Annotated in this window: 89 protein-coding genes and 2 tRNA genes (2 of these 91 only partly in view); 66 read left to right on the forward strand and 25 right to left on the reverse strand. The window is 64.0% G+C overall.

Going from position 1 to position 115343, the window contains the following annotated elements; all coding sequences use genetic code 11:
- The 3 genes from H8S61_RS10240 to rsmG all read left to right on the forward strand — a co-directional run.
- Nucleotides 1–362: the 3' portion of a YidC/Oxa1 family membrane protein insertase gene (locus H8S61_RS10240; protein WP_160940830.1), read on the forward strand. The gene continues 424 nt to the left of window position 1, outside the view; only the last 362 of its 786 coding nucleotides appear in the window; the start codon falls outside the window, past its left edge; the stop codon is at nt 360–362.
- A 37-nt stretch (nt 363–399) separates the two neighbouring features.
- Entirely contained in the window at nt 400–921 is a 522-nt protein-coding gene (locus H8S61_RS10245) for a Jag family protein (RefSeq protein WP_101721089.1), read from the forward strand.
- A 134-nt stretch (nt 922–1055) separates the two neighbouring features.
- A complete protein-coding gene (rsmG, locus tag H8S61_RS10250) occupies nt 1056–1697 on the forward strand; it encodes a 16S rRNA (guanine(527)-N(7))-methyltransferase RsmG (RefSeq protein WP_186938919.1) in 642 nt (213 codons plus the stop codon).
- Between the two features lie 36 nt (nt 1698–1733).
- Here rsmG and H8S61_RS10255 read toward each other — a convergent pair whose 3' ends face one another.
- Nucleotides 1734–2141 (reverse strand): endonuclease domain-containing protein, encoded by a 408-nt coding sequence (locus H8S61_RS10255; protein WP_186938920.1) that lies wholly within the window; start codon nt 2139–2141, stop codon nt 1734–1736.
- A 254-nt stretch (nt 2142–2395) separates the two neighbouring features.
- Here H8S61_RS10255 and H8S61_RS10260 point away from each other — a divergent pair, with 254 nt between their 5' ends.
- On the forward strand, nt 2396–3364 hold the full coding sequence (locus tag H8S61_RS10260) for a ParA family protein (RefSeq protein WP_328596099.1): 969 nt from the start codon (nt 2396–2398) through the stop codon (nt 3362–3364).
- Complete coding sequence (locus H8S61_RS10265; RefSeq protein ID WP_186938921.1) at nt 3357–4406, forward strand: ParB/RepB/Spo0J family partition protein; 1050 nt, start codon at nt 3357–3359, stop codon at nt 4404–4406. The genes H8S61_RS10260 and H8S61_RS10265 overlap by 8 nt, the downstream gene beginning before the upstream one ends.
- 51 nt (nt 4407–4457) lie before the next feature.
- Here the strand turns inward: H8S61_RS10265 and rlmN are convergent, their stop codons facing one another.
- The gene (gene rlmN, locus H8S61_RS10270) at nt 4458–5486 is read right to left on the reverse strand and encodes a dual-specificity RNA methyltransferase RlmN (protein WP_186938922.1); all 1029 of its coding nucleotides are present in this window, start codon (nt 5484–5486) and stop codon (nt 4458–4460) included.
- A 64-nt stretch (nt 5487–5550) separates the two neighbouring features.
- Between rlmN and H8S61_RS10275 the strand changes: the two genes are divergently transcribed.
- Nucleotides 5551–6492 carry a D-alanine--D-alanine ligase family protein gene (locus tag H8S61_RS10275; protein WP_186938923.1) on the forward strand — a complete coding sequence of 314 codons (942 nt, stop codon included), beginning with the start codon at nt 5551–5553 and terminating at the stop codon, nt 6490–6492.
- 27 nt (nt 6493–6519) lie between these two features.
- Here the strand turns inward: H8S61_RS10275 and H8S61_RS10280 are convergent, their stop codons facing one another.
- Nucleotides 6520–7164: a hypothetical protein gene (locus tag H8S61_RS10280; RefSeq protein WP_186938924.1), complete on the reverse strand. Its 645-nt coding sequence runs from the start codon at nt 7162–7164 to the stop codon at nt 6520–6522.
- Between the two features lie 82 nt (nt 7165–7246).
- Between H8S61_RS10280 and H8S61_RS10285 the strand changes: the two genes are divergently transcribed.
- The 6 genes from H8S61_RS10285 (at nt 7247) to H8S61_RS10310 (ending at nt 19546) form a co-directional block, all read left to right on the forward strand.
- The gene (locus tag H8S61_RS10285; protein ID WP_186938925.1) at nt 7247–10240 is read left to right on the forward strand and encodes a helicase C-terminal domain-containing protein; all 2994 of its coding nucleotides are present in this window, start codon (nt 7247–7249) and stop codon (nt 10238–10240) included.
- Nucleotides 10241–10264: 24 nt separating this feature from the next.
- Nucleotides 10265–11590: a coiled-coil domain-containing protein gene (locus H8S61_RS10290; protein WP_186938926.1), complete on the forward strand. Its 1326-nt coding sequence runs from the start codon at nt 10265–10267 to the stop codon at nt 11588–11590.
- 141 nt (nt 11591–11731) lie between these two features.
- On the forward strand, nt 11732–14917 hold the full coding sequence (locus tag H8S61_RS10295) for an aminopeptidase (protein WP_186938927.1): 3186 nt from the start codon (nt 11732–11734) through the stop codon (nt 14915–14917).
- A 148-nt stretch (nt 14918–15065) separates the two neighbouring features.
- Complete coding sequence (locus H8S61_RS10300) at nt 15066–15215, forward strand: DUF5679 domain-containing protein (protein ID WP_009305565.1); 150 nt, start codon at nt 15066–15068, stop codon at nt 15213–15215.
- A gap of 182 nt (nt 15216–15397) precedes the next feature.
- On the forward strand, nt 15398–16864 hold the full coding sequence (locus H8S61_RS10305) for a GntR family transcriptional regulator (protein ID WP_186938928.1): 1467 nt from the start codon (nt 15398–15400) through the stop codon (nt 16862–16864).
- A gap of 162 nt (nt 16865–17026) precedes the next feature.
- Nucleotides 17027–19546 carry an ATP-binding protein gene (locus H8S61_RS10310; RefSeq protein ID WP_255466563.1) on the forward strand — a complete coding sequence of 840 codons (2520 nt, stop codon included), beginning with the start codon at nt 17027–17029 and terminating at the stop codon, nt 19544–19546.
- Between the two features lie 13 nt (nt 19547–19559).
- Here the strand turns inward: H8S61_RS10310 and H8S61_RS10315 are convergent, their stop codons facing one another.
- Complete coding sequence (locus H8S61_RS10315) at nt 19560–20162, reverse strand: DUF6273 domain-containing protein (RefSeq protein WP_186938929.1); 603 nt, start codon at nt 20160–20162, stop codon at nt 19560–19562.
- 392 nt (nt 20163–20554) lie between these two features.
- Here H8S61_RS10315 and H8S61_RS10320 point away from each other — a divergent pair, with 392 nt between their 5' ends.
- From H8S61_RS10320 to H8S61_RS10340, 5 genes are all read left to right on the forward strand, one after another.
- Nucleotides 20555–21874 carry a phosphoadenosine phosphosulfate reductase gene (locus H8S61_RS10320; RefSeq protein ID WP_160940842.1) on the forward strand — a complete coding sequence of 440 codons (1320 nt, stop codon included), beginning with the start codon at nt 20555–20557 and terminating at the stop codon, nt 21872–21874.
- A 3-nt stretch (nt 21875–21877) separates the two neighbouring features.
- Nucleotides 21878–22399 carry an IbrB-like domain-containing protein gene (locus H8S61_RS10325; protein WP_160940843.1) on the forward strand — a complete coding sequence of 174 codons (522 nt, stop codon included), beginning with the start codon at nt 21878–21880 and terminating at the stop codon, nt 22397–22399.
- 83 nt (nt 22400–22482) lie between these two features.
- Nucleotides 22483–22557, forward strand: a tRNA-Gly gene (locus tag H8S61_RS10330).
- Between the two features lie 53 nt (nt 22558–22610).
- On the forward strand, nt 22611–23267 hold the full coding sequence (locus H8S61_RS10335; protein ID WP_186938930.1) for an HAD family hydrolase: 657 nt from the start codon (nt 22611–22613) through the stop codon (nt 23265–23267).
- 13 nt (nt 23268–23280) lie between these two features.
- Nucleotides 23281–23769: a VanZ family protein gene (locus tag H8S61_RS10340; protein ID WP_186938931.1), complete on the forward strand. Its 489-nt coding sequence runs from the start codon at nt 23281–23283 to the stop codon at nt 23767–23769.
- On the opposite strand, the gene H8S61_RS10345 is transcribed toward H8S61_RS10340, so the two are convergent.
- Nucleotides 23763–24077, reverse strand: a complete 315-nt coding sequence (locus H8S61_RS10345) for a helix-turn-helix domain-containing protein (RefSeq protein ID WP_366458293.1) — start codon at nt 24075–24077, stop codon at nt 23763–23765. The genes H8S61_RS10340 and H8S61_RS10345 overlap by 7 nt on opposite strands.
- Nucleotides 24078–24392: 315 nt before the next feature.
- Between H8S61_RS10345 and H8S61_RS10350 the strand changes: the two genes are divergently transcribed.
- Nucleotides 24393–25871, forward strand: a complete 1479-nt coding sequence (locus tag H8S61_RS10350; RefSeq protein WP_244977617.1) for an LCP family protein — start codon at nt 24393–24395, stop codon at nt 25869–25871.
- A 273-nt stretch (nt 25872–26144) separates the two neighbouring features.
- Nucleotides 26145–27884, forward strand: a complete 1740-nt coding sequence (locus H8S61_RS10355; protein WP_366458236.1) for a sensor domain-containing diguanylate cyclase — start codon at nt 26145–26147, stop codon at nt 27882–27884.
- Here H8S61_RS10355 and galE read toward each other — a convergent pair.
- A complete protein-coding gene (gene galE / locus H8S61_RS10360) occupies nt 27881–29023 on the reverse strand; it encodes a UDP-glucose 4-epimerase GalE (protein WP_186938932.1) in 1143 nt (380 codons plus the stop codon). The genes H8S61_RS10355 and galE overlap by 4 nt on opposite strands.
- Before the next feature lie 553 nt (nt 29024–29576).
- Between galE and H8S61_RS10365 the strand changes: the two genes are divergently transcribed.
- Nucleotides 29577–37409 carry a Spy0128 family protein gene (locus H8S61_RS10365; RefSeq protein WP_186938933.1) on the forward strand — a complete coding sequence of 2611 codons (7833 nt, stop codon included), beginning with the start codon at nt 29577–29579 and terminating at the stop codon, nt 37407–37409.
- 348 nt (nt 37410–37757) lie between these two features.
- Entirely contained in the window at nt 37758–39515 is a 1758-nt protein-coding gene (locus H8S61_RS10370; RefSeq protein WP_186938934.1) for an FAD-binding protein, read from the forward strand.
- A gap of 93 nt (nt 39516–39608) precedes the next feature.
- On the opposite strand, the gene H8S61_RS10375 is transcribed toward H8S61_RS10370, so the two are convergent.
- Nucleotides 39609–41066, reverse strand: a complete 1458-nt coding sequence (locus tag H8S61_RS10375) for a response regulator transcription factor (RefSeq protein ID WP_160940850.1) — start codon at nt 41064–41066, stop codon at nt 39609–39611.
- A gap of 160 nt (nt 41067–41226) precedes the next feature.
- Here H8S61_RS10375 and nrfD point away from each other — a divergent pair, with 160 nt between their 5' ends.
- The 8 genes from nrfD (at nt 41227) to H8S61_RS10415 (ending at nt 49926) form a co-directional block, all read left to right on the forward strand.
- The gene (nrfD, locus tag H8S61_RS10380; protein WP_186938935.1) at nt 41227–42114 is read left to right on the forward strand and encodes an NrfD/PsrC family molybdoenzyme membrane anchor subunit; all 888 of its coding nucleotides are present in this window, start codon (nt 41227–41229) and stop codon (nt 42112–42114) included.
- 10 nt (nt 42115–42124) lie between these two features.
- Entirely contained in the window at nt 42125–42526 is a 402-nt protein-coding gene (locus H8S61_RS10385; protein ID WP_186938936.1) for a GntR family transcriptional regulator, read from the forward strand.
- Nucleotides 42513–43499, forward strand: a complete 987-nt coding sequence (locus H8S61_RS10390; protein ID WP_255466564.1) for a slipin family protein — start codon at nt 42513–42515, stop codon at nt 43497–43499. Before H8S61_RS10385 ends, H8S61_RS10390 begins: the two co-directional genes overlap by 14 nt.
- Before the next feature lie 177 nt (nt 43500–43676).
- Complete coding sequence (locus tag H8S61_RS10395) at nt 43677–46160, forward strand: molybdopterin-containing oxidoreductase family protein (RefSeq protein WP_186938937.1); 2484 nt, start codon at nt 43677–43679, stop codon at nt 46158–46160.
- A 14-nt stretch (nt 46161–46174) separates the two neighbouring features.
- Nucleotides 46175–46801, forward strand: coding sequence for a 4Fe-4S dicluster domain-containing protein (locus H8S61_RS10400; protein WP_186938938.1), 627 nt, complete (start codon nt 46175–46177; stop codon nt 46799–46801).
- Between the two features lie 106 nt (nt 46802–46907).
- Nucleotides 46908–47549, forward strand: coding sequence for a TorD/DmsD family molecular chaperone (locus tag H8S61_RS10405; RefSeq protein ID WP_186938939.1), 642 nt, complete (start codon nt 46908–46910; stop codon nt 47547–47549).
- A 9-nt stretch (nt 47550–47558) separates the two neighbouring features.
- Nucleotides 47559–48257, forward strand: coding sequence for a ferric reductase-like transmembrane domain-containing protein (locus H8S61_RS10410; RefSeq protein ID WP_186938940.1), 699 nt, complete (start codon nt 47559–47561; stop codon nt 48255–48257).
- A gap of 256 nt (nt 48258–48513) precedes the next feature.
- Nucleotides 48514–49926 (forward strand): phosphohexomutase domain-containing protein, encoded by a 1413-nt coding sequence (locus H8S61_RS10415; protein WP_186938941.1) that lies wholly within the window; start codon nt 48514–48516, stop codon nt 49924–49926.
- A 115-nt stretch (nt 49927–50041) separates the two neighbouring features.
- Here H8S61_RS10415 and H8S61_RS10420 read toward each other — a convergent pair whose 3' ends face one another.
- Nucleotides 50042–50473 (reverse strand): hypothetical protein, encoded by a 432-nt coding sequence (locus tag H8S61_RS10420; protein ID WP_222617667.1) that lies wholly within the window; start codon nt 50471–50473, stop codon nt 50042–50044.
- Between the two features lie 129 nt (nt 50474–50602).
- Between H8S61_RS10420 and H8S61_RS10425 the strand changes: the two genes are divergently transcribed.
- The 9 genes from H8S61_RS10425 (at nt 50603) to clpB (ending at nt 60134) form a co-directional block, all read left to right on the forward strand.
- Nucleotides 50603–50857, forward strand: coding sequence for a hypothetical protein (locus H8S61_RS10425; RefSeq protein ID WP_009305426.1), 255 nt, complete (start codon nt 50603–50605; stop codon nt 50855–50857).
- A gap of 13 nt (nt 50858–50870) precedes the next feature.
- Entirely contained in the window at nt 50871–51293 is a 423-nt protein-coding gene (nikR, locus tag H8S61_RS10430) for a nickel-responsive transcriptional regulator NikR (RefSeq protein ID WP_160940855.1), read from the forward strand.
- 103 nt (nt 51294–51396) lie between these two features.
- The gene (gene hypE, locus H8S61_RS10435) at nt 51397–52419 is read left to right on the forward strand and encodes a hydrogenase expression/formation protein HypE (RefSeq protein WP_186938942.1); all 1023 of its coding nucleotides are present in this window, start codon (nt 51397–51399) and stop codon (nt 52417–52419) included.
- A 243-nt stretch (nt 52420–52662) separates the two neighbouring features.
- Entirely contained in the window at nt 52663–52851 is a 189-nt protein-coding gene (locus tag H8S61_RS10440) for a 4Fe-4S binding protein (protein WP_009305423.1), read from the forward strand.
- Between the two features lie 374 nt (nt 52852–53225).
- Nucleotides 53226–55136: a molecular chaperone DnaK gene (gene dnaK / locus H8S61_RS10445; RefSeq protein WP_154332581.1), complete on the forward strand. Its 1911-nt coding sequence runs from the start codon at nt 53226–53228 to the stop codon at nt 55134–55136.
- 5 nt (nt 55137–55141) lie between these two features.
- Nucleotides 55142–55837, forward strand: a complete 696-nt coding sequence (locus tag H8S61_RS10450; RefSeq protein ID WP_154332580.1) for a nucleotide exchange factor GrpE — start codon at nt 55142–55144, stop codon at nt 55835–55837.
- A 268-nt stretch (nt 55838–56105) separates the two neighbouring features.
- Complete coding sequence (locus tag H8S61_RS10455; RefSeq protein WP_154332579.1) at nt 56106–57059, forward strand: DnaJ C-terminal domain-containing protein; 954 nt, start codon at nt 56106–56108, stop codon at nt 57057–57059.
- On the forward strand, nt 57059–57451 hold the full coding sequence (locus tag H8S61_RS10460; protein ID WP_101721004.1) for a heat shock protein transcriptional repressor HspR: 393 nt from the start codon (nt 57059–57061) through the stop codon (nt 57449–57451). The genes H8S61_RS10455 and H8S61_RS10460 overlap by 1 nt, the downstream gene beginning before the upstream one ends.
- Before the next feature lie 19 nt (nt 57452–57470).
- A complete protein-coding gene (gene clpB, locus H8S61_RS10465) occupies nt 57471–60134 on the forward strand; it encodes an ATP-dependent chaperone ClpB (RefSeq protein WP_160940857.1) in 2664 nt (887 codons plus the stop codon).
- Between the two features lie 86 nt (nt 60135–60220).
- Here the strand turns inward: clpB and H8S61_RS10470 are convergent, their stop codons facing one another.
- Complete coding sequence (locus H8S61_RS10470; protein WP_186938943.1) at nt 60221–60607, reverse strand: cytochrome c3 family protein; 387 nt, start codon at nt 60605–60607, stop codon at nt 60221–60223.
- A gap of 2 nt (nt 60608–60609) precedes the next feature.
- Nucleotides 60610–62328: an FAD-dependent oxidoreductase gene (locus tag H8S61_RS10475; protein ID WP_186938944.1), complete on the reverse strand. Its 1719-nt coding sequence runs from the start codon at nt 62326–62328 to the stop codon at nt 60610–60612.
- 188 nt (nt 62329–62516) lie between these two features.
- On the opposite strand from H8S61_RS10475, the gene H8S61_RS17720 reads away from it, so the two are divergent.
- Nucleotides 62517–63971, forward strand: coding sequence for a response regulator transcription factor (locus tag H8S61_RS17720; RefSeq protein WP_186938945.1), 1455 nt, complete (start codon nt 62517–62519; stop codon nt 63969–63971).
- A gap of 97 nt (nt 63972–64068) precedes the next feature.
- Here H8S61_RS17720 and H8S61_RS10485 read toward each other — a convergent pair whose 3' ends face one another.
- Both H8S61_RS10485 and H8S61_RS10490 read right to left on the reverse strand, forming a co-directional pair.
- Entirely contained in the window at nt 64069–65022 is a 954-nt protein-coding gene (locus tag H8S61_RS10485; protein ID WP_186938946.1) for an aminopeptidase, read from the reverse strand.
- A gap of 3 nt (nt 65023–65025) precedes the next feature.
- Nucleotides 65026–65988: a DUF1177 domain-containing protein gene (locus tag H8S61_RS10490; protein WP_186938947.1), complete on the reverse strand. Its 963-nt coding sequence runs from the start codon at nt 65986–65988 to the stop codon at nt 65026–65028.
- Nucleotides 65989–66096: 108 nt separating this feature from the next.
- Between H8S61_RS10490 and H8S61_RS10495 the strand changes: the two genes are divergently transcribed.
- The 3 genes from H8S61_RS10495 (at nt 66097) to H8S61_RS10505 (ending at nt 70147) form a co-directional block, all read left to right on the forward strand.
- Nucleotides 66097–67215 (forward strand): S-methyl thiohydantoin desulfurase family protein, encoded by a 1119-nt coding sequence (locus H8S61_RS10495; protein WP_160940863.1) that lies wholly within the window; start codon nt 66097–66099, stop codon nt 67213–67215.
- Nucleotides 67215–68795, forward strand: coding sequence for a hydantoinase/oxoprolinase N-terminal domain-containing protein (locus tag H8S61_RS10500; protein ID WP_186938948.1), 1581 nt, complete (start codon nt 67215–67217; stop codon nt 68793–68795). The genes H8S61_RS10495 and H8S61_RS10500 overlap by 1 nt, the downstream gene beginning before the upstream one ends.
- A 509-nt stretch (nt 68796–69304) precedes the next feature.
- Nucleotides 69305–70147, forward strand: coding sequence for a nitrilase-related carbon-nitrogen hydrolase (locus tag H8S61_RS10505; RefSeq protein WP_186938949.1), 843 nt, complete (start codon nt 69305–69307; stop codon nt 70145–70147).
- 138 nt (nt 70148–70285) lie between these two features.
- Here the strand turns inward: H8S61_RS10505 and H8S61_RS10510 are convergent, their stop codons facing one another.
- Nucleotides 70286–71668 (reverse strand): purine-cytosine permease family protein, encoded by a 1383-nt coding sequence (locus H8S61_RS10510; protein WP_160940866.1) that lies wholly within the window; start codon nt 71666–71668, stop codon nt 70286–70288.
- A 239-nt stretch (nt 71669–71907) separates the two neighbouring features.
- Between H8S61_RS10510 and H8S61_RS10515 the strand changes: the two genes are divergently transcribed.
- From H8S61_RS10515 to H8S61_RS10585, 15 genes are all read left to right on the forward strand, one after another.
- Complete coding sequence (locus tag H8S61_RS10515) at nt 71908–72045, forward strand: hypothetical protein (protein WP_186938950.1); 138 nt, start codon at nt 71908–71910, stop codon at nt 72043–72045.
- Nucleotides 72045–73565, forward strand: a complete 1521-nt coding sequence (locus H8S61_RS10520) for a TrkH family potassium uptake protein (protein WP_160940867.1) — start codon at nt 72045–72047, stop codon at nt 73563–73565. The genes H8S61_RS10515 and H8S61_RS10520 overlap by 1 nt, the downstream gene beginning before the upstream one ends.
- Nucleotides 73562–74161: a hydrolase gene (locus H8S61_RS10525; RefSeq protein WP_160940868.1), complete on the forward strand. Its 600-nt coding sequence runs from the start codon at nt 73562–73564 to the stop codon at nt 74159–74161. The genes H8S61_RS10520 and H8S61_RS10525 overlap by 4 nt, the downstream gene beginning before the upstream one ends.
- Nucleotides 74162–74195: 34 nt before the next feature.
- On the forward strand, nt 74196–75197 hold the full coding sequence (rsgA, locus tag H8S61_RS10530; RefSeq protein ID WP_186938951.1) for a ribosome small subunit-dependent GTPase A: 1002 nt from the start codon (nt 74196–74198) through the stop codon (nt 75195–75197).
- 78 nt (nt 75198–75275) lie between these two features.
- The gene (locus H8S61_RS10535; protein ID WP_186938952.1) at nt 75276–76964 is read left to right on the forward strand and encodes an ATP-binding protein; all 1689 of its coding nucleotides are present in this window, start codon (nt 75276–75278) and stop codon (nt 76962–76964) included.
- Entirely contained in the window at nt 76957–77673 is a 717-nt protein-coding gene (locus H8S61_RS10540; protein ID WP_101720995.1) for a response regulator transcription factor, read from the forward strand. Before H8S61_RS10535 ends, H8S61_RS10540 begins: the two co-directional genes overlap by 8 nt.
- 210 nt (nt 77674–77883) lie before the next feature.
- Complete coding sequence (locus tag H8S61_RS10545) at nt 77884–80328, forward strand: molybdopterin-dependent oxidoreductase (RefSeq protein ID WP_186938953.1); 2445 nt, start codon at nt 77884–77886, stop codon at nt 80326–80328.
- Between the two features lie 9 nt (nt 80329–80337).
- Nucleotides 80338–80958 (forward strand): 4Fe-4S dicluster domain-containing protein, encoded by a 621-nt coding sequence (locus tag H8S61_RS10550; protein WP_154332561.1) that lies wholly within the window; start codon nt 80338–80340, stop codon nt 80956–80958.
- Nucleotides 80959–81041: 83 nt separating this feature from the next.
- Nucleotides 81042–81728 (forward strand): TorD/DmsD family molecular chaperone, encoded by a 687-nt coding sequence (locus tag H8S61_RS10555; RefSeq protein WP_186938954.1) that lies wholly within the window; start codon nt 81042–81044, stop codon nt 81726–81728.
- Complete coding sequence (locus tag H8S61_RS10560; RefSeq protein ID WP_186938955.1) at nt 81725–82414, forward strand: ferric reductase-like transmembrane domain-containing protein; 690 nt, start codon at nt 81725–81727, stop codon at nt 82412–82414. Before H8S61_RS10555 ends, H8S61_RS10560 begins: the two co-directional genes overlap by 4 nt.
- 200 nt (nt 82415–82614) lie before the next feature.
- The gene (locus H8S61_RS10565) at nt 82615–83193 is read left to right on the forward strand and encodes a QueT transporter family protein (RefSeq protein WP_160940874.1); all 579 of its coding nucleotides are present in this window, start codon (nt 82615–82617) and stop codon (nt 83191–83193) included.
- A gap of 8 nt (nt 83194–83201) precedes the next feature.
- Nucleotides 83202–83645, forward strand: coding sequence for an NUDIX hydrolase (locus H8S61_RS10570; protein ID WP_186938956.1), 444 nt, complete (start codon nt 83202–83204; stop codon nt 83643–83645).
- Between the two features lie 112 nt (nt 83646–83757).
- On the forward strand, nt 83758–85065 hold the full coding sequence (locus H8S61_RS10575; RefSeq protein ID WP_160940876.1) for a glycosyltransferase family 2 protein: 1308 nt from the start codon (nt 83758–83760) through the stop codon (nt 85063–85065).
- 4 nt (nt 85066–85069) lie between these two features.
- Nucleotides 85070–85936, forward strand: a complete 867-nt coding sequence (locus H8S61_RS10580) for a sulfite exporter TauE/SafE family protein (RefSeq protein WP_186938957.1) — start codon at nt 85070–85072, stop codon at nt 85934–85936.
- A 49-nt stretch (nt 85937–85985) separates the two neighbouring features.
- Entirely contained in the window at nt 85986–87302 is a 1317-nt protein-coding gene (locus tag H8S61_RS10585; RefSeq protein WP_160940878.1) for a histidine kinase, read from the forward strand.
- Between the two features lie 84 nt (nt 87303–87386).
- Here the strand turns inward: H8S61_RS10585 and H8S61_RS10590 are convergent.
- The 8 genes from H8S61_RS10590 to H8S61_RS10625 all read right to left on the reverse strand — a co-directional run bounded on the left by H8S61_RS10590 (nt 87387) and on the right by H8S61_RS10625 (nt 97942).
- A tRNA-Arg gene (locus H8S61_RS10590) sits at nt 87387–87462 on the reverse strand.
- Between the two features lie 95 nt (nt 87463–87557).
- Nucleotides 87558–89540: a Stk1 family PASTA domain-containing Ser/Thr kinase gene (gene pknB, locus H8S61_RS10595; RefSeq protein ID WP_222617682.1), complete on the reverse strand. Its 1983-nt coding sequence runs from the start codon at nt 89538–89540 to the stop codon at nt 87558–87560.
- Between the two features lie 87 nt (nt 89541–89627).
- Entirely contained in the window at nt 89628–92402 is a 2775-nt protein-coding gene (locus H8S61_RS10600; RefSeq protein ID WP_186938959.1) for an FtsW/RodA/SpoVE family cell cycle protein, read from the reverse strand.
- A complete protein-coding gene (locus tag H8S61_RS10605) occupies nt 92399–93568 on the reverse strand; it encodes a Stp1/IreP family PP2C-type Ser/Thr phosphatase (RefSeq protein WP_255466565.1) in 1170 nt (389 codons plus the stop codon). The genes H8S61_RS10600 and H8S61_RS10605 overlap by 4 nt, the downstream gene beginning before the upstream one ends.
- Nucleotides 93568–93981, reverse strand: coding sequence for an FHA domain-containing protein (locus H8S61_RS10610; RefSeq protein WP_101720958.1), 414 nt, complete (start codon nt 93979–93981; stop codon nt 93568–93570). The genes H8S61_RS10605 and H8S61_RS10610 overlap by 1 nt, the downstream gene beginning before the upstream one ends.
- Nucleotides 93982–94002: 21 nt before the next feature.
- On the reverse strand, nt 94003–95226 hold the full coding sequence (locus H8S61_RS10615; RefSeq protein WP_186938960.1) for an FHA domain-containing protein: 1224 nt from the start codon (nt 95224–95226) through the stop codon (nt 94003–94005).
- Nucleotides 95227–95532: 306 nt separating this feature from the next.
- Nucleotides 95533–97269, reverse strand: coding sequence for a LuxR family transcriptional regulator (locus tag H8S61_RS10620; RefSeq protein ID WP_186938961.1), 1737 nt, complete (start codon nt 97267–97269; stop codon nt 95533–95535).
- 211 nt (nt 97270–97480) lie between these two features.
- Nucleotides 97481–97942: a hypothetical protein gene (locus tag H8S61_RS10625; protein ID WP_160940883.1), complete on the reverse strand. Its 462-nt coding sequence runs from the start codon at nt 97940–97942 to the stop codon at nt 97481–97483.
- Nucleotides 97943–98147: 205 nt separating this feature from the next.
- On the opposite strand from H8S61_RS10625, the gene H8S61_RS10630 reads away from it, so the two are divergent.
- The 3 genes from H8S61_RS10630 (at nt 98148) to H8S61_RS10640 (ending at nt 101028) form a co-directional block, all read left to right on the forward strand.
- The gene (locus H8S61_RS10630; protein ID WP_186938962.1) at nt 98148–98975 is read left to right on the forward strand and encodes a hypothetical protein; all 828 of its coding nucleotides are present in this window, start codon (nt 98148–98150) and stop codon (nt 98973–98975) included.
- Nucleotides 98968–99648: a TorD/DmsD family molecular chaperone gene (locus tag H8S61_RS10635; RefSeq protein WP_186938963.1), complete on the forward strand. Its 681-nt coding sequence runs from the start codon at nt 98968–98970 to the stop codon at nt 99646–99648. Before H8S61_RS10630 ends, H8S61_RS10635 begins: the two co-directional genes overlap by 8 nt.
- 438 nt (nt 99649–100086) lie before the next feature.
- Nucleotides 100087–101028 carry a putative endonuclease domain-containing protein gene (locus tag H8S61_RS10640; RefSeq protein WP_186938964.1) on the forward strand — a complete coding sequence of 314 codons (942 nt, stop codon included), beginning with the start codon at nt 100087–100089 and terminating at the stop codon, nt 101026–101028.
- Between the two features lie 334 nt (nt 101029–101362).
- On the opposite strand, the gene H8S61_RS10645 is transcribed toward H8S61_RS10640, so the two are convergent.
- Both H8S61_RS10645 and H8S61_RS10650 read right to left on the reverse strand, forming a co-directional pair.
- Nucleotides 101363–103306: a UvrD-helicase domain-containing protein gene (locus tag H8S61_RS10645; RefSeq protein ID WP_186938965.1), complete on the reverse strand. Its 1944-nt coding sequence runs from the start codon at nt 103304–103306 to the stop codon at nt 101363–101365.
- Between the two features lie 18 nt (nt 103307–103324).
- On the reverse strand, nt 103325–104170 hold the full coding sequence (locus H8S61_RS10650; protein WP_186938966.1) for a hypothetical protein: 846 nt from the start codon (nt 104168–104170) through the stop codon (nt 103325–103327).
- Between the two features lie 292 nt (nt 104171–104462).
- Between H8S61_RS10650 and H8S61_RS10655 the strand changes: the two genes are divergently transcribed.
- The 6 genes from H8S61_RS10655 to H8S61_RS10680 all read left to right on the forward strand — a co-directional run bounded on the left by H8S61_RS10655 (nt 104463) and on the right by H8S61_RS10680 (nt 112768).
- The gene (locus tag H8S61_RS10655; protein WP_186938967.1) at nt 104463–108044 is read left to right on the forward strand and encodes a molybdopterin dinucleotide binding domain-containing protein; all 3582 of its coding nucleotides are present in this window, start codon (nt 104463–104465) and stop codon (nt 108042–108044) included.
- Between the two features lie 18 nt (nt 108045–108062).
- Nucleotides 108063–108722: a 4Fe-4S dicluster domain-containing protein gene (locus tag H8S61_RS10660; protein ID WP_186938968.1), complete on the forward strand. Its 660-nt coding sequence runs from the start codon at nt 108063–108065 to the stop codon at nt 108720–108722.
- A 3-nt stretch (nt 108723–108725) separates the two neighbouring features.
- Nucleotides 108726–109625: a dimethyl sulfoxide reductase anchor subunit family protein gene (locus tag H8S61_RS10665; protein WP_186938969.1), complete on the forward strand. Its 900-nt coding sequence runs from the start codon at nt 108726–108728 to the stop codon at nt 109623–109625.
- A gap of 299 nt (nt 109626–109924) precedes the next feature.
- Nucleotides 109925–110590, forward strand: coding sequence for a 4Fe-4S dicluster domain-containing protein (locus H8S61_RS10670; protein ID WP_186938970.1), 666 nt, complete (start codon nt 109925–109927; stop codon nt 110588–110590).
- A gap of 10 nt (nt 110591–110600) precedes the next feature.
- Nucleotides 110601–111551, forward strand: a complete 951-nt coding sequence (locus H8S61_RS10675; RefSeq protein ID WP_186938971.1) for a 4Fe-4S binding protein — start codon at nt 110601–110603, stop codon at nt 111549–111551.
- 62 nt (nt 111552–111613) lie between these two features.
- A complete protein-coding gene (locus H8S61_RS10680; RefSeq protein WP_366458256.1) occupies nt 111614–112768 on the forward strand; it encodes a 4Fe-4S binding protein in 1155 nt (384 codons plus the stop codon).
- A gap of 372 nt (nt 112769–113140) precedes the next feature.
- Here H8S61_RS10680 and H8S61_RS10685 read toward each other — a convergent pair whose 3' ends face one another.
- On the reverse strand, nt 113141–114622 hold the full coding sequence (locus H8S61_RS10685; RefSeq protein WP_186938973.1) for a L,D-transpeptidase family protein: 1482 nt from the start codon (nt 114620–114622) through the stop codon (nt 113141–113143).
- 560 nt (nt 114623–115182) lie between these two features.
- Nucleotides 115183–115343 carry the 3' end of a DMT family transporter gene (locus H8S61_RS10690; RefSeq protein WP_186938974.1) on the reverse strand. 796 nt of this gene lie beyond the right edge of the window, so the window shows 161 of its 957 coding nt (coding positions 797–957); its start codon lies beyond the right edge, outside the window — the gene reads right to left on this strand; its stop codon occupies nt 115183–115185.

Here is a 115343-nt window from a genome sequence, read left to right on the forward strand (position 1 = left end):
TTGGAACATTTGTTCCCTATTTGATCCTTATGGTGATCTTCGCCGGCGCCACGTTCCTGCCCATGGTGCTCATGCAGATGGGCAACAAGGACAACCCGCAGCGCAAGCAGACCATGATCATGGCCGCCGTCATGAGCGTGTTTATGCTCTGGATCAGCTGGGGCTCGCCCGCCGGCGTGCTTCTGTTCTGGGGCGCTTCCTCGCTCATGGGCATCGCTCAGCAGCAGATCTCCATGCGCATCATGAAGAAGCGCGATGCGGAGGCTGCCGAGACTATCGAAGTGAAGCCTATCGAGGTCGATGTGACCCGTAAGCAGAAGAAGCCCCGTCCTACCAAGAAGGATACGACGAAGCGCAAGTAACACCGATTGTTTCACGTGAAACATTGAGGAGTCTGTCATGGCTGAAGAACTGGTTGATGAGAAGCCTCTTGATGAGGAACCCTCCGAACTGACCGACGAGGATCTCGACCGCATCGCCGATACGGCGATCGGTGCGCTCCAGGATATCCTCAAGTACTTCGATGTGGGCGAGGTGACCATCGACGAGTACGAGGGCGACGAGGGCGAGTTGATCCTCGATATCACGGGCGACGATCTGGCGGTGCTGATCGGCCGCCACGGAAAGACGCTCGACGCGCTGCAGTTCCTCGTTTCGGCGATCACCGTGCGCACTATCGGGTTCCGTTATCCGGTCATCGTGGACGTCGAAGGGTACAAGAGCCGCCAGCGTGAGAAACTTGAGTCGATCGCGCGTTCTTCGGCGAACCGCGCGGCCGGTCAGAACCGCAGCATCAAGCTGCGTCCGATGACGCCGTACGAGCGCCGCATCGTGCATATCTGCTTGCGCGACGACGATCGTGTGGAAACCGCGTCCGAAGGTGAAGGCAGCGCGCGCCATGTGGTGATCCTGCCTCGCTAGCACGTGCTGCGCACGTAGAATATTCCGAGTTATTTGGAAGCCCGCATCGAAAGGTGCGGGCTTTTTCATATCGAAATGTTTCACGTGAAACATTTCACGTATACTGATGGGACGACAACTTGGAGGAGTATGCAATGCACGACGATCTTTTGAAGCGTCATTTGGAATTGGTGATCGAGGCGAACAAGACCACCAACATCACACGCATATCAACATGGGATGAAGGTATGCTCCTGCATGTCGAGGATTCGCTTGTTGGGCTTCCCGAGGTTGTAGAGGCTCCGGAAGGGCGTCTTGTCGATATCGGTTCGGGTGCCGGGTACCCGGGCATTCCCTTGGCGATCGAAAGCGGACGCGCGACGCTGCTCGCCGATTCTGTTGGGAAGAAGACCGCGATCCTCGCGTCGATGGTGGAAGAGCTAGGGCTTGATAACGTCGAAGTGTACACAGGGCGCATCGAAGACCTCGCGCGCGAGAAGGCCGGGGTGTTCGCTGTCGTCACGGCCCGTGCGCTCGCGCAGCTCTCGGTGCTCATGGAACTTGCGAGTCCTTTGTTGCAGGACGGCGGACGGCTGGTTTGCTACAAAGCGAACGTTTCGGACGAGGAGTTGCAGCATGCGCTCGCGCTCCAAGAACGCTTGGGTATGATCTTTGTTTCCGATCGTGCTGTCGAACTTGGCGATGCTTGCCGTCGTATTATCTCCTTCGAGAAATCTGGGCGTCCTCAAATCAACCTGCCGCGTAAGACTGGAATGGCTCAAAAACGACCGCTCTAATGTTTCACGTGAAACATTCGCGAATCTAGCGTCGTTCTAGCGTTTTCCTTTCATCTGTTGGAACAGGCTTTCATTCTCCTGGATATCGTTGCGTCGATTGAGAACCTCAGCGTGGATGACTTCGCACACTCCTTCGAGGTTCTCAATGATGTCGTTGTTCGTAAACCGTAATTCTTTGATTTCCATCATCTCCAGGTACGTGGTGCGTATGCGATCGTATTCCTTCTGCCCTTTGGTATAATGGCTGTCGCCGTCGAGCTCTATGCTCAGACGTGCTTTGCGGCAGTAGAAATCGACGATGTACGACCCGATGACTTTTTGGGCCACGAATGGCGTAGGGTATTCTCGCAAGAACGAGAACCAAAGCTGCCGTTCTGCGTATGTCATCTGTTTACGCATAGTGCTTGCCCGCTGAGCGAGCAATTGACGCCGTGTAGTATTCATCAGCTACCTCACTTTCCTTACCTAGTATTGTACCTGCATGGTTTCACGCGCAGATGGCAGGGTTCCAACGTGCAGCCGATGTGAATCTCACGCCGTTTGCCTACGTTTCGAACGTGGTTTCGATATTTGTTTCACGTGAAACACTATTGGTTCTAGCATCCTTCGAATGTTTCACGTGAAACATTTTGGACGAGTGTTTCACGTGAAACACTAAACAGGGTATACTGTGTTCGCGGTTAAGAAAGGGGGTCCCTGTGGGACTATTCGATGGTCTCAAACGAGACAAAAAAGCAGCAGAGACTGTCAAGCATGAAAAGGAAGAGATCGTAGAGGAAGAGTTGATCATCGACCATATCGAAGTGGTCGAACGAGAGACGCGCCCTATGATCGAGCATCAGGAAGTGTCTTCCACTCCTATCAAGACCATCAAGGAGAAGGCGCCCGTCAAACATGTGGTTGGTCAGACGAAGGTTATGGCTATCATCAACCAAAAAGGCGGCGTCGGAAAATCCACAACTGCGATCAACCTTTCTGCCGCGTTGGGCGAGCTTGGCAAGCAGGTGCTGTTGGTGGACCTCGATCCTCAAGGCAACTCCTCAAGTGGGTTGGGTATCGAGAAGAGCCAGGTTCACAACTGCGTGTACGACGTGCTGCTGAACGACGTGGCAATCGAGGATGTCATCATCCCGGATGTGGGTGAAGGCCTCGACCTCGTACCAGCCACGATTAACCTCGCAGGGGCAGAAGTAGAGCTCGTATCCGAGATGGCCCGTGAGAATCGCTTAAAAGACGCCGTAGGAAGCCTTCGCGGCAAGTACGACTATGTATTTATCGATTGCCCGCCTTCTCTCGGCTTACTGACGGTCAACGCATTGGTGGCTGCTGACAAGCTGTTGATACCGATTCAGTGCGAGTTTTACGCGCTGGAAGGTGTGACAAAACTCCTTGATTCAATGAAACGTGTCAAAACTCGCCTTAATCCCACGCTCGATATCTTCGGCGTGCTGCTGACGATGTACGATGGCCGCACCACGCTTTCGCGGCAGGTTGTGGACGAAGTACGCAGCTATTTCGGTAAAACGGTCTTCGCGACGCTCATTCCCCGTACGGTCAAGCTTTCCGAGGCGCCTAGCTTCGGCCAGCCCATCACTCAGTACGATCCGACGGGTAAGGGTGCTCAATCGTATATGAACCTCGCAAAGGAAGTGGTACAACGTGGCTAAAGCGAACAAAAGCGGGTTGGGTCGTGGCTTGAACTCGCTTCTTGGCGGAGCATACGAGGAGGCGGCTCCTCTCGAGGCTACTCCGAAACGCGTATTGGTAGAGCAGGAGCGCGAGGAAGTGTCGATGCCGACACCGGTTCGCCCCGAACCTGAGCCGGAATCTGCGAATGTTTCACGTGAAACAATTACGTCGACCCAAGAGGAATCGATTGTCGACGGCGAGAGCCAAGTGACCATCAAAAGCGTCGTGCAGCGCCGAACCGACGAGGTTCCTATCGAGCTGGTGAGCCCGAACCCCGACCAGCCGCGTACGAATTTCAAGAAGGAAGCACTGGAGGAGCTTGCGGCATCCATCGAAAAGGACGGTTTGCTGCAGCCTATCCTCGTTCGTCCCGTGGGAGGCAACGAGTATCAGATCATTGCCGGCGAGCGTCGCTGGCAAGCATGCAAGATCGTGGGTTTGAAGACCGTTCCCGTGCGCATCAAGGACGCGGACGACGATCAAGCACTCGAACTTGCCCTTGTGGAGAACATCCAGCGTTCCGATCTGAATCCTATAGAGGAAGCGTATGGGTATCGTCGCATGATGGAACGTCGCAACCTCACGCAATCCGAGGTGGCCCAAGCTATGTCGAAGGGCCGTTCTACGGTGGCGAACGCGCTTCGATTGTTAGAGCTTCCTGAAGAAGCGCAGCAATTGCTGTTCGAGGAGAAGATTTCCGCGGGTCATGCGCGTGCTATTCTGTCCATTCCCACGAAAGAGGGACGTCAGAAGTTGACGGACAAGCTTGTGGCGGAAAAGCTCACCGTGCGCGAAGCGGAGGCTATTGCGCGCTTGTTCTCTGGAAAGCGCAGTGATACGCCGACGAAGAAGGAGCCGTTGCCGAAAACGTACAAGACGGTGGCGAAAGCGCTGAAAGATGTGCTGAACACGCCGGTGAAGGTTAAATCGTCGAATGGTAAGAACAAGATCGAGATCGAGTTCCAGGACGAGGAAGATCTCGAGCGGTTGTTCGAAGAGCTCATAGCCGCTGCATCTTAAGCAAGGCAAAGGAAAGCCCCGAATGTTTCACGTGAAACATTCGGGGCTTTCTTATTTGAACGTGTTTTTCAGCTGACCGCAGGCACCGGCGATATCGGAACCGCGGGAATCACGCAGCGTCGCTTCCGTTCCCTTCTTCTGGATCGCGGAAAGCCACTGTTCGATGGTTTCCGGAGGGCTCGGCTGGAATTCCGATCCCTCTATTGCGTTGATGGGGATCAGATTCACGTGGCACATCAGGTTCGAGCAGAACTTCTGCAACGCCTTCAGGTCTGCTGGCGCGTCGTTCACGCCCTCGATCATGATGTATTCGAGCGTTACGCGGCGGCTCGTCTTGGAAACGTACTCCTGGAGTGTTTCTTTCAATGCAGGAAGCTTGTAACGCGCCACATTGGGCATGATGAGGTCGCGAATCGGCTGGCGCGCTGCATGAAGCGATACGGCGAGGGTGAATTGCTCAGGTTCTTCGGCGAAACGCTTCAAACCTGGCAGAATGCCGCAGGTTGACACGCTGATATGTCGCGCGCCGATCTCCAGGCCCTTCTTGTGATTGAGGATGCGTAGCGCGGCCATGGTGTTGTCGTAGTTGAGGAACGGCTCGCCCTGGCCCATTCCCACGACGTTCGTCACGCGTTTCCCCATGTCTTCCTGCGCGATCAACACCTGATCGACGATTTCTCCCGGAGTGAGGTTGCGCGCGAAGCCTTCTTGTCCCGTCGCACAGAACGCACACCCGATGGCGCATCCGGCTTGCGTGGAGAAGCAGACGGTGAGGCGATCGCCTCCGCGCGAAGGGATGGCGACGGTTTCCACGCGGATACCGTCATCGAACTCGATGAGGTACTTCCGCGTCTTATCCTTCGACACCTGACGATCGACGATCAGCGGCGTCGTAAGCGGAAAACGCTTCGCCAGCACTTCCCTGAGGGCGCCAGGAAGGTTCGTCATCTCGTCGTAGCTGGTTGCATGACGTTGGTAGAGCCATTCCTGCACCTGTTGTGCGCGGAAGGCGGGCTGTCCCAACTCCTTCATGAGAGAAGCGAGTTCGGGAAGCGCGTAAGTTTTAATTGGTTTATCCATACCGGTCATTATACATGTTTCACGTGAAACATCCCTTTGCTATACTGCAACGAACGTATCAAGAATGATGAAAGAAGGATGCATGTCTGATTGCCGCGTGGCGTTGCTTGCCGGAGGAAAGAGTGGGGAGCGGGAGGTTTCCCTTGCGTCGGCCGAGGGGGCGCGTGAGGCTCTTGAGGAGGCCGGATTTATCGTTACGCAGCTCGATCCGGCTGAAAAGGAAGACCTGAAGCGCCTTATCGACGGCCCTTTTGATGTTGCGTTCCTCTGCCTGCATGGCAAATACGGCGAAGATGGCACCGTGCAGGGTCTTTTGGAGACGATCGGGCTCCCGTATATCGGCTCCGGCGTATGGGCGAGTGCGCTGGCCATGGATAAAGTGAAGTCGAAGGTGTATTACGAGCGGGCCGGTATCCCCACTCCCCCGTCGGTTCCGTTGCAGGCGGGCGATTCTTACGACGTGGACGCCATCGTGGAAAAACTGGGAACGCATTGTGTGGTCAAACCGGGAACGGAAGGAAGCGCCCTGGGCGTGTTCATCGTCGAGGGAGCTCCTGCGATAACCGACGCGATCGAGAAGGCGTTCGCCATCGATTCCGAGGTGCTTATCGAACGCTATATAAAAGGTAAGGAATTGACGGTTGCCGTTATCGGCAGCGACGAGGTGGAAGCTCTCCCGATCATCGAGATCGTGCCGAAAAGCGACTTCTACGACTTTGAGTCGAAATACGCGCCCGGCGGTTCGCAGCACCTGTGTCCCGCTCCGCTGTCCGAGGAAACGACGCGCATGGTACAGGACCTCGCCATTCGCGCCCATCGCGCGCTTTCCTGCGAGGGCGTGTCGCGTTCGGATTTCATCCTGGAAGAGGATGGCTCGTGCTGGACGTTGGAGACGAACACGATTCCGGGCATGACGGGGACGTCGCTGCTCCCCGACGCCGCGCGCGCTGCAGGAATCTCGTTCCCGGAGTTGTGCACGCGACTTATCGGCTATGCGCTTGCGTAGAATGTTTCACGTGAAACATTCTGAGATTTAGAACACGCCGCACGACTTAAGGCCGAACAGAGCAAGGGCGACAAGCAGCAGCAAGAACAGCCAGCTTACGGCATAGCATCCCTTGTTGCCCTTGCGTCCTTGCTCGATGAGTTTCTCGGACATTTTGCGCCGGCTTTTCATGATTACCGTGCCCGCTTCCTTCGCAGGGAACGCCACGGTTTTCTTGGGAGTCCAGGTGCCGTTGCTCGAGACGACCTGCTCTACGCCTTGCTCGCCCAGATCGACTTCGGGTCGCACACCGTCGGACAAGCGCTGCGCGGTCGAGGCGATGAACGGGCCGAAGGCCTGCTCGAGCGTCGGATCGAAGCAGATGACGGCCGCTTGGCCCCAGTAATGGCCCGGCTCGGGACGATCAGTGAACGCGACGAACGATAGAACCGCCTGCAGTTTCCACCCACGCGCAGCGAGAACGTTCAGCTTGCGGGAGAATGCGGCGTCGAAGAAGCCGATGAGCCCGCCGAAACGGTTCTTCATCCAAGCGGTTGACACGCCGTTTTCGGTTTGGAACACGATTTCGAACACGTCGCCGATGAGGTTGTCGGCTCCAAGCAGAGCGGCAGCGTCTTTCTTCGAAAGGGTATCAAATCGTGCGTACGTTCCGAAATAGCGCTCTGCCTGCATGTTTTCTCCTTTGAGCCGTTCTTTTTGTCAACGTCGGCGTAACAGTTTGTGTGATCCCATGATAGATGATAGGCTACCCGGTATGGATAAACAAAACACGCCCTCGCAGGATACCCTGCAAAGTTTCATAAGCGATGGTACTTCGCAGGCCATCCGCGACCGCTATGCGTCGCTGCCTGAAATCGCCGCTACGGCGGATTTCGGTGATCTCGACCGTAATGTCGTGGTACTGGACACGGAAACGACCGGTTTCTCGTTCCATCACGACGAATTGACCCAGATCGCCGCCGCCCGTATGGAGAACGGCGAGATCGTCGAGTGGTTCATCACGTTCGTGAACCCAGGGAAGCCCATCCCGGAGGATGTCGCGCACCTCACCGATATTCACGACAGCGATGTTGCCGATGCGCCGTCCCCTTCCGATGCGCTGGCGAAGCTGGTGGAGTTCGTCGGCGATGCGAAGGTCATCGCGCATAACGCTGAATTCGATCGCACCTTCACGACGCGTCATCCGAGTGGATACCCTTTGCTGGAAAACACCTGGATCGACTCGCTCGACCTCGCGCGTATCGCGCTTCCCCGCTTGAAATCGCATCGTCTGCTCGATCTCGTGCGCGCGTTCGGCGCGCCGTTGTCGACGCACCGTGCCGATGCCGACGTCGAGGCAACCTGTGCCATCTTCCGCATCTTGTTGGCCGGAGTCGCGACGATGCCTCCTGCGCTTGTGTGCGAGATCGCGCATATGGCGACGCCCGATGAGTGGTCCACGCAGACGGTATTCGCGCAATTTGCTGAGAAGTACGATGTTTCACGTGAAACATTGAACCTGAAATTCTCGTTGCGCACGTTACGGCGCGACCGTTTGGGCAAGCTTGAGCGTGTGGCGAAGCTGGACGCGGACGACATAGCGGCCGATCCGCAGCGCGCGCTCATGTTCCCTTCGAACGAAGATATCGTGCAGGCATTCTCCGAAGCCGGCCTCGTCGGCGCGCTGTACGACGATTTCGAGCCCCGCATGGAGCAAGTCGACATGGCGGAAGCGGTGCGCAACGCGTTCTCGAGCTCTGAGAACCTGTTGGTCGAAGCGGGCACGGGCGTGGGCAAGTCCATGGCGTACCTGGTGCCGTCGGCGTTGACGGCGCAGGCCAACAACATTGCCGTCGGCGTGGCCACCAAGACGAACACTCTGCTCGACCAACTGGTCTACCACGAGCTGCCCGCGCTGGCAGAAGCGCTCGAAGCTGCCAATCCCGAGCGCACCCCGTTGACGTATGCCCCGCTCAAGGGCTTCTCGCACTACCCGTGCCTGCGGAAGATCGATCATATCGTGGCCGATGGCGCGCAAACGAAGCTGTTCGGCAACAAAGAGCAGACCCAGGCCCCATCGCTTGCGGCACTGCTGTCGTTCATCGAGCAAACCGAGTACGACGACATGGACAGCCTCAAGATCGACTACCGCGTGCTGCCGCGCCGCATCATCACGACAACGGCGAACGACTGCTTGCGCCGCAAGTGTCCCTATTTTGGTACTTCGTGCTTCGTGCACGGATCGCGTCGACGCGCGGAAGCGGCCGATATCGTGGTGACGAACCACAGCCTGCTGTTCTGCGACCTCGTGGCCGACGGCGGCTTGCTGCCGCCGATCCGCTATTGGGTGGTGGACGAGGCCCATGGAGCCGAAGCTGAGGCGCGCCGCGCGTTCTCGCTGTCGCTCTCGGCCGACGACATCACGCGCTTGGCCAATCGCGTGGGCGCCGACGAGGCGTCCCGCAACGTGTTCGTCCGTGCCGAGCGTCGCGTGGTGATTCCCGGCATGGAAGAGGGTTCCACGCTGTTTTATGCCCTCACCGGAAAGGCTCGCGCGGCGGGCAAGGCGTACGCCGATGCCGCCCGCGATTTCGCCGGGCATCTCAAGGACCTCCTGTTCTTCGATCAGAACAGGAAGGGCAAGGGCTATGAGATCGTCGAGCTGTGGATCAACGCCGACGTGCGCGGAAGCGCAACGTTTGCCCAGGTCGCAAGCTATGGTCGGGCGATGACCGAAACCGCCGAAAAACTGGTGCACGTATGCCAGGAGCTGGTGGGCTACCTGGAGGACCTCGAGGGAGCCGCCGAGATACAGCGCGAGATCGCGTCGGTGGCGATGGAACTCAAAGAGCAGATGAACGCAGCTGATATCATCCTGGACAAGGCGCCGGAAACGTACGCGTATGCGGCGACCTTGAGCCGCAAGAAGGATCGTGTCGCCGAGAAGCTGGAAGCGCTGCTGATCAACGTGGGCGAAGCGATGAACGAGACGCTGTTCGAGCGCACGCATTCGACGGTATTCGCGTCCGCCACGTTGGCCGTGGACGACAAGTTCGACGCATTCGAAAGCGCGCTGGGCCTGAACGCATCGGAGCATTCGACCTGTCAGACGTGCAAGCTGGATTCAAGCTACGATTTCGACGCGCACATGACGGTCTACGTGGCCAGCGATATGCCCGAGCCGAACGAGGCCGCCTACCTTTCCGCGCTGCAGCGGCTGCTGGTGGACGTGCACCGCGCGCAAAGCGGGTCGATGCTGACGCTGTTCACGAACCGCCGTGAGATGGAACGATGCTTCGACGAGGTGCAACCCCAGCTCAAAGAGGACGACCTGCGCGTGGTGTGCCAGAAGTGGGGCGTGTCGGTGAAGGGCCTGCGCGACGACTTCCTGGCCGACGAGCACCTGTCGCTGTTCGCGCTCAAAAGCTTCTGGGAGGGCTTCGACGCCCCCGGCGCCACCCTCAAGGGCGTCATCATCCCGAAACTGCCGTTCGCGAAGCCGACCGATCCGCTGTCGTGCGAGCGCGCCGCCCGCGACGACCAGGCATGGCGCCGCTACGTGCTGCCCGCCGCGGTCCTCGAGACGAAGCAGGCCGCCGGCCGCCTCATCAGGAAGGCCGACGACACGGGGGTGCTCATCCTCACCGATCGCCGCCTGTTGACGAAGAGCTACGGCAAGGCGTTCCTCAACTCGTTGCCCAGCAGGACCATCAAGGTGATGACCGCGGCCGAGATCGCGGTCGACCTCGAGCGCATGAACGACCGGTAGCGCGAGGCTATCCAGCAGGCACGCATGGGCAAGTGGGAAGACAAAATAACGCGCGCGGCGCACATCAAGAAGCATACGCGCGGCACGTCGAACGAGATATCGTTCGACGTGCTCGACGCGGCGAAGAACGCGCTCGACGGCGACGGGAACGACAAGCAGAAGCACGGACCCGGCCGCATCGCGCTGTTCACGCTTCCGGGCAGGCACAAGAAGCCGGCTCCCACGCCGACGAAAGAGCGCGGATTACCCCTTTCAACAGGTGATTTCGTTTCGGTCGACGACAGCGCGTCCACGTCGAAGATGGCCGCGCTGCCCTCGGCGGCCCGTCCGACGAGCCAAACGGAGAAAAGCAGCCCCGCTCCCCTCGCGGTGGTTCCGTCGAAGCCCAAGCGCTCCCCTGAAGAGGAGATAGCCCGCCGCAAGGCCCGCCGCCGCTTGAGCAAGTGGCTCGCGGTCGCGGTGATCGTGGTGGTGAGCATCGGCCTGCTGGGCGCGGGAGGCATGTACCTCTATCGCGATTACCAGAGCCAGCAGGGTCATGTCGCGGTGCTCGACGATGCGTTGTCGCTGGTCAAAGAAGCGGATGAGACGATCCAGCAGCTTGACGAGGTGGTGACCGACCCCTTCGCGGAAGGAAGCGAAGAGCAGCGTACCGCGATTCAGGCGCAGCTTGAGGCGGTGGAGCAGAAGCTTCAAGACGCCGACGAGAAAGCGCGCGCCGTCTCCCTCGAACTGAACGGCGCCCGCGAGAAGGAAGCCGCCAACCAAGCTGTAGCCGGCATCGCCGCTCGTTTCACGCTGGTCGAACAGGGACAGCTGCTCATGAACGCCGCCACGGAGGCCCAGAGCGCCGCCGAAGGCGTGGATGCCGCCTGGAAAACCGTGCTGGAAGGCGACGATCTGGCCCGCCAGGCCGCGCAGCTGGTAACGGAAACGACGGCGGAGAACGTCGAAGCGTCGAAGAGCAAGACGAACGAAGCGCTCGCCGCCTTCGATGAGGCGTATGCGGCGTTCCTGGACGTCCAGGCGACGTATCCGCAAGCCGACCTCACGCAGTTCGTCGACTACATCGCCAAACGCCAGGAGTCGCTCGGGTACGCCATCGCCTCCGACGACGCTATTCTGGCCAAGAACAAGGAAGAGGCCACGGCTCAGAACAACGCGTACAACATCGCCGACGCCGAAGCGGCGACGCTCGCGAAAGCGTTGCCCGACGACCCGTCGAGCATCGTCGACGAGGCCTTCGAAGACGCCACCTCCGACGTCGCAAAGGCCTATTCAACAGCACGTTTACAAGCCCGCAGCGCGGACGCTTTTATTAGTGATTATTTGGGTGCAGGGAGCAAATAGCGTATACTTGCATCATGTGTGCCTTGTAGAATCGCCAACGAAAGGCAAAAGAGTATGCCGGACATACTAGATCACGTCGCATATTTATCACAGGAAATCGGTCCTCGCCCTGCGGGAACCGAAGAAGAGCAGCAAGCGGCGTTGTACATTACCGAGCAGATGCAGAAGGACGCGGGTCTTTCCGCCATCATCGAAGATTTCAGCGGCGCCCCCGGTGCCGAGGCCCCGCGCGTGATCTGCTGCGCGGCGACGCTGGTCATCACCGTACTCGCCTTGTTCTTGCCGGTGGTGGGCGTGGCGTCCATCGTGATCACGCTGATCGCCGCGTTGCTGTTCGCGGCCGAGGTGTTCAACCGTCCCGTGTTGTCCCGCGCGTTCGCTCGCGGCGTCAGTCAGAACGTGGTGGCGAAGTACGAGCCCAGCTACTCGGCTGAAGCGGGCGGATCGCGCCGCCGCAAGGTCATCGTGGTGTCCCGCTACGACAGCGGCAAGGTGCGTGCCGAGCTCAACGGCCCCTTGCTGTCGATTCTCCCCATCCTGCAATGGGCGACGTTCGGCGCGATGGTGTTCCTGCCGTTGCTCCTGATCGTCCGCAACGTGATATTCCTCAACGCCGAAGGCGTGACCGCCATCGTGCTGAACGTGCTGGCGTGCATCGCGCTCGTGCTGGTGGCGCTGCCCATCGTGTTCGCCCTGTTGCACAAGTTGGCTTCGTACAACGAGGCCGCCAACTGCAACGCCGCAGGCACGGCGGTGATGATGGAGGTCGCGCGCCGCGTGGGACGCGGGCGCGTGAGCGAGGCCGAGCTGGCCGCCCGCACCGACGCGTCGATCCATGGCGAGGATGCCGCGCGTGCGGCGGGGCTCGTGCCCGAAGGCGCGCAGCTCGTGTACGAAGCAGCCAGCGTGAAGCCGCCCGAGCCCGCCCCGCAGACGCCCGAAGCGCGTCTGGCCGCCGCGAAAGCCGCGGTTGCCGCGCTGTCCGGCAAACCCGTGACGGGCGTGTCCGCGTCCGATATCGCCCAGAACCTCGTCCAGATCAAAGAGCCCCCGCTGCCGACGCCCACCGACGAGGGCTATCGCGAGCTGCGCGGCGAAACGCGCGAAGCGCTGTCCAGCATTCCCGAGGACACGATGCAGGAAGCCCTGGCCAACGCCGAAGCTGCCGCTGCCGAAGAGGCCGCGCGCGCCGCTGCCGAAGCAGCCGCCATCGCCGCGGCAACGGCCGGCATGGCCGCGTCGTCGTATGCGGCCGTGAGTCAGGCGAGCGAGCCGAGCGACGGCGTGCCCGACTGGTTCAAGAAGGCGCAGGAAAAAGCCAAGAAGCCGCGCGCGGACAAGCCGGTCCAGCGCTCGAAGTTTGCAAGCGCGCTCGACGCCGCGGACGAAGTGAGCGAGAACGCCGCGCACTTCTCCGAGACGGGCGTCGCAGCCGAGCGCAAGCCCGAGAGCGCGACCGCTTTCGAGTACGAAGAGGCCCGCGAGGTCAAAGCTCCCCAGTGGCATGCTCCCGAGGCGGAAGGCGCCGCAGCTCCGGCGGGTGCCGAAGCGGTCGAGGCGCCGGCAGTTGAGGGCGTTTACGACATGCCCGCGCCCGACGGCGCGCAAGCTGTCGCATCGCCGCTTTCCGCTCCGCAGGAAACGGCTCCCGTGGCGCCTGTCGACCCGTTCTCCACCACGGCGATGCCTCCCATCGACGTGAGCGAGCTGCGTCTGGACGACCTGCCGCCCATCAACGACGTTCCCATGCCCTCGTTCCTCGATCCGCGCAAGGTGCAGGAAGAGGCCCGCGCGGCCCAGGCCGACGAGCATCGTACCGGCAACCGCGTCGACGTGACGGGTGCTCCCATCGGCGCAAGCGGCCGCATCGACGTGATCCCCGATCGCTACGACGATCCCGCTGCTGCCGCGCCGCAGGCCGAGGGCGCCGCGCCGCGGCCCATCGTGCTGCCCGACATCGGCGTGTCGGCCGCGAACCTCCCCCCGATCTCCGAGCTTCCGAAGCAGCGCGCCCCGCTGGCAGACGTGGAATCGTCGGGCAAGAGCGCCGCGAAGAGCCTGCTGACCATGCTTCCTTCGATCAACGTTGGCGAAGAGCCCTCCGACGACGCGCCTGTTGGCGAAAGCGCGGGCGCATCCGACCAGGCTGCGGTTGAGAAGAAGCATTCGCTCCGTTCGATACTCCCGTCGCTTTCCGGCTCCATCAGCCGCACCGACATCGCCGAGGGCAAGACGTCGAACGTCAGCGCAGCCGGCGCGTTCGTCCCGGCGGGCGCGACGGGCACGTTCGCTCCCATCGGCGACGAGCTGCTGGACAACGTCGATCCCGACGACATCTACATCGACGATGCCGACGATTCCGCCTACGACCAGAACTTCACCGAGACGGGCGCCTTCGCCGGTCCCGGCTACGTGGAGATGCCGAAATCGCGCGTGCATCGCCTATTCGATCGCTTGCGTCGCAAGAACAAGGACCAGGAACCCTCGCCGCAGGAATGGCTCGAGGTGGACGAGACCTTCGACGCGCGCACGGTGGGTGCCGAGCGCGGCGGCTGGGAGAGCTTCCGCGAGGATGACGGCCTGATGGATCCTGGTGCGACCACTCAGATGAACCCGTACGAAGCCGGCTACGAAGACGACGAATACGATACGTTCGAGGACGACGGATTCGACGGCCCGTACGAGTACGACAACGTCGACGAGTACGATGACGGCTACGGCCCCGACGAGCGGCGCCCCTGGCACGGCGGCGCGTTCTCGCCGCGCCGCATGGAGCGGGCCGAGCTCGATAGGGAAGAAGCTCCGGGCGAGTCGTTCGACGCGCTCGACTTCGACGATCCCGACGTGCCGGCCGAGCTCAAGCAAATCTACCAGTTCCGCAATCCCGATATCAACACGGAAGTGTGGTTCGTCGCACTGGGCTCCGAACTTGCCCAGAACGGCGGCATGCGCGCGTTCCTCACCGAGCACCAGCAGGATCTCCGCGGTTCCATCATCATCGATCTCGACGCGCTGGGTGCGGGCGATCTGTGTATGGTCGAGCAGGAGGGCATGTACCGTTCGGTGAAAACCTCGTCGCGCATGAAGCGCTACGTGAAGAAGGCGTCGCAGGCGACCGGCCTGAACGTCGGCAGCGCCCAGATCAAATGGAAGGACAGCGCTTCGTCCTACGCCATCAAGCAGGGCTACCAGGCCATGCACCTGGCGGGCATGGACGGCGCGAAGCCGGCCTTCTTCGCTCAGGGCGACGACGTGCTGGAGAACATCGACGAGCAGACGCTTGAGGCGAATGCCGACTTTGTTATGGAGTTGTTGAAGAATATATAGGTGGCCCCTGGCGTCCCCGGTAGGTGATTTTCAGCCTGCCGTATAATACGGGTTCGTGTGCGCGGGCTCCTGATGGAAGCGCGCCACGATAAGGTGCGGGATGAAAGCGTCCTGCTCAAGTACAGAACAGAGAGGTGTTTTTGCAGCCATGGCTATTGAAGCTTATTGCGTGAAGTGCAAGGCCAAGAAAGAGATGAAGGACCCCGTTGAGAGCCTGACCAAGAACGGCAAGCCTATCACGAAGGGCAAGTGCCCCGACTGCGGCACCACCATTTGCCGCATCGGTGCTGCGAAATAACCTCGCTCTTACCCGATGATGAAAGGACGGCTCCGGCCGTCCTTTTTCTGTTTCAAGACAGGGGATCAAGCGCCAGGAGTGCGGGAGATCGTCGAACGCTGAACGTCCGTTAATACGTGATTATCTGCGCTTTTGCGAAGCTCGCCTCGTAGGCGGCGGCCGACGCGGTACAATACCGCATCATGAAAGAGAAGGCCACGCTATACGAGTACGTGTACCGGCACCTCGCTGGCGATATCGAGCGGGGCACGCTGCGCTATGGCGACAAACTCCCCTCCATGCACGATCTGTGCGAGCGCTACCGGGTGGGCATCAGGACCATCCGCGACGTGCAGAGCGCGCTGAAGGCCGAGGGCTACATCGTCGTCGAGGAGCGCAAGCGCGCCGTCGTGGTGTATCGGCCGCCCGATGGCGCCGACGATCGCGGCATCCGCTCGCTGCTGGCGCGCCGCGACGCGGTGAGCGACTGCTACCGCGCGCTCGAGCTGGTTATGCCGTCCCTCTTCTTCCTCTCCGCCCGCTCGTGCTCCGACGAGGACCTCCATGGCTTCGCCCGCGATGCCGCGCGCGTGGAGCGCGGGCAGCATGCGGAGGACTGGCGTCTCGCCCGATCGTCGGCCGTGCTGCACGGGCTGCTGGAGAAGACGGGGAACCCGCTGTTCGCCTCGTGTTATGCCAGCCTCGAGCGCATGGCGCGCGTGCCGGTGATCGCCGGGTTCGACAGCCCGTTCTCCTGCCGCCCGGTCGCGGAGGTCGACGAGGGCGTGCTGTCGTGGATGCTCGCGGCTTTGGAGCTGCGCGATGCCGACGAGGTGCAGCGCCGCTTCGGCCTCATGTATCGGGGCGCGGGCGCGTGCGTCGACGCGTACCTGGACAAGTTGGAGGCCGCCTGCCCGCCTGCCGCCGAGGAGGGGGAATCCTCGAGCTACGCCTGGAACGCGAAAGCGGGCCTCGAATTCGTACACGGGCAGATCGCCCGCACGCTCGTCGAGCGCATCACGCGGGGCGAATTCGCCGACGGCCAGATGCTTCCCTCGATCGCCGACCTGTCCGCCGCGTACGGGGTTTCCCATTCGACGGTGCAGAAAGCCTACGGCATGCTGAACGCCATCGGCATCGCGCAAACCGTCAACGGGTTGGGCACGCGCGTTCATCTGGGCAGCGCGAGCTTCCCTGCGCATTGGCTCGAAGACCTCTCGTTCAGGCGCGACGTGGGCACGTACGTCCACGCGCTGCAGATGCTGTGCGCCGTGCTGCCGCCGGCGCTGAGCGCCACCGCGCCGCGCATCGACGCCGTTGCCGATGCCGTGCAGCGCGCCCTCGCGGGCGAAGAGGGCGATTGGGCCGTGTCGAAGTCCCTCATGGCGGGATTCATCGGATGCGTCGAGCCTGTCGCGTTGCGAACGATCCTGCAAGAGCTCAACGACCTGCTGCGATGGGGGCGCTTCTTCATGCTGTTCGCCGCGTCGAAGGCGAGCGCCGATGCGCTGCTGTCGCTCGCGCACGCCGCGTACGGGCAGGCGCGCGCCGGCGATGCCGAAGGATTCTCCCGCTCGATGACGTCGTACTACCGCCTGATGCTCCAGGCCGTGCTCGCGTTTCTCGAGAAAGCGGGCATGATGGAAACCGAGCTTGTGCTCATCCCCTAGCGCTGTATCGGTTTTCCAACGGTTTGCAGCCATTGCGGCCTGATGCTGTATTCTGGTACTGTATACAGCAAGGTCTTGTATGATCAGGTATAACTATTATACCAATCTGAGGTAGATGGTTGGGCTCAAGGGGAAGTCGATGGCTCAAAGATTGGCTGGCGCATGAAACGCGTCTCGAGCGCGCGCCGAGTACACATCTTCACGTTCACGATGCTGGGCATCGTTCTGCTGGCGGCGGCGGTCGTCGGCTATATGAAGCTTGTCCAGCACGTTGTCTACGAGGAGTGTAGCGGGCATCTTGAGGAAATATACTCGCAGGTCAATGCATCCTTCAAGGATCTCGTCTCGAAGAACTGGAACCTTCTGGACGGCTGGGACTATCACATTGATCACACCGCTTCATCCGATGACGACCTCGTCGCGTTCCTGCAGGAGGAGCAGGGGAAGTGGGGGTTCACAGACTTCTACTTCCTCGACAAGGACGGGAACTACCTGACGTTTACGGGCGAGAAGGGGTTCCTGAACCTCAACGCGCAGATCGACCGCATCATGATCGACGGCAACAACGCGGTGGTGGACGCCCTGCTTCCCGACGGGTCGTCCCTGGTCGTGTTCGCCGTCCCTGCGCGCGGCGGCTCGTATCGCGAGTTCCCGTACGACGCCGTTGCGGTGAGCTACAATACCGCGGACATGGCGCGCGCCATCGACGTGAACGCGTTCGACGGCCAGTCGGACTGCTACGTGACGTACCCTGACGGTCGCATCCTGCTGTCCGCGAAGGAGGAGGGCCCGTCGTACAACTTCGTGGACATGCTCGCCGCGCGGTCGAGCCTCGCCGGTGCCGATCTGGAGCGCCTCAGGAAGGACTTGGCCGACGGATCGAGCGGCGTGGTGGGATACCAGCTGGACGGAACCGAGCACTACCTGGTGTATCGGCCGGTGGGGTTCCAGGATTGGATGATGCTGGGCAACGTGCCGGTCAGCGTGGTGAACGCCAGCATGAACCAGATACAGTGGGCAACCATCGCGGTGCTCGTGGTGGTGTTCGCCCCGATCGCGCTGACCACCGTGCTGTTCCTGCTGCATCGCAACCGACGCAAGCTCGATGCCAAGGAGCTGGCCATCGAGTGTCGCGAGCAGCTGTTCAGCATGCTGGTGCGCAACGCCGACGACATCTATGTCATGTTCTCGCCCGAAGGGTTCGCCGTGGAGTACGTCAGCCCCAACGTGGAGAAGCTGCTGGGCGTGTCGCCCGACGCCGTCAAGCGCGACATACGCGTGCTTTCGGAATCGGCGGTCGATCCGTCGGGCGATCCGGGGACCGAGGCGATCGCGTCGTTGGAAGAGGGCGGGTGCCTTCAGATGTACCGCGAGCGCATCCGGCCGACCACGGGCGAGGTTCGCTGGTATCAGGAAACGTTGTACCGCGAGTCCATCAAGGGCGTGGACAAGTACGTGCTCGTGCTGTCCGACCGCACGGAGGAGCGCAAAAGCAGCCTGCTGCTCGAGCAGGCGCTCGACATCGCGCGGTCGTCCAACGAGGCGAAGAGCCAGTTTCTCGCCAACATGTCGCACGATATTCGCACGCCCATCAACGCGATCGTCGGCATGACGAAGATCGCGCGGGAAAGCGGCGAGGCGAGCGAGAAGATAACGAGCTGCCTCGACGCGATCACCGTGTCCTCGCGGCACCTGTTGGAGCTGATCAACGACGTGCTCGATATGTCGCGCATCGAAAGCGGCCAGCTCGAGCTGCAGGAGCGGCGGTTCGACCTCGACGACGTCGTGGCCGAGGTGGAGGCGATCATCCGCCCGCAGGCCCAGGCGAAAGGCCAGGACCTGCACGTCGATTGCTCGGGGGTGGAGCACAAGGTGTTCGCCGGGGACGAGCTGCGCATCAGCCAGATCCTGCTCAACCTCGCGTCCAACGCGGTGAAGTACACGCAGGAGGGCGGTTCCATATCGTTCGTGGTGAGCGAGCTGGAGAAGACGCGGTCCAGCTACGCGCGCCTCGTGTTCGCGATCTTGGATAACGGCATGGGGATGTCGCCTGAATTCGTCGAGCGGATTTTCGATCCGTTCGAGCGCAGCGAGGAGGCGTCCATATCGAGGATTCAGGGAACCGGGCTGGGCATGTCCATCACGAAAGCGCTGATCGACGCCATGGGCGGCGTCGTCGAGGTCGACAGCGAGGTGGGCAGCGGCAGCGCGTTCCGCGTGACGCTAGAGCTGCGGCTGGCATCGCCGAAGGAAACGCGGCCGCCGCTCGACGACGCGCCGGCGGTTGCGCCGTACGACTTCGAGGGCAAGCGGTTCCTGCTGGCCGAAGACAACGAGCTTAACGCCGAGATCATGATCGAGCTGCTGGGCCATCGCGGCGCCGAGGTGGAGTGGGCCGAGAACGGGGAGGCGGCGTGCGATGCGTTCGCGCGTCGGCCCGTGGGCTACTACGACGCCGTGCTCATGGACGTGATGATGCCGATCATGAACGGCTACGAGGCCGCGCGGGCGATCCGCGCCTGCGCCGGCACCTGTGCGGCCGACGTGAAGATCATCGCGCTCACGGCGAACGCGTTCGCCGAGGACGTGAAGACCGCGCTCGATGCGGGCATGGACGCCCACGTGGCGAAGCCCGTCGACATCGACGGGCTTGCAGGCGTGCTCGGCCGGATTTGCGGGTGAGCACGCCCGGCCGCTACAGTTTCAGCCACAGGGCGGGGCGCACGCCGCATGCGAACGGCTTGCCGAAGGGGGCACCCAGCATATCCGGCTCCTCTTCGGCGCCTTCCATCTGGCCGTACACGTCGTGGCCCTCGTAGCACACGGTCGGTTCGTCCGTGCTGCTGACCGTGGCCGCGAAGTGGGGGTCCTGACCCGGCGATCGCAACCACCACCACCCGAGCAGCCGGTCTTGGAACCCCGCGCGCCAGAACGCGTGCAATCGTTTCAGGTCCGAGAGCGCCGGTTCGCCATCGAACGGCGCGGGCGCGGGGAAGTAGCGCTCCACCTCGTCGATCGACAGGAGGAACACCCGGTCGACGGTGGGGCCGCCGCCGTGCGTCCCGTGTCGCGCGTTGGCCGCGTTGCGGTTCTCCACTTCCAAGACGCGGGACCGTATGGTGTGGGGCAGCGCTCGGTAGAAGCTGTCGTTGAGCCACTGCCTGAGCGTGCAGTGCTCCCAATCGACGGCGCCGCCGGGGAGGTGGTACGGCATGAGCGCCACGCACGATTGGGCGATTGCGAGAACGCGGTTGTTCTCGTCGTCGATATGAACTCCGTGCAAGCGTATGTCATCCAAATTCGAAGCCTTCCTTACCTTACTTTGCTGCAATAGTACACATGATTCCCAAATCACCCCGATCAGGGAATGCCGATTCAGCAGTTACTCCATACCTTATCGTATAGGTACACAATATGTCAGCATATCAAGTATGATGTTTCCCGTGAAACATTCGAGAATTTACCTGCGTGAAATCATTAATGCGTGCGGAATACCACAACAGCTCTCAAAACCACATTCTTGACCTATATGCATACGTATTCAGTTAATGAATTATCGGAGTGGTTGAATCTCGTTGTTCCGTTGAACGGGCTGGAAATTATCTGTGCATTCAAATTATAATTATCGGGTACAAGGGGCAGGCCAATCCACGTAGACGGCATTCGCGATGATCAAGCGGTACAACGGGCATGATTAGGAATTACACCAGACAGAACGTATACGACGCTCTCCAGGAGCGGCTGCAGTTCGTCTTCGACGAGTTCGAGAACGTCTACATCTCCTTCTCGGGCGGCAAGGACAGCGGGCTGCTGCTCAACCTCGTCCTTGATTTCCGCGACGCGTATTTCCCAGGCCGGCGGGTCGGCGTCTTCCACCAGGATTTCGAGGCCCAGTACTCCGCCACCACCGAGTACGTCGAGAGGACCTTCGACAGGATAGAGGAGAAGGTCGAGCCGCACTGGGTGTGTCTGCCCATGGCGACGAGAACGGCCCTGAGCAGCTACGAGATGTTCTGGTACCCGTGGGACGACGAAAAGCAGGAGGCGTGGGTCCGGCCCATGCCCAAGCGCCCCTACGTGATCAACCTCGAGAACAACCCGATGACCACCTATCGCTACAAGATGCACCAAGAGGATCTCGCCAAGCAGTTCGGCAGGTGGTACCACGTCGAGCATCCGGGAGGAAAGACGATCTGCCTGCTTGGGATACGCGCGGACGAATCGCTCCAGCGGTACAGCGGCATCCTGAACAAGCGGTACGGCTACGGCGGGAAATGCTGGATAACCAAGCAGTTCAAGGACGTCTGGGCCGCCAGCCCGCTGTACGACTGGTCGACGAGCGACGTCTGGCACGCCAACTCGATCTTCGACTACGACTACAACCGGCTGTACGACCTGTACCACATGGCAGGGCTCACCCCCGACCAGATGAGGGTGGCGTCCCCCTTCGGCGATTCCGCGAAGGACAGCCTGAACGTGTACCGGGTCATCGACCCGAAGATATGGGCCAAGCTCGTCGGGCGGGTGCGCGGCGCGAACTTCGGGGCGATCTACGGCCGAACCAAGGCGATGGGGTACCGGAACCTGACGCTGCCGGAGGGACACACGTGGAAGTCCTTCACGTTCTTCCTGCTGGAGACGCTGCCTGCGCCCCTGAGGGAGCACTACGTCAAGAAGTTCAAAACCTCGATAGAGTTCTGGTTCACCACGGGCGGGGGGTTGAGCGAAGAGGTGATCGCCGACCTGGTCGAGCATGGCTACAAGATTCACCGGAACGGGGTGTCGAACTACACCCTGAACAAGAACTCGCGCATCGTGTTCGAAGGCGAGCTTCCCGACCATACCGACGACATTAAATCGACCAAGGATATCCCGAGCTGGAAAAGGATGTGCTACTGCATCCTGAAGAACGACCACACATGCCGGTTCATGGGATTCGGCCTGACGAGAGAACGGCAGAAGCAAGTCGATTCGTTGAAGCACAAGTACAAGACGGTGATAGGCAGGTAGGCGATGAGCAGAAGCCCGGCGTACAACGTGATACCCGTACCGATCGAGAAGGTCAAGCCGAACGATTACAACCCCAACGCCGTCGCTCCTCCGGAGTACGAGCTGCTCTACGACAGCATCCGGGAGGACGGCTACACGATGCCCGTCGTCTGCTACCGCGACGAGGACAAGGACGAGTACATCATCGTCGACGGCTTCCACCGCTACCGCATCATGCTCGATCACGACGACATCCGCGCGCGGGAGGGCGGGATGCTGCCCGTCACGGTCATCGACAAGCCCATCGATTGCCGGATGGCGAGCACCATCCGCCACAACCGCGCCCGCGGCTCGCACAACGTCGACCTCATGAGCAACATCATCGCCGAGCTGCACGAGCTCGGGCGCTCCGACGCATGGATATCGAAGCACCTCGGCATGGACGAGGACGAGATCCTGCGGCTCAAGCAGATCACCGGGTTGGCGGCGCTGTTCAAGGATGTGCGGTTCGGGCGCGCCTGGGAACCCGTGGAAGAGGAAAGCTGACCCCGTTGTTCCGGCGCTGAGCTTTGGAGTATTCTTCATTTCTGTGTTCCGTACGACTTCCTTGCGTTATAATTCGTCATCATGCGGGTGTCGCCAAGTGGTAAGGCCCAAGCTTCCCAAGCTTGTATTCGCGGGTTCGAGTCCCGTCACCCGCTCCATGAACCTACAATCCAAGCTTCGGCTTGGATTTTTCATATGGTGAGGTGATGAGATGGCTCAGTTCGATACGCTGGTGTTCGACCTCGATGGAACGCTGCTCGACACGCTGCCGGATTTGGTGGTGCTGACGAACGCCGCCCTCAACGAGCAGGGGTTTCCCAGCCGCACGACCGACGAGATTCACAGCTTCGTGGGCAACGGCGCCCGCGCGCTCATGTACCAGGCCGTCCCGGCCGACGCGACGTCCGAGCAGGCCGAGGCCGCCATGCGCCGCTGGATGGAGCTGTACCCCGTCATCGGGAACAAGCTGACGAAGCCGTATCCGCACATGGAGGAGACGCTGGCCGAGCTCGCACAGCGTGGCATCGGCTTGGGCGTGTTGTCCAACAAGTTCGACCAGGGCGTGCACGACGTGATCGACGCGTACCTTCCCAACCTGTTCGCCGTGAAGTACGGCGAGCGCGAGGACATTCCGCGCAAGCCCGACCCCACGGGGCTGCTGCGCTCCATCGGCGAGCTGGGCTCCACGCCGGCCCGCACGGCGTACGTGGGCGACTCGCCGGGAGACGTGGCGGTGTCGCGCAACGCCGGCACGTTCGCCGTCGGCGTGGCGTGGGGCTACCACCACGCGGATGCGCTGCGCGAAGCGGGCGCCGACCTCGTCATCGAAGACGCGCGCGAGCTGCTGCAGCTTGTGGGCGCGCGCTAGGCGGGCGGGTCGCATGGAGCGTCAGGTGCCGAACGTGGGGCCGTCGAGGCCGTCGAAGCGGTTCGCCGTCGTCAGCTGGGTGTTCGTGGCGGGGTGGGCGGGGTTCATCTTCTTCATGTCGTCGAACACGAGCACGGGCCTCAACACGGGGCTCGGCATATTCTCGAGCATCTACCAGGCGATGCAGGCCGTGCAGGCGCAGCTGCTGGGCCCGGGCGTGGACGTGCTGTCGTCCATCGCGCACTTCTGCGAGTACACGGTGTTCGGCGCGCTGCTCGCCAATGCGCTGCGCTGCCACATGCCGCTGCGCCGGGCGTGCTTCATCGCCATCGCGTGCGCGAGCCTGTACGGCGTGAGCGACGAGATTCATCAGCTGTTCGTGCCCGGGCGCATGTGCGACCCGGTCGATTGGATGGTGGACACCGTGGGTGCCACGCTGGGCTCGGGAATCGCGTACGCGGTGCTGCGCAAGCGCGCGGCCGGAAGCTCCCGGCCTCAGTAGAGGCGGGCGTGTCGCATCGCGGGAACGGCGGCGCTGGCCTCCCGCTGCTCGATCTCGGCCCGGATGTCTTCGTCACTGTGTTTCGTCAGCAGGAAGTCCGGCGTCGTGGCAAGGGAGTCCGCCAGCTTCGCGATGACGGAGAGCCGGATGTCCGCCGTGCCATTCTCGATTCTGTTGAGGAGCGGGCGGCCGATTTTCACCATGAGCGCGAGGCGCGTCTTGGTGATGTTGCTGTACGAGCGCATGCGCCTGACATTATCTCCCAGTATCGGAGAGAATCTGCTCTGATCAGGCTCATCATCGTTAATCGGACTATGTTCGCGCTCGGTTTGCATGTCCACTAGAGTACCGGCGCGCGCGGATAAGGCTGTAACCGCCTGAATACGTTTCGGTTCATTTTTAGAAAATGTGCGCTTTGTACCCAGCCCGTGCCTATTTTATGGTGAGCGGTCAACGATGTTACAATAAGTTCCATACGTGATGAATTCATGCGTACCATCTCGGAAAATGACAGGTCCTATCGCTCCAAGATGGTAAGCGGAGGAGACCACATGGCGTCAAGAAACTCACGAACGAACCGCAAAGAAGCGCGCTCATCGCGAGCTCCGCAATCAGCGCGCGCCGTGCGTTCGGCCAAAGCCGCGCAGTCGGGTCGCATCGCCCCGCGCGACCAGGCAGCCGCTTTCTCGCGCGATGCGTACGGGGACAATACCTCGTATCGGCCGGCGTACGTGCCCGGCAGCCAGGGCGCCGGCGCGAACGGCGCGTACGGGCGCCAGACCGCGGCAAGCCAATACTCGCGCAACAACCCGAACTACTCCGCGGCCCGCAAGAAGATGGGGCGCGGCAAGAAAATCGCACTCGGCGTGGTCATCGCGATTCTCGTGGTGGCCGTGGGCGGCGGCTCGGCCTTCGCGATGTGGAAGAACTCCATCAACGACCAGCTGACCAAGGGCAACAAGACCGACGAGGAAATCCTGGCCATCAACGACGCGCTCAAAACCGAAAAGGACATGACGTTCACCGAGCCGTTCTACATGATTTTGATCGGCACCGACGAAGCCGAGGACAGCGACGAGGACATGCACCGCTCCGACACGAACATCGTGGTGCGCATCGATCCCAACAAGAACCAGGCCACGATGGTGTCCATTCCCCGCGATACCAAGATCGACATCGACGGTTACGGGACGAACAAGTTCAACGCCGCCTACGCGTACGGCGGCGCGGCCGGCACCATTCGCGAGGCGAACCAGCTGCTGGGCATCGAGATCTCGCACTATGCCGAGGTGAACTTCGGCAAGCTGAAGGAGCTGGTCGACGCGGTCGGCGGCGTGGACGTCGAAGTGACCGAGCGCATCGACGACCCGGATGCCGACGGCACGTCGGCGCATCCCGAGTGGCCGCGCGTCATCATCGAAGAGGGCGAACAGCACCTCGACGGTAACCAAGCGCTCGTGTTCGCGCGCAGCCGCGCCTACGCCGACGGCGACTTCACGCGCACCGCGAACCAGCGCGCGCTCATCATGGCCATCGTCAACAAGGTGCTGGATCTGAACGCCACCGATCTGTTGGGCGTCGTCCAAGCCGCGTCGAGCTGCGTGACCACCGACCTGGCCGTGGGCGACATCGCGGCGCTTGCGGAGCAGTTCCAGGACGAGGGCGACCTCACCATCTACTCGGCGATGATACCTTCGACAACGGCGATGATCGGCGATGTGTCGTACGTCATCAACGATCCGGTGGCCACCAAGGAAATGATGAAGCTGGTCGAGGCCGGCGAAGATCCCAGCTCGGTGGTTTCGACGGGCAACGTGGCCATTCCCGAATCCACGGGCAGCACCGGCAGCGGAACGACGAGCACGTACAGCGACAATTCGGGGTACGGCACGGGAGTGGACAATTCCGGCTATTACGATCCCGGGTACGTCGATCCGACGGTGGGCGACGGATCGTACAACGGAGGCACGGTCGATAACGGGTACACCGACTCAGGCGGAACCGGCGGGTACGACGATGGAACGGTAGGCACCGGCGGTGGCGGGACATACGATCCCAGCTACGACCCGAACGCGTACGACGCCTCGGCGGCGGCAGCCTAGCACGAGCGAGGAACGCAAGCGGCATCGACTTCGGTCGGTGCCGCTTTTTTCGACGGCTCATCAACCGCAACGTTGAGCTTCGGTGTTCGCCTTGAGTTTTCCCATGCCATGGGGGATACTGACGAATTACCGGTTCGAGGACGGATGAGGACTCACGAGGTCATGGGCGGCGCTCACAATCAAGGACATGCAAAGGACACGCGGGGCGCTCGTACCTCCGTTTCGTTGCGCCCTGCGCTTGCGGTGATCGTCTCCCTCACGGTGGTGGTTCTCGTGGTGTACGCGATCTTTCACGCGTATTCGAACGCGCTGAGCGATGAATTCTACGATTTGGCCAGCGACAGCATGAACGATTACACGGTCGCGCAAAAGGTGGAGGTGGAATCGTTCATCAGCGAGGTGAGTTCCACCATCTCCACGATGCGCGTGCTGGCGGAATCGCCCGACGTCGATCTGACGGGTTCCACGTTCACCTCGTACCTGGAGAAGTGGAACGAGCAGGGGTCGTTCCAGATCAGCTACGCGCCTATCGAGCAGCTCGAAGAGGGCGTGGAGGGCGATCCCAACGAGCGCGACGCCGACACGCTGCGCCGTCTGAAGGCGGGCGAAACCGTGGTGTCCGACGTGCGCAAATCGAGCCGCTTGGACGGCTACTATTTCAGCATCGCCGAGCCGGTCGACCGCGACGGCCGCGTGGTGGGCGTGCTGCGCAGCATCGTGAAGGCCGAGAAGCTGTTGGAAACGAGTCAGCTGAGCTCGCAGGTGATGCTGCTGGGAACCCTGTTGATCAAGGAGGACGGCACCATCGTCTCGGTGTCGAGCCGCTACGAGGAGGACGAGGGCAGAAGCCTGTACGACCTCCTCGAAAGCAGGAGCATCGATCCCGATCAGATTGCCGACATTCGCTCGACCATCGAGAACGATCGCGACGTGTCCACGGTGGCCATGGGCAAGCGGGACGGGCTCATGACGTTCCTCACCTCCATCCGCCTCGATGTGAACGATTGGACCATCGTCAACTTCACGCAGGAAAGCGCGCTTGCCGAGCGTTCCGAGAGCATCCTGCGATCCACCGTGTACACCGCAGCGCTCCTGATCGCGATCAGCGCGGCCGCCTGCCTCGTGGTCGCCCTGGTCGTGAGCCGCGCGCGCCGCCGCGCCCGCCGTTCGGCCGAGCGCTATGCGGTGCTCGCGGAGTTTTCCGACACCGTGCTGTTCGAATACTCCTATCCGCGCGACACGCTGGAGCTGACGCCGAACGCGCGCGGGATGTTCTCGCTCGGCTCGCTGTGCGCCGAGGGCTACCTGGGCAAGGGCATCCCGCTCATCGACTTCCTCGAGGGCGATTACCAGCGCGTGCACCTCATGTTCGAGAAGCCCGCTCCGCCGAACGAGCTGCGCACCACCACGTGCCGTGCGCGCGTGCTGTCGGGCGAGTACCGCTGGTTCTCGTTCACGTGCCGTTATCTGTACGAGGGGGCGCAGCCCTACATGGCCGTGGGGAAGATCGTCGATATCACGAAGCAGCGCGAAACCGAGGAGTTGCTCACGCGCAAGTCGCAGATCGACGGCTTGACGAAGACGCTCAACAAGGTGACGTTCCAGGAGAAGATGGCCGCGCTGCTGCCCGTCACCGACAAGGGGTTGCTGTTCGTCATCGACATGGATCGCTTCAAGCAGATCAACGACGAGCACGGCCACAGCATGGGTGATCGCGTGCTCGAGGGCGTGGCGCAGTCGTTGCTCGACGTGTTCCGCCATCGCGACCCGGTAGGGCGCATCGGCGGCGACGAGTTCGTGGCGTTCCTCGCGGGCGCGGACGATGCCGCGGTGATACAAGCGAAGCGCGAGGCTCTGGAATCGTTGATCGCAGAAGCCTCGCGCTCGCTGGGCGTGCCCATCGCGATGAGCATCGGGGTGGCGCGCTATCCGCAGGACGGCGCCACCTATCAAGAGCTGTTCGACGCGGCCGATCAGGCCATGTACGACGAGAAGAACGAAGGTCGCGACTAGGCCGAGGTCGTGGCGTAGCCGTCCGGATTCTGCGACTGCCAGCGCCAACCGTCGACGCACATGCGGTCGAGGTCGTACTGCGCGGTCCATCCCAGCTCGTCGCGCGCTTTGTCGCACGCCGCGTAGTTCACGGCCACGTCGCCCGCGCGGCGCGGCTTGATCTGGTAGGGCAGCTCGCGTCCGCAGGCGCGCTCGAAGGAGTGCACCACGTCGAGCACGCTCGAGCCCGTGCCGGTTCCCAGGTTGAAGATGCCCACGCCGCGGCGCGTGCCGTCGGCGGCCGGCTCGCCGGCCATCGCGCCCGCCGTCTTCGCCTCGCCGGTGCCCACTTTGCCGCCCATCCAGTCGAGCGCCGCCACGTGGCCGCGCGCGAGGTCCACCACGTGGATGTAGTCGCGCACGCCGGTGCCGTCGTGCGTGGGATAGTCGTCGCCGAACACGCCGACGCTTTCAAGCTTGCCCACGGCCACCTGCGCCACGTACGGCAGCAGGTTGTTGGGGATGCCCTTGGGATCCTCGCCGATCAGGCCGCTCTCGTGCGCGCCGATGGGGTTGAAGTAGCGCAGCAGCACGACGTTCCACTCGTCGTCGCCCACGTACAGGTCGGTGAGCACCTGCTCGAGCATGGATTTCGTCCAGCCGTAGGGGTTCGTGGCGTCGTGCTTCGGGCAATCCTCGGTGATGGGGACGAACTCGGGCTCGCCGTACACGGTGGCGCTTGACGAGAACACGAGGTTCTTCACGCCGTGGTTGCGCGCCACGTCGCACAGGGCCAGCGTGCCGGCGAAGTTGTTCCAGTAGTACTCGAGCGGCTTCTGCACGCTTTCGCCCACGGCCTTGAAGCCGGCGAAGTGGATGATGGCGTCCACGTCGTTCTCGGCGAAGATGCGATCGAGCGCTTCGCGGTCGAGGATGTTGGCCTCGTAGAATGCCAGGCGATCGTCGTCGGCGGCGAGGCCGGTGATCTGCCGCACGCGGTCGAGCGCGACCTCGCTCGAGTTGCTCAGGTCGTCCACGACGACCACGCGGTAGCCCTGCCCCAGCAGCTCGACGCAGGTGTGGCTTCCGATGAACCCGGCTCCGCCCGTTACGAGCACGCAGATATCGGCATGGTCTTTGGCCAAGCTTTTGTTCGCCATTGAAGCTCCTCTCCGGATTGTTTGGTGCCATGGTAGCAGGTGGAGCGCTTGCTGCGAGCGAATTCGTCAAAAGCACCATGCCCGCCGTTCCGCATCCCGGAACGTCCGGTGCACCATGTGGAACAGATTCGAGTGGCGCCCTGCGCGTCCCTTTGGCGCGCCTTGCGGCTTGGGGCGGCCGGATCGTGCGTTGCAAGTCGGGGAGAAACCCTGACTGAGAGGCGCTGATATATGAAAATTTTATGAGCTTACTGTAAACGTACACAGATACAAAAAATGGGAAATGTGCCGTTATGGCTGATGAAAAACGATGAGATAAAAAGAAGACTCATACAGAATAGCAAGACTCGATTGTTGCACCTTACTGCTTAGGTCACATATCCTATGCGTATTCGCGTCTGGAGCGGATACCAACTCCTGCCCGGATGCGTGTTGTAGGCATATACGCAAGGAGTTGAAGAGAGATGGCGGTGTTCGACGGTAGAATAAAGCGGGGGGGGGGTCGCATTCTAGGCTGTTTGCCTGTCTGATCGCCCTCGTGTTGGTGCTTTCGATGGCGCCGACAGCAGCATACGCGAGCGAAGGGGGTGAACGAGGCTTCGACCCGATCGGCGCTATCGCATCGCTCTTCGGCTTCGGAACCGACTCCGACGACGTTTCCGTACCCCTTGCGGCAAACGACAGCTCTACGGTGACCGACGCCAACACGTTGGGCAACTGGGAGAAAGGCTTGCGAGACAGCACCGAGAACGTGGGCCGGATCTGGACGGACAAGACCGTCGAGGATTCCGACATCACGCTCTCTCCTTCGCCCATCACCATCGAAAAGGGCGATGCCGACTTCCTAGTGGGACTTTCCGCCCTCTCCTCAACGTCCAACCTCACCACAACAGCATCCACCCCGCTCGACATCGTGCTGGTGTTGGACATGTCTGCTTCCATGGAAGAATCCATTGACTACACCCGTGAGTATTCCGGAACCGTAACGAAGCGAGACGCGCTTCAAGACGCGGTTTACTCGTTCATCGACGCAACCGCCGAGGCTAACGCGTCTATTGCCGATTCCGAGGCCCAGCACCGTCTTTCCGTCGTGAAGTTCGCCGACGAATATAGAAGCATGGTGGGCAATGATTCCAATTATAAGTTTATTCTCGGCCAGGGGTATACAGAAGTGAACTACTCTCAGGTGGTGACCGAGCTTTCCGCCTGCACGACGGCGAACGCCCAAACATTGAAGGATACGGTCAAAAACCTGAAGCAGGACGGCGTCTCGACCCAAGCGGATGCTGGTCTCGAAGCTGCACAGCAGTCGCTGGATGATGCCAGAAGCGATGCCCAAAAGATCGTCATCTTCTTCACTGACGGTGAGCCGAATAATTACGGTAGTGGCCAGTGGCAAGAGGAGACGGTCAACGGCGCCGTTGAGAATGCAAAAGAACTGAAGGATTCAGGGGCGCAAATCTATAGCGTTGGTGTTGTCGACGGTGCCGATCCCAGCGCAGAGGTGAATACGTCCGACTACGAGAACATCAATGCGTTCCTTCAGAGCGTTTCAAGCAACTACCCCAATGCGACGGGCTGGGTGAACGCTGGTTGGGGCGGTAGTTGGCAGATGGGCGAGCGCCCTGAAGGCAGCGATTACTACAAGGCCGCAAACAGCGCAGACGACCTCCATGGCATCTTCGAGGATATTTTCGAGGAGATCAATACGGGTGCGGGGCTGCCTACGCGAGTTGAGGGCAGCGATCCGGCCCATGGGGGATACCTTACGTTTACCGATCAGCTGGGCGCCTACATGGAGGTCGACCCATCCAACATGACGGTGGTGTATGCGGATCAATCCTTCTCCAACCCCACATCGAGCACCGACGGTAACGTAACCACCTACCACTTCGAGGGTACGGTCGCAACCGGTAATCCCGACTACGCAGAAGGCAACATGGCCGATCTCATCGTGGAGGTCAAGCACAGCGACGACATGGCAACGGGCGATGTCGTCACGGTCAAGATACCGGCCACCCTCATCCCTCTACGCACCTACGAGGTTGACACGACCGAAGGACAGGAGTCCTTCACGACCAACGCAGCCTACCCCATTCGCGTGTTCTACGGCGTGAGCCTGAAAGATGAAGCGGCGGCGTCCCTCGCCGATCCCGATGCCGAGCTTCAAAGTTACATCGACGCCAACAAGGACGAGAACGGCAACGTGCGGTTCTACTCGAACCTTTACGAGGAGACGGACGGCGTAGCTGGCGATCCCGAGCACGGCAATACTACGGCAGCGTTCGAACCTGCCGAAGGCAACTCCTTTTATTACTTCACCGCGAATACTCCCGTCTACGTTGACGAAACCTGCTCGACGCCGGCGAAGGAGGAGGATCTCGCCAACTTCAATGTCTTCTACTACCAGCTCGACCATTACGAGAAGGACGGCGACGGGCTCAAGAAGCAAGCCGAGGTGTATTCCTTCCCATCGAGCAGTTTGACCTTCTTGGGCGATGCGATTGATTTCGATACGGCCGGCAACGCCTACGTCAAGGCCGGTCAGCCTCGCCTGACGTACATCAAGAACTTCAGCGACGAGAAAACGGGCAACGAAACTGGCACCGCATCGGCCGTGGTCTCCCCCGAGTGGGCGAACGAGCAGACGGCTGGCGTCGTCAATTCGTACTTGGGCAACAACGGGGTGCTTTCCGCAGAGCTCCCAGGCACGCTCGCCGTCAGCAAGGATGTCACCGTACCCGAAGGCTTCGACGAGGGAGACTATGCCTCCACGAAATTCGCCTTCGAGATCGTTGTGGCCGACGCGGCTAACAAGAGCTTCGATGCCGTGGTCAAGAACGACCAGGGCGACATTCAGGGCGACCGGTTCACCCTGGGCTTCGACGAGCAGGGTAAGGCTGACTTCGAGATCACCGACGGGCAGACGCTGTTCATCTACGGTCTGTCCGATAGCTGGAAGTATACGGTGACCGAGAAGAACGTTCCGCAGGGCTTCACCTCGCAGTCGAGCGGCGAGTCCGGCACCGTTTCCGGTGGCGCCACCACCACGGCGAACTTTATCAATACCTACAGCGCCACTCCCGCAACGCTTGACGGCTCCGCCAGCTTGACCGGAACTAAGGCCATCGACGGCCGCAACTGGCTCGATACCGACGAGTTCGAGTTCAGTATCAGCTCCGCCCCCAACTCGCCGGAGGGCACCCCGATGCCCGAGAATGCCACGGTTGCGGTGAAAGGCACCGACGTGGCCGACAAGACGGGCTTGGCTTCATTTAGCTTCGGCGACATCGTCTACACGAAACCGGGCACCTACACCTACCTTATCCGCGAGGACGCGACTGCCGCAGCAGACATTCCTGGCATTACGCGGTCGCAGGCGCAGTATCTGGTGACGGTCAAAGTGATCGACAACGGCCAGGGCCGCTTGGAGGCGACGTCGCAGATAAAGCAACTTTTCGATGACGCGGGCAACCGGCTGGCCGAACCCGCCATCACCACCACTGCCGCGTTCGTCAACGCTTTCAGCGCCGACAATGATACGGTTGTCGTGAACGCGGTCAAAAACTACGCCGACAACTCCGGATCGCGCCCGATGAACGACGGCGATTTCGTATTCGAACTCAAGCCCATGAGCAAGAGCTCCGTTGACGCTCCCGATGCGCCCATGCCAGCAGGCGTATCTTCCGGAGAAACCGCGACCGCGGCTATCGACGCGGAAACGCGCTCTGCCTCCTTCGGCGAGCTGGTCTTCACGGGCGAGCATGTAGGCTTCACCTACACCTACGAGATACGCGAGGTCGAAGGGGACATCCCGGCCATGGCGTACGACGATACCGTGTACACGTTGGAAGTAGCCGTGAGCGCCGAGGCTGACGGCAGCGACGGGACGCGTGTCGTCGCCACCCGCACGCTCATGCGCGGCGGCGTGCCGGTTACCGGTGGCGAATCCATCGTGTTCGCAAACGAGTATAATCCCGAACCCGCCGTGCTCGAAGGTGACACCGCTTTAGGCGGCACCAAGGTGCTGACCGGCCGCGATTGGACGGAAGAGGATAACTTCACCTTCACGCTCGAGCCCACGGGCGCCACGGCGAGCGCCGTTGCCGACGGTGTTGTCCAGATTGCCGGAAACTCCGCTACCGCAACTGCGTCCGACGTCGACTTCGCTTTCGGCTCCGTACGCTTCACCAAAGCGGGGACCTATACGTTCCAGATAACCGAGGACATGCCCGAAGACGCGCAGGATGGCAAGCTCGACGGGATCGTGTACGACACGCATGCATGCAACGTGACGGTGGTCGTGCGCCTCGACGAGGAGAACGGCAGGCTGGCTGTCGAATCGGTGGCGTACGACAATGGAGAAGGCGCGACCGACAACACCAAGGCCGTGTTCGAGAATTCGTACGAATCGGGCATCAACTACGGCGACGCGGGCGGATTGAGCGTGAGCAAGACGCTGAACGGCCGCGCCATGAACGTAGGCGAATTTGGCTTCATCATCACGGGGGCCGACAACGGAAGCACCACCGCTGAAGAGGCCAACGGCAAGTTGGCCGACGACGACAAGAGCTTCGCGAATACTCAAAGCCGCCGCGATGGCGTCCCCGAGGAGATGAAAAAGCTCCAAGGACTCGTCTTCGACCAGAATGATGCCGGCAAAACCTATTCGTTCATCGTAGACGAGACGCTCGGCGATGCCGATCGCGTGACCTACGACGCTTCGCAGTACCGCGTGGACGTCAGCGTGAAGGACGACGGAAAGGGCACGATGCATGCCGAGACCACCGTCGTCAGGATCAAGACGGCGGGAGGCGATTCTGTCAACGAAACCGTATACGGTCCGGCTAGTACCGAAGATGTGAACTACGTTGCTCCTGTCGTGAGTTTCAAGAACGAGTACAGCAAAATGCCAGTTGAGGCCAAGCTGTCCGCCGTCAAGCAAGTGATAGGGGCCCCTTACGAGGGCAGCTTCGATTTCACGCTGACTCTCATAAAGGGCGACGGGAACGCCGTAGTCGGTCTTGACGAAAACGGCGCGGTAACCGCCGTGGCGGCGGGCCCGTACGAGGAAGGCGGCAGGGCCGAAGCGTTTTTTGGAAACTTGACCTTCACGGCTGAAGGAACCTTCGTCTTCTCCGTGGTCGAAAACGATCCGGGCGAGCGCGCGGGTTGGACGTGGGCGACCGGTGACGGGAACGCAAAGACCATCACCGTGAACGTGAACGACGACGACGGCGACGGTCGGCTGGCCGCGCGCGTCGTGGGCAATAACCCGATTTTCGTGAACTCCTACGAGGCGAGCCCCGCCGTCCTTTCCGGCGACGCGGCGCTCGCGGTGCAGAAGAGCGTCGAGGGTGCTGATGCTGACGGCGACTTCACCTTCACGCTGGCCCCGGTGGATCCTGAGAACGAGAAGTGGCAGGCGGTCGATGTCGAATCCGGCGGCAACCACGTCTCCATCGCGGGCCCCTTCGCCGCCGGCGAGGTGAAGGTCGCGAACTTCGGCGACATAGCCTTCCGGAAGGCGGGCACCTATCAGTTCACCGTAGTGGAAGACCAGGCGGCCGAAGGTCAAGAGGTTCCCGCTGGCTGGATCTACGATGCGTCCACATCCACCATCACCGTGGAAGTGACCGATGAGGGCAACGACGGCCAGCTGGACGCTGCCGTGAGCTACGCCAATGAGGGAGAGAACAAGCCTGACAACATCGCGGCGTTCACGAACAGCTATAGCGCCGCGCCGACCGACGGCGTGCCTGCGAACTTCCGGTTGACCAAGACGTTCGAGGGCCATGAATGGACCGACGACTACGCGTTCCAGTTTAGGATCGAAGCCGTGACCGAGGGGGCGCCGATGCCCGAGAGCGACACCGTCACGGTGGGCAAGCCGGCGGAGGGCGACGAGGCTTCGTTCGACTTCGGCGAGATCGTCTACACGAAGGCCGGCACCTATGTGTACAAGGTGTCCGAGATTGCAGGCGACAACGCCGGCATCGTATATGACGGCCACGAGGCTACGGTTACCGTTACGGTGGTCGACAACCACGACGGCACGCTTAGCTCAACCGCGGCTGTCGCAAACGGCGCGTTCTCCAACGCGTACAAGGCGGAGCTTCCGCTTTCGCAGCGGGCCAACGTGAGCATTTCCAAAACGTTGACCGGCCGCGACATGGAAGCGGGCCAGTTCGAGTTCACGGTGAAGCCCCTTGACGAGCTGTCGGCCGATCGCTTGGGAATCTCGACTGAGGGCCGGGTGGTACCTTCCGAGGCTGCAGCCGACGGCGAGGTTGCCTTGATGCCCCTCGACTTCGACGGTCTCACGTTCACCGCGGACGATGGCGGCAAGCGGTACGGTTTCGTCGTGACCGAGACGAAGGGCGGCGGGGCCGGTTACGCCAACGACGACGAGAGCGCGACCGTGACGTTCGATGTGAAGGACGACGGCAACGGCTTGCTCGCGGTGACGATCACCGTGCTGAAGGGGGACGGCGAGCCGCAGACCTTCACCGTAAGCAATGCTGACGATGCGGTGGCCGGCGTTGCCATCCCGTTCGCGAACTCCTACGCTGCAACCGGCGTGCTCGGCGGCGAGAGCAATGCGGTCATTAACGCCACCAAGATGCTGACGGGCCGCGATCTGGTGGAGGGCGAGTTCTCCTTCCAGGTGGTCGATGCCAAGGGCAACGTGGTGGCCACGGGAACGAACGCCGCGGACGGCACGATCGGCTTCTCCGCCATCCCGTACAGCACCGACTCGTTTGCCGGAGACGTCGCGAGCGGCATCGCGACCAAGACGGAGACGGGCTACGAATACGTCTACGAGGTGTCCGAGATAACCGACGGCCTCGCGGGCAGCGGCATCACGCCGGTCAAGGACTCGTTCGCCGTCGCGGTGCATGTGACCGACGGTGGTGACGGCACGTTGGGCATCGCTGTCGACTACGGCAGCGAGGGCAGCGGCTTGACCTTCCAAAACGTCTACGACGCCCAGGCCATCTTCAAGTCCATCGACGGCAGGAAGGTCATCGACGGCGGCGGCTCGGGGAGCGCGCCTACGCAGGAGGACATCGCCGGCGCGTACACCTTTACGTTGACCGGCTTCGCGGCGGACGACGGCACCCCCGCGCCGATGCCCCAGGGTGCTGGTGCGGACGGCACCAAGACCGCCGTGAACGACGCGGTGGGCAATGTGAGCTTCGGCGAAATCGAGTACACGGTTGCCAACGTGTGGCCTGAGAGCCAAGCTGCCGCCGAGGCAGGCGAGGCTGACGAAGCCGCGACTCGTGCGGGCGCGACGCGCTCCAAAACCTTCACGTACTCGGTGACCGAGGCGGGCGAGTTCCCGGGCGTCGCCAACGAGGGCGGTGTCAAGACCTTCGCCGTGACGGTGACCGACAACGGCGACGGCACGCTTTCCGCCGTCACCGACCCGGCCGCGGGCGCCCTGTTCACGTTCACCAACGTCTACGGCGTCGATCCCGCGGACAGCAGCCTGACGGGCGAGGGCGGCGTCCCGGTGACCAAGAGCCTGACGGGCCGCGACCTGGTGGAGGGCGAGTTCTCCTTCGAGCTGCGCGACGCGGCCACCGGCGAGGTGGTGGCCGAGGCCGCGAACGCCGCCGACGGAACGGTGGAGATGCCGGCGCTCACGTTCGACGCCGCGGGCACCTACGCCTACCGGCTCTCCGAGGCCCCCGGGGACCGGGGCGGCGTGACGTACGACGGCGCGGTGTACGAAGTGACCGCCACGGTGACCGACGACGGCGCGGGCGCGCTCGACGTGGCGTGGTCGGTCGAGAAGGGCGGGGAGGAGCTCGAGGCCGTGACCTTCCGCAACTCCTACGAGGCGGCCCCTGCGAGCATCGCGATCGAAGCGTCCAAGAGCCTGACGGGCCGCGACCTGGTGGAGGGCGAGTTCTCCTTCGTGCTGCGCGACGCGGCAACCGGCGAGGTGGTGGCCGAGGCCGCGAACGCCGCCGACGGGTCCGTCTCCTTCGGCCGGATCGAGTTCGACGAGGCCGGCACGTACGAATACGAGATCGCCGAGGTCGAAGGGGAAGCCGAGGGCGTCGCGTACGACGACGCCGTGTTCGCCGTGCGGGTCGACGTGGCCGACGACGGCGCCGGGCATCTCTCCGCCGCCGATTGGAGCTACGGCGAGAACGGCGCGCCGGTGTTCGAGAACGTGTACGCGGGTCCGTCGGCGCCGCAGGCCGCCGACCCCGAGACCCCCAAGCCGCTGCCCGGCGGGAGCCTGGTGCAGACGGGCGACGCGACGCCCGTGTGGGTCGCCGTCGGCACGGCGCTGGCGGCTGCGGTCGTCGCGTGCGTGGCGGCGCTGCGCCTGCGCAGGCCGCGCCGAAGCGGGCGCCGCCTGCATTAGGGCGCGCGGCGCGAACGGCGCGGGGCCGCGGCTCGAGCGGCTCCCGCGCCGATACGCGGTTGAAAAGCACGTGTCGGGCATCATGGCCGGGTCGTCCCTTCGGGGGCGGCCCGGCTTTCTTGTCGCTCGACACCCCCGGCAAACGCGTATGTTTCACGTGAAACATACGGCGCCCCTCCGCGCTCGGGGGATGCGACCATCCCCCGAAAGGGGCCAATCGCGGGTTTTCCCCGGTGCCCCCTCGTCGGGGGATGCGGAGCACCGCCGCGCTGGGATAGGGTGCGAGGCGTTGCGAAGAGGGGAAGCGCCGGAGGGAGGTGCGATCTTCGCACGGAAGGGAGCGACATCATGGAACTCGATCGCAGGAACTTTCTGAAGGGTGCGGCGGTCACGGCCGTCGGCGCCATGGGCGCGGCGACGCTGGCCGCCTGCTCGCCCGCGAACAAGGCCGACAAAGATGCGGAAGCCGCCAGCGCCGGCGCGTCCGACGGCGAGTCGTACAACACCGCCGCCACCGCGCAGCGCAAATGGGCCTTCGAGATTCCGCCCGAGCCCATCGCCGAGGCGGACATCAAGGAAACCATCGAAGCCGACCTCGTGGTGGTGGGTTGCGGCACCGCCGGTCTCATGACGGCGAACAGCGCCGCCGAAGCGGGCGTGGACACCATCATCGTATCCGCCTCGACGAAGCCCACGTGCCGCGGCGGCTCGAACAACGCCGTGTACTGCAAGGCGTTCGAAGAGCAGGGCTACCCGCGCGTACCCGTCGAACAGTACGAGAAGGAAATCTTCTGCCAGACGCACAAGGTGGACCAGCGCAAGTGGTACCAGCATTACAACCACTCCGAAGAGGCCATGAACTGGACCATCGATCTCATGGAGAAGGCCGGCTACGGCATCACCATCGAGATCGGCACGCCGGACGACGAGGACAGCCTCTACCTGCAGCGCACGGCCGCCGTCGGCTGGGACCTCAACGGCCAGACGCCTCCCGAAGAGGGACTCGAGATCGTCACCGGCAAGATGCAGCCGCTGCTGGTGTGGGAGCTCGCTCGCCATCTGGAGGAAGACCTCAAGGGCACGATCTACTACAAGAACGTCGCCGAGCAGCTCGTTCGCGAAGACGACAACACGGGCCGCGTGAGCGCCGTCGTCTGCAAGCGCGAGGACGGCACGTATGCGAAGTACGTGGGCAGGAAGGCCGTCGTGCTGGCCACGGGCGACTTCTCGGGCGACCGCGACATGATGCGCCGCTACTGCCCCGAAACCGCCGATTACGTCAGCGATGACGTGTACGACAAGGATCCCGACTGGGATCAGGGCTTCAAGTACGGCGGCATCTACAAGGGCCAGGGCCAGAAAATGGGCCTGTGGGTGGGCGCTGCGTGGCAGAAGAGCTTCCCGAACTGCACGATGGGCGCGTACTGGGGTCCCGGCCCGCGCAACCTGTACACGAACCACCTGGGCCTGCTGGTCGACCGCGATGGCCAGCGCTTCATGAACGAGAACTGCGTGGGCCCGCTGGCCAGCCAGAACATCATGATGCTGCCCGAGAAGAAGGCGTATGCCATCTGGGATGCGGGCTACGCGAAGCACGAGGCCGTGTCGGGCGACTGGACGAACGACTCCATGATGACCGGCGACGAGGCCGTCGCCGCAGCGGTGGCTTCCTGGGACAAGGCGGCGTCCGGCGCGAACAAGACCTACGTCAAGGGCGACACCGTCGAGGAGGTCGTGGAGAAGCTCGGTCTGCCGAAGGAGGCGGTCGAGACGGTCAAGCGCTACAACGAGCTGGCCGCGAAGGGCGTCGACGACGATTTCCACAAGGACGCGAAGCACCTGCATCCCATCGAGGAGGGCCCCTTCTACGGTGAGATGACCGACGTCTTCGGGTTCCTCACCGTCATGGGCGGCCTCAACACGAACGTGAACATGCAGGTGTGCGATGCTGACGACCAGCCCATCCCCGGCCTGTACAACGTGGGCACCATGGTGGGCGACGTGTTCGCCGGCACCTACACCTTCATGATCGAGGGTGCGAACTACGGCATGAACTGCGTGACGTTCGGCTATCTCACCGGCAAGTACATCGCCGAGAACGAGTAGCCCCCCGCTTTTCAACGGCCCTTCCCGCTGCCCGCGCTCCACCCTCCCGGGGCGCGGGCTTTTTGCTGCCTCGGTGCCCCGCCCTCTCGCGGGTTACTGCTCGAGCGACGCCGCGCGCTGGGCGGCCAGCTCGATGAGCTCCTGCTTGGAATGCACGAGCAGCTTCTGGTAGATGCGGCCCGTGTGCGTTTTCACCGTCTCCTCGGCCATGCTCAGCTCGCGCGCGATGGCCTTGCGGCTGTACCCCTTCACGACGAGGTCGAATACCTCGATCTCGCGCTTCGACAGGCGATGCTCGGTGGCGATGAGCTGGCTCGCGACGGCCAGGTTGTCGCCCTCGCCGTCGGCTGCGCCGCTTTCGCCGGGGCTCACGGCGCCCCAGCCGGTGCGAATGTTGCGGCTGCTCGTCATGAACAGCGCGGCCAGCAGCAGCACGAACGCCACGAACACCGACAGCAGGCTCCAGTCGGCGATGAGCACGTCCAGCAGGCTGCCGACGAACTGGCCGGCCAGCAGGCATGCCGTGGCCGAGCCGATGATCCACACGGGCGGCTGCCCCAGCCCTTTCGTCAGGTAGGCGCACAGCGAGCACGACATGAGGTACTGGAAGCAGTAGCCCGCATCGAGCGACAGCGCGCCGGGCAGCAGCGCGGGCTCGAACGTGCCCACGATGAAGAACCCGCTCGCCATGAGCGGGAACCCGATGCGGTAGATGAGCACGTCGAAGTTGTTCTTCACGGCGATGGCGCAGAAGAACAGCAGGGCCACGGCGGCGAAGTAGCCCATGCTCACCACGAGCGACGAGCTGCCGAAGTTGTTGATCAGCAGGCTGTGCATGACGCCCAGCGCGAGGCCCTGGAACGCCGACGTCACGAGGAACTTGGTGGGCGGGTGCACTTTGACCTGCATGCCCTGGCCGTACAGCTCGCGTCGCGGGAACTGCGCGATGCTTTTCCAGATGCAGGCCACCATGGGCAGCGGCATGAGCACGAGCGCCACCTGACCCACCTGGCTGGGGAACAGCGACAGCGCGAGCGCCCCCACCGTGCCGATGAACAGCGCCGCGATGCCGTTGAACAGCACCTGCAGCGGGCCGATGCAGGCGAACACGCGGCTCGTTTCCAGGTTGACGTTCGCCGTTCCGCACCCGATGAGGATGGATGCGGCCAGGTAGGTGACTACGGCGAGGTCGTGATGATCGTCCATGAGCGCGGGGTACGCGCAGTACAGCATGGCTCCCAGCATCAGCACGGTGCACAGCACGTACGGAAACCAGCGTGCCTCGCTGAACCGGTTGACGCGCTTGTATCCCAGGCACCACACGAGGTACGTGATCACGCTGGCCATCAGCAGCACGGTGCCCTTCGGCAACGGGACGCTGCCGGCCAGCGGCGAGGGGTCGAGGAACAGGTAGGGGCTCTGGAACAACAGGACCGTCTGCATCCAATACAGGCCGAAGCCGATCGACAGGAACGGGTGCTTTGCGATGCTCTCCTTGAATTGGCGAACGTACCGCCGCTGGTCGTCGATGCGATTGAATGCGCTTCCCATAACCCCTCTTCCGCCCCACATCCCCCGTGCTCACAGCATAGCACGCGGGCTTCCCAATCGCGAAAGTCGTGCGACAATGTGCTATGCTGAATCAGCTCGATGATGCGTTTGATGACGCATTTGATGATACGGAAGACAGCCGATTCGGAAACTTGATGCCGTGAGCTTGCTGATCGTCGCATATTTGTTCTTGGGGGGCGCGGGCGCGGGAGCTTTTTTCGTGCTGGCGTGCGTCGACTGGCGCAACGATCGGCTCGACCGCCTGGGAATGGACGCTCCCGCTGAGCGACTTCGCCGCGCCGAGTTCGTGAGACGGGGGTACGTCCTCTCGTTCGCAGCCCTCCTGCTTGGCGCACTGTGCCTGCTCGCGGATTTGGGTCGTCCCGAGGCGGCGTACCTGCTGTTCACACGTCCGACGTTTTCCTATATCAGCGTGGGAACCTACTCGCTGACCGTGCTGCTTCTGTGCGTTGCCGCCGCCATGGCGCCTGCGCTGTTCGCTTTGCCGCGAGCCTTTCGGAAGCTGAAGCGGTTCGTGGTGCCCTTGGGGCTGGTGGCGGCGCTGTTCGTGATGACGTATACGGGTATCTTCCTGCAAAGCATGAACGCGGTTCCGTTGTGGGAGTCTCCCCTGCTGATCGTCCTGTTCGTGCTGTCGGCGCTCTCGACCGGCGTCGGGCTGGCGTTGATGGGCTCGGCAGGATTGGGCTTGCGACAACGCGACGGTTCGCTGATTCAGCGTTTGGCGAGGGTCGATCTCGCGGTCGTCGTGTTGGAGCTGGCGACGGCGACGGCGTATCTCGCAACCGTAGCAGGTTCGGAGCTGGGAGGGCAGTCGGTCGAGCGTTTGCTTTCGGGCGACTGGTCCTTGGCGTTTCTGGGCGGCTTCGTTCTGTGCGGCTTGGTCGTGCCCGGCGTGTTGGATGCGATATCCGCGAGAAAACCCGCGGGGGAGGCACTGGATTTGGCAATCGCCTGCTTGGTGCTCGTCGGAGGATTCTGCCTCCGTTTGAGCGTGGTCAACGCAGGAATACATAGCGGCATTTGAATGAGGGAGTATGACGGCGAAACCGATACCGACATTTGTAGTTGACGAGAAAAGCGATCTGCCGTTGTGGGTGCGCCTGCGCGACAGATTGGTGTACCTGATCAATTCGGGGTACTACAAACCCGGCGATCAGCTTCCGACGGTGCGAAAATTCGCAGCGGAGCTTTTTATCAGCTACAACACCGTCAGCAAGGCGTATGTTGCTCTTGAGCGAGACGGGTACATTTCAACGACGCAGGGCAGGGGCGCTTTCGTGTGCGAACCCGATTTCGTGTCCGACGCGCCCGACGTCGATGCCATGGTCGAGGATTTCGTCAACAGCTGCCTGGAAAAGGGCATGGCGTTCGATGACATTCCGAAACAGGTGAACAAGGCCATCCGAAAGCTGAAGAGGGATCATGAAAAGAAATAGGGCATCCGAAAACGTCAATGCACAAGCGGGCGGCAAGCGGGATACGGCTCGGCGCATCGAAATGGAATTCGGCGTCGCAGCCGACGCGTACCGGTCCGATCCCAGCAAGAAAGCCACGCGCAACGGGGTGATCGCGTTGCAGATCATCGTTGCGGCGATTGTGTTCGTGCTGGTGGTTGCTGGGTTTTATCTGGCGACGAACGAAGTGGGCATCGTCTCGCTGCTTGTCGCCGCGCTGGCCGCGCTGGCGATGCTGCTGTCGTTCCACATCGCGCTGGAGTGGGAGCGCGCCGTGGTTTTGCGGTTCGGCAGGTTCACGCGCGTGGCGGGGCCGGGCGTGTTCTTCACCATTCCGCTGGTGGAGTACTGCGCGTTGCGCGTCGACCAGCGCATGATGGTCACGCCGTTCGGGGCCGAGGAAACGCTGACTTCCGACTTGATCCCTCTCGACGTCGATGCGGTGCTGTCGTGGATGATCTGGAATCCGGAACTCGCGTGCACCGAGGTCGAGGATTGCCATTTCGCCGTGGCGCTGGCGGCTCAAACCGCGTTGCGCGACGCGATCGGCCGCGCGCCCGTGTCCGAGGTGGTCGTGCGCAGAAACCAGCTCGATCACGAGTTGAGGACGGCCATCGAGGAGAAGGTCTCGGATTGGGGCATCACCGTCGTCTCCGTGGAGGTTCGGGACATCATCGTGCCGGCGGAGCTGCAGAGCGTACTGTCGCTCGAGGCGCAGGCCGAGCGCCGCCGGAACGCCAGGATCATGCTCATGGAGGCCGAGAAGGACGTGTCCGAGCTGCTGTCGGAGGTGTCGGACGTGTATCGCAAGGACGACATCGCCCTGGAGTTGAGGAAGCTGCACCTCATCCACGAGGGCATATACGGTAACGATAGCGCCGTGGTCGTTCCCAGCTCCTACAGCGAGGGTTTTGCCTCGCCGTCAGGCGAAACGGGGAGTTCGTCGCACAAGTAGCCTCAAAGTAGGACAATATCAATCCCCGAATTGTCGCACAACAATCTTGATTGTCGTGCGACAATCCTGTATAACGTACCTAGGGGAATTCAGCTGATTCCACAGAACCCGATGTGATGACGAGGGACGATGCGCCGCTCTATCGTCGCGGCGTGTCGGCGAAGTGGAGGAGGAGTCATGGATGGTAACAAGGCATCATCGCTGACGAGGCGATCGTTTCTGAAGGCGGGTGCGTTGACGGCAGGTGCGGCCGCCGTCGTAGGAGCCTCGGGCTGTACGACCATCGCGGAGCAGTCCGAAGAAGCGGTCGTCCAGGCCGCCGAAGAAAAAACATTCACCAACTGGTGCCGCGGCAACTGCGGCGGCCCCTGCAGCCTAACCGGCATCGTGCGCGAGGGTAAGCTGGTGAAGACGTCGCCGACCGTGCTTCCCGCAGAGGCGAAATTGAAGCAAACAGGTTGCGTGCGCAGCCACACCGGCCCGCAACGCATCTATGCGCCGAACCGAGTGCTTTACCCCATGAAGCAGACGGGCGAGCGCGGCAGCGACAACTGGGAGCGCATCAGCTGGGACGAGGCGTGCCAGACCATAGCCGAAAAGTTCAATGCGGCAACTGAGGAGTTCGGCCCTAACTCCGTTGTCGTCTCGTTCGGATTTGCCGGTACGGGCATTGTCTGTGGCACTAACTCCGAGTACTATTCTACTCGCAACCAGCCCACCACGTATGGTCTTGCAAGCGAGATGTTCATGCGCCGTACCGGATACGCCGAAACGCTCAATTCAAGCGATGCCCTTGGTATGTGGATGGCCCAAACGGTCTGCGTTCAGCCGTCGAACTCCATCGAGGATATGGTGAACTCGAAGGCGCTCTTTTTCTTCGGTACCAATCCTGCGGAAAGCGGTACGCGTGCATGGCCGTATATCTGTCAAGCGCATGAGGGCGGCGCGAAACTGGTTGCCATCGATCCGATGCTCAGCAAGACAGCGGCGGCTTCCGATGTGCATGTGCCCGTTCGCCCTGGTACCGACGCCGCTCTTATACTGGCCATGGCGAACTATCTTATTGACAACAACCTGTACGACGAGGATTACCTGCGCAACGGCTCGGTCGCCCCGTTCCTTGTAAAAGAGGATGGTTCGTATCTGCGACTTTCCGATCTAGGGATGGATCCTGTTGATGTGACGAATGCTGCGACAGGCAAAACGGAGGCAACCGATACCCAAGTCGTCTACGATGAGGCCGCTGGCACGTTTGGCTCGTATCGCACTATTCAGAACCCAGCCTACGAAGGCGAGTTCGATGCTGGCGGCATTAAGGTGCAAACCGTGTTCAACATGGTTCGCGATCACATTAAACCCTACACGGCTGAATTCGCGGCTGAGGAATGCGGAATACCGATCGATCTGGTTAACGAGGTGAGCCGGATCTATGCGGAAAATCGTCCCAGCAAGATTCTCACGTTCAACGGCTTCGCGCATATGACCAACTCGCACCTGAACTATTTCGGCATCAGCCTTCTGGTTGCGCTCACAGGCGACTCGGGCGTCAAGGGCGGCGGTTATGGCCAGCTCGGTATGCTTCTCGAAGGCAGCACCTACATGAAGACGCCGGCGGCGGTCAACTATGCCGCGATGTCGGTTGAGAATCCTCAGTACAACTTCGCCTTCACGACAGAATTCTTGCCCCAGATTATGGAAACGGGAAAATGGAAAGGCGAGGATTTCCCGATCAAGTGCTTCTTCAACAGCCATCAGAATCTGCTGGGTAGCGAAATGGGCCCCACATACATGAAGCAGGCTTTTGAGAAGATCGATTTCATCGTGGTGGCCGATCCGTATATGACCTACACGGCAAGGTACGCTGACATCGTGCTCCCGATCTCCCTTTCATGGGAGGACGAGGATCTCGACCTCAGCGGAATCGCGATGCAGAAAGCCGTAGAGCCTTTGGGCGAGTGCAAGAGTCAATTCGACATGCTCAAGGCTTTGGCCGAAGCACTGGGTTACGATGACCTGTATAAGAAGAGCCAGGAAGAGTACCTGCGCGACCTGCTCGACACCCCCGAGAATCTTGAAGCTGGGCTCGGCTACGACGCCTGGAAAGAGCAGGGAACCATCTACGGCGAGTATAAGTATGGCGAGATCGTCACTCCTGAGACGAATCCTACGGGGCGCACGATTTTCTACGTGGAGGATATTGTCCCTAACTGCGATTACGGCCAAACGTTCGAGCTCGATCAAAGAATGCCGGGCTACGAGCACGCATCTGAATCCTACAAGGACAACCCATTGCGCGAGAAATACCCGCTGCATGGCATCGGGCACTATCACAGCTCTTATGTGGGACAAACGTTCATGGGCAACATTCCCTGGCTCGATGAGCTACGCGGCGAGCCGTTCGTGCACATCCATCCCAATGCGGCGGCGGAGCGCGGCATTCAAACCGGCGATACGGTAAGGATTTACAACGACCACGGTTATGTGGTGTGCAAGGCGATCCTTTCCACGGGTGTTCGCGAAGATACTATCATCGCCCCGCATGGTTATGACCACGCGCAGTACATCGAAGGAGACCCGCAAGATTTGGTGGGTCTTGCGATCGAGCCTATCGCCTGCAACAACAACTACAACGACTGGCTGTGCCAGGTCGAGAAGATGTAAGGGGGTGCTTCAGCATGACGAAGTATGGAATGGTGATCGACCAGCGTCGCTGCTTCGGCTGCAACAGCTGCGCGATGGCGTGCAAAGTGGAAAACAACCTGCCTGACGATGTCTGGTGGAACAGGGCGAAGACGGTTGGCGGCGATTCGGAGAACACACCCGCGGGCACTGAACCGGGTGAGCTGTCCATGCATTTCTTCACCTACGCGTGCCAGCATTGCGACGAGCCGGCGTGCGTCGAGGTGTGCCCGACGGGCGCCTCGGTGAAGCGTGAGGACGGTATCGTGACCGTCGACTACGAGGCGTGCATCGGATGCAAGTCGTGCATCACGGCCTGTCCGTACGAAGGCGTGCGAACCTACATCGACGGGGATCCTTCCTGGTTCTTGGAATTCCCGGTCGGCGATGTGGACGCTCCGGTTCACAAGGGGAACGTTGTGGAGAAGTGCACGTTCTGCGCGCACCGCGTCGACCGCGGCGAACGCCCTGCCTGTGTGGACATCTGCCGCGCCCACGCCCGCTTCTGGGGCGACCTGGACGATCCGGAATCCGATGTTTCCAAGCTCCTGCAAGAGCATGAGTACGAACAGCTCCTCACCGACTACGGAACCGGTCCGAACGTCTACCTGTTGAAAGCGTAAGCACTCGAGAGCCGTGCGCTGTCGCGCAGCGGCATCCCTCCCTGGAGTGGCGCTTTCGGACAGAAGGCGCCACTCTGCTTTGGTGGCCAGATGAAAAGAGGCAAAGATGCCCGATATCGAACAATGGATGAACAAGGCCGCGCTCTACGAATTGTTGGCAGCGTCCTTCGCTTTCGTGTCCGAGGAAACGGTTGCAGCGCTCGCGACGGGGGAATACGCGGACGCGCTTGTGGAAATAGGCTCGCTGAATGGCATGGAGAAGCCCTTCCTTGAAGCGCAGGCATCGGATTTGAAGGCGTACTCCGGTCGTGATGAGGAAGAAGTGCTTCATTGTCTGAGGAAGGAACACACCAGGCTGTTCATCGGCGGGAGCGAGCCGTTGGTCACCCCCTATGCAGGAGCGTGGGACGCGCTTGCGAACGATAAGCCGGCGTTGCTGATGATCAACGCGGAATCGATGTCCATCGAGCGGTTCATGCGCCGATGCGGCATCGGCCAGCCCGAGGGGACCAACGAGCCGCTCGACCACATCGCCTCGCTGCTGGAGTTCCTGTACTACCTCTGTCTCGTCAAAGCCGACGCTGTGCAGCCGCCTTCGCACGCCGACGTCCGCAACGAGGACTACGAGCTGTTCTTCGATGACCATGTGGCTGCTTTTTCCCAGGCGTTCGCGACCTCGGTTGTTCAAGAATCGAGCGAGCCGTTCTTCGCGAGCGCGGCTCAGGTGCTTCTTCAGCTGAAACGGTAGGAGGGGGTCATGGAGTTTCTCGTTGTGCTGGCATGCTCGGTCGTTGCGGTGTGCTTGCTTCGCAACGCGATGATGCGGGTGCCGATTGTGTTCTATGTTCTGGCGTGTGCGACGGTCGTGCTGTTGTTTGCGGGGTCGAGCGGATTGCTCGGCGCGTGGTGGCGCCCGGTCATCCTGCTTGTCCAGCGCTGTATGGTGGCCTTGGCGCTTTTCGTCATCGTCATGTTCATCGGCGTGTTTCCGAAAGAATCGAAGGTGGGTTCGTGGCTGCGGCCGATACGCGCCGAACTTTCCATTATCGCTTGGATACTCTGCATCGGGCATATGTGCTCATATGCGGTGCCGTATGCGCAACGCGCTTTTTCGGGGACGATGAGCTTGAGCATGGCGATTGCTTTTTGGGTTGCGGTTGCCCTGTTCGCCCTGCTGCTGGTGCTTGGCATCACTTCGTTCGGCGTGGTGAAGAAGCGCATGCGAACAACGACGTGGAAGATGGTGCAGCGTTCGGCCTATGTGTTTTTCGCTTTGGTGTACGTGCATATGGTGCTCATGCTGGCCCCGGCTGCCGTTGCGGGCGGTGTCCAAGCGCAGATAAGCATCGCGATGTACACGGCCGTATTCCTCGCATATGCCATCTTGAGGTTGCGTCGAGCGTTCCTTGCATCGGGATTATCCCGCAACGCATATATTATTCTTGACAAAGTATAATAAACGTCGTAAAGTATGCCTCGTGGAAATACCGACTCCAACGGTTCTCCTCGTTTCACTCGTCCAAGCACAGGCCGCCTCCCCCGCGGCCTGTGCTGCGTTTAGGGGCATGCGAGGTGCATCGCCGCCGCGCGGCCCGCGGCCCGCGATGTTTCACGTGAAACATTTGTTCCCCTGTCTATTTTGCGACGAACCTGCGCCTTGCCCGCCCGATTGACTATACTGGTGAGCATCAGGCTTTGAGAAAGGAAGCTCCGTGGCAGAAATACACTTCGGAACCGATGGCTGGCGAGCCATCATCGGCGAGGATTTCACCAACGACAACCTCGTGCGCGTCATCGACGCGGCGGCGCGCGTGTTCAAGGAAGACGCCCTCGCGGCCGGTCGCACGGCGGACGCGCCCGGCACTCTCATCGTGGGGCACGACTGCCGTCAGGACGCGCACGCCTACGCGCAGCTGGCGGCGGAGGTCGCCGCGGCGCAGGGCTTCGCCGTCAAGCTCACGCAGGACTACTGCCCCACGCCCACGCTGTGCTGGTCGGTCGCCCAGGACGCCGACGCGGTGGGTGGCATCATGTTGACCAGCAGCCACAACCCGGCCGAGTACCTGGGCGTGAAGCTGCGCATGTCCGACGGCGGCGCGGCGGGCAAGGAGTTCACCGATCGCGTGGAGGCCGCCTTCGCCGACGCCCCCACCGAAGCGCGCGGCACGTGCGAGACGGTCGACCTCATGACCCCGTACCTCGCCACCTTGACGGAGCGCGTGGACGCCGAGGCCATCCGCAATGCGCACCTGCGCGTGGTGGTGGACCCGCTGTACGGCGCGGGCCGCATCTACCTGGCCACGTTGCTGCGCGACTTGGGCGTGGACGTGTGCGAGATCAACAACGCCGCCGACCCGATGTTCGACGGCCTGCATCCCGAGCCCATTCCGCCCTGGGTTGACCGCTGCATCGCGAAGGTGCCCGAGCTGGGCTATGACGCGGGCTTCATCAACGACGGCGACGCCGACCGTATCGGCGCGGTGGACGAGCACGGCAACTTCGTGAACCCGCACCGCATCATCACGCTGCTCACCTCGCACCTCGCCGAGGACAAGGGCCTCACCGGCCGCGTCGTGTCCACCATCACCGCGTCGGCCATGCTCGCGCGCCAGTGCAAGCGCCTGGGCCTCGAGCTGACCAGCACGCCGGTGGGCTTCAAGTGGATCTACGCCGAGATGGAGAAGGGCGACGTCATGCTGGGCGGCGAGGAGTCCGGCGGCATCGGCATCCCCAGCCACGTCATGGAGCGCGACGGCCTGCTGATGGCGCTGTTGCTGTGCGAGACGATGGCGCAGCGCGGCATGAGCCTGGGCCAGCTGGTGGACGATATGTTCGAGAAGGTGGGCAAGCTGGAGTTCGAGCGCCAGGGCCAGAAAATCACCGACGAGCAGATGGCGAACTTCCGCGCGAACATCGTGCCGGGCTACGCGCCCGCCGAGATTTGCGGCAAGAAGGTGGTGGACGTGGATCGTCGCGACGGCGTGAAGTTCTACCTCGAAGGCGACGCGTGGGTCATGATGCGCCCCTCCGGCACCGAGCCGCTCGTGCGCATCTACGCCGAGGCCGAGACGATGGACGAGGTCCACGACCTGCTGAAGGCCGCCGAAGAAGTGGTCACCGCATAGAGCCGCCGCCCCGCGCCGACGCGCTACACCCCCGCGCCGCCGCCGCACGATTGTTTCACGTGAAACATCTGTATGGGGGACGCCCTGGGATCGCGCTGCGGTTCTGGGGCGTCCTCTATTCGCCGAAGCGCGGCAGCTTCTTCAGCAGCGCCCAGGCCACCTGCTTGTCCTGGCCGTCGTCGAGCATCGCGTCGAAATCGCGGAACGCCACCACGCAGCGCCCGAACGCGCGGCCGGGCTTTCCCAGGGCGACGTCGCAGCGGAACGCACGCCCGAGCGCCTGGGCCGCCGCTTGGTCGGCGGCGATCAGGCACAGGGGGTCGAGCCCTTCGATCAACAGGAACAGCGCCTGGTCGTCCAGCCCTTCCACGGTAGCGAACGTGCACGCACCGCTTCCGTAGCCCAGCGAGGCCATCGCGCTATCGAGTGCCGCGCGGCTGCGCTCGCTCAAAGTCTGCGCGCTCGTCACGCACACGAGGGCCGAGCGCGCGCCGTCGAGGTGCTCGCCGAACAGCTCCCATGCTTCGTCGAGAGCGACTTCGTACATGTTACCATTCGCAGATTTTTTCACACGATCCCTTGCGGTCGAGGTGCGTTCGCCGTATAACCGTAATAATAGCAAGAAACGCCCGTTGCGGCATGCGCGTCGCGGCGGCATCACGATTGGAGAGCGCGTATGTGCACGAACGGGATCAACACGGGTCAATTCGAGCAGATGATCGAGCAGATCGACGACCATATCAAGCTGGAGCGCCGCTGGGCTCACAACCTGGGGCATATGGCGGGCGATGCCGGCTTCGCCACCGTTTCCGAGAAGATGCATGCCGCGCAGGCCATGCTCGATGACGTGCGCGCCCTGCTCGACGAGGCCAAGGACGCCCTCGAGGACGACGCCGAAGCGTCGGCGAACGTCACCGTCAACCTCGTGTAGGCGCGAGCGGTCTATGCGCAACGATCTCATGCGCTTCTCGGTCGCCATGCCCGAGGACCTGCTTGTCCGCTTCGACCAGCTCGTCGCGCGCCGCGGCCTGGCGAAGAACCGCAGCGAAGTGGTGCGCGACCTCGTGCGCGATGCGCTCGTCGAGGACGAGTGCGCCACGCCGGGCGTCGAAGTGGTGGGCACGCTCACCATCGTGTTCGACCACCATGCCAGCGATCTGCAGGAGAAGCTGCACGCCATTCAGCACGACTACTTCGAGTCCATCGTCTCGTCGATGCACGTGCACCTCGATGCTCACCACTGCCTCGAGGTCATCGTGCTGCGCGGCGAGACGGGCCTCGTGCAGGACATCGCGAACCTCATCCTGGGCACGAAGGGCGTGAAGAACGGTCGCCTCGTGGTCACCACGACGGGACAGTATATATAAGTAGAAGGTTTCGCCGGCCCGCAAAGGGTCGGCGCTCGTGTTCGCGCGAATGTTTCACGTGAAACATTCGTTCGCATCAACTCATCGGAGGGCAGGGAGTAGTATGGATACCACGGTCATGCTAGGACACGGCAGCGGCGGCACGATGATGAAGCGCATCATCGACGACGTGTTCTTCGCCGCCTACGCCGGCGACGAGCTGCTGCGCGGCGACGATGCGGCGGTGTTGCCCGCCCCCGCCCCGGGCGAGCGGCTGGCGTTCTCGACCGACAGCTTCGTGGTGACGCCCCACTTCTTCCCCGGCGGCGACATCGGTCGCCTCGCCATCTGCGGCACGGTGAACGACGTGGCCACGAGCGGCGCCACCCCGCGCTACCTCAGCTGCGGCTTCGTGCTGGAGGAGGGCTTCCCCATCGAGGACCTCAAGCGCATCTGCGCCTCCATGGCCGAGTGTGCGCAGGAGGCCGGCGTGCGCCTGGTTACCGGCGACACGAAGGTGGTGAACCGCGGCCACGGCGACGGCGTGTACATCAACACGAGCGGCGTGGGCACCATCCCCGAGGGCGTCAACTTGGGCGGCGCGCAGTGCCGGCCAGGTGACAAGGTGCTGGTCACCGGCACGCTGGGCGATCATGGTATCACCATCATGAGCTGCCGCGAATCCTTGAGCTTCTCGGCCGACCTGGAAAGCGACGCCGCGCCCCTCAACCACCTTATCGCCGAGGTGCTGGAAGCGGCGCCGAGTACGCGCTGCTTCCGCGACCCCACGCGCGGCGGCCTGGCGTCCACGCTCAACGAGCTGGCGGCCCAGTCGAGCACCGACATCACCGTGGACGAGGACGCCATCCCCGTGAAGCCTGCCGTGCAGGGTGCGTGCGACATGCTGGGCTACGACGTGCTGCAGGTGGCGAACGAAGGCAAGATGGTGTGCGTGGTGGCGGCCGACGAGGCCGACGCGGCGCTCGCCGCCATGCGCGCGAACCGCTACGGCGCCGACGCGGCCGTCATCGGCGAGGTGTCGGCCATGCAGCCCGAACGCGGCTCCAAGGTGTTCCTGCGTACGGCGTTCGGCGGTACGCGCATCCTCGACATGCTCGTCGGCGAGCAATTGCCGCGCATTTGTTAAAAGTTCTCCATACGACCCGGGGAAAGGCAAGAAGCGAGCGCTAACCTGCGAAAAGGCGCGCGAAGGCACCTGTCGAGCCCCGAAACGGGCGCGCTTTCGATAGAGAATTTGCCGCCGCACCCTGAGAAATTCGGCGTTTCTTCTTGCATTTGCGGACAACAATGGTATCTTGCGGGCATAAAGTTTTTGGGGAAGTGACCCGACGCATCCCGTCGGAATGCTTTAGACGAGAAGGAGTTAACTATGTCTCACCCGGTTATCGAGGCCGATGAGTGCATCGGTTGCGGCATCTGCGTCGATGCCTGCCCGCAGGAAGTGCTCGAGGTTGTCGGCGGCGTCGCCGAGGTCGTGAACGAAGATGCGTGCATCGCGTGCGGCGACTGCGTCGAGGAGTGCCCCATGGGCGCGATCCCCGAGGTCATCGAGGACTAGCCTCCGGCTTCACCCGCTTTCAACAAGCGCATCAAGAACCCCCGCCTCCCCAGGAGGCGGGGGTTCTTTGCGTTCGGGCAACAAGTGCATGGATGCAGCGTAACGGTGCGATGCGAGAGCGGCGCGCATCGCGGCAGATCGCTATAGTTTAGGGCGTTAACAAAACTTACATGACAAATTGGTAACTAACTTGACACCAACAGACTTAGATTATATAGTCCAATACATCGAAGAGAGCTTGAGCATGCGGAACGCATCCGCGGCCGCGCCCTCCATCGACAAAGTGCGCCTGCGGGCGTGCTTTGACGCATAGACAGAAAACGACTGCTAACGACTTACTTAGGTAACAACTCCAACAGAGAGGAAGCAGGATAATGAGCAAGATTCTTGGTATCGACTTGGGCACGACGAACTCCGCCATGGCCGTCATGGAGGGCTCCGAGCCCGAAATCCTCGTGAACGCCGAGGGCGACCGCACCACCCCGTCGGTCGAGGGCTTCCGCAAGGACGGCGAGCGCGTCGTCGGCAAGGCTGCGAAGAACCAGGCTGTCACGAACCCTGAGAACACCGTTTCGTCCGTCAAGCGCTTCATCGGCCGCTCGTTCAACGAGACGCCGGAAGAGCAGAAGACGGTCAGCTACAAGCTGCAGAAGGGCAAGGACGGCCGCGCGGTCGTCGACATCGACGGCAAGGACTACACCCCGGAGGAAATCTCCGCTATGGTGCTCCAGAAGCTCAAGAACGACGCCGAGAAGCAGCTGGGCGCGCCGGTCACGCAGGCCGTCATCACGGTGCCCGCGTACTTCAACGACGCGCAGCGCCAGGCCACGAAGGACGCCGGCAAGATCGCGGGCCTCGAAGTGCTCCGCATCATCAACGAGCCGACGGCCGCCGCGCTGGCCTACGGCCTCGACAAGACGAACAAGGACGAGAAGATCCTCGTCTTCGACCTGGGCGGCGGCACGTTCGACGTGTCCATCCTGGAGCTGGGCGACGGCGTGTTCGAGGTTGCGTCCACCGCCGGCGACAACCACCTGGGCGGCGACGACTGGGACCAGCGCATCATCGACTGGATGGCCGACAAGTTCAAGGCTGAGAACGGCATCGACCTGCGTCAGGACAAGATGGCCCTGCAGCGTCTGAAGGAAGCTGCCGAGAAGGCGAAGATGGAACTGTCCTCCACCACGCAGGCCAACATCAACCTGCCGTTCATCACGGCCGACGCTTCCGGCCCGAAGCACCTCGACTACACGCTGACGCGCGCCGAGTTCGAGCGCATCACGAAGGACTTGCTGGATCGCGTGAAGAAGCCCGTCGAGCAGGCGCTCAAGGACGCGGGCCTCAAGTCCGGCGACCTTGACGAGGTCATCCTCGTGGGCGGCTCCACCCGTATGCCCGCCGTGCAGGACATCGTGAAGAAGCTCACCGGCAAAGAGCCGAACATGTCCGTGAACCCGGACGAGGTCGTTGCTATGGGTGCTGCCGTTCAGGGCGGCGTGCTGGCCGGCGACGTCGAGGGCATCCTGCTGCTCGACGTGACCCCGCTGTCGCTGGGCGTCGAGACCATGGGCGGCGTCATGACGAAGATGATCGACCGCAACACCACCATCCCGACCCGCAAGACCGAGATCTACTCCACCGCGTCCGACAACCAGACGTCGGTCGAGGTGCACGTCCTGCAGGGCGAGCGCCAGATGGCCTCCGACAACAAGACGCTGGGCAAGTTCCAGCTGACCGGCATCCCGGCCGCGCGCCGCGGCGTGCCGCAAATCGAGGTCACGTTCGACATCGACGCCAACGGCATCGTGAACGTGTCGGCGAAGGATCTGGGCACCGGCAAGCAGCAGCAGATCACCATCTCCGGCTCCACCGCGCTGAACGACGACGAGGTTGAGCGCATGGTGAAGGACGCCGAGGCCCATGCCGAGGAAGACGCCAAGCGCAAGGAAGAGATCGAGGTTCGCAACAACGCCGACGCCCTGGTGAACGCTACCGAGCAGACGCTGCAGGAAGTGGGCGACAAGGCTCCGGCCGACGTGAAGTCCGCCGCCGAGGAGGCTATCGCCGAGGCGAAGTCGGCGCTCGAGGGCTCCGACATGGACGCCATCAAGGCCGCGACCGAGAAGATGCAGCAGGCGGGCTACAAGCTGGCCGAGGTCGTGTACTCCACGCAGGGCGCGGACGCCGCCTCGCAGGCTGCCGCCGCCGAGTCCACCCCGGCCGATGACACCATCGAGGCCGACTACGAGGTCGTCGAGGACGACGACAATAAGGAAGGGAAGTAATCGCTATGGCCCAGCCCAACCAGCCCACGCCCGAGCGCGCGGCTCAAGGCGCAGGCAAGAGCGTTCCCATCGAAGATACCCGACCTGCGGCTGAGGAAGCTCAGCCGCAGGAGCGGCCCGCCGACGAGGCGCCCGCAGCCCAAGACGAGCCGGTTGAAGCCGAAGCGGTTGAGGCCGAGATCGTCGAAGACGCCGGCCCTTCGGCCGACGAGCAGGTGGCCCAGGCGAAGGCCGAAGCCCAGGATTGGCAGGACAAGTTCATGCGCCTGCACGCCGAGTGGGACACGTACCGCCGTCGCACGACGGAGCAGCGCGAGGTCGAGAAGAGCCGCGCGACGGAGAAGCTGGTCACCAGCCTGCTGCCCGTCATCGACGACTTCGAGCGCACCATCGACTACGCCACGAAGAACGGTGAAGGCGGCTTGTTCGACGGCGTGAAGGCCGTGCACGCGAAGCTCGTCGACGTGCTGAAGAAGGACGGCGTCGAGGTGATCGACCCGGCCGGCGAAGCATTCGACGCGCTGGAGGCGCAAGCGGTGGCCACGGTGGACGATGCCAGCGTGCCCGACGAGACGGTGTCCGAGGTATACCAACGAGGTTACAAGATGGGAACGAAAGTTCTCAGGCCTGCAATGGTAACCGTCACTTCCGGCGGCCCCAAACGGGAGAAACCGCAGGAAGACGCGGAAAAGCAAAAGTAAATGACCATGAGCGGGCAAGGCCACACGGCGGCCCGCTTTTGGTTTACGGAAGCCGGTTGAATTCAACAATGGAAACAACAGGCTTTCGGTGGTGAGTCAGATTGACTTGAAGGTTCTGCGTTCGTGAGCTAGTGAACAATCCAGTGAATTGTTCACAAACACTTTTCCCGACCGAGCGGTCGGGGCCGTGTGCGAACGGAGGCAGGTTCTGAAAGCCAAGCTGGCCGCCACCGGAAGCCGTCAGGTTGATAAAGGAGGTGGAGCGTTCATGGCGGCGACTCCTGACTACTACAAGACGCTAGGCGTTCCACGCACGGCGACGGCCGACGAGATCAAGAAGGCCTTTCGCAAACTCGCGCGCACGCATCACCCCGACGCCGGTGGCGACGAGGCGAAGTTCAAGGAACTCAACGAAGCGTACGAGGTGCTGTCGGACGAAAAGAAGCGCAAGCTGTACGATCAATACGGTACGGCGAACGAGCATCAGATCCCCCAGGGCTGGGGCGGCGGCGGTTCCGTCAACGTCGAGGACATCTTCGGCGGTGCAGGCGGAGGCGGCTTCGGCAGCTGGGCTGATATCCTGGAAAGTATCCGTCACGGCGAAGGTGCGTTCGGAACGGACTGGGATTTCAACGACATGTCGGGCTTCGGAGGCGGTCGCCAACCGCGTCCGCGCAAGGGCCAGGACATGAACGTCACCCTCAACGTGACGTTCGATGAGGCATTCAAGGGCGCCGAGAAGCGCGTGACCGTGCGCGTTCCCGGCCGCGGCGAGTCCGAGACGCTCACGGTGAAGATCCCGGCCGGTGCCGTGGACGGCGGCCGTCTGCGCTTCAAGGGCAAGGGCGGCCCGGGCGAGAACGGCGGTGCAGCGGGCGACCTGCTGATCACCACGAAGATCGACCCGCATTCGTTCTACACCCGCAAGGGCGCCGACGTGCTGATGGACGTGCCCGTGAGCGTGGCCGAGGCCGCGCTGGGCGCGAGCGTGGTGGTTCCCGCGCCGGACGGCACGAAGGTGCGCGTGCGCGTGCCGAAGGGCACCCAGGACGACACCGTGCTGTCGGTGAAGGGCAAGGGCGCCCCGAAGGTGAAGGGCGACGGTTCGGGCGATTTGAAGATCACCGTGAAGGTGGTCGTGCCCAAGGACATGAACGAAGGACAGAAGAAGGCCATGGAAGACTACCTGGCCGCCACGACTGACGACGTGAGGAGCTGGTGATGAGCGACCGTACCGACCGCAACCGCCCGCTGTACATGATCAGCGTGGCCGCGCAGCTGGCGGGCGTTCACCCGCAAACGCTGCGCGCGTACGAACAGAAGGGGCTCGTCTCGCCCCAACGCACGAGCGGCAACACCCGCATGTACTCGCCGGCCGATATCGAGCGGCTCGAGCTGATCAACGAGCTGACGAGCGAGGGCATCAACCTGGCGGGCGTCATCCGCATCCTCGATCTCCAGGGTCGCCTGGAGGAACGCGACAACGAGCTGGACGACCTGCACAAGCGCGTGCGCCGTCTGGCCGATCGCGTGCACGAGCTGGAAACGCGCGAAAGCGTGAACGCCCTCGTGCGCGTATCCGACTTACCGACTGCTTTGCGGCAGCTGCCCTAAGCGAAGGAGGAACGTTGCAATGAACATGGGTAACCTGAACAAGCTAGCCCTGACCGCTCAGGAAGCGCTGCAGCAGACGATCGTCATCGCTTCCGAGAACGAGTCATCCCAGGCCGAGCCTATTCATATGCTGAAGGCTCTGCTGGAATCGAAAGAGAACAACCTGTCGGCCATCATCAAGCGCATCGGCGCCGAGCCGTTCCAGCTGCAGGCCAACGTCGACGCTGAGATCCAGCGCATGCCGAAGGTCAGCGGCAACCCCGGCATGATGAGCGGCGTTCCCGGACCGGCGCTGATGAACCTCATCGACGCCGCCGTGAAGGTGGCCGAGAAGCTGGGCGACAGCTACGCCACGAGCGAGCATCTGCTGATCGCGCTGTCCGAAGAGAAGGGCGCCGCGGGCAAGATTCTCACCACCGCGGGCGTCACGCGCAAGAGCATCGAAGCCGCCTACGAAGAGCTGCGCGGCGACACGCGCGTCACCGACCAGCAGAACAAGGTGCAGTTCGAGGCTCTCGAGCAGTACGGCCAGAACCTCACGCAGAAGGCGCGCGAAGGCAAGCTCGACCCGGTCATCGGCCGCGCCGAGGAAATCCGCCGCACCATCCAGGTGCTGTCGCGCCGCACGAAGAACAACCCCGTGCTCATCGGCGAGCCGGGCACCGGCAAAACGGCCATCGTCGAGGGCTTGGCCCAGCGCATCGTGGCCGGCGACGTGCCCTCGTCGCTGAAGGATCGCGACCTCGTGGCGCTCGACCTGGGCGCGATGGTGGCCGGTGCGAAGTACCGCGGCGAGTTCGAGGACCGCTTGAAGGCCGTGTTGCGCGAGGTGAAGCAGAGCGAGGGACGCATCATCCTGTTCATCGACGAGCTGCACACCATCGTGGGCGCCGGTTCCACGGGCGACAGCTCCATGGACGCGGGCAACATGCTGAAGCCCGCCCTTGCGCGTGGCGAGCTGCATGCCATCGGCGCCACGACGCTTGACGAGTACCGCAAGTACATCGAGAAGGACGCCGCGCTCGAGCGCCGCTTCCAGCCCGTGCTGGTCACCGAGCCTACGGTGGAGGACACCATCGCCATCCTGCGCGGTTTGAAGGAGAAGTACGAGATCCACCACGGCGTGCGCATCACCGACGCGGCCATCGTGGCGGCGGCCGAGCTGTCGAACCGCTACATCTCCGACCGCTTCCTGCCCGACAAGGCCATCGACCTCATGGACGAGGCCGCTAGCCGCCTGCGCATCGAGATCGACTCGATGCCCGAGGAAGTGGACGCTGCCGAGCGCAAGCTCACCCAGATGCAAATCGAGGAGCAGGCGCTCATGAAGGAGAGCGACCAGGCGTCGCAGGAGCGTCTGGAGGCGCTGCGCCGCGAGATCGCCACGGCTCAGGAAGACCTCGACAAGCGCAAGGCCGAATGGCAGAACGAGAAAGACGCCATCGAGCACGTGCAGAACCTCAAGAGCGATCTCGAGGGCGCGCAGCTTGAAGAGGAACGCGCCACCCGCGAGGGCGACCTCGTGAAGGCGTCCGAGATCCGCTATGCGCGCATCCCCGCGCTGCAGCAGCAGCTGCATGCGGCCGAGGAAGAGCTCAACGTGAAGCAGCAGGACGGCGCCATCCTCAAGGAGGAGGTGTCGGACGACGAGATCGCCGAAGTCGTGTCCACGTGGACGGGCATCCCCGTGCAGAAGATGATGCAGGGCGAGATGGCCAAGCTGGTCGACCTGGAGGAGAAGCTGCACGAGCGCGTGGTGGGCCAGGACGAGGCTGTGTCCTCGGTGGCCGGCGCCATCCGCCGTAACCGCGCCGGGTTGTCGGACCCGAACCGCCCCATCGGCTCGTTTTTGTTCCTGGGCCCCACCGGCGTGGGCAAGACCGAGCTGGCGAAGGCGCTAGCCGAGTACCTGTTCGACAGCGAGAAGGCCATGATCCGCATCGACATGTCGGAGTACATGGAGAAGTTCTCGGTGCAGCGCCTGATCGGTGCGCCTCCGGGATACGTGGGCTACGACGAGGGCGGCCAGCTGACCGAGGCCGTGCGCCGCAAGCCCTACTCGGTGATCCTGCTCGACGAGATCGAGAAGGCGCACCAGGACGTGTTCAACATCCTGTTGCAGGTGCTCGATGACGGCCGCCTGACCGACGGCCAGGGCCGCGTGGTGTCGTTCAAGAACGCCATCATCATCATGACGTCGAACGTGGGCTCGCAGTTCATCCGCGAGTTCGCCGAGCACGGCGACGAGAAGGCCATGAAACAGGCCATCGACGGCGCCCTGCGCGCGACGTTCCGCCCCGAGTTCATCAACCGCATCGACGACGTGGTGGTGTTCAACGCGCTCAACATGACGAACATCGAGCCCATCGTCGACCTGCAGCTGGAAGAGGTGCGCGACCGCCTGGCCGACCGCCGCATCACGCTCGACGTGACGCCGGCGGCGATGGAGCACCTGTCCATCGACGGCTACGACCCCATCTTCGGCGCGCGTCCGCTGAAGCGCCTCATCCAGAAGGAGATCGTCGACCGCATCGCCCAGAAGGTGGTGGAGGGCAACCTGCGCGACCGCAGCCACGTCCTCATCAGCATCGACCAGGACGGCAACTACGAATGCACGGTGGAAGAGCCCCTGGAGCTCGACGCCTCAGCGTTGGACGACTTGCTGACGAGCGGCGAGAAGTAGACACCCGCGCACGATGATCGCATGCAGCCTGCCGGTACCTTTGGCAGGCTGCATGTTTTGTTTCGCTTGTGAAACGCCTCAGCCAGCTAGTCCGTTGCAGTGGAAATGTCGCTCTGCAATTCTCGAGGCCAGGCATGACAGTCTTTGCAGACCATGTCTTCCTTTTGGGTCATCCCCTTGTCGTCGTTATGACAGTTTTCGCAGGTCAACGATGCACCGTGGATGTTTGTGTGGGGGTTCGAGTCTCCGTACTGCTCGGTGTACGTCGAGGCTTCGTCCAGCCTGCTGCGCAGCTCCAGGTAGCTGCTGTACGAGTTGTCGATATCGTCGGCGCTGATAAACCGTGCATCAGCGTGGGTTGCCGAGTCTGCAGACGTACCTGCGGTGGAATCTGCGTTCGGCGAGCATCCCACAACGGTTAGGGTAAGAGTTAGGGCGGCTACGATGGATACGATACAGGCCTTCCTTTTCATGGTTACTCTCCTTTGATCGCGTGCTTGGCGGCAACATAGCCGAACGTGACCGCTCGACCGACAGAGGTCGCGGGCAGATGACGTGGGTAGGAAATCGAGAACATGCCGCCCGAAACGTTGCCCGTGGCGTAGAGGCCTTCGATAACCTCCTCTTCGTTGTTCAAGACCTGGGCGTGCTCGTTGATGATCAAGCCGCTTACGTTAACCAGAACCTTGCTGTTGTGCTTGCATGCATAGAACGGGCCGGTTTGGATTTTCTGCGCGGCGGTCTCCAGGGAACGACGGAATTTCAGGTCGGCAGGCTCGTCGGCGTCGAAGTAGCCGTTCCAATCTTCCAGGGTCGCTTGCAGGATTTCGGGGTTGGCATCCATGGCCAGGGCGAGTTCTTCAATAGTGTCGGCTTGCACCAGCTCGCCGCGCGCCTTGCCGTCTTCGATGTCGCTCGTCAGCTTGCCCGTGTCGTCTTTCACGCCGTCCACGATGGCCTGGTCGAACACGAACCATACCGGCTTGCCGCTGATCCCCGCTTCGGATATGGCGTTTGCGACGAAGTTGTGCGGAAGCTTTTCGTTCACGAAACGGCGGCCTTTGAAATCGACCCAGATGCTGGACGTAAAGCAGCTCGAAACCATGGAGGCGTCCATAACGCGCCCCGGCAGGCCGCTGCGAAACACCATGAGGGTGTGGGGCAGCGGGTCCATCTGCGCGCCGACAGCCAAGCCCATCATGTGGCCGTCGCCGGTGTTGCCCGTGTTGGGTGCGTACACGCAGCAGCCGTTGAAGTCCTCGGGCCTGCACCACGACTCCATCATCTGCGGATTTGCTTCGTAGCCGCCCGTGGCAAGCAGGACGCCCTTCGCGGCTTCTATCCGGTAGTAGCCGTTTTCGTCCTGGGCGATGGCGCCGCATACCCGGCCCGATTCGTCCTGAACCAGCTGCACGCCTGCGGTGTTGTATCGAATGTCGAGGTTGTCGTAGGTTGCGGCGGTCGTTTCGAGGGAATCGAACGCCACGGGGCCTCGCCACCAGGTGTCCCACTTCACGTTGTCGGGAAACTTCAGCTTGTGCTCGGCCTGGATGGTGTCGAAACCGTAGCCCGTCTCCTTCTGCACCGTGCTGTAGAGGCTGACGCCCTTGTTGGCCTTGATGAGCATGTCGTTCATGAAATCGGTCGCTTCGCCGGACTGCTCGACGAAGCTCCAGACCACTTCGGAACGTGCGCGCCAATACGAAGAGCGCATGATGGCTTCCACGTATTCTGCGGGGTCGGGCACGTTGTTGATTTCCTGCTGCATGTTCGTGTTGTAGCCGCCAACGCTTTCCCATGTGTTGCGGCCGCGATCCATCTTCTCGATGGTGATAACGTTCGCGCCTTCGTTGGCGGCTTCCAACGAAGCCATCATGCCGCCGATTCCGCAGCCGATGATGAGGAAGTCGCACGCGTCGGTGCGCGAGATGTCGGAATCGTTGAACTCCTTATCATCGTAGGCGACGTAACCGTCCAGTTGGTCCCACGCGGCTTTCTTCACGGGGATATACTGCGTGCCTTCTCCAAAAATGGTTTGATACTTGTTGAGGCTGTGACCTTCGTCGGCTTGGGCTGCCAGCGCTACTTGATGCGACGGCGCGGCAAGCTCGGAAGCTCCAAGAATGCCCGCCGTCAGACCTACGAAGCCTGCCCCTTTCAGGAAAGTACGCCTTGACACGTTCGCGTGTTCCATAGTTTCCCTCTCCCTTTCTCTCGCGTAATCGAACAACATCGGGGAACATACGCCAGGCAAGGCGGCCCAACCATCGCAAATAATGATGAATTCCACGTTTTACCTGGTCACAAATGGGGTAGCTCTTGGATTCGAAAGCTGTGCTACAATCGCCGAGGGTATTGTCTTCGGGGATTGCGAGGGGGTTCGTGGAAAATCCAGGGCGTGCTGTTCGCATTGGCGGAATGGCTTTCGGCCAGCTGTACTCCAACGATCTCTTTTTCAGCAGCCTCCCTTTCGCAGCTGCCGACGATCGCGCGCAAGCTCAGTTCAACAGCCTTGTCGCGTCGCTTGTTTTTGTCGTAGCCACCTTTGCGGTCCTGGTGTTTTTCTCGGCTCGAGGCGCTCAGGGCGTCGCGAAGAACAAAGGGCTCTTGATCGCCTCGGCGATTACGGCAGCCGTCGGCGCCGTGTCTTCGATGCCGGGAATCGTCGATATGGTTCCGACGTTCGCAAGCGGCGCATGCGTGGGAATTGGATCCTCGGTGCTGCTCATCTCTTGGTTGGATACGTTTTCCAAAGGCACGGTTTCCGGTGCGCTTACCGAGGTTGGGGCGGCATTTGCGTTTTCGTTCGCGTTGAGTTTGATCCTCTCGCTTTTTGGCGAAGGCGTTCTCGTGCTCACGATGGTGGCGTGTCCTCTCGTTTCCTGCGCGGCGTTGCTTTCGCTTGAACGGCTTTCCCTTCCACCGGCACCGCAAAAACCGGAGAGGCCGGTGACCGCGCAAGGTCGAAAACTCGAACTGCGCAATATCGTGTGCGTGTTCTTCTTCGGCTTCGCCGTCGGCGTCATGCGGAACTACAGCGCTTCTCATACGTTTGGGCTGGATAGCTCGGTGATCGACGCAATTCTGTCGCTTTCGGGGCTGGTGATCTGCGTGGTGGTGGTCGTGCTGTTTCGTTTGGCGAACGTGAGCGCGGCCCGGTTTCTGTATCGCACTTCGTTCGTGTGCATCCTGATGTCGTGCGTATGGGTGGCCGCAGGGCGCGAAAACATCATCCTGGGGGTTTCCGTCGCTTTCATCGCGATGCAGTGTTTTTCGTGCTGCCTGATAGCGCGGGCGATTTTTTCGTCTTGGTCTTTGGGCGGGTCGGCGTTCCGAAAAAGCATCATGACGTTCGGCGTGCTGTACGCGGGGGAATTCTTGGGCATCGCAAGCGCTCTTGTTCTGGTGCCGATCACGTCCGTCATGCAAGTGTGCGTTGCGCTTGCGGGCGCGTTGCTCGTTTCGTACGTGTTCTTCTTTACCGAGGCGGACTTCCTCCTGATATCGAAGAAGGTGGAGCCGGTCCGTTCGCGGGATGCCGAGGTTGACTCGCCTTCGGCCGATGATCCGGCAAGCTCCACGTCGCCGCGCGCCGAAATCTCGCTCGATGAGATTTGCGACGCGATAAGCGCGGAATTCGGGTTGACGCCGCGTGAGTCGGAAATCCTTCCCAGCGTCGCTCGAGGTCGTACGCTCGCTCGCATCCAGCAGGAGCTGTTTATCTCCACGAGCACGGTGAACACGCATATCAGGCATATCTATGCGAAATGCGGCGTTGCCGGCAGACAAGAGCTTCTTGACTTCGTTGACGATCGGCGGCGAGCGCAAAAAGGGTAAGAACGTACAACAAAGCGGCCCGGCGAATCGTCGGGCCGCTTTTGCGTCGGAGCATCGCGATGTTTCACGTGAAACATCGCGGGTTGGGGCGCGCGGGTTACACGAACTCGCCGTCTCGGATGATGCATTCCTCGTCGAGGTAGAGGGTGGGGTTGAGGATGATGCCGTCGAGGTGGCAGGCTGCTTTCGTGGTGCCGCCGAACGAGGTGTTCGTGCCGAAGGCGATGTGGACGGTGCCGTAGAGCTTTTCGTCCTCGAGGATGATGCCGCACAGCTTCGCGGCCTCGTTCGTGCCGATGCCCAGCTCGGCGATGGTGCCGTTCTCGGGTTGCTCGAACAGCACGCCGAGGCGCCCGGCGTAGGGGCCTTCGGCGTCGCCGCCTTCCATGTGCGTCAGGCGTCCGTTCTCGATGGTAACGACGAGCGGCTCGGCCAGCGTGCCGATGCCCACCATGGAGCCGTCGATGACGGCCGTTCCGTTCGCCTCGCTTTCGAGCGGCGCGATGTACGCCTCGCCCGAGGGGAAGTTGCCGCTCGCGCCCGGCTCGCGGTAGATGCCGGGGCTGGCCACGCCGTCGCGCCCGGCCAGCGCCAGCTCCAGCACGTGGCCGTCCTTCTCGATGCGCGCGTGCGAGGCGCGCGTGAGGCGCTCGGTGAGCGCGCGGGTGCGCTGCTCCACCTGCGCGTAGTCGGCGCACGCGGCGCCGTCGCGCAGCATGTCCATCGTGATGCTGGGCATGGTGACCACGCGCGTGCCCGCCGCCGCGGCTTCGATGCGCGCGTTCGTGTGCGTGATGGATTTCGCCGTAGGGCACAGCGCGACGTCGGAGGCCTTCATGGCCGCGGCCACCGGCGCGGGCGGCTCCTCGCCGGCCACCGAGCCCTCGGGCATCTGCATGATGAGCGCGCGGCGGCCCATGGCGCAGGCGGTTCGGTAGAACAGCTCGCCCACCTCGCGCGTGGGGTCGTCGGTGACGACGAGCAGCGTCTCGTCCGGTTGAAGCGCGAGGTTGGTTTCGATGATGGATCGGGCTCGTTCCTGGAGGTTCATCCTTTACGCCTCCGGATCTTCCGCGGGCAGCGCGCCCATGCCTTGCAGGTGCGCCATGCTTCCGTAGCGCTCCACGAAGCGGGCGTATTCGTCCTCGTCGTAGAACGCGCATCTCCCTTCGCCGAACGCCTTCGCCGTCTCGATCATGAACGATCCTGCCTCGTCCAGGTCGGTCAGGTGGGTGGCGCCGGTCGCGCAGCCCGGTACGGCCGTCTCGGTGGTGATGGCCACGCCCACGACGGGCGCGTCGGTGGCCGTGCAGGGCTGCAGGATGGAGTTCAGGTGGTACAGGCCGTTGCCGTACGGCGTGATGTCGGCCATGGACAGCGGATACGTGCGTGCGCGGCGACCGGTGGCGATCTCCACGAGCGACACGAGATCCTCGCTGACGCGCAGGATGCAGCCCTGCTTCACCGTGGGGGAGATCATGAAGCTGCGCTCGTTCATGATGCGGTTGCCCTTCGTCGTGTCCACCACGAGCACGGCGTCGAGCGGGGCGCCGCTCACTTCCTCGCGGTTCACGGCCGACGTGGCCACGGGCGAGCCCATGAACGCCACCGGCTCGTGGGGGAAGGTGGGCGCGTGCGGGCACACGTGCGTGGAGACGAACACGTCGCCCGGCAGCACGTCGCCGCGCGCGTGCATCGACAGCAGCTTCGCCGCACAGGCCAGCGCGGTGAGCGCGCCGTCGCCGTCCGACACGAACCCGATGCGCTCGGGCCGCGCGCCCAGGCCGCCCAGGCGGCCCAGCAGCCCGATAGTGGGCGCGTCGCCGCCCGCCGCGCGCCCGCGCGAGCCGGGAATGCGCACGCGCACCATGTCGGTGGAACCCTTCGGCCCTTCCAGCACGTACGTTTCGGCGTCGCACGCGGGATCGATGCCGCGCAGGTAGTCCACGACGCCCGCGCCGCTCGCGCCAGGCGAATCCAACAAATCGTACAGCTCGATCAACTGTTTGAAAATCATGGGAAGGTGTCTCCTTTTACCTCTATGGTGTCGCTTTCCTCGTTCGGTTCCATGATAATACGGTTCTATGCGGTTCGTAGCATCTTCGACGAAAGGTTCCATTCCATCATGAGAAGGAAAATCGGCATCAAAGAGATCGAGGATATGGCGCTTGGCGCGACGGTCCTCGGCGCGGGCGGGGGCGGCGACCCCTACGTCGGCAAGCTCATGGCCATCGAGGCCATCAAGAAGTACGGCGAGGTCGAGCTGATCACGCCTGACGAGGTTCCCGACGACGCGATGGTGTGCGTATCGCAGATGATGGGCGCCCCCACCATCATGGTGGAGAAGATCTGCAGCGGCCTCGAGCCCATGGCCACGTACGACGAGCTGGTGAAAGAGCTGGGCCAGGAGCCGTACGCCATCTACGCGGTGGAAGCGGGCGGCGTGAACTCCACCATCCCGTTCATCCTGGCCGCCACGCGTCAGATTCCCGTGGTGGACTGCGATCTCATGGGCCGTGCGTTCCCCGAGCTGCAAATGGTGACGCTCAGCATCAACGGCGTGCAGGGCCTCCCGGCGGTCTTGGCCGACGAGAAGGGCAACACCGTGACGGTGCGCGGTATCGACGACACGTGGCTCGAGCGCATCTCGCGCCAGGCCACGTCGGTGATGGGCGGCTACACCATCCTCGCGTCGTACCCGTGCACGGGCAAGCAGCTCAAGGATTACTGCATCCCCAACACGCCCACGCTGTGCGAGGAGATCGGCCGCACGCTGCGCGAGGCGCGCGAGCAGCACGCCGACCCCATCGAGGCCGTGCTGAACGTGACGAACGGGTTCCGCCTGTTCCGCGGCAAGGTGGTGGACGTCGAGCGCAAGACCGACGGCATGTTCGTGCGCGGCCAGGCCGTGGTGGACGGCCTCGACCAGGACAAAGGCAGTCAGATGGTCATCGAGTTCCAGAACGAGAACCTCATCGCGCTGCGCGACGGCGAGCCGGTGACCACCGCGCCCGACCTCGTCATGTCGCTGGACATGGAGTCCGGCGCACCCGTGACCACGGAGGGCCTCAAGTACGGCGCCCGCGTCGTGGTGGTGGGCATGCCGTGCGCCCCGCAGTGGCGCACGCCCGAGGGCCTGGCCGTGGTGGGTCCGCGCGCGTTCGGCTACGACATCGACTACGTGCCGGTTGAGGAGCGCATGGCGGCGAAGGCTGCGACAAGTGAGCAGGAGGTGCAGGCGTAATGGCAGATCAGAAGCGCATTTGGCGACTCGGCATCGACGTGGGCGGCACGAACACCGACGCCGTGATCATCGATGGCGACCTCAACCTGGTCGCCGCGACGAAGAGCCCCACCACCGAGGACGTCATGGGCGGCATCGTGGCCGCCATGCACGAGGTCATCACGCAGATCGGCGCCGAGGCCGCGAAGAACATCGGGTTCGCCATGCTGGGAACCACGCACTGCACGAACGCCATCGTCGAGCGCAAGCGCCTCAACAAGGTGGCCGCGCTGCGCGTGGGCGCGCCGGCCACGACGGCCATCAGCTGCATGGCCGACTGGCCTGACGAGCTGAAGGACGCCATGCGCGTGCGCGACTTTCTCGTGCACGGCGGCAACGAGTTCGACGGCCGCGAGATCAGCCCGCTTTCCGAAGACGAGATTCGCGAGGTGGCGCGCGTGGTGCGCGAGGACGGCTTCGAGTCCGTTGCCGTGACCAGCGTGTTCTCCCCGGTGTCCGACGCGCACGAGAAGCGCGTCGCCGCCATCCTGCGCGACGAGCTGGGCGAGGGCTTCCCCATCACGCTGTCATCCGAGATCGGGTCGCTCGGCTTCCTCGAGCGCGAGAACGCGTCCATCCTGAATGCGGCGCTGTACGACGTGGCACGCACGACGGCCGACAGCTTCGAGGCGGCACTCGCGTCCGAGGGCCTCACCGACGTGGCCGTGTACCTGGGCCAGAACGACGGCACGCTCATGTCCGTGGACTACGCGAAGCGCTATCCCATCTTCACCATCGCCTGCGGCCCCACGAACTCCATCCGCGGCGCGTCGTTCCTGACGCAGGAAAAGGATGCCGTGGTCGTTGACATCGGCGGCACCACCACCGACGTGGGCGTGCTCGCGCACGGCTTCCCGCGCGAGAGCATGGTGGCCGTCGAGATCGGCGACGTGCGCACGAACTTCCGCATGCCCGACCTCGTGTCGGTGGGCCTCGGCGGCGGGTCGCTCGTGCGGCGACTCGACGACGGTCGCGTGACGGTGGGTCCCGACAGCGTGGGCTACCTCGTCACGAAGAAGGCGCTCTGCTTCGGCGGCGACACGCTGACCGCAACCGATATCGTGGTGGCGAAGGGGCTGGCCGAAGGCGTGGGCGGCCCCGCGCTCGTGGCCGATCTCGACCCGGCGCTCGTGGATGCGGCCTATGAGGAGATCACGCGCATCATCGAGGATGCCGTGGACGCGATGAAGACCTCGGCCGGCGACGTGACGGTCATCCTCGTGGGCGGCGGCTCCATCCTGGCGCCCGACCACCTGGAAGGTTCGAACAACGTGCTGCGTCCGCAGAACTTCGGCGTGGCGAACGCCGTGGGCTCGGCCATCGCGCAGGTGTCCGGCCAGATCGCCAAGGTGTTCTCGATGGCCGAGACGCCGCGCGACCAGGCGCTTGCCGAGTCGAAGCAGCGCGCGTGCGACGAGGCTGTCGAAGCCGGCGCCGACCCCAGCACCGTGGAGGTGGTCGACGTCGAGGACATCCCGATGGCCTACCTCGGCGACGCGCTGTGCATCCGCGTCAAAGCCGTCGGCGATCTGATGCTGTAGTTCGGTTCCGGCGGTCTGCCGACCGCCGGAACTGCCCGATGCTGCGGCCGACCGCAGTGCCCGGGTGTCCGTTCCTGTGATAGGGGTGCCGCCGATGGTTGCCGTTTCTGCATTGATTGTGATTCTTGCCGGAGTAACTGTCATTGGGCAGATAGCGGGTGCGTTTCTATGCAAGAGCATGCTTTCGCGACTGGTTCTGCTGTGCCTTTCGCTCGTAGGCTCTCTCGCAGTGCTCGTGTCGATCATCTGGATACTATCCGAGTGCGCTGCTCAGGGCGATTGGCGGGCAATCGAGGACACCGCAAGAGCATGGTTCATTGCAGCTGCGGCGTTCTCGCTTATCGTCGGATCATCTGCCATTGCGATGTGCATCAGAAGCAGGATTTCAACAAAGACGGATCGAGGGGCGTAGGCGCGACGGCCGCCATCGTCGATCCAGCTGGCAAGGCGCGTCGCGCCTTCGTCGTGCGATAATGCACGGATATGGCTTGTAGCGCAAAGGAGAACTCATGACCAAAATGAAACAAGGGGCGGCAAAACACCCCGCGCACCTGGCGCTTATCCAGTTCGAGAGCGTGCTGTGCGACCCTGCGGCGAACACCGAGAAGGCGTGCCGCATGATCGCGGAGGCGGCGGCCGAAGGCGCCGACCTCGTGGTGCTGCCCGAGCTGTTCTCGACGGGCTACGAGCTGAACATTGTCGGGCCGCACGTGCCCGAGCTGGCCGAAGCGGTCGACGGTCCCACGGTGCGCGCGTTGCAGGACGTCGCCCGCGCGGGCAACTGCTACGTGGTGGCCGGCCTCGCGCTTGCCTACGACCTAGCGGGCGTGCCGTTCAACAGCTCGGTGGTCATCGACCGGCAGGGCGAGCTCATGGGCACCTACGACAAGCAGCACCTGTGGGCGCTCGAGCGCTTCTACTTCCGCTCGGGCTGCGACTGCCCCGTGTTCGACACCGACTTCGGGCGCATCGGCGTGATGATCTGCTACGACATGGGATTCCCCGAGGTGGCGCGCATGCTGGCGCTGCAGGGCGCGGATCTCATCCTGTGCCCCTCGGCATGGTGCGAGGAGGACATGGACGTGTGGGACGTGAACGTGCCCGCCCGCGCGCTGGAGAACACGGCGTTCGTGGCGGCCGTCAACCGCTACGGCGTGGAGGACCAGCTGGTCATGCCGGGCCACACGAAGGTGTGCGACCCGCGCGGCCACGTGGTTGCCGAGCTGGCCGAGGAAGCCGAGGGCGTGCTGCACGTGGAGCTCGACCTGGGCGAGGTGGTGGGCTACCGCCAGCGCAGCCCCTACCTGCGCGACCGGCGCCCCGACCTCTACGATCTGGTGCTGCTCCCGTAAAGGCGGCGCCTGTCCCGAACTCAAACGAAAAGCCCCCGCTGTTTCACGTGAAACAGCGGGGGCTTCGCTTTGCGGGGAGGTGCGCGGAGCTGCGGGGAGAAGCGCCAAGCTGCGCGGGGTGCGCGGGGCGCGACCTCCTTACAGCACCTGATCCGTCTCGGAGAACGTGACGGTGTCCGTCTTCTTCATGGACGCGTACACCTTCATCACGACCCAGTACAGCACGCCGGCCAGGATGAGCGAGTTGAGGCCCGGGATGCCGATGTTCATGATGCTGGTGATCTCGCCCACGGCGAAACCGGCGATCCAGCAGATGATGGCGATGGGGTTGCACTTCTCCACCTTCTCGGGCAGCTCGCCCTTGGCGCGGGACGCGTCGAGCGTGGCGCGGCTGCGCTTCAGGATGAAGTAGTCCACCACCATGATGCCGGCGACGGGCGGGATGGCCACGCCGAGCAGCGTGAGGAAGCTCGTGAAGTAGTTGATGATGCCGATGACGGACAGCAGCGTGCCCACGATGCCGAGCGCCCACACGAGGCCGTTGCGGCTGAGCGCCTTGTTGAACAGCGCGTTGATCATGGTGGCGAGGCCCAGGCTGGACGAGTACAGGTTGATGTCGTTGAGCTTCACCGTGGAAGCCACCACGATGATGACGCCGATGATGCCCGAGGTGCCCATCATGATGTCGACGATGTTCTCGGTGCCCATGGCGTGCGCCAGCAGCACGGCCAGCAGGTTCATGCCCAGCTCGCCCACGAACGTGCCGATGAGCGTCATCCAGAACACCTGGGTGCCGTTCTTCAGGAAGCGCGCGTAGTCGGGCGTGCAGATGGCGCCCGCGATGAAGCCGCCGGCCACCATGGTGGTTGCCGCTCCCAGCGTCAACGCCGGTCCCGGAGGCGCCGTGGTCAGGAGCTCGGTGATGGTGTGGTCCTGCAGGATGATGGCCGCGGCCACCACGACCACGATCACGAACAGCGGCACGAACACCGTGGCGAAGTTCGCGATGGCCTTGATGCCGAACACCACGAGCAGCGTGATACCGAGGCCCGTGATGACGGCCCAGAGGATGTACTCGGGCGTGATGCCGGGCATGACCCCCGGCAGGATCTCCTGGGTGCCGATGAAGTCCGTGAACGGGACGATCTCGGCCATGCCCTGGCCGAACACCGCGTTCTGCACGCCGAACCAGCCCACCATGGAAATGGCGACGACGCCGCCGAACAGCGCCGAGCCCACCTTGCCGAAGCCGGCCCAACGGGACAGCAGGCTGGTGGACAGGCCTTCGCGCGCAGCCGCCGTGCCGAGCGCCCAGCTGACCACCTGCAGCAGCACCGAGCCGAGCATGGTTGCCAGGAACGCGTCCCAGAACGTCAGGCCGTAGCCGAGCGCCGCGCCCAGCATGAGCTGGGATACGCAGCAGATCGCGCCGATCCTGATGAAAAGAATCCGCCAAAACGGCTGTTTCGCTTCATCAGGAACGCGCGACAACGAGTAGTCGATGTCGTTTTCAGGAGCCATGATCTTCCCTTTCTCGTCCCTCATCGTACTTTTGATCGTGTGATCAAAAGAATGCTGGGATTATACCTTGCCCGTGTGTGCTTCGGTAGCTACGTGTGTAAACTTTATTAGGGGGAGCGTCGAACGGCCTGCGCGCGGCCCGTGTGCGGTCGAGCGCGCGGGGCTCCCAAGTCATCGTCATTGTGTCTGTTGCTTTGCCCAGCGTATCGCGCAGCGGTCATTTGTACTAGAATACCCGCATGCGTAAAAGAAACGTGGACATCCGACAGATCATCGAAACGCCGCTGCTGGGCTACGGCGTGGTGCTGTTGTCGCTCGCATGCTTCCTGCTGCTGCTGTGGACGCTGATCATCCTGGTGAGGATCGTGCTGGGTTAATGTGGCAACGGTTCACACTGTACGACGTTCGGGTCATCGGCCATTACCTCGGCGTGCTCATCCTGTTCTCCAGCTTGGCGCTGCTGGTGCCGTTCGTCACGGCCATCGCGTGCGGCGAGTGGGTGCCGGCGACGCACTACCTGCTGACCATCGGCATCTCGCTCATCCTCGGCTCGGCGCTGCGCTACCTGCGCATCGACCCGGGTCGTCTCAACCGGCAGCAGGCGCTCGCTGTAACGGGCTTCGCGTGGATCGTGCTCGCGTTCGTGGCGTCCATCCCGCTGTACCTGTCGGGCCACTACCTCAGCTATCTCGACGCCCTGTTCGACGGCGTGTCGGGACTGACCACCACGGGCGCCAGCGTCATCGTCGACCTCGACCACCTGTCGAACGCCGACAACATGTGGCGCTTCATGATGCACCTGCTGGGCGGTTTCGGCCTCATCGTGGTGGCGCTGTCGTTCGGCCTCTTCGGCAAGCGCGCGGGCGCCAGCCTGTACATGTCCGAGGGCCGCAGCGAGCACGTGGTGCCGAACGTCGTGCAGACCACGCAGTTCATCGCGAAGATCGGCATGGGCATGATCTTCGTCGCCACGGTCATCCTGACGGCGGTGTGCCTGTTCCTCGGCATGGAGCCGCTGCGGGCGTTCCTCCAATCGCTGTGGCTGGCCATCTCGGGCTTCACCACCGGCGGCTTCGCGCCCATGAGCCAAAGCGTCATGTACTACCATTCGTTCCCGCTCGAGATCGTGCTCATGCTGCTCATGCTGCTGGGCTCCATCAACTTCGTGCTGCACTCGGAAGTGTGGAAAGGCCACGTGGAAGTGTTCTTCCGCGACCTCGAGATTCGCACGATGGTGCTGTGGCTGGCCGTGATGACGTGCGTGCTGGCGGCATCGCTCAGCGCCAGCCCCGAGTTCTCCAGCCTGCCCGCCATGCTGCGGCGCGGGCTGTTCATGGTGATCTCGGCGTTCTCCACCACCGGCTTCCAGAACATCACCACCAACGAGCTGACCACGGCGCTTTCGTCGGGCGCGTTCTTCGTCCTGGCCATCCTCATGGCCGTCGGCGGCAGCGGCGGGTCCACGTCGGGCGGTTTGAAATTCAGCCGCATGGGCATCATCATGAAGTCGATCATCGCCACCATCAAGGAGGCGCTCGCGCCCGACACCGCGCGCGTCGTGGTTTCCTACAACCACGTGGGGCGGCGCATCCTGTCGCCCGAAATCGTGAAGGAAGCCATGACCGTGTTCGTGCTGTACGTGGCCACGTACGCGGTGGGCACGCTCGTGGGCATCGCGCACGGCTACGAAGCGCCGCAGGCCATCTTCGAATCGGTGTCCATGACCAGCAACGGCGGCGTGTCGTCGGGGCTTGCGGCTCCGGGCATGTCCCCCACGCTCGAGCTGTTCTACATCGTGCAGATGTGGGCCGGCCGTCTCGAGTTCGTCACGCTGCTCGCCCTCGTGGTGGAGATCGTCGTGTCGCTCAATCCGAAAAGGCGGGTGTTGAACGCATGAGGACGGAAAGCCATCGCATGACGTCGCTCGCGCGCCTTGCCGCGGTGCTGTGCCTGCTGCTTGCGGCGCTGGCGCTGCCCGTTGCGGCGCACGCCGACGAGCCGGCCGAGGGCGACAACGCGGTGAACACCCAGCAGCTGCCCGACAGCTCGTTCATCTACGACACGTCCATCATCGACCTGAGCACCGCCGATTCGTACTACGACAACCAGACCGTCCAAGTGACGGGCGAGGTTATCGGCGACAGCATCCGCGCGGGCGTGTCCGGGCGGCACCAGTGGATCACGCTTTCCGCGCAGAACGATTCCGCGACGATCTCGGTGTACATGAGCAACGAGTCGGCAGCGAAAATCGACACGTTCGGCAAATACGGCGCCACGGGCACTACGCTGCAGGTGCGGGGCACGTACCACCTGGTGTGCTCCGACCACGAAGGTCTGAGCGACCTGCATGCGGAAGCGGTGACCGTGGTGGCCCCGGGCGAGCAGCATCCCGACACGTTCGACTTCCGCGCGTTCGTGCCGGGCATCGTGGCGGTCATCGCCGGCCTCGTGTCGCTCGGGGTGTTTTACTGGTTGAGGGAACGGCAGCGGTAGGCGCGCGGCGCCCCGCGACAACGAAGGAGGGCTTTTGCGTAGAGGCCAGGTCGTCAAGCTTGATCGCGGGTATCCGCTCGTGCGCACCGACGAAGGGGAGTTCGTGCGCTGCGAGCACGCAACCGCGCTGGTGAAGGGCGAGGAAGTGCGCGCCGTGATCGGCGACTTCGTGGAGGTGACCGTGCCCGAGGGGCACGACAAGGGCATCATCGAGAGCATCATGCCGCGCTCGCGCGCCTTCGTGCGCAAAGACCCCACCGAGCGCGCGCTGCCGCAGGTGCTGGCTGCGAACTTCGACCGCGTGTTCGTGGCGCAGCCGCTGTCCGACGTGAACGTGCGCCGCCTCGAGCGCGAGCTGGTGCTGGCGTACGAGACGGGCGCGGCGGTGACCGTGGTGCTGACGAAGGCCGACCTTGCCGAAAGCGATGCCGAGGTGGCGGCGGTGCGCGACCGCGTGCGCGCGCTGGCGGGCCCCGACGTGCAGACCATCATCGTGTCGGCCGACGACCCGTCCAGCGTGGAGGCCGTGCGCGCGCTCGTGCCGCCGAACACGACGGCCGTGCTGATCGGCAAGAGCGGCGTGGGGAAGTCGAGCCTCGTGAACATGCTGGTGGGCCACGAGTTGCAGGAAACCACTCCCGTGCGCGACCGCGACGGCAAAGGCCGGCACACCACGGTGAGCCGCGAGATGGTGGCCATCCCCGGCGGCGGCTTCATCATGGACATGCCGGGCGTGCGCGGCCTGGGGCTGTGGGAGGCCGACACCGGCATCGGCGCGGCGTTCGCCGATATCGAGGAGGTGGCCGAGCGGTGCCGCTTCCGCGACTGCGGCCACGAGGACGAGCCGGGGTGCGCCGTGCGCGCCGCCGTTGAATCCGGCGAGATCAGCGAGGAGCGATTCGCGTCCTATCAGGCACTTCGCCGCGAGACGAAGGACTTGCGCGTCCGCCGCGAAGAGGCGCGCCGCATGCGCGGCGAAAAGGCGTCCGACCGCGGCAAAGCCCCCCGCAAAGGAACCGCCCGCAAGAAGCGGTGATTTTGCGCTCTCCCGGGTGTTGTGCTACGGTGCTTGCACGCTGCGAATAACGACGGACACGCAGCGCGGGGGACGCTCATGGGGAAACACGCTTTCAGTCTGAAAACCATTTACCTGGCCGCGTTGACGGCGGTGTTCGCCGTGTCGTTTTTCGCGTTCGTTGCATTCGACCTCTATTCGCAGCAGAAGCAAACCGAGCAAGCCATGCTGGAGGAGGCGCGCACGTTCGCGCGCGAAATGGACGCGGTGTGGCAGTTCATGGACAACCAGCAAAACGTCATCAACTACACCTCGGATGGCACGTACGAGTTCAAGGGCTTGCACTGCTCGGTGGTGGGCAAGAGCATCGGCAAGCTGTTCTCTGCGGGCAGCGATTACGCCATCCGCTACACGAACTTCAATCCCCGCAGCGAGCAGGACATCCCCGACGAGTTCGAATCGGAAGCGCTCGGCGCGTTCTACGCCGATCGTTCGGTGACCGAGTACTACGGGGTCGCGGACTATCAGGGCGAGGATCGGTTCCGCTACCTGCAAGCGCTCGAGGTGGACAACAGCTGCCTCGAATGCCACGGCGATCCCGTGGGCGAGCTCGACATCACCGACCACGAGAAGGAGGGCTGGACCCTCGACTCGGTGGGCGGCGCCATCAGCATCGTGATACCCCTCGATCAGCAGCAGGGGGCCATGCGCGACAACGTCATCCGCGATGTGGCGTACTTCTTCATGATCACCGTGTTCATCGGCCTGGTCATTTACGTGGTGACCACGGTGTTCGTGCTGCGGCCCCTGGGTGGCATGCACGTGGCGTTCGGCGAGTTGAAGCAGGGTCGTCTGGGCGCGTCGATCAGCCAGCGCTTCGCGGCCAAGGAGGTGCGCCACCTCGTCGCCGGCTTCAACGATATGGCGGCCGAGCTGCGCGGCATGTACGAGCACCTTGAGTCGCAGGTGCAGGAGCGCACCGTCGACCTGCGCGAGGCGAACGCGTTGCTGGAGCGCCAGCGCGACAAGCTGGAGCAGCTGAACGCCGACCTGGCGCAGGAGACGCAGTTCAAGTCCGACCTGCTGAGCATGGTGAACCACGAGCTGCGCACGCCGCTCACGTCCATCATCACGTTCGCGCAGATCTCGCGCGAGGCGTGCGATCCGGCGAACGAGCACGATCGCCGTTCGTGGGAGGAAATCGAGAAGAACAGCCAGATCCTGCTCAACATGATCAACAACATGCTGGACATCGCGCGTTCGGACGCCGGCAGCATGAAGGCCACCTGCGAGCCGATGGATCTCGGCGACGTGGCGGCATCGGTGAAGGCCACCATGGCGCCGCTCGCGCGCAAGTACGACGTCACGTTCCGCACGAAGGTGACGTCGGACGTGCCCCTGGTGAACGGCGACTACGAGAAGACCACGCGCATGCTGGAGAACCTGGCCAGCAACGCCATCAAGTTCACGCCGGATGGCGGGTCGGTGGAGCTGCGCGTGGCGTACGACGCCGACGCGCGGACGGTGACGCTGTCGATGGCGGACGACGGCATCGGCATCGCGCCCGAGGACCAAGCGCGCATCTTCGAGCGGTTCGTGCAGGTGGACAGCACGTCCACGCGCAAATACAACGGCAGCGGCCTGGGGCTGGCGCTCGTGCGAGAGTACGGCGACATGCAGGGATTCTCCGTGTCGGTGTCGAGCGAGCTGGGTGCCGGCAGCACGTTCGTCATCACCATTCCGGAGGATTCGATCGTGGACGAGATAGAGGGAGAAGACGATGTATAAGGTCATGCTCATCGACGACGAAGACAACCTGCAGCAAGCCATCGAGCACCTGCTGGTGTCGAACGGCTACGCGTTCTGCGGCGCGAAAGACGCGGAACGCGGGCTGGAGGTGCTGGCGGAGGAGCATCCCGACCTGCTGCTGCTCGACGTGATGCTGCCGGGCACGAACGGCTTCGACCTCTGCGCGCGTATCCGCGAGCAGGGCCGCCGCATCCCGGTGATCTTCCTGTCGGCGAAGTGCGACATCGTGGACAAGAGCATCGGCTTCCGCTCTGGCGGCGACGACTACGTCACCAAGCCGTTCGACTCCACCGAGCTGCTGCTGCGCATCGAGGCGAACATCCGCCGCCACAAGGACACCATCGACTTCGCCCGCTGCCGCAACCGCGAGGGCGTGGCCCGCATCGGCGACTTGGAGGTGCGGTTCGGCGAGTACGAGGTGCGCGTGAAGGGCAAGCCGGTGGCGCTCACCACGAAGGAGTTCGAGATCGTGGCGTTTCTGGCGGCGCATCCCGGCAAGGTGTTCACGCGCAGCCAGATCCAGGAGTACATCTGGGGCGAGTCCGACGCCGACTGCAAGCCCACGAACAACATCACCGTGTTCGTGCGCAAGATCCGCGAGAAGATCGAGGAGAACCCCTCCGAGCCCAAGTACCTGCTCACCGTCCAGCGCGTCGGCTACAAAATGGCCGATGACCTGCATCGTTAATATCCGGTTAACAACTTTTTAACCCAAAACTTATATCCGATTTATCGCAATAATCCCGTTCGTTCCGTACAGTGAGATGCAGTGAAGAGCCAGGGGGAAACGGGGCTTTTCAGCTCGCTCTTCGCGGAAGGTCCTCCCCTCCCATCCTTCCGCGAGGCGCGAGCAACGGAGAGGCCTTGACGGCCGGAGGAGTGAACGAGAGGAGAACACATGGCTGATCATTCGACGCATGGTTTCACCCGCAGGAGTTTTATCAAGGGTGCGGCGGCGCTGACGGCAGCGGGCGCGCTGGTGGGTTGCAGCCCCCAAACCAAGAACCTCGAGGAAACCGACGCGAAGCAGGAGGCTCCCGAGACGCAAATCTTCTCCGGCGTCTGCCGCGGCAACTGCGCCGGCGGCTGCTTCCTCAACGTGCACGTGCGTGACGGCCAGGTGGTGCGCACGTCCATGCGCGAGATGCCCGATCCGCAGTACAACCGCATCTGCATGAAGGGCCTCAGCCATCCGCACCGCATCTACAGCGACGAACGCTTGAAGTACCCGCTGCGCCGCTCCGGCGAGCGCGGCGCCGACGAGTGGGAGCGCATCAGCTGGGACGAGGCTCTCGACGAGATCGCCGAGAAGTGGAACGGCTACGTGAAGGAGTTCGGCCCCGCATCGGTGGGCCTGTTCACGGGCTCCGGCAACTACGGCCTGGTGAACGGCATGTCCACGGGTGGCGTGACCAGCCGCTTCCTGGCCGCCTCGGGCATCGCGTACCTCAACCAGACGGTTGACGCGGCCGCGAACTTCGCGACGAGCCGCCTGCTGGGCATGGGCTACTACTCCACGGGCAACGAGCCGGCCGACATGATGAACGCCAAGACCATTCTCATCTGGGGCGCGAACCCGGCCATCAGCCAGATCCAGAACATGCACTTCCTCATGGAGGCGCGCGACAACGGCACGAAGCTCATCGCCATCGACCCGATGTTCAGCCAGACGGCCGCGCGTTGCGACGAGTGGGTGCCGGTGAAGCCCGGTACCGACGGCGCTCTGGCGCTGGGCATGATGAACTACATCGTCGAGCAGGGCTGGCAGGACCTCGATTTCCTGCGCGAGCACAGCGTGGCGGCTTGCCTGGTGAAGGAGTCCGACGGCAAGTTCCTGCGCCAGGCGGACCTCGACGGCTCGCAGCCGTCGGCCGACGACGCGAAGAACGCCGCAACGTCCCTGGTCATGGGCAAGGACGGCACGCCGGGCATCGTGGGAGAGGTGGCCGACCCCGAGCTGGAAGGCTCGTTCGAGGTCGAGGGCATCAAGGTGTCCACCGCCTACCAGCTGCTGCTCGACCGCATCGCCGAGTATCCGGTGAGCAAGGCCGCCGAGATCTCCGGCGTATCCGAAGACCTCATCAAGGACGTGGCCGAGCAGTATGCCCGCAACACGCCGGCGAGCATCTACACGTTCTTCGGCCTCGACCATTATTGGAACGGGCACTGGAGCCAGGGATGCGTGGGCACGCTGGCCATCCTCACGGGCAACGTGGGCAAGGCGGGCGCGTTCTGCGGCTTCCAGGAATGCCTCGGCTCGGGCCTGGGCAACGCGGTGCTCGCCTCGCCGGAAGGCGCTCCGGGCCAGGCGGCGAAGTACAACGCGCCGTTCCTGACCAAGGCGTTCGACGAGGGCGAGTACGCAGGCCAGCCGTTCAACCTCAAGATGGCCATGTTCAGCCACGCGAACGCCGTCACCAACATGGCCGACCGCAACGACACGCTCAGCTGGATGAACCGCTGCGAGTTCCTCGTGGGCGCCGACATGCTGATGACCGACACCATGCGCTACTGCGACATCGTGCTTCCCGTGGCGCACTGGTTCGAGAAGGAGGACGTGTTCGTGTCGTACGCGACGCATCCCTTCGCGCTGTTGCAGGAGAAGGCCATCGAGCCCGCGTTCGAGAGCCGCGCCGACATCGACATCTTCAACGACTTGGCGGACCGCGTCGGCTGCGGCGACCTGTTCAAGATCACGACCGAAGAGTACATCGAGCAGGTGTTCCAGACGAAGCAGGCGCAGGCCATGGGCGCCGACCTGGCCACGCTGCGCGAGAAGAAGGCCGTGCGCCAGGCGGGCAAAGAGGGCGAGGCGTACGTGTACGGCGAGGGCGGCGTGTTCGCCACCACCAGCAAGCTGGCTGAGCTGTACGTGGAGAACCCGGTGGGCAGCAACCCCTACACCGAGGGTTGGGACCTGGCCAAAGAGCATCTGGCGTACTGGGAGCCGGCGCTGCAGGTGGGCGACGAGGCGCGTCGCGAGACGTATCCCATCCAGCTGCTTTCGGAGCACAGCCGCTTCCGCACCCACACCCAGTGGTTCGAGGCGACCATGCTCAAGGAGATCGACACGGAACCCTTCATCAAGCTGAGCCCCGCCGACGCCGCGACGTACGGTATCGCGACGGGCGACCGCGTGCGGGCGTACAACGAGCTGGGTTCTGTGGTGCTGACGGCCCAGATCAACCCCGGTTTGCCGGAGGGCATGGCGACGTGCCCGAAGGGTTGGGAAGCCAAGGAGTTCATCGAGGGCAGCTTCACCGAGCTGTTCACCAAGGAAGGCAATCCGTTCTGCTCGAACCAGGCGTACTTCGACTGCACCGTCGCCATCGAGAAGCTGTAGGGGGATACTATGACACACTATGGAATGGCCATCGACCTGGCCCGTTGCATCGGATGCCACACGTGCGCGACCGCGTGCAAGATGGCGAACAACCTGCCCAAGAACGTGCATTTCAACCGCGTGCGCACCGTCGGCGGCGACAGCATGGACACCGCTGCGGGCGAATACGGCGCCAACACCATGAGCTTCCTGCCGGTGCAATGCCAGCATTGCGAGAACCCGGCGTGCTTGGACGTGTGCCCGACGGGCGCGACGACCAAGGACGAGGAAACCGGCATCGTGTCGGTGGACAGCGAGCTGTGCATCGGATGCGAATCGTGCATCAAGGCGTGCCCGTACGAGGGCGTGCGCACGCTCATCAAAAGCCCCGAGTACTACCTCGAGGTCATGGTGGGCGAGTACGACGCGCCGCCGCACAAGGGCGGCACGGTGGAGAAGTGCACGTTCTGCAAGAACCTCATCGACCGCGACGAGGTGCCGGCGTGCATGCAGCTGTGCCCGGGTCGCGCGCGCTACTGGGGCGACCTCGACGATCCCGAGTCGGCCGTGTCGAAGGCCATCGAGGGCCGCGAGACGATGTTCCTTCAGGAGGAAGCCGGCACGAAGCCGAGTGTATACTACTTGCAGTAATAAGACACGACATGATGCGGGGCGGCGGTTTGCAGCGACTGCCGTCCCGCTTCTTCGCCGGATCGCTGGAACGAGGGGGACTCATGGGGCGAGAAGAAGCAGTGAGGCAGGCGGTGGGAAAGGCCGACGGGTACGAGTTGCTGTCGTGCCTGTTCGCCTACCCTGACGAGCGTGTGGCGAACGGGCTGGTGGACGGGCTGATCGCCGAAGACGCGCGCGCCTGCCTGCTCGATGCGGGCGTTGCCGAGGACGAGGTCCACGCCGTGGGCGACGCGTTGGGCGCATGGCGCGGCGCGTCGGCGGCCGACGTGCTGTCCGCGATGCGGATCACGTACTCGCACCTGTACCTCGCTCCGGGCGGGCATACGCCGGTGCAGCCGTACGAAAGCGCGTTTCTGCACGTGGAACGCGGGCTGTCGGGCATACCGTCCCTGTTCCGCACGCCGGTGACGATGGACGTCGAGCGCTGCATGCGCGAGGCGGGCGTCGTGGCGAAGAACGCTCGCAAGGAGCCGTGCGACAGCGTGTTCGAGGAGTTCGAGTTCCTCTCCTACCTGTATGCGAAGCTCGCCGACGCGCTGAGCGACGACGATGCGGAGGCCGCGACCACGGCCGTGGCCGGCTGGACGGAGCGCCTGCGCGCGTTCGAGGACGAGCACGCCCTGGCGTGGCTGCCGGCGTTCATGCGGCGCACGCAGGAGCTTGCGGGGGATGGTCCCTACGCGGCGTTCGCCGCGCTCGGATTGGCGGCGATGGGGGTGCGCTCATGACGGCGATCACGGTTCTTGTGGGAGCGACGGCGTTCGCGTTCGCGTGCAAGCGCCCCATCAAGGCGTGCCCGATGGCGTTCTACGCGCTGGCCGTCGCGCTCGACGTGCTGTTCGTGGTGGGGTCGTTCACGGGGCTGCCCTCGTGGGCGTACGACGTGCTGTTCGTGCTGCTGCACAAGTGCACGTTGGCCACGGCGCTGTTCGCCGTCGTCATGTACATCGGGGTGTTCGCGCGCGATTCGCGTGTGGCGTCGTACCTGCGCCCCATCCGCGCCGAGCTCTCCATCATGGCGTGGCTGCTGTCGCTGGGGCACATGGCCATCTACCTGTCCTCGTATGCGACCAGCCTGTCCTCCGGCCTGCCGCAAGCGAACGTGGCCGTGGCGCTGGTGGTGGCCCTCGCGCTGTTCGCGCTGCTCATCGTCTTGGGGGTGACCTCGTTCAACTTCGTGAAGAAGCGCATGAAGAAGGAGACGTGGAAGCGCGTGCAGCTGCTGGCCTACCCGTTCTGGGGCCTCGTGTACGTGCATCTGCTGCTCATGCTGCTGCCTTCCGCCCTGCGCGGCGGCGCGCCTGCGCAGGTGAGCGTTGCCGTGTACTCGGTCGTGTTCCTCGGCTACGCCGTCCTGCGCGTCCGCCGCGCGCTGGTGGACCGGCGCCCCGTCCCCGTGGAAGCGACGGTCTAGGCTCCCGGACGCGCCGCGGATGTTTCACGTGCAACATCCGCGTTCGCCATCTGCTATACTTCCTTTCGGCCTTCGTTGGGGCGAACTCACGCTTGCTTCCGACGTCGGCTCCGCGTTTGCATCGTTGGGCCCTGCACTCGCGGATTACTAGCTGCCCAAAGCCCGCGGCTTCGCGCCGCGTGGAGAACAGGAGCATATCCATGAACAAGAAGACGACGTACGTCGCCCAAGCGGGCATGATCGCGGCCGTGTACGCGGCGGCCACCCTCATCGCGCTGATCGCGCTGCAAGGTTTGGCCTGGGGGCCGGTGCAGTTCCGCATCTCCGAGGCCGTGTGCGTGCTGGCGGTGCTCACCCCGGCGGCCGTGCCCGGGCTCACCATCGGCTGCATCATCGCGAACCTCATGGCGCTGGCCATCAACGGCACGGGCGCGCTCGGGATGCTCGACGTGGTGTTCGGCAGCCTGGCGACGTTCCTCGGCGCGCTGTGGTGCTGGAAGATGCGCGCGCGTCCGAAACTCGCGCTGCTGGGCCCCGTGATCGCGAACGCCCTCATCGTGCCCGCGTACCTGCCCATCCTGCTGCAAGGCCTGGGCTACTACACCATCCCGTTCACGTCCATCGCGCTCGACGGGTTGTATCTGCCCATGTACCTGTTCGGCGTGGTGGCCACCGGTTTGGGCGAGGCCCTGGTCATGTACGTTCTGGGGCTCCCGCTGCTTTCCGCCCTCAAGCGCTTCAACGTGGTGAAGCAAGTCCCGGTCCACAGCGAGCACTAGGAGAGAACGTGCGCGCGCCCTTTCAAGTGCTGGTGTTTCCGTACCGCATCGAAGCGGGGCGACCGTTGTACGCGGTGCTGAAGCGGGCGGACGATGGGGCTTGGCAAGGCGTTGCCGGCGGGGGCGAGGCGGACGAGGCTCCCGAACAGGCTGCCGCACGCGAATTGACCGAGGAGACCGGCATGGAAACGCGTGAGCTGTGCCGGCTCGATTCGGTTGCCTACCTCCCCGTTGCAAGCGTGACCGGCTCGTTGATCTGGGGAGAGGACGTGCGCACGATTCCGGAGTACTGCTTCGGGGCGCTCGCATGCGACGCGAGCATCGATCTTTCATCCGAGCACGTCGATGCCGCATGGCTTCCGTACGAGCGTGCGCTCGGTGTGTTGGCTTGGGGGAGCAATAGGGCGGAGCTGGGGGAATTGCATGAGCGTCTGCTCGGCGGCAGATGTTGACCTTCCCGCTTGGCTTCACTGATTCGGTGAATTGGGGGGACCTGGGGGTATATATCGCTACAATATGGGGTTGGGCCAAGCCCGCGCAGTTGTACCCGAATGAAGGACGTGCATGAACCCAGTTATTGTGATCCCCACCTTCGTGTCTGCGCGCCGTCGCAAAGAGGGCGGCAGCGTGCTCACGACCTACGATCACGCGACCCCCATCTCGCAGCCGGGCGAGCTTCCGCGCTTGCTGACGTCGCTGCAGAAGGTGCGCGGCGCCGGGCAGATCATCGTGCTCGTGGTCAGCGAGCCGTCGATCGAAAACCAGGCGGCCGAGAAGGTTCAGGGCATCGTCTCGCGCTTCCCCTCGCTGAACAGCGTGGTCATCGGCGCACCCGAGCTGGCGCTCATCCAGCAGCGCATGGAGCAGCTGGGCTTGGGCAAGCTGCAGAAGGAAATCGGCCTGTCCGGTTACGGCGCGGTGCGCAACCTGGGCCTCGTGATGGCCGACGTGCTGGGCTTCGACTCCGTGGTGTTCCTCGACGACGACGAGGTGGTGGACGACGCCGACTTCCTGCAGAAGGCCATGTACGGCCTGGGCAAGCTCACGAAGAAGGGTATCCCCATCCTGGCCAAGACCGGCTTCTACTTCAACTCCGAGGGCTCGTACCTGTCGAAGAGCCAGGACAAGTGGTACAACCACTTCTGGCAGCAGGGCAAGGCCTTCAACAAGTGGATTTCCAAGGCCATGCGCGGGCCGCGGCTCTCGCGCTCGAACCACACGTGCGGCGGCTGCCTGGCCCTGCACAAAGAGGCCTTCAAGCGCCTGTCCTTCGACCCGTGGATCGCGCGCGGCGAGGACCTGGACTACATGCTCGACCTGCGCATGTACGGCTCGGACATCTGGTTCGACAACCAGTGGAGCCTGCGCCACCTTCCTCCCGAGACCGAGAGCGAGGGCACGCGCTTCCGCCAGGACATCTTCCGCTGGCTGTACGAGTACCGCAAGATGGAGTACAGCCGCACGCAGATCGACCTACTGCAGGTGAAGCCCTCCTCGCTCGAGCCGTACCCCGGCCCGTTCCTCGAGGCCGGCATCACGAAGCGCATTCGCATGACGGCGTTTTTGCGCAGCCTCGCGCGCCCCGACAAAAAGGCCTATCGCAAGGCGGCGAAGGCGGCCACCGGCGAGGCCACGACGTACGCTCAGCGCAACTGCTCGAAGTACTTCGAGTTCCAGTTCGTGTGGCCCGAGCTCATGGCGCGCATGGAGAACGACCAGATCCTGCGCACGGCGCTCATGCAGTCGGCGGCGCAGCGTCAGGCGAGCGCGGGCAACGGCGCCGAGCGCCTCGTGGCGGCGCAGGCGGCGGTTGCGGCGGCCGGCATCGACCCGGGCGTGACGAGCGAAATTCGCCTGAACGTCGCGGAGTAGCGGGATGGACGTGCTCACCTTGTTCGTGCTGCCGGCTCTCGTCGGCGTGGTGATCGGCATCATGTCGGGGCTGCTGGGCATCGGCGGTGGCACGGTGATGGTCCCCATCTTCCGCCTGGCGTTCGGCATGAGCCCGGTCATGTCCACGGCTACGTCGCTGTTCGCCATCATCCCCACGTCCATCTCGGGCGCGGCATCCCACATCCGGCACAAGACGTGCATCGTGTCGCTCGGCGTGGCCGCCGGCCTCGGCGGCGCGCTCACCTCGCCGCTGGGCGTGTGGCTCGCGCAGATCTCGCCGGCATGGCTCATCATGGTGGCGGCTGCGATCATCATCGGCTGGTCGGCCGTGAAGATGCTGAGCAAGGCGTTCAAGCTGCGGGCGCAGAAGCGCGCTCAGCAGGAGGGGGCGGGCGCGTCGGCGGAAGCCGTCGCGGATGACGCCGATCCCGCTCCTGCCGCCGCCGCGGCCGACCCGGAGCCGCGCAAGCTCACGCGCAAGCAGCTGCTGATCGGCGTGGCCATCGGTCTGGGCGCGGGCGTGGCTTCCGGCTACGTCGGCGTGGGCGGCGGGTTCATCATGGTGCCGCTCATGCTGTCGCTCATCGGCATCGAGATGCGCCAGGCGTCCGGCACGTCGCTGATCGCGGTGATGATCCTCGCCATCCCCGGCGTCATCGAGCAGGCCTTGCTGGGCAACATCAACTACACGGCGGGCATCGCCATCGTCGTGGGATCCATCCCCGGCGCGGTCATCGGCGCGCGTCTCGTGCGCGTGGTTCCCGAGCTGGCCTTGCGCTTCGTCTTCGGCGGCTTCCTGATTGTGGCCGCCATCATACTCGTGCTCAACGAATTCGGTATACTGGGCTGATGGCCCCAAGCGCGCTGCTTGGGCACGGTTGAGCGACGCGGGAGGTACCATGCAGGAAGAGACGAGAGACTCGAAGTCGGCGCTGCCGCGCTTTTTCACGCTCGAGATGTTCATGTTCACGGTGACGGCGCTTTCGGGCCTCGTGCTGCTGTGGTCCATCGCGATGCCGTACCGCAACCTGGCCATCATGGTGTGCGCGGGCGTGGTGTTCACGCTGTCCATCGTGGTGGTCATCCGCCTCATCATGGACCCCGATTCGGTGCGCGCGCGTCAGTCGGACTCCATGTTGAAGCTGGCGAGCCAAACGCTGGCCTGCATGAACGAGGGCATGGATCGCACGGCCGCCCAGAAGATCTGCGGGCTGCTGCTGCCGTCCACCGCCGCCATCGCCGTGGCCATCACCGACAAGGACCAGATCCTCGGGTACGCGGGCTTCGAGGAAGCGCAGAACCCGTCGGGCAGCATCATCCGCACGCACGCCACGCACGCCACCCTCGCGGACGGCAAGCTGCGCATCCTGTTCACGCCGGAGGACATCGGCTTCCCGCGCGAGTCGTCGAACATCAAAGCCGCCATCATCGTGCCGCTCGTGGTGGGCCGCAACGTGGAGGGCACGCTCAAGTTCTACTATCGCCGCGCGAAGCACATCAGCGAGACGCAGAAGTCCATCGCCGAGGGCTTCGGCAAGCTGCTGTCCACGCAGATGGCGGCATCGGCGCTGGAAGAGCAAACCCAGCTGGCTACGCGCATGGAGCTCAAGATGCTCCAGAGCCAGATCAACCCGCACTTCCTGTTCAACACCATCAACACTATCGCCTCGCTCATCCGCACCGACCCCGAGACGGCGCGCAAGTTGCTGCGCGAGTTCGCCGTGTTCTACCGCCGCACGCTCGAGGACTCGGCCGACCTGATCGTGTTCGCGCGCGAGATGGAGCAGACGAAGCGCTACTTCACGTTCGAGGTGGCGCGCTTCGGCTCCGATCGCGTGGAGATGGAGATGCGCGTGGACCCGCGCGTGGAGGACATGCTGGTGCCGCCGTTTTTGCTGCAGCCGCTCGTGGAGAACGCCGTGCGTCACGCCATGCCGTCCGAGGGCAAGCTGACCATCGAGGTGACGGGCGAAGTGGTGGGCGACGACGTGATCGTGCGCGTGTGCGACAACGGCGTGGGCATGACCGAGGAGGCGCGCTGCAACATCCTGCATCCCGAGTCGTCGAGCGGTTTGGGCATCGCGGTGAAGAACGTGCACGATCGCATCTGCGGCTACTTCGGGCCCGGCACGCACATGGACGTGGACAGCGAGCTGGGACGCGGAACCTGTGTGATCCTCGTGCTGAAGGAAGGCGCGCGCCGAGAGTACCAGTAGCCTGCGAAAGACGGCACGCTACGAGGAAGAACGGCACCCACTGGAGAAAAACGGCGCCCACGCGGCGCCGTTTTCATGTTCGGATGGTGCCCCCGGGCGGATTCGAACCGCCGGCACCCGCTTTAGGAGAGCGGTGCTCTGTCCCCTGAGCTACGGAGGCGCGTTGGTTATTGTAGCATTAATCGTGTGTGCGTCGGCGAACTTGCGCAACGCAGAAAAAAGCGATGCGCCTTCCGGCGCATCGCTTGCAGGTTGCTAACTCTTCTTGTCGTCCGTCGGTTCCGGATCGGGCGTGGGGGTCGGCTTGACCTCCTGGAAGGTGACGCTGATGCTGATGTTGCTCTTCACGTTCGGCAGCGTGTACGTGCCGCCCGTCTTCGACCAATCGTCCAAGCCGCTCACCGAAGCCACTTCGTAGCCGCTGTTCGGCGTGATGGTGATGACGACGCTGTCGCCTTCGGTCACCGAGCTGGCGCTCGTCGTCACCGAGCCGCCGCCGTTTCCGTACACGCTGACGGAGTACGTGGACTTCGTCTTGCCGGTGCTGACCACGATGTTCACGGACTCGCCGTCCTTGAGCTTCTCGCCCGCTGCAGGGCTCTGGCTGATGACGAGGCCCGACTCCACCGTGTCGCTCGGCGCATAGTCGGCGTTCACGTAGAAACCGGCGTTGTTGAGCGTGGTGGTGGCTGCGCCCTCGCGCTGGCCCACGACGTTCGGAACCGAGGTGCCCTCGGAGCCGAGCGACAGGTAGTAGGTGACCACGGTGTCCTTCGCCACCGTCTCGCCTGCGGCGATGTCCTGGCGTACCACGTGGTCTTTCTCCACGGAGTCGGAATACTCGGCAGCGCCCTTGGCGTACTTCAGGCCGCTCACCGTGAGCGCTTTCTGCGCCTCCTCGGCGGTCTTGCCCGTGAGGTCGGGCACGGTGATCTCCTGCGCGCCCTTCGACACGGTGAGGTTGATCTTGGTGCCTTTGGCCTGCTTGCTGTCGCCCTTCGGATCCTGGCTGATCACCTTGCCGGATTCAACCTTGTCGTCGAACGACTCTTCCACCTTGCCCAGCTCGAAGCCGGCTTCCTCGATGGCGGCCGTGGCCTCGTCCACCGTCTGGCCCACCACGCTGGGAACCGCGATCTTGTCTTTGTCATCGCCGCCGCCCGACATGAGGGCGAACGCGATGCCGCCCACCACGGCAAGCGCCGCGATGATGCCGATGACGATGGCGATGGTCTTCTTGTTGTTCTTCTTGCCGCTTGTGTTGTTCGCGTTGTAGGAACGCTGCGCGGAGGTGGGGGACGCCGGGTTGACGCCGCCCATCGCGGGCATGACGGCCGTGCCGTCGGCCACGCCGACGGGGGGCACCACGCCGCCCATGACCACGGTCTCGGCGCTGGTGAAGCCTTCGCCCAGGTTGACGGGGCGGCCGGCCAGGTAGTCGTTCAGCGCGAGGCGCATGTCCTTCGCGGTGGCGAAGCGTTCGGCCGGGTTCTTCGCGATGGCCTTCATGATGATGGCCTCGAGCGACGGGTCGATGTCGGGGTTGATCTCGCGCGGCGGCACGGGCAGGTCGTTGACCTGCTTCATGGCAACGCTCACGGCGTCGGGGCCGTCGAACGGCAGGCGACCCGTGGCCGACTCGTACAGCACGATGCCCAGCGAGTAGATGTCGCTCGTGGCCGTGAGGTCCTTGCCCTGCGCCTGCTCGGGGGAGATGTAGTGAGCCGTGCCCAGCACCGAGGAGGTCTGGGTCATGACGGAGTTCTTCGCGCGCGCGATGCCGAAGTCCATGACCTTCACGTTGCCGTCGGGCTGCACCATGATGTTCTGCGGCTTGATGTCGCGGTGGATGATGTCGAGGCCGTGAGCCACGGAAAGCGCCTGGCACACCTGCGCGCCGATTTCGGCGACCTTGCGCTGGTTGATGGCGCCGCGCTCGATGATGGCGGTTTTGAGGTCGGAGCCGCGCACGAACTCCATGACGATGTAATAGGTGCCCTCGTCCTGGCCCCAGTCGTACACGTTCACGATGTAGGGGCTCTGCAGGTTGGCCGCGGCGGCGGCTTCCTGCTTGAAGCGCTGGGTGAAGTTGGGGTCGGCGGCGTATTGCGGCAGCATGACCTTCACGGCGACCAGGCGACCGAGCACGTTGTCCTGCGCGCGGTACACCTCCGCCATACCGCCGATACCGATGCGCTCGGTGATCTGGTAGCGGTTGTTGAACACCCTGCCTATCATGTTTCCGGTCACGTTTTAGCTCCTTTAGGTTACATGCTGGGCTGCATACTGGTTGCGGGCAGTATACGGGCCATCAGCATACCTTATTTACAAAAGCCCCTGAACTTCCAAGGCCGTTTTCAACACATTCTGCGCTTTTGCCGTGCCCACGCCCTCTTCGCCGTCCTCGATGACGATGGCCACCACCACGCGCGGGTCGTCGGCCGGGGCCATGCCCACGAACCAGCTGTCGTTGCTGTCCTGCTTCTCGGCGGTGCCGGTTTTGCCGGCGACGTCGATGCCGTCGATCTTGGCCGCGGTGCCGGTGCCGTTCTCCACGACGCCCAGCAGCACGTCGCGCACGCGTCCGGCCGTGGTCTTGCTGATGGCCTGCATGAGCTTCGTCGGGGAGGCCGAGAAGCTGCGCTCGCCGTTGGCGTTGTTGATGCTGTCGACGAGGTAGGGCTGCATGATGACGCCGTCGTTGGCGATGGCGGAACCCACCATGGCCATCTCGAGCACGGTGGCCTGGGGGCCGGCCGGGCTCTCGCGGTCGGGACGGGTGGGATCGCCCACCGGCTCGCCCGCAGCCGCCCATGCCAGTTCCCATTCGTTCTTCTGCAGGTCCTCGGCCGAGGGCATGAGCGAAGCGGGCGTGTACAGCGGGAAGTCGATATCCTTGTTGAAGCCGAAGTCCTCGGCGCCCGCCACGAGCTTTTCGGCACCCATCTCGACGCCCAGCTGGCCGAACACGGTGTTCGACGAGAGCTCGGTAGCCTGGGCCAGGGTGAGGTTGCCGTAGTCCGTCTTGTTGAAGTTCGACACGGTGGCGTTGCCGATCTCCATAGTGCCGGGAGAGGAGAACACCGTGTCCTCGCTTGCCACGTCGTCCTCGAGCGCGGTTGCCAGCGTGACCATCTTGAACGTGGAACCCGGCGCGTACAGCGAGCCCACCGCGCGATCCACGAGGGTGCTGTCGTCGGGGTTCGCGTTCGCCTGCTCGATGACCGAGGCGAAATCGGCCGCGTTGTACGTGGGGGCCGAGGCCATGGCCAGGATGGCGCCCGTGTCGGGATCCATGACCACGCACGCGCCCTTGCGCCCGGCCAGCGCGTCCTGCGCGGCCTGCTGGATCTTCGAGTTGATGGTGAGGGTCACGTCGTTGCCCGCGGTGCCGATGCCGGCGAACGAGTTCAGCACGTCGGTCCACGAGGCGAAGTTCTCGGTGCCCTTGAGCGTGTCGTTGTACGCGCTTTCGATGCCGGCGTTGCCGAATTGCGACGACGAGTAGCCCACCACGTGGCTGGCCAGGTCGCCGGCCGGGTACTCGCGGTCGTACGTGCCGTCCTCCTGGCGGACGCTGCGCGCCAGCACGGTGCCGTCGTACGTGGCGATGGTGCCGCGCTCGGTGCGCGCCTCCTTCGCCAGCGTGTGGTTGTTGCCGGGCATGTTCTGATAGTAGTCGGCCTGCACCACCATGATGAGCGTGAGGTTCGCCACGAGCAGCGCGAACAGGGTGGAGCACAGCAGCATGCTGTGGTTGAGGCGCTTGCCCAGCGACACGCGTCCGAGCACGCTGTTCGCGTGCAGCGACGTGGTGGCGCTGGCCATCTCCTCGCCGACGCCGGTTCCCTCGTCGCCGCAGCGCAGGAGGAAGCCCACGATGATGAAGCTGGCCAGAAGCGACGAGCCGCCCTGGCTGATGAAGGGCAGCGTGAGGCCGGTGAGGGGGATGAGCCTGGTCACGCCGCCGACGATGATGAACGCCTGCAGCACGATCATGGACGTGAGGCCCACGGCCACGAATGAGCTGACGTCGCTCTTCGCGCGCGCCGCCGTGACGAAGCCGCGCACCGCGAAGCACAGGAACAGCAGCAGCACGCCGGCCGCGCCCAACAGGCCGATCTCCTCGGCGATGGCCGCGAAGATGAAGTCGCTTTCCACGACGGGGATCTGGTCGGCAAGGCCGCGTCCGATGCCCACGCCGAACAGGTCGCCGTCCGCGATGGAGTAGATGGCCTGCGTCAGCTGGTAGCCCGTGTCCTGCGCGTCGGCGAAGGGGTCGAGCCAGGTGTCCACGCGCACCTGCACGTGGCCGAACGCCAGGTAGGCGCCCACGCCGCCGATGGCGATGAGACCCAGGCCGATGACGAGGTACACCTTCTTGCCCGTCGCCACGTACAGCATGACGAGGAACACGAAGAAGAATACGAGCGCGCTGCCGAGGTCCTTCTCGAACACGACGATGACGAGCGCGATGCCCCACATCAGCAGCAGGGGCAGCAGCGTGCGGATGTCGGGCAGGCGCAGCGGCCCCACGCGCCACGTGAACACGGACAGCATCTCGCGGTTCTGCGCGAGGTAGCCCGCCAGGAACAGCACGATGACGATCTTGGCGATCTCGCCCGGCTGGAAGGAGTAGCTGCCGATGGACAGCCAGATGCGGCTGCCGTAAATCTCCTGGCCAAGGCCCGGAACGAGCGGCGAGAGCAGCAGCAGGAAGCCGACGATCATGAGCGTGTACTTGTAGTTGACGATCTTGTCGAGGTTGCGCACGAACACGAGCACGAGCACCATGCAGGCCACGCCCACGAACAGCCACATCACCTGGCCGACGGCCAGGTCGGGCGCCAGGCTGGTGACGAACGCGATGCCGATGCCCGACAGCGCGAACGAGATGGGCAGCAGGGCCGGATCGGCGTTGCTTGCGAACTTGCGCACGGCGAGGTGCGCGATGACGAACGCCACGAAGATGGCCGCCGGCACGCCCAAGGTGGTCATGTCCAGCGATTGCCCCTGGTTGATGGCGATCATGGCGAACAGCAGCGCCACCACGGGCGCCGCCACCAGCAGCAGGACCAGCTCTACGTTGCGACGCGTCATGCAGCACCGCCGTTCGCGTCGTCTTTCTTGTCGCCTTCGTCCTGCTTGGCGTTCTCATCGTTCTTGTTGGCGCGTTCGGCCAGCTCGTCCTCGTACTCCTTGACGAGCTCTTCGGCCGCTTCCACCGTGTCCACGCGAATGCCCTCGTTCAGGCGGTTGGCGACGCCCGGTTGCAGGTCGTCGACGGACACGTCGGTGGTGCGCTCGAGCTGCGAGAACGACAGCCCCAGCACCGTTCCGGGAACGCCCCGGTAAATGGCCACCTTGCCGTTGTCGTTAGCCAGGTAGGCGGTGGTGTTCATATAGGTTTGCGTGCCCCAGGCGGCTCCGGCGACGATGGCTGCGAACAGCACCAGCACGAGCGCGATGGACAGCTTGGTCTTGCGCGCCAGCTTCTTGCGGCGCACCTCGGCGTAGCCGGTCACGTCGGCCACGATGACGGTGACGTTGTCATGGCCGCCTGCGGCGATGGCCTCGTTCACCAGCTGCGAGGCGCAGCGCTGCGGGTCTTGCACGCGGCGCAGCGTGTTCTCGATCTCGTCGTCGAACACCATGCCCGACAGGCCGTCGGAGCAGATGAGCAAGCGATCGCCGGTTTCGACGTTGATCTCGTAGATGTCGGGGTGGAGGTGCGTGTCGCTGCCGAGCGCGCGGGTGATCACCGAGCGCTGCGGATGCGTGCGCGCCTCTTCGGGCGTGAGCTGGCCGGCTTCGATCATGTCGGCCATCAGGCTGTGGTCGCGCGTGAGCTGCTGGAGCTTTCCCTGGTGCAGCAGGTACGCGCGCGAGTCGCCCACCTGTGCGATGACCAGGCGCTCGCCTTCCAGCATGGCCGCGGTCATGGTGGTTCCCATGCCCTGTCGCCCTCGTCCTTCGTGAGCGGCCTGGATGATGGCGCGGTTCGCTTCCTCGATGGCGCGGCCGAGCGCGGCACCGTCGGGATGCTCGGGGGCCTGCTCCGACAGCACGCGCACGGCGATTTCCGACGCGACCTCGCCCGCGGCGTGGCCGCCCATGCCGTCGGCGACGGCGAACAGGGGCGGCGTGACCACGAGGCTGTCCTCGTTGTGATCGCGCAGGCAGCCGATGTCGGTGCGGCTGCCGAACGAGGTGAGTGCCCCCTTGCGGGTGCGCGGGGTGGATTTGTACGACCGATCCGCAGCCATTAGGCGAACCTCACGCGAATGGCCACGTCGCCGACGTTCACGACGTCGTTGTTGCGCAGGGCGGTGGGCTCGGTGATGGGCTGGCCGTTCACGCCGGTGCCGTTCGTGGACCCGAGGTCCTCAACGAACAGGTTCTGCCCCATGAGCTGGAAGCGCGCATGGCGGCCCGACACGTATCCCGCGCCCACGACGATGTCGGCACCGGGGCTGCGGCCCACGATGACGGGCCCGCGAACGACGATGGACACGCCACGCAGCTCTTTCGGCCCCCGTTCCACGGAAAGGTTCCAGGTGCGCTCTTTCTTGCGCTGTCCGCGAACGAGTCCGATGCCCGTCTTCATGATGGCGAACAAGAACAGGTACAGCAGCGCGACGAACAGGAGGCGTACGATGAGAAGTACGACGTCGATCACGGGTTATCCTTCCGTTTCCGCTCAGGCCTGGGTGAACGTGAAGTTCGTCATGCCGATGGTGATGCGGTCGCCCTCGGAGAGCGGCTGGGTGGCAACCTCGCGGCCGTTCACCAGGGTGCCGTTCGTCGATCCGAGGTCGGTGATGGTCCAGATGCCCTGCGGCTCGAAGCGCAGCTCGGCATGCGTGCGCGAGGCGTTCACGTCGTGCACGGCGATGTCGTTCTTCGACTCGCGGCCGATGAGCAGGCGCGCCGACGCGAGGTCGTACGCGCGGTTGTTCGTGGTGTCGATGAGGCGGGCGCGCACCGCGGCCTGCGCGGGCATGGGGGTTGCGGCCTGCGGACCGCCGGCGAACACGACGGTTTCGGCGGCCATGCGCGGCTGGGCCTGGGGCTGCGGTTGGGGCTGCGGGGCTTGGCGGGGCTGCTGCATCGCGGCGCCCATGCCCGCGCCGGCCGCGGCCGCGCCAAGGGCGAACGGGTCAACGGCTTCGGGGCGGTCGAGGGGGTGGATGCCGTCGCGCTGCTCGTCGAAGTCGCGGCTGTCGAACGTGTACTCGCCGTAGTCGATGGAACGGTCGATCTCGTCTTCCGGCACGTAGGGGAGCTGCTGGGGCTGGCCGTACGCGTCCACGCTCATGGGCGCGTATTGATCGTACTGGTCATGCTGATCGTACTGGTCGTACTGGTCGTAGCCGCCGTACGGGTCGGGCGCGGGGGCCATGGGGGTCGGGGCGGCGTATCCCTGATCGTAGCCGCCGTACTGCTGCTGCGGCAGGGGGGCTTGCGGACGCGGGGCGGCGTAAGGCTGCGCCGCGGGGGCGGCGGCCAAGCCGTAGCGCTGCATCTCCTCGGCGCGCAGCTGCGCGATGATGGGAGCGGCCACCGCTTCGGCGATGATGTCGAACTTGCCGTGCTTGAGGTCCTCGTCCACGATGAAGCGCACGAGCGGCTGGCCGTCCATGACGAGGCCCTGCTCGGATGCTTTCGCGGCCAGGTACGTTTCCGTCTCGCCCGCCAGCGTGGGGTAGTAGCCCATGAGGCGGCGATCGTCGTCGGGGTTGACCAGCACGGTGTACAGCGTGGGGGCGTACTGCTTGCCCGCGCCCACCATCTTCTCGCGACGCATCTGCTTCTCGGCCTTTTTCGCTATCTGAACCGGCGAGATGGGAGCGTCGAACATCTTGTCGGCAGCGCCCTCGAACGTGTCTTCCATCCTGCCTTCGAATTTCGAAAGAAAGCCCATTGCATCTCCTTTAGTGGTGCGTGGCGCGATCGCCGGCATCGGCCGATCCTCGCGCGCGGTGCAGCGGTGCCGCGCGCGGTCGCGCGCCCAAACGCAACCAGCTTAGTTCGTGTGTCCCTGCATATGACTATGCAATGTTCCATCTTGCCATAAACCCCCTGCCCGCGCCCCATCCTTTACGCAATCGTCATTATTGCGGGGAAGCGGCCGCGCGTCCGAGCGGGAGCGTTCGCCCGGTCGATGCGCTGCGGGAGGGGGTGCCGCGCGCGCGGTGGCGGCAGCACGTGCAGGTCGGGCCGCCGCCTGCTATTCGGCCGCTTCGGCGAGTTCGACGAGGCGCATGAGCTCCTGCTGGCTGTGGACGTTCGTCTTCTTGTAGACGTGGCGGATGTGGGTTTTCGCGGTGCCTTCCGAGATGTAGAGCTTCTCCTGGATGTACGCGGCGTTGTGGCCCTTCGCCAGGAAGAACATGATTTCCGTCTCGCGGCGCGAAAGCAGGTAGGTGTTGGCCACCGTCTCGCACTTCGTGCGGAACCGGCCGCCTCCCTTGCGACCCTCGCCGTCGCCCTCGTCGGCGCGCCGCGCGCTGCTGCGCTCGAGCAGCGACGGGGTGCGCGCCGCCGTCGGCGCGGCCGCGGGCACCGTCTGGGCCGCGTTGTCCGCGGCGGCGTCCATGTTCGTGCCGGCGCCCTCGAGCTCGGCGCGCGATACGGCGTCGTCGCCGCCGCCGGCCCCGGCCCCGGCGCCCGCTCCCGCATGCCCCAGCGGGCGCACCCGGTCGTTCAGCTCGAGCGATACCGCTTTCACCAGCGGGCACGGCGCGACGATGGCCTCGATCTCGCGCTCGCGCGGCAGCAGCGCGTACGCCACTACCATAATAAGCAGCACGACGACGATCACGCCCTGCTCGCCGAAGGGCAGCAGGTGCACCCAGTTCGCCGCCACGATGGGAAACAGCGAACCCGCCAGCCCCGCCAGCGCCAGCATGCCGCGCCCCAGGCCGAACACGTAGATGGGCGACAGGCGGAAGCGCTGGGCCAGCTCGCCGAAGAAGATCCACATGAGCGCCTCGAAGCACAGGTAACCCATCACGAGGAACATGGTGGCGAACGTGCCGTCGCTCATCTCCGAAAGCGGTAGGAAGAACAGCGTGACGGCGATGAAGGGGATGAGCGGGCGGAAGTAGCGGCTCCATTTGTCGCCCCCGCCCAGCGCGACGATGGTCACGAGGATGACGACGGAGGCGAAGCCGGCCGCCAGCAGCATGACGATCTGGTCGGCCACGTTCGATGCGGGCACGATGTACTGGATGGACGTCTGCCGCAGCGTGCCCAGCGCCACGCCGAATACGAACACGGGGATGCCGAAACGCAGGAAGAACTTGGCGTGGTTGACGGGCAGCGGCTTGAAGATGGGCACCTCGTTGCGCTCGGAGTACGGCGCCGGCGTTTTGTTCCACAGGATGGCGAGCTCGAGCAGCGGGATGATGCCCGTGAGGATCCCGGCAATGGGAAACGGGCCGTAATGCAAGCCGATGGCGTACACCCCGATGCCGATGGATATGGCGATGGACGAGTTCAACACGATGGACGCGCTGTCGCAGCGCGCGAACGCGACGCCCCAGAACAGGATCAGGATGGCGGAGCCGATGCCCGTCGCGATGCCCGACACCACCTCGAGCGCCGGGCCGTTGATGGCGGGCGGCGACAGCAGCAGCAACGTGCCGGCCGACATGAGCACCGACCCCGCCACGAGCGTTTTCTTCGAGATGTACGCTTTCAGCAGCCGCTGATCGGTGATGCCGGCGAACAGCAGGCACACTCCGAACACGACGATGGAGATGAGGAACGGCAGCGACGCGTGGCTTCCGTACATGCCGGTGATGTAGGTTTGCGTGCCGAAGATGGAGGACGTGCCGAACATGGCGGCGTACACCCACGCTTGGTGCAGCCCGTAGCCCACCGACAGCAAGCTCAGATCGCCGAATGCGGTATCGTCGCCGAAGTCGGCGTTGATGGTGATGCGAGGAACGCGAATCCCCATGAAGCCCCCTTCTCGAATCCCTGGGCATCATCATACCGTGCGCGTCGCGCTTTTTCTAGCGAGCTGACCGAGGGGATCATGGTATTGCATCGAGGGTGCGAGCTTTTGACATGGGGAAACGAAAAAATAATCCTCTGCGGATGATGTTCGAGGGCGCTTCCGACGAAGCGCGGGGGCCCGGCTGGTCGTCCGGGCCCCCGCGTGCGGCGGCTTACGCCACCGTGAACACCACGTTGTCGAAGCGCTCGAGCGGCGTGCTCTCGCCCTCGGTGCCGCTTCCGTCGAACGTGGTGTGCGTGCCCGGCTTCTGGCTGTCGGCCTTGTGCACCGTGCACGTGTACTGCTTGCCGGACAGCTCGTCCGCCAAGCTGGAGACGCTGTAGTCGTGAATGGCCTCGAGACCATTCTGACTGTTGCTGGAAACCACGCTCTCGTCCAGGCACGCAGCGGCGGTGCTGCCTGCGGGAACGATGATGAGCGAGGTTTTCACGCCTCCTCCTTGCGCGGTTTCGTCCACCGTGCACGTGACCTCGATGACGCCCTTGCTGGTTGCAGCAACGTTCTCTTCGCCGTGGACGTAGTAGAACGCATAGGCGGGAACCGCGATCAAAGCGCACAGGCAGCTCAGAACCGCAACGGCAAGAATCCTCTTGCCCCAAGCTACGTTGGCCATAGGAGCTTCCTTTCCCAAGAAGCCCCGCTTCTCGCAACGCGCCCCGATTATAGGGAGGCGCCGAAGCGTCCGTCAAGGTGATTTCCGCAGCGCCGCGCATGATGCGCGCGCAAATCCTCCGCGCATTTACGCCTTGCAGGATGATGGGACGCGCCGCGCCGGGCCTATACTCGAAGGCAGCGAAGAGAGAAGAAGGAGGAACCGGATGCCCACCGTATCGTTCGACGACGTTCTGGGTTTGGACGACGAGTTCGATCCTCTGATGGCCGACGATCTGGAGATCGACCAGGAGGACATGGACGACGACAACCCGCTTGACACCGTCGACTATCCCACCATGCGCAACATGCCGCACGGCATGCAGCGCGAAGCCGTGTACACGCCGAAGCGCCAAGGCAGCGTTGAGGCCGCCGTGCTCGAGCTGCTCGACCACAACCCCGCCCGCCGTCCCGTGCTGCTGGACATCATGGGGCTGTGCCGCGGCGGGTGTCCGGCGAGCCGCGTGACCGAGCACGTGGAGGCGGCGCAGGCGCACAACCGCTCGGTGTACGCGCCCATGACGCTGTGCCGCATGCTGGAGCGTGCTGGCGCGCTGGCGCTGGAGATGCCCGAGGTGGCCGAGGCGCGCGAAGATGCGGAGGCGGGTGTGGCGTTTCTCGAGATCAAAGAGCGCATCGACCCCGTATGGCGCACCACCGACGAAGGGGCCTCGCTGTACGAGGAGCTCACCCAGGGGGCCGCGTTCCGCGACATCGTGCTCGATCGCGACGGCCGCTACGTCGAGGTGTACCGTGCGGTCATGCGCGCCGTCGACGAGCGGCCGCGCACGAAGCCCGAGATCGAAGAGCTGGTCGACGCGTTCGACGAGGTGAAGAGCCCGCGGCGCTTCGGCGGCCATTTCATCGACATGCTGGAGCGCACCGACGCGCTGGAGTGGGGCGAGCACGCCTGGCGGCTGACCGACCTGGGGCGCTCGATGCTTCCCGCGGTGGATGCGGCCGCCGATTCGAAGAAGGAGGAAAGCCATGTCTGAGGAATCCGTCGACCTGGTTGCGCTCATGCGCATGCGCGCTCAAACGTACGGCCTGCTCGCGCGCCTGTTCCGGGAAGAGGTGGACAAGGAGGCGCTCGAGGAGCTGCAATCCATGCGCTTCCCCACCGCCACCGGCAACGCGAAGGTGGACGAGGGCTACCACCTGCTGTACGACTACCTGAGAACCGCGTGGGACGACAGCGTCACCGAGCTGGCCATCGACTTCGTGCGCACGTTCATCGGCCACGGCGTGAACGCGTATTCGGCCGCGTACCCCTACGAGAGCGTGTACACTTCCGAGCGTCGCCTGATGATGCAGGAGGCGCGCGCCGAGGTGCTGCAGACGCTGCGCGAGAACAACCTCAAGCGCGGCGCGTGGAACGAGGGCGAAGACCACGTGGCGCTGGAGTTCGAGTTCATGCAGCGCATGGGCCTGCGCACCGCCGAAGCGCTGGAAGCAGGGCGCGAAGACGAGGCCGTGGAACAGCTGCGGACGCAGCGCGTCTTCCTGCGCGACCACCTGTTGAACTGGCTGCCGCTGTTGACCAGCGACATGCGCCTGTTCTCGCGCACGATGTTCTACCAGGGCTTGGCCCAGCTTGCCATGGGGTTCGCCGAGGAGGACGCGCTGCTTCTCGCCGAGCTTCTGGACAGCGCGGAAGCCGCCGCCTAGCCGGTCGCCTTCCTGCGCAACCGACCCCCCCTGCCGGGCCCGCGGATCGTCCGCGGGCCCGATTTCGTCGCGATGGGTGACGTTCTCCCCGTCGCGTCGCTTTTGGAGCCGTTCGTGTAAGTTTTTCAACTTCGTGGCACGCTCGGGCAACCGCCATCAGGCGCTTTCCCTTCCTTGCTCGGACTCGCTTCCTCTCTCGTTGCTCCGTTATTGGAAAATGCCTGATGAGCGAATCGACTTTTTGAAAGAGTCTGCCACAAAGTCGAAAAACTTACACGGAAGGTGCCAAATGCTGCATTCGAGGCCACGGAGCCGAGGGTCGTGAGGGTAGGGATCGCGGAATCGAGAACCGAGGCAGGATCCAGGAAGTCGGAAGGGTGTGGTGCCTCGGGCGAGAGTGCTCTAGCCAAAGGGGTGTACGCTCGGTATGCTACGAGTATGAGCGTATTCATCGGATATAGGTCTGCCTACGAATACTGGCGCACGAACGATGCGTTGCCGGCTTCCGTGCCTTCGCGCGCGCATCCGTCGTGCGGCGTTCGCGCAGAAGGCGCGCGCGACGGCTTGGAGGAGTTTGAGGTTCCTCTGCATGTCGTGGTTGCCCAGGCGAACGATCGCGTGCGGACGGGCGACCCGGTGTGCCACGTGTGGAATGCGGGCTTTCCCGCAGACTCTTTCGTCAAGCTGCGCGACGGAGCGTATATCAGCTCGCCCGAGCGATCCTTCATGGAGATGGCGGCAGAGCTATCGCTGGTCGAGCTTATCCGATACGGGTATGTCTTGTGTTCCGGGTACGCTTACGACAAGGGTGAGTCTGGTTTTCGAGCACGTGCGCCCTTGGCTAGCGTGCGCTCGTTGCAGCGCTTCGTCGAAAAGTCCCACGGCAGGACAGGCTCGAACAAAGCGGTGCGTGCCATGCGCTTCATCGCGGATGCGTCGGCTTCTCCGATGGAGACAAATCTGACAATGGCTCTGTGCCTACCCCGGATGATCGGTGGCTATGGCTTGGATATTCCCGAGCTCAATCTTCGCATCGAAGTCAGGACGAAGGGGCTGGTTCCCCGCGATCACTTCAAATGCGACCTGTATTGGAGAAGGCAACACGTGGCCGTCGAATACGACAGCGGGGAGCACCACAGCGGCGTGGAGGCTGAAACCAAGGACTCGGCTCGGCGAAGCGCTTTGCTGTCGCAAGGAGTGACGGTGGCGTCGATTACCCCCGACCAGTTCTTCGATGCGAGGAAGTTCGACGAAGCGGCCCGTGCGGTGGCGAAGCTGCTCGGCAAGCGCCTCCCCGCGAATGAAGCCGCATGGATGATGCGGCGCTATCGGTTGCGGCACGAGCTGCTGCAAGATACGCGGCAGGGTCGGCCGAGGTAATCGTACGGGGCCGAGTGTCGGTTTGAGGGGTTGCCGTGCAAGTTTTTCGACTTTGTGGCACGTGGCGAAAAGGTCCACCAGGTGTTTTGCTGCGTGCTCGGAGAACCCCTTTTTGCGCGGAGGCTTCGCGACTTGAGAAATGCCAGGTGAGAGAATCGGCTTGCTTGAGAGGTTTGCCACAAAGTCGAAAAAGTTGCACGAGGAGCCGAAAAAGCTGCTTTGGCGCGGAATCGGAGCGGCCGGGCGGCCGCGATTCGCGAGGCCGCCCGCCTCGCGAGGCCGCCCGCGATGCGCGCCTGCTCCGTCGTCTGCCGACGGCGCAGGCGCGCAATGATCAGTTCAGGCCGTGCCGGGCGAGAAGGGCCTGGCCGCCGGTGGTGGTGGGCGCGGCGTCCCCGGCTTCGGCGAGGAACGCGGTGGGGCGCACGGCGGCCACGCGGCTTCCGTCCTCCGCTTTCACGCGCACCACCTGCATCTTGGCGCGTTCGGCCAGCTCGAGCGGTGCCTTGCAGAAGAAGGAGACGACGAGGCGCTTGTTCGCCTTCGACACGCTGTTGCAGAACGAACGGCGCTCCTCGTCCATGACGCGTTCGCGCTCTTCCTCGGTGCTGATCACCTCGAACGCGTCGCGGCGCGGCGCGAACCCGTCGATGGCGGCGATGGCGAACACGTTGTCGTACTCGAGGCCGCACAGCGAGCCGTAGGCGGCCACGTGCAGCACGTGCGGGTCGTCGGGCAGCGCGGGGTCGGTGACGGCGCGGCGCTGCAAGGCGAAGACCGCGGCCGCATCCTCGTCGCCGACGAGGGCGCGCACCGTCTCCTCGAACTCCGGAAGCCCTTCGGCCTCGATGGCGCGCAGCAGGCCGAATCCCTTGCGGCCGGCGTTCTGGGCGATGAGCGCGTGGCCGGCGCGCCAACGCTCGGCCAGGGCGTTCGCGCGGGCGAACGGCTCCTCGTCCAGCTCGGCGAGCAGGGCGAGCGCGTCGAGCAGGGAAAGGCCGCGCTGCTCGGCGAAGGCCTGCAAGCCGTTCCAGGCGTCGCTGTTCGTGAGGTAGTTGTCGAAGCCGCACCAGCTGCGCCAGGCGGTCAGATCGCACGGGTCGGCCAGCAGGTTGAGCTTCGTGTACGCCACGAGCGCGCGGGCCCGTGTGCTCTCGCGCGGGTCGCCGCCCAGGCTGCAGAACGCGCCCGCCAACGTCACGGTGAAACCGCGCTGCTTGAGCACGCGCTGCGCCATGAGCGCCCAGCGCTTGTTGGGCACGAGCACGCACGTGCGGCTCTCGTGCAGGTCTTCTTCGGCGTCGAGGACGACGCGCAGGTATTTCGTGATGCCGTCGAGCTCGTCTTCCGGCGTGGACCACTTGACGGCCATGAGGCCGTCCGCCAGGCCCGCGTCGGCAACGCGGCCGGCGTTGAAGGCGGGGTCCAGGTCGCCGTGGTCGCGCAGGCTGTCGACGAACGCGGAGACGGCGGGGTTGCCGAACGCGCCCTTCAGCGTGAACACCTCCACGTCGCGTCGGCGTGCGTCGAACTGCGTGAAGCCTTCGGCGCACGGGAACGCGGTGCCGAGGGCCTGCTGCTGGTTGGGGTTGCCGCACGCGACGAGCTGGCGGTCGGCCAGCAGGCACAGGCAGGTCTGCTCGGCGCGGCTCATGTTCTGGAAGTCGTCGCACAGCACGTAGGCGTAGCTTCCGCGCGCACCCTCGCCGGCATCGCTTTGCAGAAACGATGCGCACCGATAGGGCGCCTCCTGCACCAGCATGGCCCCGCGCGAGGCCAGCACGCGCTCAAGGTGGGCCAGCACGGTTTCCTCCTCGCCGCCCATCAGCCAGGAATCGCGAGGAGCGAGGTCGCTCATCTGGCGATAGAAGAACTCGAGCATCTTGCGCAGGCGGCGGATGGGCTGGCCGAGCGTCTTCATATCCTCCAGGAAGAAGTTGTACTCCGCGCCGTTCAGCAGGCGCGGCGCACGGCCGGTGGCGGCGCGGGCCGCAGGCGCGTCGAGCACCGCGACGCACGTTTCCAGCGCGGTGCGCACGTGCACCTCGTCGGCGGCGTGCCGACCGTCGGGGCCGAGCGCGGCGCGCAGGCGGCGGCGGAAGGCTTGGGCCGCCGCCGCGCTCGACACCTCCACGAGGATGGATGCGGGCGCGGCACCTCCGCCGATGAGGTGGGCGCAGCGTTGGACGAGCGCTTCGGTTTTGCCGCTGCGCGCAGGTCCCTGCACTTTGGCGATGCGGCCGTCGAAGGAGGCCAGGGAAGCGATGGCGTCGATCATGATGAGGCTCCTTCCCGGTTACGCGAGGGTTCCGGTGTGCGAATCGAACGTGCGCGTGCTGCCGTCGGCGTATTCCACCAGCCACATGCGGTAGTCGGGCGTGAAATCGGGCTCGTCGAGCGCGAACGGCTCGTCGGCGGGAGCCCCGTCGCCCCCGTCGCCCCCGTCGCCGCCGTTCTCGCTGCCCGCCGCCTCGTCGCTCAGCTGCGGCGATTCCAGGAACGCCTCCTCGGCCGCGGCTTCGGCCGCCGCAGCGGCCGCCCGCGCCTCCTCCTCGGCCGCCGCCTGCGCCGCGGCCCGCTCGGCATCGCGCGCCGCACGCGCGGCCGCCCCGGCGACCTTCTGCGCTTCGTACGACTCGGGCGCGGGCAGGTACGCGCGCACAACGCCCTCGCCCAGCGTCCCGTCGTTGTAGAACGCGCGCAGCTGCGTCAGCAGCGCGCTCGTCTCGGCCTGGATGCCGCTCACGTTGTCGCAGTGCAGCAGCGCATGCAGCTCGCCGTTCTGCAGCTCCACGTCGATCCAGTCGAACAGGAGCTCGGGATTTCCCTCTTCGCGCTGGCGGCGGTTGTAGATCAGCATGTTGTTGCCCACCTTGCGCAGCTCGTTGCGGAACCAGCGCTCCATGACGGCGCTCCACAGCTCGTCGGCTCCTTCGTCGGCGGCATGCAGGTAGCGGCGCGTGCCCATCTTCACGAGGAAGCGCATGATGTTCTCGGGCGCGCCCTCGCGGGCGGGGTGCGTGCGCACGAGCGTCGACCCGACGTGCGCGTAGCAGCGGTCGATCTCCAGGCGCACGTCCTCGCTGGCGAGGCGCTCGTCGAGGTCGATGATCAACGTCAATGACGGACGCGGTTGTGCCATAGTTCTCTCCTTCGATCACAAGTCTCTTCGCTGGTATTCAGTATAGGTTGCGCCTGAAAAGCAAAATAATCCTTTGGGGATGATATCGGCGCGTTTCATCCATCCACCCCTTATGATTTGGGCTTTTGTCCCTTTCCTACAATCTTTAGCAGCGGATGAGCGGTGCGGTGCCGCGCGTTTCGCAACGGGAAAAGCGGCGGGGAGCCGCACCTCCCGCAGCGGACGGAGCGCCTCCCGGCCGCGCGTTCCGCGCAAGACGAACGAAGCGAGAAAAGGAAGAGAGGAGGGGCACATGGCGAACCTATCACTGACTCGTCGAAGCTTCCTGAAGGCCTCTGCCATGGCTGCCGCGGCAACCACGGTGGGCTTTGCGGCGACGCCTTCGACGGCGTTGGCCGAAGGTGAAGACGCCTCAGCGGGAGAGATCAAGCGCATCCGCTCCTGCTGCCGCGCGTGCGGCAAGGTGGAGTGCGGCGTGTGGGTCACGGTCCAGGACAACAAGGTCATCAAGGTGGAGGGCGACGAATCCAACGCCCACAGCCGTGGCCACTGCTGCGCGAAGTCGCAGTCGTCCATGCTGGCTCTGTACCATCCCGACCGGCTGCGCTACTGCATGAAGCGCACGAACCCCAAAGGCGAGGACGACCCCGGCTGGGTGCGCATCACGCTTGCCGAGGCCTTCGACGAGTCGGGTGCCAAGTTCAAGGAGATCGTCGAGAAGTACGGCGGCGAGGCCAACTTCGCTATGGGCGGCACCTCGCGCGTGTGGGCGCAGCCGCCGTACGGCACGTTGAAGTCCATCTTCCCCACGCCGAACGCGCACCTCGCGTACGAGATCTGCAAGGGGCCGCGCCACTTCGGCGGCATCCTGACCGACGAGATCGGCTCGCCGTGGATGGAGGTCGAGCAGGGACCGCTCGTGTACGTGCAGTGGGGCACGGCGGCCGAGTACTCGAACTACGATTCCACGAACCGCACGGTGGTGGACTGCTCGCAGCGCGCCTACAAGCACATCCTCGTGGACCCGCGCATGACGCCGCTGGGAAAGGAAGCCGACGTGTGGCTGCCGCTGCGCGTGGGCACCGACCTGTGCCTGGCGCTGGGCTGGCTCAAGTGGATCCTCGACAACGAGGCCTACGACGACGCGTTCGTGCGCCGCTGGACGAACGCCCCGTTCCTGTGGAACCCCGAGGAGGACGGCCGCACCGCGAAGGGCTGGTTCATGGAGATGAACGGCGGCATCGATATGGAGAGCCGCATCCTGACCGAGGCCGACTGCGACCCCGAGTGGATCAACCAGTACTGGGATTACGAGGGACGCTACCAGCGCTTCATCTGCTGGGACGAGAACAACAACAAGCCCACGTACTGGGATTCCGAAGCTTGCCAGTGGGAGGGCGAGAAGCACAAGATCCCGACGACGGGCACGTGGATCGAGCATCCGTACAAGCCCATCATCGCCGATGCGTGGCTGCCCGATCCGTCCAAGTTCGCCGATCCGGCCGATGCGCAGTACGACGCGTACTGGGACGAGGGAAACGAGGGCGGGAAGCGCTCGAACCCGGCCGGCCTGCCCAAGAACCCGGCGCTGTTCCCCGGCGGCGTGGAGGTGAAGCTGAAGGACGGCTCCACCATCTCGGCCGGCACGGTGTGGGAGTCGTTCTCCGACAGCCTCGAGCAGTACACGCTGGACTACGTGTCCGAGGTCACCGAGGTGCCCGTCGACAAGATCGAGGAGGGCGTGCGCCTGTACACGACGCGCCTGAACCCCCTGCACGGCAACGGCGGCATCCACTACCAGCTGGCTCCCGACCAGACGGGCCACGCGGTGCAGAACACGCGCGCCCTGCAGCTGATCGCCTGCATCACCGGCAACTCGGACGAGCCCGCCGGCAACCGCGGTTCGTCGAAGGCCCAGGTGGACGGTTGCTGCGGCCGTGCCAACATGCTGGTCACCGACCATGAGCCGAAGGACTGGGGCCTGGACGTGGGCACGATGGAGCTGGGCAACACGCCGCGCGACTTGTCCGTGGAAGACCAGATTCCCCTGATCCAGAACTTCGTGCAGTACCTCATCGACGAGGGCTCGCCGCTGGCCGAGCGCTACGGCAACAAGGTGCCCACCGCCGAGGAGGCGCGCTGGATCGCCGAGCGCAAGGGCGGCGCCTACAAGTCGAGCCGCACGTGGCCGGCGCTCAAGACGTCGTTCGACAGCAACGAGAAGCAGATCTCGGCCGAGCGTTTCCCGCTGCTGCGCTACTGGAACCGCTGGGCCGACTCCGCGGCCATCTGGGACTCCATCAACGGCATCGATACGCCGTACCAGATTCACGGCGGTGTGTGCATGTCGGGCGACTTCATGAACGAATCCAACCTGCTGGAGGCGTGGGAGGCGCTCACCCGCCTGGACTTCTGGCTGGACTTCAACCTGTGGTCGTGCCCGAACAACGGGTGCGCCGACATCGTCATTCCCGTGCTGCACTGGCTCGAGGTGAACACGGGGCGCGTATCGCAGGGCGCCGGCGGCATCTTCGGCGCGGGTCAGCGCTGCGTCGAGCCGATGGGCGATTGCATCTACGACCCGGTCGCCGTCATCTGCCTGTACAAGGCCATGGACGTCACCTGGAACGATCGCGATCCCGCGTACGACCGCTGGAACAACCTGGACTACCACGACTTCGTGCAGATGGGCGGCAACGTCACGTACGAGGAGCAGGAGTACCGCGTGCTCAAGGACGCCACCGACTGGTGGAAGACCGAGGAGTTCCCCGACGGCCCCGACTTCCCGCAGTACGCCGCGAAGTTCCAAGAAGAGGGCTGGTTCGACTGCCGCAAGTGGCATCCCGAGCGTTGGGGCACGTACCGTCGTTGGGAGATGGGCTACCGTCGCCAGCAGGGCGGTTACAACCTGTACGCGGCCATCGACGAGAAGTGCGGCTTCATGACCCCCACCGCCAAGGTGGAGGTGTGGTCCACCATCGCCGAAACGTACATTCCCGACGGCGCAGCCACGTTCACCAGCACGAACGTGGTCGATCCGAACGTCCCCGACATCGACAAGTTCCCCCACTGGGTGGAGCCGAAGAACTCGCGTGTGTCGAACCCCGAGTATTTCGACGCGGCGCTGGTCGACCAGATCAAGACGACGGACGCCTACATCAACGACAACTACCAGGGTGATCACCTGGTGGAGGAGTACAAGGAAACCCTCACGGCGCATCCGGACAGCGCGTTCATCATGACGACGGGCTCCCGCCAGCCGGTGTACTTCCACTCCGAGCATCGCCAGCTGCCGTGGTGCCGCGAGCTGTGGCCCAGCCCGCGCCTGGAGATGAACCCCAACGACGCGGCGCGCCTGGGCTTGGAGCAGGGGCAATGGATTTGGATTCGCAGCCCGTGGGGTGCCGTCCGCGAAGTCGTGGACTTGTACTACGGCATCAAGGAAGGCACGGTCAACGCGAACCACGCCTGGTGGTATCCCGAGATCGACACCGCCTCGCACGGCTTCGAGCTGGTGAACATCAACTGCACGATGGACAAGTACGCGCAGTGCTGGATTTGCGGCGCGTCCCAGCTGCGCGGCGTGCCGGTGCTCATCTATCCCGCGACGGCCGAGAACTCGCCCCACGGCAACCCGGTTCCGTGCGACCCGCAGGGCAACCCGGTGATCACGAACGCCAACGACGCGCGCCTGAAGGAATGGCTGTCGAACGACCCGCGCCTCGCGGACTCGAAGGTGGAGCTGACGTTCGCCAACATGGCGGCGGTCGGCTGCCAGCCGAGCGTTCAAAGCCCCGACCTGCTGTCCGGCGGCAAGCTGGCCGTGGGCAGCGTGAGCGGCGACGCGCTGGGCGCCTATTCGAAATCGAAGTAAAGGAAGGAGGTTCACCACATGGCAAACTACGCGATCATTACCGACTTGAACCGTTGCACCGGTTGCCTTGCGTGCACGGTTGCGTGCAAGGCCATCAACGGCGTCGACGTGGGATCGTTCTGGATCAAGACGCTGCGCGTCGGCCCGCATCCCATCGAGGGCGGCTCGGGCACGTTCCCGGACGTCGAGATGTACTTCCTTCCCGTCCAGTGCCAGCACTGCGAGAACCCCGAATGCGTGAAGGTGTGCCCCACGGAAGCGTCCCATATCCGCGAGGACGGCACGGTGCAGATCGACAAGTCCAAGTGCATCGGCTGCCAGTTCTGCGCGATGGCATGCCCCTACGGCGTGCGCTACCTCAACCAGGAGGAGCGCGTCGTGGAGAAGTGCACGCTGTGCGAGCAGCGCATCTCGCAGGGCGAGCTTCCCCAGTGTGTGGCCCAATGCGGCGCTCGCGCCCGCTTCTTCGGCGACCTCGATCAGGGCGTCGACAGCTTCGAGGGCCCGGCGCACCCCGACAGCCCCGGCTGCCAGTACGAGGAGATGACCCAGACGCGCGTGAAGCTGAAGGACTACGTCGAGCCGTACACCGAAAACGATATCCATCATCTTGCGGATGCGGGCAACGAGCCGAAGCTCATGTACCTCATGCGCGAGGGCCGAAAGTGGAGGGAGTAGACTATGCATCCTGAATGGCCCCTTATTCTCTTCACCTTCTTCCTGTGCGTCGCCGGCGGAGCGTTGGGCGCGCAAGGCCTGCTGACCGTCATGGGCAAGGGCAAGAAGATGCAGTTGGCATCGCTGGTCACCGCGCTGGTGGCGCTGGCGGTCGGCGGGCTGTCGGTGTTCATGCACCTGCAGCATTGGGAGCGCATCTTCAACGGCTTCGGCCACATCACGTCGGGCATCACGCTGGAGTTCATCGGCTGCATCGTGTTCGCGGTGGTGCTGGTGCTGTACTTCCTCATGATGCGCCGCTCCGAGGACGGCATGGCGCCGAAGTGGTGCGGCGTCCTGGCCGTCGTGGTGGGCTTGGCCCTGCCGGTGGTGACGGGCATGAGCTACCTCATGGCGTCGCTGCCGTCGTGGAACACGCCGCTGCTGCCCGCGTACTACCTGGCGAACACCGTGTTCATGGGCGGCTTGACGGCGCTCGTCATCGCCGGCCTGACGAACGACGACGGCGCGAAGGATCTCAGCGTGAAGATGGCGCTGGCCGGCGGCGCGCTGCAGCTGATCGTCGTGTTCGTGTACGCGTTCGTCATCAACGGGTCGGGCGGGCTGTACTCGGCCGATATCCAGTACTACTTCGACCCGACGCTGCCCGACGTGGCCATGGTGGACCGCGGGTCCATCGTGGGCAGCATCTTCGCGGGCAGCCAGGCGCTTGCGTTCTGGCTGGGCGTGGTGGCGGTCGGTTTGGCGGCTCCGCTCGTGCTGACGTGGCTGGCGAAGAAGGTCGAAACCGGCAAGAAGCTGGCCGCGTACGCGGGCGTCGCTCTGGCGTGCGCCGTGGTGGGCGGATTGTGCTGGCGCGTGATCCTGTACGTGGTGGCGATCAGCATCTTCGCCCTGTATTGAGTGAGGTGCCGGGAAGGGGTCGGCGCTCGGGCGCGTTCTGGTCGGCGCGCTCGGACGGTGGCCCCGCCCGGTGGGCGCTCGCCGCGAGGTGGGCGCACCCGGGTCTGGGACGCGCTTGCTGCGAGGTGGGCGCACCCCGGTTCGGGGCGCGCTTGCCGCGAGGCGGGCGTGCTTGAAAATCTACGATGGACGGGGCTTCTCAACCGGTGCCCCGCTTCTCGCAAACGTGCCGAGAAGCCCCGTCATTCATGGACTTTCTGGCTGGCGAGGACCAGCGGTTCGAGGTTCGAGGAGGAGTCATGAGCGAAGAGGACGAGGGTTCGAGGAAACGGGCGAAGGGGCCGATGAGCGTCTCGCGCCGCACGCTGTTCATCGGCGCGGGCAGCACGGCGGCGTTGCTGGGCCTGGGCGCTCTGCGCTATGCGGGGCACACCCCGCTGGTTCGGCCGCCGGGCGGGCAGGACGAGGCGCATCTGGTGTCGGCGTGCATCCGCTGCGAGAAATGCTACGAGGCGTGCCCGCGCGGCGTCATCGTGCCTGCGCACATCGAGGACGGGCTGCTGGGCATGCGCTCGCCTGCGTTGAACTTCGACGCGGACTTCTGCGATTACTGCGCGGACGAAAACGGTGGGGAGCCCCTGTGCGTGAAGGTGTGTCCCACCGAGGCCCTGCGGTTGCCGACGGGGGCGACCGCGGAGAACACGCTGCTGGGCTTGGCCGTGATCGACGAGGCGCAGTGCCTCGCGTTTCGCGATACGGGATGCCGGTACTGCTACGACGCGTGCCCCTACGAGGCCATCGAGCTGACGGGCTCCGGCGCCAATCCGCACGTGTCCGTGCTGGCCGACAAGTGCAACGGGTGCGGCGCGTGCGAGAGCGTGTGCGTGTCGCTGAAGGCGGGATCGATCGTTTCGGGCGCGCAGGAGCGCGCCATCGTCGTCAAGCCGATCGAGTCGGCGGAATAGGGGGCGGGCCATGAACTCGAACAAACTGCGTACCGTCGTGGCGGCTGCGGTGTTCGCCGTCCTGTCGCTCGGCCTGATCGCCGGTGTGAGCATGGGAACCCTTTCGGGCTTCGGCTGGGAGACGTTCTCGGCGCTGTGCCCGCTGGGTGCGCTGACCACCATGATCGCCACGAAGACGGTCGTGCCGCGCGCGGTGGTGTCGCTTGTCATCATGGCGGCGCTCGTGCTGGTGGTGGGTCGCGCGTTCTGCGGATGGATATGCCCGGTGCCGCTGCTCGACCGGGTGCGCACGTTCTTCCGCTCGCCCCGGAAGCGCAAGGAGCTTGAGCAGGCGAAGCGCGCGGAGATGCGGGGAATCGCGAAGAGCGAGCTGGGCTGCGGGCATGCGTGCGGCGAGTGCTCGTCGTGCAAGGAGGTGCGCACGAAGCTGGACTCGCGCCACTACGTGCTGGGCGGCGCGCTGCTGTCCACGGCCCTCTTCGGCTTCCCCGTGTTCTGCCTCGTGTGCCCCATCGGGCTGACGTTCGCCACCGTGTTAGTGGTGTGGCGCCTGTTCGCGGCGGGCGACATGACGTGGTCGGTGGTGCTCATACCGCTGCTGCTGGTGGTGGAGATCGTGTTCCTGCGCAAGTGGTGCACGCGCTTCTGCCCGATGGCGGGCCTCATGAACCTCGTGTCGCGGTTCAGCACAACGTGGCGGCCGACGATCGACGAGTCGAAGTGCCTGGAGACGGTCGACGGCGTGGCGTGCAGCAGGTGCGCGATCGCGTGCGAAGCCGACATCAACCTGCGGCATCCCGATTTCGGCGAACGTACGTTGGCCGACTGCACGCGATGCCTCGCCTGCGTGGACGCGTGCCCCGCGAAGGCGATCAGCATGCCGTTCGTCGTGAAGAAGGGCGCCGGCGCGGACGCGGGCACGGTGGTGCTGGCGGATGCCGACGAGCGGTCGGTGGAGTGATGGGCGCGCGCGAGGGCGCCCGGAGCCCTCGGGGAGCCCGGGGGGCGCGCAGCATCGTCGGCGTGCTGGACGGGGTGTCGAGCGAGGCCATCGTGGTGCATCAGGAGCGGTGCGCGAGGGTGCGTAACCGCAACGTCTCGTGCTTGAAGTGCGCCGATGCGTGCACGTCGGGCTGCATCGCGCTGGTGGACGGCGAGCTGGCGGTTGATGCGGCGAAGTGCGTCGGGTGCGGCACGTGCGCGACCGTTTGCCCCACGTGCGCGCTTGAGGCGCGCAATCCCAGCGACGCGCAGCTGATGCAGGCGTGCCTGAGCGCGCGGGTTGGCGACGAGGTGGTGGTGGCGTGCGAGCAGCTGCGCCGGGCGGCTGGCGGGTTGCTCGACGAAGGACGCGTCGCGCAGGTGGTGTGCTTGGGGCGCGTGGAGGAGTCGCTGATCAGCGGGCTTGCGGTCGCGGGCGTGCGCCGCGTGCGACTGGCGTGCGGCTCCTGCGCGCGCTGCGCGCAGGAGCACGGCGCGGCGACGGCGCGCCTTGTGGCGAGCACGTCCAACGCGCTGCTTGAAGCCTGGGGCAGCGATGCGCGGGTTGAAGTGGTGGAGGGCGTGCCGGCGAGTGCGCGCGCCGAGGGGGTCGCCGCCGACGAGGCGGCGGCCGCGATGGCGGCGTACTTCGCCGAGCCGCGCGGCAACGAGCGAGTGGCGGCTTCGCCGGCCGATCCTGCGGCCGCGGGTGCGGCCGATCCTGCGGCCGCGGGCCCCGTTGCGCTTCCGCGCGTCATGAAGGACGGGACGCTTCCCCATTTCGTGCCGGACCGCCGCGAAGCGCTGCTCGACCATCTGGCGCAGCTTGGCCAGCCGGTGCGGCAGAGCGTGGCGACGCGCTTGTGGGGCTGCGTGGTGATCGATGGGCTGGCGTGCTCGTCGTGCCGCATGTGCGCGACGTTCTGCCCGACGGGCGCCATCCGCAAGTTCGATCGCGACGACGGCACGCTGGGCGTCGACCATGTTCCGGGCGACTGCGTCAAGTGCGGCAGCTGCCGCGACGTGTGTCCCGAAGGCGCCATCAGGCTGCTCGACGAGGTTCGTCCCGCGTACCTGTTGGACGGCGCGGTGCATCGCTACGTCATGACGCCGCGGCCGGTGGAGCTGGGCACCGCTCAGCAGATGGTCGACACCATGCGCCTGCGCATGCAGGGATCAGACATTTTCGAAAGGTAAGCGCCCCGTCTTCCTCTTCGCTCAAGGGCGCTGTGCCCGGCCCTCGCTTACCGGAACCCCCCTCCTCCGGTAGGCGGGGGCTTTTTGCCGCCGGTTGCGCGTGCCGCGACGCGCGATCGTCTGCGAGCCGCGTCTGCGGAGGCGGTTTTCATGTCGAACAAGGCCAGCATGCACAAAAACCAACGCTGTGAAGCGATTCTGAGTGTTTTAGGCGTGCGCGAGGGCTTTCCGGGTGCTTCGACAGCGCTCGTTCTTGGCATCGCCCCAGTTCGCAGGGTTTGAACGTGTTTGCGTGTCGGTCGCTGGGCTTCACAGCGGTGATTTTTGTGACTCGGGGGGGCGATGCGGCATCGGGCCCCCGCGCCTTTCGTCCTACCAGTGGCAGACCACGACGTCGCCGGATTGGATGATGCTGAAGAGGTCGGCGGCCGAGCCGACGGGGAGGTTCACGCAACCGTGGCTGCCGCGACCCTGCTGGTACAGCGTGCCGCCGAACGCGGCCTGCCAGTTGGCGTCGTGCAGACCGATGACGTTGCCGACGAAGGGCATCCAGTAGCGCACCGTGGACTCGTACTTCGAGCCGTCGAGGTTCGTGCCCTTGAGCACCGAGGGGCTTGCTTTCTGGTTGAGCCAGAACACGCCCGTGGGGGTGTTGTGCGCGCCGTTCGGCGTGCCGCTCACGCAGGGGGCTTCCCAGATCAGCGCGCCGGTTTCGTCGTAGAAGCGCACGTACTGCTCCGATAGGTCGATGTCGCAGTAGCGCGCCGACCAGTCCTGCGCGCCCGCGCCGTTGTAGGCCGTGCCGGTGGTTTGGCACGGGATGTCGACGGCGCCGACGGTGCGGTTCGCCACGCCGTCCTTCACGAGGTTGACGAGCGCTTCGCCGTCGGTCAGCCAGCCGTACGAGCCGCCGGCGACCGTGATCACCTTGCCGTCGGGGCGCGTGTAGGTGCGCTCGGTCCCTACGGTGTCGCAGGCGGCTTCCAGCTCCTTTGCCCAGGCGGCAAGTGCCTCTTCGTCAAGCGAGGGCGCGAGGTTCTCGTCGAAGCTGATCCACGTAGCGACGAGCGCGGGGTTGACCTCGGCGGCAACGTCGCCGCCCATCATGAGCTGCATATCAGCCTTGACCAGCTGGTTCGCTGCTTGGACGGCCGCTTGCAGCTTGGGGTCCGTGGCGGGTACGGCGGGCTGCAGGAGCGCATCGGCGGTCAGCTTCACGGTGGGCTGCACCGATGCGACGGCCGCGCCGATGGCTTTGGCCACCGCATCGGCGTCGAGGGCGGTGCCGGTTGCCTCGGGCTGCACGGTGAAGGCCTCAGTTTGCTCGTCGAAGGCGACGACGGCATCGGTCGGCGGCGTGGCGGTGGCGTTGAACTCGTCGACGGCGGCGCGCACGACGGTTGCGAGGTTGCTCCCGCTGGAGGAGGCGGTCAGGCTGTCGGTCTCATCGTGCGGCCGGGTGATCTCGAGCGGCCACAGCCAGGGGTTCGTGTTGCCGAGCGCGGCGGCGGTGATGGCCTCGCCGTCGAACGAGACGCCGGCGTCTTTCGCGGAGAGCTTCATCGAGAAGCCCTGGCCCGAAACCGCTACGGCGTAGTCGTCCAGGGCATCGTCGAGCGTGGCCTGCACCTCGGCGGCTGTCTGCAGCGACACGTCGTGGTTGCCCAGCGTGGTGTTCGGCATGAAGCGGCCCGAGAAGTAGATGCCGCCGGCCACGTAGGCGATCAGCAGCAAGCCGACGATAGAGCCGGCGATGATGCCGATGATCTTCGGCGCCGAGAGGCGTCGGCGGGCGGGTTGTTCGGGGAAGCTGGCGTGTCCGGGCGTCGGGTCAGCGGGTGCGGCGTGTTTCATGTGGCGTCCTGGCTGGATGTGGTGAACTTGCATCGTTCCTGTTGAGCGCATCGTCCATTCTAAAGGAAACCGCCCCAGGGCGGTAGGGTGAGTTCTTTCATCACGGTAATCGGTTGAAGCTGGCTGGTACAGCGTATATAATACAGGCGAGCCGCAGGGAGGTGGTGCTCCCCACGGCTCTCGGACTCGCTTCGGCGGTTCGGATGTTATTGTTGTCCCGGTTCGTCCCTAGGGGACGACCGGGGTTCATCTTTCGACCGCGCTTGTAATGCGAGCGAGGCCGCCCCGACCGCCAAGCTGCCGAAAGCGGCTATCAGGCCGAGAACCTGCAAGATGACTCCGGTAAGATCAAAGACAATACCATCCCGGATCCGGCGCGGTTCTTACGCGCTTCGCCGCGAAATCTAGCGGGTTTCCAACATCGCTCGACGGCGGCATCACGCAACGTCGGATGTTTCACGTGAAACATCCGAGGGGCGAGGGCTCGGCGAAGTGCGCTTGGCGAAGGGGGCACCGCGGCGCGCCTGGCAGCCGGATAGGCCGCAGCGACGGGGAGGGGGCTACGTTTCCCGCTCGGGGTCGTCTTCGATCGAGAGGGTTTCTGCTCCCTGGCGCTTCTTCTCGGCGCGCAGGGGGAGGTATTCGCTGATCACGATGCCGGCGAAGATGAGAGCGAAGCCGGCGAACAGCGGCCCGGTGAGGATCTCGCCCAGGAACAACA

Source organism: Eggerthella hominis, from assembly GCF_014287365.1.
GTDB classification, from domain to species: Bacteria; Actinomycetota; Coriobacteriia; order Coriobacteriales; family Eggerthellaceae; genus Eggerthella; species Eggerthella guodeyinii.

Excerpts from the sequence above, each read along its gene's own strand:
- H8S61_RS10245 (WP_101721089.1), top strand. The coding sequence starts at position 400 with ATGGCTGAAGAACTGGTTGATGAGAAGCCTCTTGATGAGGAACCCTCC.
- rsmG (WP_186938919.1), top strand. The coding sequence starts at position 1,056 with ATGCACGACGATCTTTTGAAGCGTCATTTGGAATTGGTGATCGAGGCG.
- H8S61_RS10255 (WP_186938920.1), bottom strand. The coding sequence starts at position 2,141 with ATGAATACTACACGGCGTCAATTGCTCGCTCAGCGGGCAAGCACTATG.
- rlmN (WP_186938922.1), bottom strand. The coding sequence starts at position 5,486 with ATGGATAAACCAATTAAAACTTACGCGCTTCCCGAACTCGCTTCTCTC.
- H8S61_RS10275 (WP_186938923.1), top strand. The coding sequence starts at position 5,551 with ATGATGAAAGAAGGATGCATGTCTGATTGCCGCGTGGCGTTGCTTGCC.
- H8S61_RS10280 (WP_186938924.1), bottom strand. The coding sequence starts at position 7,164 with ATGCAGGCAGAGCGCTATTTCGGAACGTACGCACGATTTGATACCCTT.
- H8S61_RS10285 (WP_186938925.1), top strand. The coding sequence starts at position 7,247 with ATGGATAAACAAAACACGCCCTCGCAGGATACCCTGCAAAGTTTCATA.
- H8S61_RS10290 (WP_186938926.1), top strand. The coding sequence starts at position 10,265 with ATGGGCAAGTGGGAAGACAAAATAACGCGCGCGGCGCACATCAAGAAG.
- H8S61_RS10300 (WP_009305565.1), top strand. The coding sequence starts at position 15,066 with ATGGCTATTGAAGCTTATTGCGTGAAGTGCAAGGCCAAGAAAGAGATG.
- H8S61_RS10305 (WP_186938928.1), top strand. The coding sequence starts at position 15,398 with ATGAAAGAGAAGGCCACGCTATACGAGTACGTGTACCGGCACCTCGCT.
- H8S61_RS10310 (WP_255466563.1), top strand. The coding sequence starts at position 17,027 with ATGAAACGCGTCTCGAGCGCGCGCCGAGTACACATCTTCACGTTCACG.
- H8S61_RS10320 (WP_160940842.1), top strand. The coding sequence starts at position 20,555 with ATGATTAGGAATTACACCAGACAGAACGTATACGACGCTCTCCAGGAG.
- H8S61_RS10325 (WP_160940843.1), top strand. The coding sequence starts at position 21,878 with ATGAGCAGAAGCCCGGCGTACAACGTGATACCCGTACCGATCGAGAAG.
- H8S61_RS10335 (WP_186938930.1), top strand. The coding sequence starts at position 22,611 with ATGGCTCAGTTCGATACGCTGGTGTTCGACCTCGATGGAACGCTGCTC.
- H8S61_RS10340 (WP_186938931.1), top strand. The coding sequence starts at position 23,281 with ATGGAGCGTCAGGTGCCGAACGTGGGGCCGTCGAGGCCGTCGAAGCGG.
- galE (WP_186938932.1), bottom strand. The coding sequence starts at position 29,023 with ATGGCGAACAAAAGCTTGGCCAAAGACCATGCCGATATCTGCGTGCTC.
- H8S61_RS10365 (WP_186938933.1), top strand. The coding sequence starts at position 29,577 with ATGGCGCCGACAGCAGCATACGCGAGCGAAGGGGGTGAACGAGGCTTC.
- H8S61_RS10370 (WP_186938934.1), top strand. The coding sequence starts at position 37,758 with ATGGAACTCGATCGCAGGAACTTTCTGAAGGGTGCGGCGGTCACGGCC.
- H8S61_RS10375 (WP_160940850.1), bottom strand. The coding sequence starts at position 41,066 with ATGGGAAGCGCATTCAATCGCATCGACGACCAGCGGCGGTACGTTCGC.
- H8S61_RS10385 (WP_186938936.1), top strand. The coding sequence starts at position 42,125 with ATGACGGCGAAACCGATACCGACATTTGTAGTTGACGAGAAAAGCGAT.
- H8S61_RS10390 (WP_255466564.1), top strand. The coding sequence starts at position 42,513 with ATGAAAAGAAATAGGGCATCCGAAAACGTCAATGCACAAGCGGGCGGC.
- H8S61_RS10395 (WP_186938937.1), top strand. The coding sequence starts at position 43,677 with ATGGATGGTAACAAGGCATCATCGCTGACGAGGCGATCGTTTCTGAAG.
- H8S61_RS10400 (WP_186938938.1), top strand. The coding sequence starts at position 46,175 with ATGACGAAGTATGGAATGGTGATCGACCAGCGTCGCTGCTTCGGCTGC.
- H8S61_RS10405 (WP_186938939.1), top strand. The coding sequence starts at position 46,908 with ATGCCCGATATCGAACAATGGATGAACAAGGCCGCGCTCTACGAATTG.
- H8S61_RS10410 (WP_186938940.1), top strand. The coding sequence starts at position 47,559 with ATGGAGTTTCTCGTTGTGCTGGCATGCTCGGTCGTTGCGGTGTGCTTG.
- H8S61_RS10420 (WP_222617667.1), bottom strand. The coding sequence starts at position 50,473 with ATGTACGAAGTCGCTCTCGACGAAGCATGGGAGCTGTTCGGCGAGCAC.
- H8S61_RS10425 (WP_009305426.1), top strand. The coding sequence starts at position 50,603 with ATGTGCACGAACGGGATCAACACGGGTCAATTCGAGCAGATGATCGAG.
- nikR (WP_160940855.1), top strand. The coding sequence starts at position 50,871 with ATGCGCAACGATCTCATGCGCTTCTCGGTCGCCATGCCCGAGGACCTG.
- hypE (WP_186938942.1), top strand. The coding sequence starts at position 51,397 with ATGGATACCACGGTCATGCTAGGACACGGCAGCGGCGGCACGATGATG.
- H8S61_RS10440 (WP_009305423.1), top strand. The coding sequence starts at position 52,663 with ATGTCTCACCCGGTTATCGAGGCCGATGAGTGCATCGGTTGCGGCATC.
- dnaK (WP_154332581.1), top strand. The coding sequence starts at position 53,226 with ATGAGCAAGATTCTTGGTATCGACTTGGGCACGACGAACTCCGCCATG.
- H8S61_RS10450 (WP_154332580.1), top strand. The coding sequence starts at position 55,142 with ATGGCCCAGCCCAACCAGCCCACGCCCGAGCGCGCGGCTCAAGGCGCA.
- H8S61_RS10455 (WP_154332579.1), top strand. The coding sequence starts at position 56,106 with ATGGCGGCGACTCCTGACTACTACAAGACGCTAGGCGTTCCACGCACG.
- H8S61_RS10460 (WP_101721004.1), top strand. The coding sequence starts at position 57,059 with ATGAGCGACCGTACCGACCGCAACCGCCCGCTGTACATGATCAGCGTG.
- clpB (WP_160940857.1), top strand. The coding sequence starts at position 57,471 with ATGAACATGGGTAACCTGAACAAGCTAGCCCTGACCGCTCAGGAAGCG.
- H8S61_RS10470 (WP_186938943.1), bottom strand. The coding sequence starts at position 60,607 with ATGAAAAGGAAGGCCTGTATCGTATCCATCGTAGCCGCCCTAACTCTT.
- H8S61_RS10475 (WP_186938944.1), bottom strand. The coding sequence starts at position 62,328 with ATGGAACACGCGAACGTGTCAAGGCGTACTTTCCTGAAAGGGGCAGGC.
- H8S61_RS10485 (WP_186938946.1), bottom strand. The coding sequence starts at position 65,022 with ATGAACCTCCAGGAACGAGCCCGATCCATCATCGAAACCAACCTCGCG.
- H8S61_RS10490 (WP_186938947.1), bottom strand. The coding sequence starts at position 65,988 with ATGATTTTCAAACAGTTGATCGAGCTGTACGATTTGTTGGATTCGCCT.
- H8S61_RS10495 (WP_160940863.1), top strand. The coding sequence starts at position 66,097 with ATGAGAAGGAAAATCGGCATCAAAGAGATCGAGGATATGGCGCTTGGC.
- H8S61_RS10500 (WP_186938948.1), top strand. The coding sequence starts at position 67,215 with ATGGCAGATCAGAAGCGCATTTGGCGACTCGGCATCGACGTGGGCGGC.
- H8S61_RS10505 (WP_186938949.1), top strand. The coding sequence starts at position 69,305 with ATGACCAAAATGAAACAAGGGGCGGCAAAACACCCCGCGCACCTGGCG.
- H8S61_RS10510 (WP_160940866.1), bottom strand. The coding sequence starts at position 71,668 with ATGGCTCCTGAAAACGACATCGACTACTCGTTGTCGCGCGTTCCTGAT.
- H8S61_RS10515 (WP_186938950.1), top strand. The coding sequence starts at position 71,908 with ATGCGTAAAAGAAACGTGGACATCCGACAGATCATCGAAACGCCGCTG.
- H8S61_RS10520 (WP_160940867.1), top strand. The coding sequence starts at position 72,045 with ATGTGGCAACGGTTCACACTGTACGACGTTCGGGTCATCGGCCATTAC.
- H8S61_RS10525 (WP_160940868.1), top strand. The coding sequence starts at position 73,562 with ATGAGGACGGAAAGCCATCGCATGACGTCGCTCGCGCGCCTTGCCGCG.
- H8S61_RS10535 (WP_186938952.1), top strand. The coding sequence starts at position 75,276 with ATGGGGAAACACGCTTTCAGTCTGAAAACCATTTACCTGGCCGCGTTG.
- H8S61_RS10540 (WP_101720995.1), top strand. The coding sequence starts at position 76,957 with ATGTATAAGGTCATGCTCATCGACGACGAAGACAACCTGCAGCAAGCC.
- H8S61_RS10545 (WP_186938953.1), top strand. The coding sequence starts at position 77,884 with ATGGCTGATCATTCGACGCATGGTTTCACCCGCAGGAGTTTTATCAAG.
- H8S61_RS10550 (WP_154332561.1), top strand. The coding sequence starts at position 80,338 with ATGACACACTATGGAATGGCCATCGACCTGGCCCGTTGCATCGGATGC.
- H8S61_RS10555 (WP_186938954.1), top strand. The coding sequence starts at position 81,042 with ATGGGGCGAGAAGAAGCAGTGAGGCAGGCGGTGGGAAAGGCCGACGGG.
- H8S61_RS10560 (WP_186938955.1), top strand. The coding sequence starts at position 81,725 with ATGACGGCGATCACGGTTCTTGTGGGAGCGACGGCGTTCGCGTTCGCG.
- H8S61_RS10565 (WP_160940874.1), top strand. The coding sequence starts at position 82,615 with ATGAACAAGAAGACGACGTACGTCGCCCAAGCGGGCATGATCGCGGCC.
- H8S61_RS10575 (WP_160940876.1), top strand. The coding sequence starts at position 83,758 with ATGAACCCAGTTATTGTGATCCCCACCTTCGTGTCTGCGCGCCGTCGC.
- H8S61_RS10580 (WP_186938957.1), top strand. The coding sequence starts at position 85,070 with ATGGACGTGCTCACCTTGTTCGTGCTGCCGGCTCTCGTCGGCGTGGTG.
- H8S61_RS10585 (WP_160940878.1), top strand. The coding sequence starts at position 85,986 with ATGCAGGAAGAGACGAGAGACTCGAAGTCGGCGCTGCCGCGCTTTTTC.
- pknB (WP_222617682.1), bottom strand. The coding sequence starts at position 89,540 with ATGATAGGCAGGGTGTTCAACAACCGCTACCAGATCACCGAGCGCATC.
- H8S61_RS10600 (WP_186938959.1), bottom strand. The coding sequence starts at position 92,402 with ATGACGCGTCGCAACGTAGAGCTGGTCCTGCTGCTGGTGGCGGCGCCC.
- H8S61_RS10605 (WP_255466565.1), bottom strand. The coding sequence starts at position 93,568 with ATGGCTGCGGATCGGTCGTACAAATCCACCCCGCGCACCCGCAAGGGG.
- H8S61_RS10615 (WP_186938960.1), bottom strand. The coding sequence starts at position 95,226 with ATGGGCTTTCTTTCGAAATTCGAAGGCAGGATGGAAGACACGTTCGAG.
- H8S61_RS10620 (WP_186938961.1), bottom strand. The coding sequence starts at position 97,269 with ATGGGGATTCGCGTTCCTCGCATCACCATCAACGCCGACTTCGGCGAC.
- H8S61_RS10625 (WP_160940883.1), bottom strand. The coding sequence starts at position 97,942 with ATGGCCAACGTAGCTTGGGGCAAGAGGATTCTTGCCGTTGCGGTTCTG.
- H8S61_RS10630 (WP_186938962.1), top strand. The coding sequence starts at position 98,148 with ATGCCCACCGTATCGTTCGACGACGTTCTGGGTTTGGACGACGAGTTC.
- H8S61_RS10635 (WP_186938963.1), top strand. The coding sequence starts at position 98,968 with ATGTCTGAGGAATCCGTCGACCTGGTTGCGCTCATGCGCATGCGCGCT.
- H8S61_RS10640 (WP_186938964.1), top strand. The coding sequence starts at position 100,087 with ATGAGCGTATTCATCGGATATAGGTCTGCCTACGAATACTGGCGCACG.
- H8S61_RS10645 (WP_186938965.1), bottom strand. The coding sequence starts at position 103,306 with ATGATCGACGCCATCGCTTCCCTGGCCTCCTTCGACGGCCGCATCGCC.
- H8S61_RS10650 (WP_186938966.1), bottom strand. The coding sequence starts at position 104,170 with ATGGCACAACCGCGTCCGTCATTGACGTTGATCATCGACCTCGACGAG.
- H8S61_RS10655 (WP_186938967.1), top strand. The coding sequence starts at position 104,463 with ATGGCGAACCTATCACTGACTCGTCGAAGCTTCCTGAAGGCCTCTGCC.
- H8S61_RS10660 (WP_186938968.1), top strand. The coding sequence starts at position 108,063 with ATGGCAAACTACGCGATCATTACCGACTTGAACCGTTGCACCGGTTGC.
- H8S61_RS10665 (WP_186938969.1), top strand. The coding sequence starts at position 108,726 with ATGCATCCTGAATGGCCCCTTATTCTCTTCACCTTCTTCCTGTGCGTC.
- H8S61_RS10670 (WP_186938970.1), top strand. The coding sequence starts at position 109,925 with ATGAGCGAAGAGGACGAGGGTTCGAGGAAACGGGCGAAGGGGCCGATG.
- H8S61_RS10675 (WP_186938971.1), top strand. The coding sequence starts at position 110,601 with ATGAACTCGAACAAACTGCGTACCGTCGTGGCGGCTGCGGTGTTCGCC.
- H8S61_RS10685 (WP_186938973.1), bottom strand. The coding sequence starts at position 114,622 with ATGAAACACGCCGCACCCGCTGACCCGACGCCCGGACACGCCAGCTTC.